The sequence below is a fragment of the Nocardiopsis eucommiae genome (assembly GCF_965344335.1).
GTDB lineage: Bacteria > Actinomycetota > Actinomycetes > Streptosporangiales > Streptosporangiaceae > Nocardiopsis > Nocardiopsis eucommiae.
This window is the reverse complement of sequence record NZ_CBDRIY010000001.1, coordinates 173,015-285,545: the sequence shown is the minus strand read 5'-3', so window position 1 is coordinate 285,545 and position 112,531 is coordinate 173,015. Positions and strand designations below refer to the sequence as shown.

Genomic DNA, 112,531 nt, shown 5'->3' with positions numbered 1-112,531 from the left:
TGGCGGCGGCCATGATCGCGAACGCGGTCTCGCTGCCCGTGGTGAGCCCGCCGACGGCGAAGGTGTAGGCGACCTTGTTGACGGGACCGCCCATGTCCACGGCCATCATCGCGCCGACGATCCCGCCCAGCAGGATCGCGTTGGCCCCGCTCAGGCCGTTGAGCCAGTCGGTGATCGCCTGCATGGCCACGGCGATGGGTTCGCCCACGACCACGAACATCAGGGTTCCGACCACGACCACGCCGACGAGCGGCAGCACCAGGACCGGCATCACCCCGGCCACGGCGCGGGGCACGGGCACCCGACGCAGCGCGGCGACGACGGCCCCGGCAAGCAGGCCCGCGAGCAGACCGCCCAGGAAACCGGCCTCCACTTCCACGGCCACGGCCCCGCCCACGAACCCGGGGGCCAGTGCGGCCCGGTCGGCCATGGCGTACGCGATGAAACCGGCCAGGACGGGCACGAGGAAGTCCATCGACAGCGCGCCCGCCTGGTTCGCCAGAGCGGCCCAGCTGGTGAGGCTGAGGGCGTCGAAGTGTTCGGTGACCGGCGGGGCGTCGGTGATGTCGTATCCGCCCAGGGCGAAGCTGAGCGCCATGAGCAGCCCGCCGGCGGCCACGAACGGGATGATGTAGCTGACGCCGGTCATCAGCCACTGTTTGAGGTTGCTTCCGAAGCTGCCACCGCCGGTGACCTTGGTTTCGGGCCGGGGCACGCCGTCGTCCGGAGCGGTCGGCGCGGTTGTCCCGGGGTCGGCCCCAGCCGCCCCGGCCGCGGTTCCGGCCTTCGCGGAAGCGGACGCGCCGACCCTGCCGGGGGCGGGTTCGGCCCGCTGCTGTTCGGCGGCCTCGACAGCCTGCCGGACGAGCCCGGCCGCGTCCTTGACCGCCTGTTTGACCGTGGTCTCGACTCTGGGTTTGCCATCGAAGCGTTCGCGCCCCCGGACCCCGACGTCGGCGGCGAAGATCACGGCGTCGGCCGCCGCGATCTGTTCGTCGGCCAGAGCCGAGGTCCCCGCGGACCCCTGGGTCTCGACAGAGACGTCGTGCCCGGCGTCCCGCCCGGCCTGTTCGAGTGCCTCGGCCGCCATGTAGGTGTGCGCGATGCCGGTGGGGCAGGAGGTGACGGCGACGATCTTCACGAAGCCACCTCCGCACCCACGTACGCCGCCACGGCGGCCGGGTCGGTGGCGTTCAGGAGGGTCTTCGTGAACTCCGCGCGCATGAGTCGGCGTGCCAGGGCGGCCAGCACGGTCAGGTGGTCGGCGGCACCGCCCTCCGGAGCCGCGATGAGGAAGATCAGGCGAGCGGGTCCGTCGTCGGCTCCGAAATCCACTCCCTGAGCGCTGCGGCCGATGGCGAGGGTGGGCACCGTGACGGCCTCCGATCGGCAGTGCGGGATCCCGATACCGCCGGGCAGGCCGGTGGACATCTGTGCCTCGCGGTCCTCCACGTCGGCGAGGAACCGCTCGAGGTCGGTCACCCTGCCGGCCACGCGCAGGCGTTCGGCCAGGGAGCGCACCGCGGCACGCCGGTCGGTCGGAGCCAGGTCGAGGTCGACCAGTTCGGTGGTGACGAGTTCGGTCATGGTGTCGCTCCTGGGGGGTGAGTGAGCTGTCGACTGCGGTGACGCGCACGGGGGTGGGGGTGCGCGAATCGCGGGGCCACCGTTGGGAGTGCTCCCCCCGGTGGCGGGCCAGCCTGTCGTACGGGCACGTCCGGGGTTGGGCGTGACGGTGGCGATCACGCGATCACCACTTCGGTCTCCGCGTCGACGAGGGCTCCGCGGGCCTCTTCATCCAGGCCCTCGTCGGTCACCACCACGTCCATCTCGTTCAGGTGTGCGAATCGGCTGAACTGGTCGTCGCCGTACTTGCTGTGGTCGGCGAGCAGGACCCGGCGCCGGCAGGCGCGGACCATGGCGGCCTTGACCGTGGCTTCGGCGGGGTCGGGGGTGGTGCAGCCGCGTTCGGTGGAGAACCCGTTGGCGCCGAAGAATCCCACGTCGACGGTGAGTCCGTCGAGGACGTCCTGCGACCAGGGGCCCACGGAGGCCAGTGTGGTGGCGCGGACGCGCCCGCCAAGGAAGTGGAGCTGGCAGCCTCGTCGGCCCACGATCTGGTGGGCGGCGGGCAGGGAGTTGGTGACAACGGTGAGTTCCGCGCCTTCGGGCAGGAGGCCGGCCAGGCGAGCGGTGGTGGTGCCTCCGTCGATGAGGACGGTGCCCCGTTGGGGGAGTTGGGCGACCGCGGCGCGGGCGATGCGCTCCTTCTCGCTCTCGTTGGTGCGGTCGCGCAGGGGGACGCTGGGTTCGAAGTCCAGGCGTTCGACGGAGACGGCGCCGCCGTAGACCCGGCGCACCAGCCCTTGGCGTTCGAGGACCCCGAGGTCGCGCCGAATGGTCTCCGGTGCCACGGTCAGTTCCTCCGACGCCGACGAGACGTCGATGCGCCCGTCTCGGCGTGCCTTCTGCGCCAACAGTTGTCGACGCTCGGCCCCGTACATGCCCGATTCCCTCCGTTATCTGATTTGGTATTGACTGATTCTGCGTGTTGTTGCCATATTGTCAAGGGTCTGCGAATACCCGGAAAGACGCGGAGGCATTATGGCGACCGGCTCGAACCCCCGCCCGGACTTCGTGTGATCGCACGGCGAGCACCACGGATGCCGCCGCGGCCCCTGGGTGTTCCGCGCCGTTGATGCGGCGAAGATGATGCGGCGACGGGTTCGAGGATCTCCTCGGCGCCCCTGGTCCACACGAACGGCCGAGAATGGTCGTCCCACGTGTCGATGGGTTCTTGGTGGGACCAAGGGGGCGTGACGGGTCCCGGCCGCTCAGAGGGCCAGGAGGAGGACCAGGGCGACGGTCAGGCCCACGGTGAACACGGCTCCGATCCAACGAGCGCGCGCCCCGCCCTCGGCCGCGCTCCACGGCAGGGTCCGCCAGCGCGCCGCGCCCGCTCCCAGGGCGGTCGCGGCCAGGGCCGCGTTGACCCACCACAGGGCCGCAGGGAGGTGCAGCCACCCCACCGCGAGCAGGATGTACGCGGTCAACAGGACCACGCCTGCGGACCGCCGGACCACGCCGCCGCGATCGGGGAAGGCCCGCGCACCCTCTCCAGTGCGCGCGGACCGCACCATCTCCCAGGTCAGTGAGGCGGCGAACAGGGTCAGCACCGCCCACACGACGAGGGCGACCAGGGTGTCGTTCACTCCCCCTCCAAGAGCAGGTCGAGGGCGACGGAGTCCACGCCCACGGGGCCGTCCGCCAGCACGACCACGGCACGCCCGCCCTCACGGTCCAGAGCGACCATGGCCGCGAATCCACCGGTCATGCCGTTGTGCCAGGTGACCTCGGTGCCGTCGTGGTCGGTGACGAACCAGCCCAGGCCGACCCCGTCTCCCCGCCCGTCGTCCCAGCGGGGCTCCAGGGCCTCGACACCCGGCGCCCCTCCCCCCACCAGGGCCCGCGCGAGGAGCCCCATGTCGCCGCCGGTGGAGTGCACGCCACCCATGGGGGCCCAGGCGGCGTTGGCCGAGGGGGCGAAGGGGCGACCGTTGGTGCCGTGCCCGACGGCCGCCTCGGCGGGCACGTCCTCCGGGGTGGCGGGAACCACCGTGCGCTCCATGCCGAGTGGGGCGAGGAGGCGCTGGTGGAGGACGGTCTCGTAGTCGGTTCCGGCGGAGACCGCGAGGGCCTGGCCGAGCAGCGCGGCGCCGAGGTTGGAGTAGGCGAACCGGCCCCGGTCCGTGAGGTCGGCTTCGGCGGCGCTCCCCACGAGGTCCCGGACGTCACCCGTGTAGGGGTCGCGGTTGCGGAGGTTGTCCAGGAGCATGGTGACCGAGGTCAGCACCCCCGGAGGGTTCCTGGGGAGCCCGGACCGGTGCGAGGAGAGCTCGCTCAGGGTGACCGTCGCGGCGGGCGCGCCCTCCAGGTCCAGCAGGGTTCCGAGTTCGGTGTCCGGGTCCACCTCGCCGCGCTCGATCGCGTCGGCCAGCAGCAGCCCGGTCAGGGCCTTGGAGACGGACCCGATCTCGTAGAGGGTCGTCCCGTCCGCGCCGAAGTAGGCCTCCCTGACACGGTCGCCGTCGACCTCCACGACGGCCGCGGTCGCACGGGGGCCGTCCTCCAGCAGGGGTCGGGCGCGTTGCGCCAGCTCGGCGTCGCCGGTGACCTCCGAGGAGAGGGACGGGGCAACGGGCCGCACGGCGAACCCGACGGCCAGGACGACGGCGGCCACGACCGCCACGGTCGCTCCGGTCCGTGTACCGCTCCGCACCTGTCCCCCTCGTCCTCGTTCCGTGTCTCAGCCGCGCGAGGCGGTGAGGACCACCATCAGCGGGACCAGCCGCTCCGGCGGTATGGCATAGTGGCCGCGCCTGCGCGTGGCCAGCCAGCCCGCGGCGACCAGCAGGTTGACGTGGTGGTAGATCTGGCCGCTGGTGCCGAACTCCTCCCGCTCCTTGAGCCCGGCGACGGTGGTGACCCCGGAGTGGACCGCGTGCAGGATGCTGAGCCGGACGGGGTGGCCGAGGGCGTCCAGGTTCCCGGCCAGGGCGGACCAGTCGAGGTTCTCGATGGCCTCGACGGAGCTCCCGTACTGCCACTGGACCGGCTCCGACGCGCCCTCGACGGGGACGACGCCCGCGAAGACGACCGCCCCTTCGTCGGCGGTGCGTTCCTTGAGGGCCTCCAGGACGAAGAAGCGCTCGGCGTAGTTCGTCTCGGTGGTCGCGGTGTACGAGCGGTCGGCCCGCTCCAGCTCGGCGACCCGAGCCTCCAGGGCGGCGAGACGCTCCTCCGTACCGGCGCGGGAGGCAGGGGAGGCGGGGTCCGGGGTTGGTTCTGGCACGCGCCCACGCTACACGATTCTACGTTGTTACGTAAATACTGACCTCGATCGCCGCCACTCCGACCCAGGCGCCCCGGCTTTGCCCGATCCGGAGCAACGGGTTCCGTGCCCCTTACGCGCCGTGGCCGATGATGAAGGGGTGGAGCTGGTATCCGCCTGCTCGCGACACCAGAGAGGTCGCCCCCGTCAGAGACTCCTGGGCGACCGGCAGAGGAGCACCCATGCGGACACAGGCCAACGGTTGGCAGTTCTTCGTCGCCACGCTGCTCATCGTGACCGGAGTCATCAACGTGATCCAGGGCCTCGCGGCGATGTTCACCCCGGAGTTCTTCGTCGCCACCGAGACCCAGATGCTCATCCTGGAGTACGGCGCCTGGGGTGTCCTGCTCGGTCTCTGGGGCGCGGTGCTGGTCGTCGCCGGTCTGGCGGTCCTGTCCGGCAGCACCTGGGCGCGGGCCTTCTCCATCGTCCTGGCGGCCCTGAACGCCGTCGCCCAGCTCGCGTTCCTGATCGCGATGCCGCTGTGGTCGGTGGTGGTCATCGCCATCGACATCCTGGTGATCTACGGGCTGACCGCCGGATGGCCGATCGCGGTCGGCGACGAGGAGTCCGAGCGTTCCCGGGACGCCAGCTACCGGGCCGGGTACCGCGCCGCCCACGAACGGCCGCACGCCGCGCCCCGGCCGACCTCGTCCCCGGAACAGGGTCGTCAGCAGTCGACCGGGTGATCCACGGCCCCTTCCACCGCTCCCGCCCCAGGGGTTCGGGGCGGGGGCACGGCCGTGTCAGCGGGCCGCGGCACGTACGGCGTGCGCGATCCGGTCCCGGGTCGCCGTGAAGTCCGGGTGCGTACCCGGTTCTCCGGCCCTGGGCAGGTCCGACACCTCGTCGAGCACGATCCGCCCCGGCCGCGCGCTCAGCACCACGATCCGCGTGCCCAGGCGGACCGCCTCCCCGACGTCGTGGGTGATGGACAGCAGCGTCTTGCCGGTGAGGAGCCACAGGGAGCGCACCTCCTCCTGCATGCGCTCACGGGTCAGGGCGTCCAGTGCGCCGAACGGCTCGTCCATGAGCACGATCCCCGGGTCGGGGGCCAGGGCCCGGGCGATGGCCACCCGCTGGCGCATGCCCCCGGACAGCTCGTAGGTGCGCAGGTGCGCGGCGTCGGCCAGCCCCACCAGGGCGAGCTGGTGTTCCGCGAGGGCCCGCCGCTCCGCCCTGGCCAGACCCGCCATGCGGAGCCCGAACTCGACGTTCCCTCGCACGGTCATCCACGGGAACAGCGTGGGCCGCTGGAAGACCACGCCCCGGTCCGGTCCGGGGCCCCGGACCGGACGGCCGTTGACGGAGACCGTGCCCCGGGTGGGGCGGTGGAACCCGGCGACCAGCCGCAGCAGGGTGCTCTTTCCGGAGCCGGAGGGGCCCACCACCACGAGGTGCTCCCCCGCGTCCAGGCTCAGGTCGATGCCGTCCAACGCGGGCACGGTGGCTCCCCGCCGTCCGTCCCTGCGGTAGTCGTGTCCCACCCCGGTCAGTTCCAGGGCGGGTTCAGGGGCGTGCGGCATGTTCGGCTCCAGCGGGGGCGAGCGCGTTCTCGAAGGCCGTGGTGTCGGGCGCGGCGTCGATCTCGCCCTGCTCCGCCAGGAACTCGGCGGTGAGCCTCAGGTGCTCGGCCAGGGCACCGGGGGCGTCGGCGGTCCCCAGGAAGTCGCCGGAGGCCTGTTCCTCCGCGCTCAGGAAGACCAGTTGGTCGACCTGCTCGGCCGCCTCCTCCGGTTCCAGGTTGAGCTCGGCCGCGATGGCCGCCAGGGCCTCCTCCCGGTCCTCCCTGAGGAGGGAGACCGCGCGGTCCTGCTGCTCGACCCACGTGGCCAGGGCGTCGGGGTGGTCCTCGGCGAATCCGGTGGAGACCACCGCCAGGTCGGCGGTGACGTTGCCGCGTTCCGCCAGTTCGCCGCTGGTCACCAGGGGGCTGGCGCCCTGTTCGTAGAGCTGGCCGAGGACCGGGTACCAGACGAAGGCCGCGTCGAGGTCCCCGCGCTGCCAGGCCGCCTGGATGTCCGGGGGTTCGAGGTCGAGGAGTTGGACGTCGTCGGTGCCCAGTCCGGCCTCGTCCAGGGCGGCGATCAGGTGGTAGTGCGTGGTGCTGGCGAAGGGCACCGCGACGGTGCGTCCCGCCAGGTCGGCGACCTCGTCGATGCCCTCGGTCACGGCCAGGGCCTCGTTGTCACCGATGACGTCGTGGATCCACGGCACCTGGTAGTCGATACCGAGCGGCTGGGACAGGCCCCGGGTGACGGGGGCGCTGCCCGCCAGGGCGATGTCGAGCTCCCCGGCCAGGAAGGCGGTGTTGACGTCGCCGCCGGAGTCGAAGCGGTTCCAGACGATCTCGGTGTCGGGCAGGGCCTCCTCCAGCCAGGCGTGGTGCTTGACCACGAGGTCGCCGTTGGGGATCGACTGGTAGCCGATGCGCAGCTGACCGGGGACCCCGTCGGCCGGGTCCTCGGGGGTACCGGAGCAGCCGGAGAGGATCAGGGCCAGGGCCGCTCCGGCCGAGGCGGCGCGCACGGTGTGTCTCGGGGTCATGGGTGCTCCGTCGGGGGTGCGGGGGACGTTCGGGGACCGGTGGCTCGTGGCGGTCTCATTCCCTGCCCCGCCACGGCGCGACGGTGCGGTCCAGGGTCTGGAGGAGCCAGTCGAGGAGGAGGCCGGACAGGCCGATGACGATCAGACCGAGGATGACGACGTCGGTCTGGTTGTAGCGCTGGGCCTCGCGGATCATCCCGCCGATCCCGGGGACGCCGTTGACGGTCTCGGCGGCCACCACCGAGGTGTAGGCGACGCCCACGGCGATGCGGACTCCGGTCATGATCTCCGGCAACGAGTGCGGCAGGACGATCCAGACGGGAAGGTGCCAGGGGCGCGCGCCCAGCGACCGTGCGGCGTTCAGGTGGTCCGGTGCCACGCCGCGCACGGCGTCGGCGGTGGCCACGGCGACCGGGGGCAGCGAGGCGATGACGAGGAGCCAGATCTTGGGCTCCTCCCCGATACCGAACCAGATGACGAGCAGGCTGAGGTAGGCCAGCGGCGGCAGGGTGCGGACGAACGTGACGAAGGGGCCGAGCACGGCGCGGGCCACCGGGACCAGCCCGATGACCAGCCCGAGCAGCACTCCGCCGACCGTCCCGAGGACGCTGCCCACGAGGATGCGGCGCAGGCTGACCCCCAGGTGTTCCTGGAGGGTGTGACCGCTGTAGCCCTGGGCGCTGGTGGCCGCGGCCTGGTCCCAGACCGCTCCCGGCCCGGGCAGGATGACCGGCGGCCAGACCTCGGCCCGGGCGACGGCCCACCACACCAGCAGGAATCCGCCCACGGAGAGCGCCCGGAGCCCGAACGACCGCACCGCCGGTGCGATCCCGCCGCTCTCCGGCGCTGGGGCCTCGGCTGACGGGCGGTCCGGCGCGAGGACGCTCATCCGGGGAGCCCCGGGAGCCCCCGCAACGCGCGGGGACGGGTGGCGCGAGGTACGCGGGCCGGAGAGGAGGGCCGGTGGGGGCACATGTGTGGCGTCTTTCGAGGAGGGATCGACGAACAAACCAAACTATACAGGTAGGAAATTAGAAGTTTGGATCCGGGGAGTCTCCGCCCGCCGGAAGGTCCTGTGGACCACCGGGTTCTCCCGCCCCCGGAACCTAGGATGGAGGGCATGCGCACCCCCCACCCCCGCGTTCACGTGTCCGCCGCCGTGATGACCCACCCCTCCCGCGCCGAGTCCGCGAGAGGGGTCGCCCGGCGCACCGGCCTGCCCCTCACCGGTCTGGCCCCGGATCCCGAGCCGGACGGCCCGCCCACCGCGCTCCGCAGCGCCCGGGTCGCCTTCGGGGCCGCCGCGCGGCACGACGACACCACCCACCACCTGGTCCTCCAGGACGACGTCCGACTGGCCGAGGGCTTCGCGGGAACCGTGGAACACACCCTGGCCGCCCACCCGGAGGCCGCCGTCTCGTTCTTCGTCGAGTGGGGGTCGCGCACGGCGGCCCTGGCCCGATGGGCGGTGTTCACCGGGGCCGGGGTGGTTCCGGTGGTCAACCCCTACGTGCCCACCGTGGCGTTGGCGCTGCCCTCCGCGCTCTCCGTGGCGCTGGCCCGGTTCCTGGCCGACGAGGGTGGGGACGGGGAACCCGACGACCGGGCGGTGCTCCGCTTCGTCCGACGTACCGGGACCCGTGCGCTGGTGGCGGTGCCCACCCCGGTGGAACACGAGGAGCTGCCCAGCCTGGTCGGGAACTCGGAGCAGGGGGCACGCCGTTCGGTGTGCTTCGCCGCCGAGCCCGTGGCCGATGCCGTGACCTCGGTCCTGGAGCCGCCGTGCCTGCTCCCCCACCTGAACTGGACCAACGGGGAGACCTCTCTCATCGATCTCCAGCACGACGTGCCCGAGTCCCACGTGCCGCTGGCCCGCGCGCTGGCCGCCTGGGGAGTCGACGAGGAACGGACGGAGGCGGCCCTGGCGGCCGGTGCGGGGCGGGGCCCGGTGCGGCGGCTGGTACCGGAGCCCCACCTGGGCGCGGTCTGGCGCACGGCGGTGGCCAACGGCGCGGTGCTGGAGGGCCGGTGGCCCGGGGTGGTCGGCGGGCTGCGCGACAGACGGACCCAGGCGACGGTGGAGGGCGCGCTGGCCACGCTGGTACCGGGTGCCCTGCGCGCCCTGGTCGACGTCGCCGCCCTGGAGGAGCACCGGTCGGCCGTGGTCGACCTGACCCTGGACGCCCTGGAGTTCGGCGCCGAGCACTGCCCCGCGCCGAAGGAGGCCCTGTGACCGTACGGCTTCCCGCACGGTGACGCCCCCGCCCCCGTCGCGCCGCGTCCCCGCCGGAGGTGTGGCCCGGCGGGGGCGCGCGGAACCCTAACGCTCCTTGGGGTGCAGCTGGCTGGTGACCGCGAGCCGGTTGTAGAGGTTGATCATGGCGATGGCGGACATCAGCGCGGCGAGCTCGGTCTCGTCGAAGAACTCGGCGGCGGACTCGTAGGCCTCGTCGGAGACCCCGGTGCCGCCGAGTTCGGTCATCTCGTCGGTGAGGGCGAGGGCCGCACGCTCGCGCTCGGTGAACCGCTCACCGGCCTCGTACCAGGTGGAAACGAGGAAGAGCCGCTGCTGGGACTCGCCCTCCTTGAGCGCCTTCTGGGTATGAAGGTCCACGCAGAACGCACAGCCGTTGAGGACGGAGGCCCGGAGTTTGATCAGTTCGAGCAGCTTGACGTCCAGATGGTCCGCGATGACCAGGTCGATCTCGTCGAGCTTCTTGTAGACCTCCGGCAGCTTCTTCGCCCACACCACGCGCTTTTCGGCCATGAGAACCGTCCCCTCGTCATCGGACACGCTGTCAAGCCAGATGCTACGACCTCGCCGCCGTCGACGCCCAACCCCCGGAGGAGTCCTCCCCACGCATGTCAGCACGCACCGACCGGACCCGTGTTCCGGAGCCCCCCTCCACTCCGGCGGACCCTCCCCAGCGCGCGGGGCCGATCGCCCGGCGGATCGCGGGCAAGGCTCTCCCGCTCTACCTCTCCATGCTGTCCACCCTCATCGGGAGCGCGGTCACCGCGGCGGTCCTGGGCAACACCGGGACCGTGGAGCTGGCCGCGTACGCGCTGGTGATCGCCGTGTTCAACCCGATGATCATGGTCGTGCACGGCACCCTGCGGGGCTCCATGCCCTTCTTCACCGAGAACGAGGACGACCCCCGGGCCCTGGCCCCGGTGCTCCGGGACAGCCTGTGGCTCAGCCTGTTCCTGGGGATCGTGGGCGGACTGCTGATCCTCGCCGTCCCCGTGGGCGCGCGGCTGGTCGGGGTGGCCGAACCCACCGTGGCCGTGCTGGGCCTCTACCCGCTGCTCATGGCCGGATACGTGGTGCTGGCGGCGGTCAAGAACGCGACCACCGTGCTGCTGGTCGGGTTGGGGCACACCAGGGCGGTGCTGGCGCTCTCCCTGGTCTCCGTGGCCTTCTCGCTGGTGGCGACCCCGACCCTGGTCCTCGGACCGGGGCCCCTCCCGGCCCTGGGGCTGTTCGGCGCGGGGGCCTCCATGCTCGCGATGAACGTGGTCACCGTGGGCCTGAACTTCGCGGTGGTCAGGCGCGGGACGATCCTGCGGGGGCACCCGATCGGGTTCGGCGCGCCCCGGTGGGCGGGGATCAGCCGGATGGCGAGGGTCGGACTCCCCACGGGTTCCACCCTGCTGATCAAATCCGGGTCACTGAGTGTCCTGGCCGTGGTGGTCGCCCGGATCGGCCCCGAGGAGGCCGCCGTCCACCAGGTCGCCGTGGTGCTCGTGGGAATGGCCTTCATCTCCTTCGTCGGCGTGGGCCAGGCCACCGTCCCGTTCACCGTGCGGGCGGCCGGGGCCCGCGACCGGGCCCTGGTGGTGCGCACGGTCCTGGCGAGCTACCTGGTGTCGCTCCCGGTGATGCTGGTCAGCGGGGCACTGCTCTGGTGGGCGGCGGGGCCGCTGGTCTGGCTGTTCACCGACGATCCCGGGGTACACGCCGGGGTGGTCGCACTCGTTCCGCTGCTGTGTCTGGTGGGTGCCTTCGACGCCCTCCAGTCGGCGCCCAACTCGGGACTGCTGGGGCTCAAGGACACCCGGCCCGCCATGTACGCGTTCGCCCTCGGTTACGGCACGCTGGTGCTGGCCTCGGTGCCGCTCGTGGAGCACGGCGGTCTGACCGCTCTGTGGGGCGCCAACGCGGGCGCCACGGCGTTCCTGGTGGCGGCGCAGTGGTTCTCGTTCCTACGGATGTCGCGCCGCGTGGCGCCGGATCCGGAGGCCCCCGCCTGACGCTCAGGCGGTACCGGTCCACGCGGTGAGGGCCGCGCGGACCTGCTCGGCGGAGGGCCGTTCGGCGCTCCAGGCGACGTGGCCGTCGGGGCGGACGAGGAGTGCGTCCGCCCCCTCGGGCAGGTCGCCGACGACCCGCAGGGCGCGCACCCGGTCGGCCCAGGGCCTCGCGGCCTCGGCCGAGGCTCCCACCCTGGTGGTGTCCAACAGGGTGAACCGGGTCGGGTCCACCAGCTCGTACAGCCGCGTGGTCTCCCCCTCGTGCACCAGCGGGAGGTCGTCCACACGCCGCCCCACCGAGGCGGAGTCCATCACCTGATCCGGCCGGCGGTAGCGCACGCTGAGACCGGAGACCAGTCGGCGCATCGCAGCGGACACCCGGCCGACCCGGACCAGGCGGGGGACCACGTGGGGACGGATCGCGCGGACCAGCCCGGGGGCCACCGCCATGCGCTGGATGAAGTCGGTGACGCGCAGGGTCTGGCGGCCCACCGGATGGCGTTCGTCCTCGTAGGTGTCGAGCAGCCAGTCGGGCGCCCACCCCCGCTCCTGCGCGACCAGCTTCCAGGCCAGGTTGGCGGCGTCCTGGATACCGGTGTTCATCCCCATGGCACCCATCGGGGAGTGCACGTGCGCCGCGTCCCCGGCGAGCAGGACCCGTCCGACCCGGTAGTGGTCCGCCTGACGGCGTTCGCTGAGGAAGCGCGTGGACCAGCTCATCTCCGCGACGCTGACCTCTCCGTCGGTGATCCGCCCCAGGGAGTCGTTGAGCTCCTCCCTGCTGACGGGCTGGTCCAGTGGCACGTCCTCAAGGCTCCGGTCCCAGACGATGGCCCGGTACCAGCCGTCCCCGTAGGGCGGCAGCAGCGCGAGCCCGTCCGGGCCGACGTAGGGATTGATCGCTGGGGGCAGTTCCCGTTCCGGGCGGACGTCGGCCAGCAGGATGTGCGTGTCGTAGCTGCGTCCGCTGAACCCCACCCCGAGCAGCGAACGGACGGCGCTGTGCGCCCCGTCCGTGCCCACCACGTAGGCGGCGCGCTCGGTGTGCGAGCCGGTCCGGGAGCGGACGGTGAGCGTGACCCCGTCCTCGTCCTGGTCGAGAGCGACGACCTCGGCGCCCCTCCTGATCCGGACCCCGAGGCGTTCGGCGCGGCGTTGGAGGAGCGCCTCGGTGCGCGCCTGGGCGACGGTGAGCACGTACCTGAACCGGCTCTCCGGGTGGCGCAGGTCCAGCGCCACCTCCCGACCGCCCATGGTGACGCGGACACGCGAGACCTCGAAGCCCTGGTCGACGATCTCGTCCGCGATCCCGCGCATGTCGAAGAGTTCGAGGGTGCGGGCGTGCAGGGCGAAGGCGCGGGTCAGGTTGGACTCCTCGGCGCGCTTCTCCAGGAGGGTGACGTCCGTCCCGGCCTCCGCGAGGTCCCCCGCGAGCATGAGGCCGGTGGGTCCGGCTCCGACGACGATGACGCTCATGCCGCTTCTCCTTACGGCGATTCAACGGTACTCTCAATACCGGAACTCTTAGTACCGATACTACGAGTACCCCAACCACTGTCAAGAGCTCGGGAGAGGGAATGCGCAAGGGACGAGGTGGCCGTCGCCCCGACCCCGCCGTGGACGAGGCCATCCGGAGGGCCACGGCGGAACTGCTCCCGGAGCGCGGCTTCGACCTGACCTTCGACGAGGTCGCCCGGCACGCCGGGGTGGGGCGCACCAGCGTGTTCCGCCGCTACGCCACCAAGCAGGAACTGATCCTGGCCGCCGCCGAGCAGATCACCATCGACCGGATCGAGGTCCCCGACACGGGTACGCTCCTCGGCGACCTGACGCTCGCCGTGCGCGCCGTCCACGGCGTGTTCGCGGAGCCCGCCACGCAGGCCCTGGCCCGGCACGCCCTCGTGGCCGCGCTCCGGGAACAGGCGGGGGCGGTCATCATCCGCACCCTGCTCGACCGGCGTCTGGAGCTGGTCACCGCGCTCCTGGAGCGTGCGGTGGAGCGGGGCGAGCTCTCCGGGACCGGCCGAGCCCGCCTGGTGGCCGACCTGCTCTCCGGGATGCTCATGGCCCGCCTCGCCGCCGGGCAGCCGCTCCCCGAGGAGCAGGAGTGCGACGCGCTCGCCGCCGCCATGGCCACCGCCGCCGCGGCCTGACCCCCGGCCGGACGGGCCCCTGACCGAACGGGCCCGGAGGACCGTGCCTCAGTCCTCCGGGTCGCGGGCGTCGTGCGTGAGCAGGGCCAGCTGGATCCGACCCGACAGGTCCAGCTTGGTCAACGCGCTGGACACGTGCGCCTTGACCGTGCCCATGGACATGTGGAGCCGATCAGCGATCTCCGTGTTGGACAGCCCCTCGGTCACCGCCTCGGCCACGTCCCGCTCCCGTGCGGTGAGCAGGGCCAACCGGGCACGGGCGCGGTCGCGGCGGGTGGGCACCTCAGTACGCTCCACGGGGTCGGCCCCGGCCACGCGGTCCATCAGCGCGCGGGCAACGCTCGGCGACAGCACCGGTTCGCCCAGGGCGGCACGGCGCACCGCCTCGACGATCCGCGCCGGGTCGGTGTGCTTGAGCAGGTACCCGGCGGCTCCCGCGCGCAGGGCCCGCACCACGGTGGTGTCGGCGTCGAAGGTGGTGAGCACGAGTACCTGCGGCCCCGGAGCCGGGCCCGCTCCCCCGACCGGCCCCGATCTCAGCCGCGCGGTGGCGGCGATGCCGTCGACTTCCGGCATACGCACGTCCATGAGGACCACGTCCGGGCGGTGCTCGGCCACGGCGGCCGCCACCTGGGAGCCGTCGTCGGCCTCGCCCACGACCTCGATGTCTCCGCCTCCGGAGAGCATCAGGCGCAGACCGGCGCGTACCAGGGCGTCGTCGTCCACGAGCAGGACCCGGACCGGAGTGTTCACGTCCTCCACTATCGCACCTCTCGGCCGTGTTCCCCGGCGGCACCGGCGGGCTGGTCGATCGGCCAGGGCAGCACGGCGGTCAGCTGGAACCGCCCCCGGGAGGGGCCGTGCCTCAGACGCCCTCCGTCCAGGTGCACGCGCTCTGCCAGACCCGCCAGCCCCGCCCCTGCTCCGGGGATCTCGCTGGCGGCCCTGCCGATCGGCAGCACGTTGCTGACCACGATCACGAGTTCACGGCCGGGGGAACCGGTCACCGTGACCGCCACCTTCGCGCCCGGCGCGTGCTTCCGGGTGTTGGTCAGCCCCTCCTGAACCACCCTGTAGGCGGTGCGCCGCACCTGTTGGCGCGGCTCGGCCCCTTCGGGCAGGTCCGAGGTGTAGGAGACCTTCTCCCCCGCGTCGACCGCCTCCGTCACCAGCCGTGTCACGTCCGCGAGCCGGGGTTGGCGGGTCTCCTCGTCCTCCCCGGAGAGATCACCCGAACGCAGCACCGTGAGGATCTCGCTGAGTTCGTCCAGCACGCGGTGCGCGTTGTCGCGGATCACCCGGACCGCCGTCCCCACCTCCGACGCCCTGAGCGGCGCGGCCTCGCCGGACTCCGCCCGCTCGGTCCGGTAGGCCAGCGCCCCGGCGTGCACGGACAGCAGGGACATGCGGTGGGCGACCACGTCGTGCATCTCGCGCGCTATCCTGCGGCGCTCGTCCACCCGAGCGGCGGCCAGCCGTTCCTCCCGCAGTTCGCGTTCGCGCCGCACGTCCTCCCGCAGCCGCTCGACCAGTCGCCTGCGGGAGCGGATGGCCGCTCCCCACGCCAGGTAGGCGCTCATCAGCACGAGGATGCCGATCGCGGTGAGGACGGAGTCGCCGGTGGATCCGGGCACCAGCACGGCCCAGGGCAGACCGAGGACCACGGCCAGGAAGGCCCCCAGCGCCGCCTGCGGCAGGGGCCGGTAGACGGCCAGACCGATGATGGAGACGGTCAGCGCGCCGATCACCGAGGTGGAGAACGAGGCGAGCAGGACGACGACCAGGGCCACGGCCAGCGGGTGGGATCGACGCCACCAGAGCGCGGCGCAGGCGGGCGGGAGGCAGGCCAGGTCGAGCCAGAGGACCCAGGCGGGCACGCGGTCGGTCGGATGCAGGTCCGTGGCGTAGGAGGCGTAGCCCAGGAGCCCGAAGACGACCGCGAACACCACGAGGAGGACGTCCACCACGAGGTCGCGGCGGCCTCGGCGACGCGTCTCCATGTGTCCCTCCCCCCGTCACGTCCGGCCTGGATTCCAGCCTAGAGCGCCCCGGCCGTCCGGCGCCTCGATCACCAGGCCAGGTGACGGCTGGCCGTCCTGGTCACCCGGCCAGCCGTCGTGTCCGGTCGGCCGATGCGGTCCGGGCGGTGCTCCCGGAGTATGGGGACCATGACTAGCCCTGACACACCAGCACTCGAGCTGGACGGACTCACCAAGGACTTCAACGGGACGCGCGCCGCCGACCGCGTGAGCCTGGCTGTGCCGCGCGGCGCCACGATGGGTCTGGTCGGTCCCAACGGCGCGGGGAAGACCACCTCGCTGTCGATGGCGGTGGGGCTGCTCCGCCCGGACTCCGGCACCGCCCGGGTCCTCGGCGTGGACGTGTGGCGGGACCCGATCGAGGCCAAGAGCCGTCTGGGTGTGCTCCCCGACGGCCTCTCCCTGCCGGAGCGGCTCACCGGGGGCGAACTCCTCGACTACTGGGGACGGCTGCGCGGTCTGGACCGCGACGTCACCCGGACCCGTGCCGGGGAACTCCTCCAGGTCCTCGAACTGGACGGCGCGGAGCGCGACGGCGTGCTGGTCGCGGAGTACTCCACCGGGATGCGCAAGAAGATCGGTCTGGCCACGGCGCTGCTGCACGCCCCGGAGGTGCTGGTCCTGGACGAGCCGTACGAGGCGGTGGACCCGGTGTCGGCCCGGGTGCTGACCGCGATCCTGCGCCGGTTCACCGACGGCGGCGGCACCGTGGTGATCTCCAGCCACGTGATGGCCCTGGTGGAGCAGCTCACCGACCGGGTGGCGATCATCGCCGAGGGACGGGTGCTGGCGGACGGCGCACTCGTCGAGGTCCGGGGGGCGGACGCCACTCTGGAGGACACCTTCGTCCGTCTGGTCGGCGCGCGCGAGGTCGGAGAGGGGGACCTGGCGTGGTTGAACTCCTGATCCGCCTCAAGTTCACTCTGGGGCGGCACGGCTCCGTCGGCACACGGTTCTTCTCCTTGGTGATGATCGCCCTGGGGGTCGGGCTGACCTGGTACCTGGCGGTCGCGGCCTCCTCCGACCAGGTCCGGTCGGGCCTGCTCATGCTGGCCCTGGCGGTCTGGGCGAGCGGCTGGGTGCTCGGCCCCACCATCACCAACGGGGTGGGGGTGCTGCGGGCGCAGTACTTCACCCTGCTTCCGCTGGACCGGGACCGGGTGGGTGCCGGGCTGCTGGTGACGGCGTTCGTCGGTCTGGGCCCCCTGCTCACCCTCGTGGCCACGGCGACGGTCGCCTGGCACGCGTGGGCCTCGGATCCGGCCACGCTGTTCCTGGGGCTGCTCGGCATGATGGCGCTGCTGGTGTTCATGGTGTCGCTGTCACGCCTGGTGTTCCGCGCGTTGGGCGTGGCCATGCACAGCCGGATCGGGATGGAGATCGCCTCCCTGCAGTGGGGCCTGATCGTGGCCGGGCTCTTCTTCGGGTGGATGGCGGTCCAACCGGCGTTCTCGGCCGTGTCGAGCCTGTCCCGGGAGGGGCTCCAGGGGACGGTCCTGACCGTGGTGTCCGCGGTGCCCACCTCCTGGCCGGTGCTGGCGGTGGACGCGGCCGCGGCGGGTTCGTGGGGCGCCGCCTTCGGCTGGCTGGGGGCGCTCGGCGCGCTCACCCTGGTGACGGTTCTGGTCACCGTGCGGCTGTTGGCTCCGAGCGTGGCCCCCCGCGGTGTGCGGAGACGGTCGCGGCCACTGGGTTCACGGGTGCTGCTCGGCGGTCGTTCCCTCCTGCCGGACACCCCCCTGGGCGCGGTGGTCGGCAAGGAGCTGCGCCAGTGGTGGCGGGACCCGTGGCGCGGCCTGGAACTGCGTGCCGCCCTGTGGACGGGCCTGATCATCGGCGTGATCGGACTGATCGGCCAGCTCCCGGAGGTCGCGCCCTTCGCCGGGGTGATGGCCCTGCTGGTCATCGGCATGGGCGGCGCCAACATGTACGGGCACGACGGCACCGCCCTGTGGCTGACCGTGGTCGGCCAGGGGCGCGACACGCTCCGCGCCGACGTGCGGGGCAGACAGATCGCGTTCGCCCTGCTCGCGGGCCCGTCCACGGCCGTGCTGAGCGTGCTGGCCGTGGTCGCCTCCGGGGCCGGTTGGGCGGTCCCGTACGTGGTGTCGAGCCTGGTGGTGTTCCTGGGGGTGGCCGCCGGACTGTCGATCCTGTTGTCGGTGGTGGCCGTCACCCCGGGTGTGGACCCGCACCTGCGCGTGGACGCCAACGACGCGGGCGACAACCAGCTCCAGGTGTGGATCACCCTGTTCGCCATGCCGGTGTTGTCGTCCCCCACGATCGGGGCCCTCGTGTGGGCCGGTGTCCAGGGCGTGCCCTGGCTGGCCGTTCCGGTGGCCCTGGCCAACGGGTCCCTGGCCGCCTGGCTGCTGGGCCGAACCGCCCACCTCCGTCTGGAGAAGCGGCTGCCGGAGACCTTCACCCGCATCCGGTACGGCAAGGACGTGGCGGCCCAGGCCGTGCCCCGTTCCGGCGGAGGGCTGTTGGACCAGCTGGAGCGCGGGGCGCTGTCCACCAACGTGGACACCAAACCCACCGGCTCCTGACCGTTCCCCTCCGTCCCAAGGGCGGGGAGCGACGGGCGACGGAGACCTCCGGTGGACCCGAGCGCTCACGGGACACACACGGAAGAGCGGCGCCGGTGGCGGCCTCGGGCCACCACCGGCGTACCCCCGTCGAGACTCCCTCCGCGCCGCGGGCCCCACCCCGGTTTCCGCGCCCGACGCCGGACCCGAGCGACCGACGCGTCGCTCCTGGAGCTTGACCTGGTGCGCGCTCCAGGTCCTAGCGTGAGCCGCATGACCACGAAACAGAGCAGGATCGGCTCCGGCTTCGGTATGCGCAGCACCGCGACGGACGTCCTCGACGGCGTCGACCTCACCGGGCGGGTCGCCCTGGTGACCGGCGGCTACTCGGGCATCGGCCTGGAGACCACACGGGCCCTCGCGGCGGCGGGCGCCCGCGTGGTGGTCCCGGCCCGCAGGCCCGCACGGGCCGAGCAGGCGCTGTCCGGGATCCCGGGAGCCGAGACCGCCGCGCTGGACCTGGCCGACCTCGACAGTGTGCGCGGCTTCGCCGACTCCTTCCCGTACGACCGCGTCGACCTGGTGATCACCAGCGCCGGGATCATGGCCTGCCCGCACACCGAGGTGGGCCCCGGTTGGGAGGCCCAGTTCGCCGTCAACCACCTGGGCCACTTCGCCCTGGTCAACCACCTGTGGCCCCGGCTCGACGACGGCGCCCGGGTGGTCGCGGTCTCCTCTGGCGCACACCACGCCTCCGGTATCCGCTGGCAGGACCCGTGGTTCGCGGAGGGCTACGACCGCTGGCTGGCCTACGGGCAGTCCAAGACCGCCAACGTCCTCTTCGCCGCGCACCTGGACCGGCTCGGTCGCGAGCACGGGGTACGGTCCTTCTCCCTGCATCCGGGGGCGATCCTCACCCCGCTCCAGCGGCACCTCACCACACAGGAGAGGGTCGACCAGGGGTGGATCAACGAGCAGGGCGACGTCATCGACCCCACCCTCAAGTCCCCCGAGCAGGGCGCCGCCACCCAGGTGTGGGCGGCCACCTCCCCCCGGCTCGCGGGCCTGGGCGGGCTGTACTGCGAGAACTGCGACATCGCGGAGCTCCCGGAGTCGGCCGATCCCACTCAGGGTGAGGGCGGGGTGGCCGCCCACGCCCGGGACCCGGAGCAGGCCGAGCGGCTGTGGGCGTGGTCGGCCGAGCTCACCGGCGTGAACGCCTTCGCCCGAGCCTGAGCCCACCCGAGCCGGTGCGTTCCGGCTCCCGTCCGGCTCCCGGATCAGTACTCTCCGAAGCCCGCACCCGTCCGAACCGCCCGGGGCGCTCCGTGCGACGGGGCGCCCCGCACGCCGTGTCGGCCACCCGGCGCCTGTGCCAGAGTTGGGACCGCGAGGACCAGCAGGAGGTACAGATGGCTCGGAAGGCCGACCCCGCAAGGAGACGCGAGGTCCTGGACGCCGTGATCGAACAGCTCGCGGACACCGGGATCAGCGGGTTCACGCTGCGCGGACTCGCCCAGGGTCTGGGGCAGAGCACCCGCGTGCTCACCCACCACTTCACCGACCGCGAGGACCTGCTCTCAGCGGTCCTGGCCCGGCTGGACGAACGCCAGCACCAGTCGCTGCTGGCCACCAAGGGGTGGGAGGACGCGGCCGTCCCGGTCTCCGACATCGTCCGCGCCTCCTGGCGGCGCAACCTCGGCCCGGAACTCCCCATGACCCGGCTGATCAGGGAGATCGAGGGGCTGGCCTCGGCAGGGCGCCTGCCCGCGTCCAGCGCCGGGTTCCTGCGCGGACGGGCGGAGTTCGTGGCCTCCTGCCTGACCCTGCGCGGTTCGTCGCCAGACCGTGCCCTCAGCCTCGCCACCCTGCTCAACGCCTCCTTCGCCGGACTGGAGGCCGACTACCTCACCACCGGCGACCTGGGCCGCGCCGAGGCCGGACTGGACCTGCTGTGCGAGTGGATCGACTCCACCGCGACACCCCGTTGATCCCAGGGCCGGCCCGCGGCTGACCGGGGCTCACGCTCCGGGCCGGGCTCGGACCCTCTCGTAGACCGGGACCAGACCGTCGAGGAAGGCGGTCAACGCCAGTTCGAAGCTGTCCTCGTCGATCTCGGCGGCGACCTCGGCCAGCCGGTGGGCCTGGGACAGGTTCGGGTAGCGGTCCTGGTAGACCCACACGTCGTCGTCGAATCCGCCCGCGAAGGAGTGTGTCGCCGCGCCCACCACCAGGTACTTGGTGGAGGCGCCGATCATCGTCGCGTAGCGGGGCGGCCAGCCCGCGCCCACGAGCCCGCCGTGGACGGCGTCGGCCCTGCGCAGCGCCTCCTCACGGCGGCCCGGCCCGGCGGCGATCACCGGGAGCAGGTTGGGGTGCTGGGCGAGCGCCGCGCGGTAGGAACGGGCCCACACGGCCAGGCCCTCGCGCCAGTCGCCGCCACCGAAGGCGGACACGTCGATGTGTGTGGTGGCCTCCTCCGCGACCTCGCTGAGGAGTTCCTCCTTGGTCCGGTAGTGGCTGTACAGCGAGGCGGCCTGGACGGCGAGCTCCTGGGCGAGCTTGCGCATGGACAGCTGCTCCAGTCCGTCCCGGTCGATGAGCGTGAGCGCGGCCGTCCGGATGGCCGGTTTGCTCAGGATCGGTGTCTTGGGTCTGGCCACGGCGGGGCTCCCCTTCCGCGCTGTTCTCCTCCGCGCCGGGCCGTCCGGCGTCAGCGCTGATCATCGCACGGCGACGCCCCGCCTCCCGTCGGACGCGACGGTCCCGGCCACGTCCCGACCCCTTGCGTGCGTTGACGGGCACGGCGTACCCTCACATAACCGAACACCGTTAGGTTATCTGGGAGCAGCCGTGATCGATTTCTCACTGAGCGAAGAACAGCGCGCCATCCAGAGCTGGGTGCGGACCTTCGTCGAGCGGGAGCTGATGCCGCTGGAGAACGACGTGCTGCGCCGAGAACGCGAGGGCCACCCGCCCGGCCTGAACCACGAGGAGCGAACCCGGCTGCGCGCGCTCGCCCGCGGGTCCGACTTCTGGGGCGTCTCCACCCCCGAGGAGTACGGCGGCATGGGCCTCGACGCCGTCACCGAGGCCCTCATCGAGACTGAACTCGGCCGGACCTTCCTCACCTTCAAGTTCGGCGGCGAGGCCGACAACATCCTCTTCCACGCCAACGAGGAGCAGAAGCGCACGTACCTGGTCCCGACGATCGAGGGCGAGCGCCGTTCCTGCTTCGCCATCACCGAACCCGGAGCGGGGTCCGACGCCAAGGCCATCCGCACACGGGCGGTCCGTGACGGCGACGAGTGGGTGATCAACGGCGAGAAGACCTTCATCACCGGCGGCGAGGAGGCCGACTTCGCCCTGGTCTTCGCCGTCACCGACCCCGAGAGGGGCGCCGACGGCGGTGTGACCTGCTTCCTCGTCGACCGTGACATGGGCTGGACCTCCGAGCCCATCGACACCATGGGCGAGCGCCGCCCCGCCTCCCTGGTCTTCCAGGACGTGCGCGTCCCCCACGAGAACGTCCTCGGGGAGGAGGGCCGGGGCTTCGCCCTCGCCATGAAGTGGATCGGACGGGGCCGCTACCTGCTGCCCGCCCGCGCGCTGGGCGGCTGCGAGCGCCTGCTCGACATGGGCATCGAGTACGCCAGGACGCGGGAGACCTTCGGCGCTCCCATCGCCGACCGGCAGGCCATCCAGTGGATGATCGCCGACTCCCAGACCGAGATCGAGGCGCTGCGGCTGCTGGTGCTCCACGCGGCCTGGCAGGTCGCTCAGGGGCTGGACTCACGGCACGCGCAGTCGATCGCGAAGCTGTTCGGCGGTGTGAAGGCCAACGAGATCGTCGACCGCGTCATGCAGATCCACGGCGGCATGGGCTACACCCGGGAGCTGCCCGTCGAGCGCTTCTACCGCGACCTGCGGCTCCTGCGCATCTTCGAGGGCACCGACGAGATCCAGCGCCGCACCATCGCCCGGGACCTGCTCAAGGGCCATGTGAAGGTGGGCGCGACGCTCAGGTAGCGGTGGGGACGCGAAGGGGTCCGTGCCGCGTGTGGGAGCGCGGCACGGACCCCGAAGCGTGCGCCCGCCGCCCGGCTGGGCGTACCCCGGCCCGGGCGGCGGGACGAACGGTCCTACTTGCCCTTGACGTCGACCAGGTCGACGACGAACACCAGGGTCTCCCCCGGCTTGATGAGGGCGCCGGCGCCGCGGTCCCCGTAGGCCAGGTGCGGCGGGATGACCAGCTGACGGCGGCCGCCCACGCGCATGCCCAGGACGCCCTGGTCCCAGCCGGGGATGACCTGGCGGGCGCCCAGCTTGAAGGTGAGGGGCTCGCCGCGGTTCCAGCTGGCGTCGAACTCCTCGCCGGTGGAGTGCGAGACGCCGACGTACTGCAGGCTGACGGTGTTGCCGTGCCCGGCCTGGTCGCCCTCGCCGACGGTGAGGTCGGTGACCTGGAGGTCCGCGGGCGGCGGGCCCTCGATGAAGTCGATCTCGGGACGCTCAAGCGCCATGGTGGGGTCCCCCTCGGTTGAAGACGTGAACAGAGGGGCCCAGGCTATCGGTGGTGACCGATGGCCCGGACAGAGTGCGCCAAAGGGGGCGGAGGTCGGGGTCCACGATCCGGGAATCCGGAGATGCGAGGCCGGTCCCGAGGACGTCATGGACGCCAGCATGCTCGGCTCTCGTCCCGCGCGCCAGGGGATTTCCGGCCCGCACTCGGGAGGACCCGAGGTCACACCCGCGTGCGCCCGTGGTCCCCGACGGTGGCGGCGACGACGTGTCCGTGCCCCTCCACCTTGATCGGGCCGCTGTCGGCCTGGACGAACACGGACTCCCCCCGGCCGAGGGTGACCCCCTCACCGACCTCGGCGACCAGGTCCACGGTCCCGTGCAGCGCCAGGACCACCGTGGGTCCGTCGCCCGGCAGGTGAGCGGTGATCCGCCCCGGGCCGATCTCGTGGAGCGCGAACTCCGGAGCGGCCGGGCGGAACTCCCGACGGCCGTCCAGGAAGCCCGGCTGGGCGTACGGGATGGGCAGGACCGAGAAGTCCACCACGTCGAGGAGCTCGGGGGCGTCCACGTGCTTGGCGGTCAGACCGGCCCGGAGCACGTTGTCGGAGCTGGCCATCACCTCCACCGCGGTTCCCTGGAGGTAGGCGTGCATGTTGCCCGCCGGGAGGAAGAGCGCCTGCCCGGGCCAGAGCGTGACCCTGTTGAGCAGCAGCGCGGCGACCGCGCCCGGATCACCGGGATAGCGGGTGGCCAGGTCGGTGACGATCTCCGCGTGGGGGCCGCGTCCGCCGCCCGACCACTCCCGGACGAACTCCTCGATCATCCGGCACCGGTCCGGCGAGGGGAGGGTCAACAGACGGGTGAGGGCGGCACGGAGCGCCGACTGGGTGTCGGCGTGGGACAGGTCCTCCCGGAGCTCGGTGGCCAGGTCGTTGTCGAGCCCGATGAGGTCGGCCACGGTGGCGGCGGGTTCACGGAACCCGCACAGGGCCTCGAACGGCTCCAGCGCGAGGAGGAGCTCCGGCTTGTGGTGGGGGTCGCGGTAGTTGCGGTGGGGGGCGTCGAGCGGGATCCCCGCGCGCTCCTCGGCCTCGAAGCCGGAACGGGCCCGTTCGGCGTCGGGGTGGACCTGGAGCGAGAGCGGGGCCTCGGCCGCGAGGAACTTCAGGAGGTAGGGCAGGCGGGCGCCGAAGCGTTCGGCGGTCCGGTGGCCGAGAACGCGGTGCGGGTCCTCGGAGATGAGCTCGGGGAGGGGTCTGTCCCCGTCGTCGCAGTGCGCGGTGCTGGGGGCGCCGTGGTGCGCGCCCAGCCAGAGCTCGGCCTGGGGGGTGCCGTCGGGGTCGGTGCCCAGCAGACGAGGAATGGCAGCGCGTGCTCCCCAGGCGTACGGTCGTACCCTGTTGGTGAGCCTGTGCATCAGCTCCCCGCTTTCCCGTCGGCGTGTTCTCACCCCGTGGACGCTCCGGTGAGGTGTGAACAGTCTTGCCAAGAGAAGCCTCCCGGTCGACACGGCACGCCCCACATCTCGCGGTAGTGCACACTTCACCTCGCCAGTTGGGCAGGCACCCGTGGAACCCGGCGCCCGGTGACGGCAACGAAGTTACTGGGAAGTAAACCACGTTCGAGGACACGTGAACAGCACCACACTGTCACCTTCCAGAGACAACTGACGGTGCCCTCCAGGGTGACTCATGATGCCATCCGCATGACGATGAGGCCCGCTTCCCACGGGCCCGACACCCAGCGGGTCCCCGGAACTCCGGTGATCCTCGCCGCTCCCACCGGCGTCGGCCCCGCGAGCCCGACGGCCGGTCGGGAACCCGGAAAACCGGATGCCGCGCGAGGGCCCCGACCAGTAGGGTGCCCCGACCCCGGGAACACCAAGCACCAAGGAGCCAGCCCCATGCGACTGCGTCGAGGCGGCACGGACGACACCGACGAACTCCTGCGGCTCTTCGACGAGGCCGTCGTCTGGCTCACCGAGCGCGGCTCCGCCGACCAGTGGGGCACCCGCCCCTGGTCGGAGATCCCCGAGAGGGTCGAGAGGGTCCGCGGGCTCGCCTCGGACGGCCTCTGGATCGCCGAGATCAACGGGGCCACGGCAGGGGCCCTGGTCATCAGCGAGACCGCCCTCGACTACGCGCCACCCGTCGACGAACGGGAGGTCTACGTGCGCCTGCTCCTGACCGACCGGCGGTTCGCCGGTCGCGACGTCGGCGGCCAGCTCCTCGACCACGCCCGGAGCCAGGCCCGCGAACGCGGGATCTCCCTGGTCCGGGTGGACTGCTGGTCGGGCGGCGACGGCTCACTCATCCGCTACTACGAGCGGCAGGGGTTCACCCCTACCGTGCGCGCGCCCGTCGGGGACAAGGAGGTCCAGGTCTTCGAGGACCGCCTGGGACCCCACGGGCCAACGGCGGGGCTCAACGGTCCCTGAGCACCCGGTCCGAGGCCTCGACCAGGCGGTCGATCACCTGCTGGGTCAGCTCCGGGTCGGGGCTCCCCAGCCCGGCGATCGAGGACATGTACATGCCGTCCCCGGCGAGGCGGATGGTCTCGGCCAGCACCGGGTCCGTGAGTTCGGCGTGCAGGAGCTCACCCCAGCGGGTGAACAGCTCCTTCACGAGGACGCCCGCCTCCGGGGGGATGTCCTCCTTGCTGCGCAGGGCCGCGATGACCGCCCAGTACAGCTCGCCCTCCACCGTGGTCTGCGGCAGCGACGTGCGCAGGAAGTAGCGGACCACGCCCTCGTCGCTCTCGACCGCCTCGCGGAACTCCTCCTCCGCCAGCGCGCGGACGCGCTCCATGAGGCCGACCATCATGGCCGACTTGGAGGGGAAGTGGTAGAGCAGCCCGCCCTTGGACACTTCGGCGGCGCGTGCGACCGCCTCCAGGGTCACCGAGGAATAACCTTCGGCGATCAGGATGTCCTGTAAGGCGTCGAGGATGCGATCCCGCGTGTTCGATGTACTCACGATTGACACTGTACCGGCTGGACGGTACTGTACCGGCTGGACGGTTGAAGAGTCCCGGATCGTGCCCGCACCACCGTGCCGCACCCCGGTCGACCAGACTTCCCGTCCGCACAGCCCGGTCGGCACCGACTCCCCACCGGGCCCGCGCCCTCACTCCGAGAGGCGCGCAACCCACAAGCGATGACGAGGGAAAGATGAGTTCCGCCAAGGCCGGAAACGGCGCCACCCACACGCACGGGGGCAACACGTCCCCACCCGCGCTCGCGGGCCCGCGCGAGTGGGCCGCACTCGCCGTCCTGGTCCTGCCCGTGGTGCTGATCTCGGTCGACATGACCGTGCTCGGCTTCGCGGTCCCGGCCCTGAGCGAGGCGCTGCGCCCCAGCTCCGGACAGCTGCTGTGGATCATCGACATCTACGGCTTCATCCTGGCCGGACTGCTGATCACCATGGGTTCGCTCGGTGACCGGATCGGGCGACGACGCCTGCTCATGATCGGTTCCGCGGCCTTCGGCGCCGCGTCCCTGCTGGCCGCCTTCGCGCCCAACGCCGAGACGCTGATCATCGCCCGCGCCCTGCTGGGCGTCGCGGGTGCCTCGCTGATGCCCTCGACGCTCTCCCTGCTGCGCAACATCTTCCTGGACCCGCGCCAGCGCCTGCTCGCCATCGCGATCTGGGCGTCCGGGTTCTCCGGCGGCGCCGCGCTCGGCCCGATCCTGGGCGGCTGGCTCCTGGAGCACTTCTTCTGGGGTTCGGTCTTCCTGATCAACCTGCCCGTGATGGCGCTGATCCTGATCCTGGTGCCGCTGCTGGTCCGTGAGTCCCGCAACCCGGACTCCGGCCGGATCGACCTGCTGAGCGTCGTGCTGTCGCTGGGCGCCATGCTGCCCATCGTGTTCGGCATCAAGAAGATCGCGACCGGCGGCCTCGACGTGCTGCCGATCCTCTCGCTGGCGTTCGGTCTGACCCTGGGCTACCTGTTCGTGCGCCGACAGCGCACGCTCAAGGACCCGCTGATCGACGTGTACCTGTTCCGTTCGCGCGTGTTCAGCGTGGCGGTGGTCACCAACCTGATGATCGTGTTCTCCCTGGTCGGGTCGTTGTTCTTCCTCACGCAGTACCTCCAGCTGGTGCTCGGCATCTCACCGATGCGCGCCGGGATCGTGCTGGTGCCGGGGCTGCTGCTGTCGATCATCGCCGGTCTGGTCGCGGCTCGGGTGGCGCGCCACCTGAGCCTGTCCACCGTGATCGGGGTGTCCCTGCTGGTGACGGCGGCCGGGTTCGGCGCGCTGGTGCTCACCCCGGCCGACGACGTGACCCGTGGTGTGGCGCTCGTGGTCACGGCCTTCGTGCTGATCTCGCTGGGCACCGGCTTCGCGGAGACGCTCACCAACGGCGCGATCATGTCGGCCGCCCCGCCCAAGCGCGCGGGCGCCGCGTCCGCGATCTCCGAGACCGCCTACGAGATGGGTGGCGCCCTGGGCGTCGCGGTGCTGGGCAGTGTGCTGACCGCGTTCTACCGTGGCCACCTCACCGAGGTGGACGGGGTGCCCGAATCCGCGACCGAGGCCGCCCGGGAGACCCTGGGCGGTGCCGCCAACACCGCCTCCGACCTGGGCGGGGCGGCCGGTGACGCGCTGATGGACTCGGCCCGGCTGGCGTTCACCGACGGCATGCACCTGACCTCGGCCATCGCCGTGGTGATCGTGCTCGCCGCCGCGGCCCAGGCCTGGTTCCTGCTGCGCGGCCACGGCAACCCGGCGGTCGACGCCCCGGACCACGGGACGGACCACGGGACGGACCACGGGACGGACCGGCGGGAGGCCTCCGAGGCCCCCGTCACCGCCGGGTCCGACCATGCCGTCGAGGTCGTCGAGGCCAACGAGTCCGCGAGGTAACGACCGTCACGAGTTCGGCCCCCGAGGGACGTCCCTCGGGGGCCGACCCGTGTCCCGGTTCGCGGACACGGTCGGCCCAGAGGGTCAGGGCAGGCGCAGGAGCTCGACCTCGCCGCCCACCCACCCCGGCGGAACCACGGCGTAGGCGTCGGCCAGGGCGGCCCCGCGCAGACTGCCCGGACGGTCGTGACCCACCGGCTCCGCGTACCCCTCCCCCACACGCACCGCGACCAGGCGTGTGTCGTCGGGTCGGGACCGCACGTCCGCGCCCAGAGTCGTCCTCGCCAGACCAGCCGTCGGGTCGGGGCGGCCGGACATCGCGCACAACAGCGGGACCAACAGGGTGAGCGACGCCACGAGTGCCGCGTTCGGGTTCCCGGGCAGGCCCACGAACACGGTGCCGTCCCGGTGGGCGAGTAGCTGCGGGTGCCCGGGGCGGCAGGCCACCCCGTCCACGACCACCTCCGCGTCCAGTTCCCGGAGCACCCCGCGCAGGTGGTCGGCGGGTCCCTTCGAGGAGGAACCGCAGACCACCACCACGTCGGTCCCGGCCGTGATCAACGCCTCACCCAGGTCCCCGAAACCGTCCCCCAGCATCCGCACGCGATCCAGGTGGGCCCCGGCCCAGGCGAGGACCCCGGGCAGCAGGGGGCCGATCGCGTCACGCACCACACCGTCCCCCGGCAGGCCGTTCGTGGCGAGCTCGTCCCCGGTGACCAGCACGGAGACTGTGGGCAGACGCACACCGAGACCGTCGTGGCCCAGGCTCGCCGCCAACCCCAGCACCGCCGGGGTCACCTCGGTGCCCGCTTCCAGCACCCGCTCCCCCGGCACCGTCTCCTCGCCCGACCACCGCACGTGCCGTCCGGGGAGAGCCTCCCCGCGCACCCAGCCGTCCGCCACCTCGGCGTGCTCGTAGGGCAGGACCGACTCGGTGCCCTTCGGCGCGCGGGCGCCCGTCGCGATCTCCACCGCCTCGCCCCGCCCCAGGGAGAGCCCCGCCACGGGAGCGCCGGCCAACTGCGCGCCCACCAGGCGCCACGGTCCCTCACCCGCCACCGCGAAGCCGTCCATCGCCGACGCGTCGAAGGCGGGCAGGCCCACCAGCGCCCGCAGGTCGTCAGCGAGCACACCGCCCAGGGCCCGGCCCAGAGGGAGGTCTCGCGCGGGCGTGCCCGACCGCGCCCCGAGCTCGCGCGCACGCTCACGCGCCCTCGCCCAGGGGACGGCACCTCCGTGCCCTCCACACGCCGCGCCGTCCGCCACGGGGATGTCCATGCCGCTCCGTCCACTCCGCTGCCCGATGTGCCCCGGATCCGCCCGGAACTCCTGACGCGGACGCTACCCGCCCCGCGCACCCACCCAGGGGAGCGCCGCACGACCCCGCCGAGCTCTGATTTGCCGTCTGTCGAATCTCCGGTAAAGTCTGTACCAGCAGCAAGGCGAGGCCAACGGAAACGGGGGCCGAGCCGGGCAGCACGCGGACGTGGCTCAGCTGGTAGAGCATCACCTTGCCAAGGTGAGGGTCGCGGGTTCGAATCCCGTCGTCCGCTCGGAGGAGACGCGGGGCGAGAGATCGCCTCACGTGTACTCGGTGGAGTGGCCGAGAGGCGAGGCAGCGGCCTGCAAAGCCGTCTACACGGGTTCAAATCCCGTCTCCACCTCCCAGTCTCACTGGGGCGATTAGCTCAGTTGGCTAGAGCACTACCTCGACACGGTAGGGGTCACAGGTTCGAGTCCTGTATCGCCCACATCACGCGAAAGCGGGTTCCCACGGGAGCCCGCTTTCGTCGTTCCCACGGTGGTGTGGCCGCTCCCAGCAGGTAGAGCGCCCCCACATCGCGTCCGCCGATCATCGGTCACCCCCAGCACACGCTGGACCATCGCCGGTGTGACCTTCTCCTGAACGCACCTCATCCCCGGCCCGGCGTGGCCGAGGACGCCTGCCCGGGCCCCTGTTGCGCTCGTCCACTTGACGCACGGCCTGTTTGTAAAGCTATGCTTTACATGTGCACGAACAATTGACGAATGCGCTGCGGGCCCTGAAGGCACGCATGGACGCCTTCCTCGCCTCACGCGTCCTGGCCAAGGACGACGACTGGGCCGACTCGATCGCGCGTGCCGTGGGCATGCAGACGGCGGCCGACGACGTCGTGCGTGCCGTCGTGCAGCAGGCACGCCAGAACGGCGCCACCTGGCAGGTCATCGGGGACGCGCTCGGCGTGAGCAGGCAGGCGGCGTTCCAGCGCTACGGCAAACCGATCGATCCCAGGACTGGAGAACCCATGAACACCACGCCACTCCCCGGCGTCGCCGAACTGGCGGCCTCGGTGATCGCGGACCTCGCCGCGGGGCACTGGGCACGTGTCACCGAGCGGTTGGATCCGACCATGCGCGACGGCCTGTCGGAGGACGCGCTCGCGGCCGCGTGGGCGCAGCTCGTCGGCCTGTCCGGAGCCTTCGAGGGACGCGGGGCGCCGGAGGTCGCCCGGGCCGGTGACCTGACGATCACGAACACGCCGCTCGCGTTCGAGGCGGGCGACTACACGGCGCGGATCTCGTTCCGCGACGACCACACCATCGCCGGGCTGCACATCCTCGAAGGGCAGAAGTCGTGACCGTCAGACCTCCGGGCACCTCCCCCACGGAACGGGGCGGCCCCCGCATGACCAGCCGGAACCTGCGCGCCATCGGCGTGTTCACCGCTCTCGCGTTCGCCCTCGCCTGGCTTCTCGCACTCCCGCTCTGGTTCGGGGACGGACTCGCCAGCCCCTGGTTCACCGTGGTGGCCACCGCCACGATGATGACCCCCGCGATCGCCGCGCTCGTCGTGGTGTTCTTCGTGGAGCGGCCGGAGCAGAAGGCCTGGACCCTCGGGCTGTGGCCGCTGAGACCGGTCCGGAGGGTGCTCGGCTACGGCGTGCTGGGGATCCTCGTGTCCATCGCGCTGGTCCTGGTGGCGCTGCCGATCGGTGCGCTGCTGGGGGTGTACCCGGCGGACTTCGCGAACCTCTCCGGATTCCAGCAGGTCCTGGACGAGCAGGCGGGAGGGGTCGAGATCCCGATCCCGCTCGGCGCGCTCATCCTCGTCCAGCTCGCCGTGCTCCCCCTGGCGGCGTTCGTCAACCTCATCCCCGCGCTGGGCGAGGAGCTCGGGTGGCGAGGGTGGCTGCTCCCGAAGCTGATGCCGCTGGGAACGCTCCCGGCCCTGCTGGTCTCGGGCGTGATCTGGGGCCTGTGGCACGCCCCGCTCATCCTCCTCGGATACAACTACCCCGACGCGCCGGGCTGGCTCGGCCTGACCGCGATGGTCACCATGTGCGTCCTCGTCGGCGCGGTCTTCGGCTGGCTGCGACTCCGGTCGGCATCCGTGTGGCCCGCGGCCCTGGCGCACGCCGCGTTCAACGGGGCGGGTGGGACCTTCCTCCTCTTCACGACGGCGGGCGAGCACGTCGACACCACGCAGGCGACGATCCTGGGCTGGAGCGGGTGGATCGTCCCGCTCGTGCTCGTGGTGGTCCTCGTCGCCACGGGACAGTTCTCCTCCGCGAAGCACCCCTCCCGTCCGGCGTGACGACCGGGACCCTCCGGGACGAACTCCACCAGTGTGCACCCGGAGTGGCGATTTTCGCAACGGCGTGAGGTTGTCACTTCGTTACGTAGGCATCGGACCGAGCTTCTCTGATAGCGAGAAGCGCCTGGGCATAAGGGTTCTCATGCGCCCCGAAGCCCATGAGGGCCCACTCGGAGGCCCCAGATGCGATTCCGACTGGTTGATTAGTCAAGCGCAACACAGTAGTAACTGGATGGCCCGTGCCCTCGAACCCGGAGGTGACCCGAGTCATCCGCTGGAACATCGACAACACCGTCTTCTGGCCCGCGCTGATCATGGTCGTCGGCTTCAGCGCGCCGTTCGTGATCGCGCCGACGACCGGCGAACGCCTGCTCGGCGACGTCCTCTCCTGGCTCCAGTCCGACCTGGGCTGGGTGTACATGTGGTTCGTCGCCGGGCTCGCGGTCCTGCTCGTCTGGCTCGTCTTCAGCCGCTACGGCCGCATCAGGATGGGCGGCCCCGACGACCGCCCCGAGTTCTCCACCCCCACCTGGCTCGCGATGATCTTCACCGCCGCGATCGGCGGCGGCCTCATGTACTGGGGCATCATCGAGTGGGCCCACTACCACTCCGCTCCCCCGTTCCAACTCGAACCGCGCGGAACCGAGGCGGCCGAGTGGTCGGCCACCTACCCCCTCTTCCACTGGGGTCCCACGGCCTGGGCGGTCTTCTGCGTCCCGACCCTCGCCCTCGCCTACGCCTACCACGTGCGCCGGATCCGCCGTCTCCGCCTCAGCGAGGCCTGCCGAGGCGTGCTCGGCGACCGCGTCGACCGCTGGCCCGGGCGCGTCATCGACGTCCTCTTCATCCTCGGGATGATCGGGGCCGCGGGGACCTCCCTCGCCCTGGCCGTGCCCACCATCGCGGAGGGCGCGTCCCGCATGTTCGGTGTCGAGCCGGGCGCCGCCCTCAACACCGTCGTCATCGGCCTGTGGACCCTTCTGTTCGCGGGCAGTGTCGCGCTGGGCCTGCACCGAGGCCTGAAGCGCCTCGCCAACCTCAACCTCTACCTGGCCGCCGCTCTGGGACTCCTGGTCCTGGCGGTCGGACCGACGGTCTTCGTGATCGACACCTTCACCAACAGCGTCGGGCTGCTCGCCCAGAACATCGTCCGGATGAGCACCTACACCGATCCCGTCGGCGGGTCCGGTTTCCAGGAGGTCTGGACCGTCTTCTACTGGGGCTGGTGGATCTCCTACGGACCGTTCGTGGGCATGTTCTGCGCGAAGATCTCCAAGGGCCGCACCGTCCGGCAGATCATCATCGGCATGTGCGGCTTCGGCAGCCTGGGCTGCTGGCTGTCGTTCGCGCTGCTCGGCAACTCCAGCATGGCCTTCGACCTGCGGGGGCAGGCGCCGATCGTGGACACCCTGGAGTCCGAGGGCGCGGTCCAGGCCATCTTCGCCACGCTGGAGGCCTTCCCGCTCAGCTGGATCATCACCCCGCTGTTCCTGGTGCTGTTGCTGATCTTCCTGGCCACGACGCTGGACTCCGCCTCCTACATCATGGGGTCGGCGACCTCCCGTGACCTTCCCAACGAAGTGGAGCCCTCACGGTTCAACCGCGTGCTCTGGGCCCTCGTCCTCGCGGCCGTGTCGGTCTCGGTGATGTCCGCCGGGGGCACCGACGCGTTGCAGACCCTGTCGGTCGTGACGGCGTTCCCGCTCATCATCGTCCTGAGCCTGGTGGCCGTGTCCCTCGTGCGCTGGCTCCGCGAGCACGACCACCAGGACGGTGTCCGGCAGAAGGACCTCAGACCCCCTGGCGAGCTCGTGGAAGTGCGTTCCACAGCCCCAACGGTCGGGCGACCGCCAGCATGACCGCACACAGCACCAGGCAGCCCACGCCGAGCCAGAGGTTCCCGTACCGCACGGCGATGAGCGGGAAGGAGGCCGTGATCAGCCCTCCGCCGATGAAGGGGCTGACGAAGGGGGAGCGCAGCGCGAAGGCCCGGTAGGCGTTGGACCTCATCTGCGGATCCGCCGCTCTGAGCAGCATCAGGCCGATCGCGACGACACCCGTCTGGGCCCCGAACTGGGCGATGGAGTTCTCCGCCCAGTCCTCGCGGAAGATCCTGGGTCCCACGTGGAAGTAGATGAGGACGCTCACCCCCGCCATCGCGAGCATGACGATGGTCAACGGGATCCAGTTCGCCAGCATGATCGGAACGGCCAGAGACGCGATGGCCGCGACGACCAGGAAGTCCAGTGCGACCCCCGCGATGGCGTTGAGCGTCGGTTTGTCGACGAGCACCCGGAAGCGGGTCCGGCTGATGGCCAGTTGGACGAGGAGGCCGCCGATCATCGCCAGGGGGAAGAGCGGCACCCCGGAGACGACCTGGTCGATGACGTGCTTGAACAGGGAGCCGATCAGGATCGCCAGGGCGATGAGAGAACCGTGGAAGGCGAGGTTGCTCAGGGCCGAGGCGTGGAGTCTCCCGGTCGTCGCCTGGTTCTGGTCGGCCTCCTCCAGGATGTCGGCCTGCTCGACCTGTCGCGCGGTCGCCTCGTGGGAGAGGTGGCCGCGCTTGGCGGCGATGTTGAGGAGAACGGTGCCCATGACGACGCCGTACACCAGCCCGACCGTGGCGGCGAAGAGTGCGAGCGGGGTGCCGTCGGGCCAGCCCAGGGCGGTCCACGTCTCGTCCATCCCCGCGGCGGTCCCGTGCCCGCCTGACCAGGACGCCTCGAAGATGGTCGAGAAGAGCGGATCGGTCCCGAACAGCGGCCCCAGGACCGCGAAGACCAGGAGCGCGGGAACGGCGACCTGGACGAAGGTGCTGAAGTACGACATCCAGATCTGCGCGCCCGCCTCCCTGGCCGCCTCCCTGAACGGCGGGAGCCTCTGCCCCAGGAGCATCGGGGCGAACACGACCGCGATGAGCACCCCGGCCAGGGACGACCACGTCGCCGACATTCCGGCCGGGACGATGTCCAGGACGTACTGTCCGCAGACGAGACCGAGGAAGCCCCCGATCAGGGCCGCGGGGAGGAACAGCCTCCGGGTCAGGGGGACGAGCGCCCTGACGAGCAGGCCGAGGAGGAGGAAGACCCCCAGGCTGGCGCCCGAGAGGAGGAGTGAGTTGAGCGCGTTGGAGTCGAACTCGATGAGCTCCGGCATGGGAACGGTCCTTAGGGGATGCGGCTGAGGGAGAAGGGGGCCAGGGTCGAGGGGGCCGTCCCGTGGAGGAGGAGGTGCGCGATGTCCCGGGAGGCGGCGGGGAGCAGGGCCCAGCCGTGCCCCGTCCACCCCGTGGCCAGGTAGAAGCCCTCGGCGCCCGGAACCGCGTCGACGAAGGGGATCTGGTCGACCGTCGCGGTCTCGGGACTGGCCACGTGCACGGAGACCCGCGTCAGTTCACCGGCGGCGGGGAGCAGGGCCTCCAGCTGGGCGATGTTCCCCCGCACGTTCGCCTCCACCGGCTCGCCCCTGCCGGTGTCGGGGTCGAACCGCCCCCTCCAGCCGCCGCTGAGCTGGATCAGGCCGCCGTCCAGGGACTTGACGGAGATGAGTCGGCTGTCGTGGCCCACCAGGAGGGGCAGGGTCACGGCGTGTTCGGGCCGCAGGAGGACGACCTGCGGGTAGACGGTCCACGCGGGGACGACGTGGCCGAAGTTCTCCCGGACCAGTCCCGGGACCGAGGAGTTCGCGGCCAGGAGGACGGCCCGCTCGGCCTCGACGGCCCTGCCGTCCTCCGTGACCACGCGGGCGTGCCGACCCGCCTGTCGGGACCGCAGCTCGACCACCTTCGCGCCCTCGTGGATGACGGCACCCGACCTCCTGGCGGCGTCGGCGTAGGCGAGGGTGGTCCGGTACTGGGCGGCGACCCCGTCCCCGGGCACGTGGAGTGCCGCGCGCACGTTCCCGGAGAGTCCGGGGATCACCTCCCGCACCCTGGCACCGTCCCAGACCTCGGTGGGAATCCCGAACCGCGTCTGCGTGTGCGCGTGGGCCTCGGCGGCGACGACTCCGCCCCTGCCGCCCACCACCTCCTCCTCGATGAGGGAGACCGAGCCGCTCCGGACGTAGCCGGTCTCGGCGCCGAGTTCGTCGGCCAGTCGGGGCCAGAGCCGGTGTGCCTCGCGTAGGAGCGGCAACTCCCTAAGGTCGCGTCGGTTGCCGCGCACCCCACGCTTGCCAGGGCCGCCGGACGCGCCGCCGCCGACCCCGACCGCTTCCAGGACCACCACCGAACGCCCCTGGGAGGCGAGGTGGTAGGCCACGGCACAGCCGTAGGCGCCGCCTCCGACGATGACGTACTCCGCGATCATGTGCCCGCCCTTCGTCGCTGTTCACACGATGTGATGCGGGCCACCGTAGGAGAACCTACACATGTCGTCAATATGTTGGAAAACTTTCACTGGAGGGTGCGCGGGAACGGGCGAACCAGACGAAGCCGTCGCCCGCGCTGGGCGGGCCGGTGGGAACAGCAGTGAGCCCAGTGCGCCGCGGAGCCCCGGTCACGGGGGTGCCCGTGCTCTGCGTGCCGGGCGTGATCCCGAAGCGTGCGTCGTTCCGAGGCTCAGCACGGACCCGTGCGGCTGCGAGGATCGACGGGCGACGTGGTTGGCTGGCCTTCCCGTGCGCCGCGCCGAACCGGACACGCCACGAACACCCGGTTCGGAACCGCGTCGAACAGCGAGAGCGAGAGGACGAAGTGGCCCCCATGGAAGACCGCGCCACCCAGGGCCGGAACGATCTGACCCGCAGCGAACGCAACGTGGTCGCGCTGGCCGAACAGGACCCGCTCCGCTTCGCGACGAGCACCGCCGTCGCGATCGCGGACATGGCGGGAACGAGTGAGGCGACGGTGACGCGGACGGCACACAAGCTGGGCTTCTCGGGGGTCAAGGAGTTCAAGCAGGCGTGTGCGAGCCAGGTGGGGGCGGGCCGGAGTCTGGGGGCCACGATCCGGGACCGGCTGAAGTCCCTGGAGGGGCACGGCGAGGAGGTCTCCTCCCACGGCACCGCCCGCGCCGTCCTGGCCGCCTCCGCACAGGTCCTGCTGGAGTTCAGCGAGTCGTTCCCGAAGGCGGAGTTCGAGGAGACGGTCGGCCTCGTCGAATCGTCGCGGCGGACCGTCGTCTACGGGCTGGGCACCGGATCCCACGTCGCCGAGTACCTCAGTCTCGGCCTCCGGAGGATCGGCCTGAGGTCCCGCGCCGCGTCCGGCAGCGGCCACACGCTCGCGGACGAGGTCCACTCCCTGGAGAGCGAGGACGCGGTGATCGTCGTCGCGCCCCGGGTCCTGTTCAACGACATCGACAACCTGATCGCGGAGGCCGCGCCCCGGGTCGCGCGGGTCGTGCTCGTCTCCCAGGCGCCCCCGTCGCCGCGCTCCCCCGAGGTGTTGTACCTGCCCCTCCCGAGCACGGCGGGATCCCCGGCGTCGGAGATCACCGCCGCCTGCGCGCTGTCGGACTCCCTCGTCTCGGAGATCGCCCGGCGCCACCCGGCCACGGCCATCCGGGCCCGGGACGGGTTGCAGCGACTGCGCGACGCGCTCTCCCCGGCCCGGACCACGTGAGGGAGTCCGGTGAACGCGGTCATCCCCGTCGGACTGGCGGGACGGGATACGCCACGGCTCCCCTTCCTCCGGGCTACTGCACGGACCAGCCGCCGTCGGAGGGCAACACGGCCCCGTTGACGTTGACGCCGTCGTCGCTGAGCAGGAACGAGATCGACGCCGCGAGCTGCGCGGGCAGGGCGATCGGCGGGATGAGGGCCATGAAGTCACCGAGTCTCCCCTGCCCGAACTCCGAGGCACCCGCTGGACCGGCCATGCCGGTGGCGACTCCGCCGGGCGCCACGGCGTTGACGCGGATGCCGTGGGGTCCGTACATGAACGCCGAGCTGCGGGTGATCCCCACGACGGCGTGTTTGGAGGCGGTGTAGGCGACCCCGGAGGTGGAGCCCTTGAGCGCAGCCTCCGAGGCCACGTTGACGATCGAGCCTCGACCTGCCTCCAGCATCGCCGGGACCACGGCCCTGGTGAGCCGGAACAGTCCGCCGACGTTGACGGCGAAGACCCGCTCCCAGGTCTGGTCGGAGACCTCGTGGATCGGGGAGAAGTCGTCACCGATGCCCGCGACGTTGGCCAGCCCGTCGATACGCGGCCCGGCCTGATCCAGGATGCGGTCGATGTCGCGCGCCACGGTGAGGTCGGCGCCGACCGGGACGATGTCGCTGCCGGCCAGCTCTTCGGTCAGACTCTCCAACCCTGCGGCGGAGATGTCCACGGCGATGACACGTCCGCCCTCGCGGGCTACGCGTGACGCGGTCGCGCGGCCGATACCCGATCCGGCACCGGTGACGATGACGGTGCGGTCGACGAACCGTCCGGGCACGACGCGCTCACGCCAGCGCGACGACGCGGTCCTCTCCGGGATGGCCCCGTCGTTGACCCGCCGAACGAGGCCGTCGATCACGTCCTGTCCCAGGGCTCCCTGGCTGAGGTCGACGAGGTGCTGGAGCGGAAGGTTCCGGATGGGCGCGAAGGACTCCTCACCGACCCCGAACTCGGTGAGGAGCCCGGACAGGACCGCTCTGCCTTCGGGTCGGTCCAGCCATGCACCGATCGTGCTGTCAGCGGTGAGCGGTGTTCGGTGGTTGCTCATGTTCTTCTCCCTCATCGAACCCCGGAGCGGTCGGGTCCGGTCTGTCGTGCCGCGCCGTGTGGAGTGGCCCGCCAAGGCCCGGTGGGAGGAACGCGTCCCTGACCGGTGCGAGGCTGAGCAGTGTCCGGGCGAGGCTGCTTACCGGCCTCTGCGGCATCTTTCTTGCAGCTTATGAATATTTGTAAATCTCACAACATTAATCGGAGAGGGGATCATGACGCCACGACCGGGCCTTCGAGAGTCGAAGAAGCGGCGGACGCGCGCGGCACTCGCCCGCGCCGCATGGGAGTTGCTGGCGACGGAGGGCCTGGCGGCCGTGACACCCGAAAGCGTCGCCGCACGCGTCGGCGTCTCCGGCAACACCTTTCGCAACTACTTCTCCTGCCGCGAGGAGGCGATCATCGAGGTGGTGATCCCGCGGATGGAGTCCCTGGCCGAGGGGTTGCGTGCCCGCCCGGTCGACGAACCGGTGTGGGACAGCCTGACCCACGTGCTCCCCGTGGAGATGTCCGCCATGTTCGGCAGGCACGCCGACGTCGTCGTTCTGCTGCGGGCCACCAAGGAGAACCCGACCATCCTCGCCCAGCACCTGACCGCGATCGAACGCGTCAAGAGACTCCTCGCCGAGGCGATCCACGAGCGCACCGGCGACGACGATCTGCCCTCCCGGCTGCTGGCCGAAGCGGCGGGTCTGGCCGTGCGCACCTCCATCGAGGTGTGGGCCCTCGGTGACGAGTCGAGCAGTCTCGCGGACATCGTCACCGAGAGCATCACCCAACTACGTTCCGGCATTCCGGTGGGTGACGAGGGGCAGTCATGACCAGGCCCAGCGCTCCAGGGGAGAGCGCTGGGCCGCATGCCCACTCGATCCTGCTCATGGGATCCGACGGCCGCCCCTCAGCCAGGCGTGGCGCGGGTACAGCGGAGACACCAGCAGAACGGGCACGAGCACCGGTGAACGCGGTCATCCCCCGTTGGACTGGCGGATCCCCTCCCCCAGCGCCTCGAAGGTGTAGACGAAGCCGCCGTCCCTCCCGCTGACGGTCATGTAACCGTCCGTCGTTCCCGGGGCGATGGCCAGGTTGGTGGCGGTGTCCAGTCCCTCGGCGTCCTCGGCGGGAACGCTCACTGTCGCCAGGTGCTCGCCCGTGGAGCCGTGGACGTGGATGCTCGGCTGCCCGTGGACACCCTGGTAGACGTTGCCCTCCGCGTCGACGGCGTTGGAGTCGACCCGGCTCGTGCCGCCGTCGAAGTGGAGGCCCGTGTGCGCCGTCTCCACCCCGGTCCGGTCCCCGTTGAGCGCCAGGAAGTCCACACGGTTCGCGGCGTACTGGCTGACCCACAGGCCGGTGAAGTCCTCGTTGAAGGAGATGCCGTTCGGGGCCGGGAGCTCGTCGGCCAGGACCGTGGCCTCGGCCGTGTCCCGGTCGATCCGCACGACCCTGCCCTGGGGATCCCAGACGGGGTCCGCGTGCCCCGTGGTGTCGCTGACGAACAGGTGCCCGTCCTCGTCGAACGCGAGGTCGTCGGGGAGCATCGGCGTCCCGTCGACCTCGCCCGAGAAGAACGTGACCGGGTCCCCGCCCTCCGGCGTGCCGCTGTCGATCCTCCCGCCGACGAGATCGGTCAGGTACAGGCGCTCGTCGTGCGGACTGAACTGCGCGGAGGTGTACACGCTGGTCTCGTTGGTGAGGACGGGCGTCACCTCCCGCGACTCGGTGTCCACCCTCAGCACCTTGGGTTCCCCGGCCTGAGCGGTGACGTCGACGACGAGGAGTCCGCCGTCCGGGGCGAAGGTGGGCCCCTCCAACAGGGTCATCCCGGTCTCCTCGTGGACCGAGGTCACCTGGACCAGCAGGGAGGCGGTCAGCTCCCCCTCGGGAGCCGCCACCCGACCGCAGGCCGTGGTCGCGGCGACCAGGAGGAGGGCGGTCAGGAGCCCGGTGGCGGTGGCGGACGGGGTCCCGCGCCGGTGCGATTCCCCGTGTTCCGTCCCGGTCGTGGGTTCCGTGGCGGAGGGCGGGTTCACCGTGATCCCCCGTCCTCGCGGTCGTGGACCAGGACCTCGTGCACCCGGTCCCGCCGCCAATCCTGGAGCAGCCGGTGGAAGGCCACCGGTCCGGGGCCGTAGGACTGTCCGCCGGCGTCGCCGGCGCCCTCACGGTTGTAGTAGCCGGGGGTGCACTCGCGTTGGAAGTCGACGGTGTCGAGGGCGTTCTCGCGGATGACACGCGCCCAGTCGTCCACCGCGTCCGGGCGCGGCTCGACCACGCGGGCGCCGGTCCTGAGCCCCTCCGCGATGACCGAGGCGATGTGTCCGGCCTGTTCCAGCAGGACGTGCGCGAAGTTCACCGACGTGGCGTTCTGGAGGGGCCCCAGGTGGAGGAGGTTGGGGAAGCCGTCGCTGTAGAAGCCGTGCAGGGTCCTCGGGCCCCGGCTCCAGGACTCGAGCAGCGTGCGCCCGCCACGGCCCCGGACCGGGAGGGTCCCCGACACCACTCCGGAGACGCCGACGTCGAAGCCGGTCGCGAAGACGACGCAGTCCACCGGGTACTCGACGTCGCCCACGACGATCGCGTCCTCGGTCATGCGGGTGATCCCGCCGTGGTCGGCGGTGTCGACGAGCGTGACGTCGGACCGGTTGAAGGTCTGGAGGTAGTGGTCGCTGAAGCAGGGCCGCTTGCACATGTAGCGGTACCAGGGTTTGAGCAGCTCCGCCGTCTCGGGGTCATCCACGACCTGGTCCACGCGCGCCCGGATCTGGTTCATCTTCTGGGCGTCCGCCAGCTCCTCGATCCGTTCGCGCTCCTCCGGGGGCACGCTGGTGTCGAGCGCGCCGGTGGTCAGCTTCCGTTGCAGGCGCGCCGTCGAGGTCCAGCCGTCCCGGGTCAGGTCCGTGTCCACCGGCTCACCGGAGACGAGAGCGAGGAAGTTCTCCATGCGCTCCCGCTGCCAGCCCGGCTTCAGGGAGGCGGCCCACGCGGGGTCGGTGGGACGGTTGTCGCGGACGTCCACCGAGGAGGGCGTCCGCTGGAACACGTAGAGGTGCTCCGCGTCGCGGCCCAGGTGCGGGATCACCTGCACACCGGTGGCCCCGGTGCCGACGACCGCCACGCGCTTGTCGGAGAGGCCGGTGAGGCCGCCGTTCTGGTCGCCGCCGGTGTACTCGTAGTCCCAGCGGCTGGTGTGGAAGGTGTGCCCGCGGAAGGTCTCGATCCCGGGGATGCCGGGGAGCTTGGGCTGGGTGAGGGTCCCGGAGGAGGTGATGACGAACCGGGCGCGGATCCGGTCGCCCCGGTCCGTCTCGACCACCCACTCGTCGGTCCGCTCGTCCCACGTGAGGGCGGTGACCCTGGTCTGGAACACGGCGTCGCGGTAGAGGTCGAAGGTCTCGGCCACGGCGACGGCGTGCTGACGGATCTCCTCCCCCGGGGCGTAGCGCCACCGGGGCACGTGGCCGACCTCCTCCAGCAGGGGCATGTAGGAGTAGGACTCGATGTCGCAGTGGATGCCCGGATAGCGGTTCCAGTACCAGGTGCCGCCGAAGTCACCGGCCTCGTCCATCATCCTGATCGACTCGACCCCGGCCTGACGCAGCCGCGCCCCGGTCACGAGGCCGCCGAAACCGCCGCCGACCACCAGCACCTCCACGGTGTCGGTGAGCGGTTCGCGCTCCGTGCGGGGCGTGTAGGGGTCCTTCGCGTAGTAGCCGAAGGCGCCCGAGGCGGATCGGTACTGGGACGCGCGGTCGGGCCGGACCCGGCGTTCCCGTTCCCTCGCGTAGCGAGCCCGCAGACCCTGGATGTCGAGTTCCGCCTCGTCGGCCTCGATCGCCGTGCGCGTGTCTGGTGCTGTGCCCATGGGGCTTCCCAACTTCTCGCCGGTGTGGTTCGCGGGGGCGCGGGCGCCGAACCGGCGGGGGCGACCGGAACGGGGGACGTGACCCGCGCCGGACAGGCACGCGGGTCCACGGGAGGCGGCGCACCTCCGGGGAAAAAGGTTAGCATCAGGCTAAGTATTTGCGTCAACCACGTGCCCGACGGGCGGAGCTATCCTGTTCGCATGGGACCAGACGCCACGGAGCAGGGAGAACGCACACGCGTCGTGCGCGAGATCAGGACCCTGACCGCCGACATGGAGCGGGCCTCGCTTCCCGCGCAGGTCCAGCACCTGCTCGCCATGGATCTGACGATCCAGCAGCTCAAGGTCCTGATGGTCCTGGTCACCACACGCGAGGGGGCGACCGGACGGGGCCTGGCCGAGTCCTTCGGCGTGTCGATGGCCACCATGTCGGGCCTGGTCGACCGGCTCGTGTCCCAGGGCATGGCCACACGCTCCGAGGACCCGGACGACCACCGCGTCCGCCGCGTCCACGCCACCGCCGACGGCTCCGCGCTCGCCCGCCGCCTGGTGATGGAACGTCCGGAGTTCCACGACAGCGTGCTCCTGGGGCTGAGCATCGAGGACCTCCACGCCCTCGAACAGGGGATCCGCGCGGTGAGCGACCGCTACGCCGAGCTCGTCGGGAGGTCCGGCCACACCTCGGAGGAACCGGCCGACGGAGTCGACACCACCCCCTGACCCCCGGCCCCGGTGTCCGCCACGGGGCCATGGGACCGCGCCCCTGCTGAACGAACGCACGGCGGAGGGAGCGGGTCCTCACGGGAGCCCGCTCCCTCCTTCACGGGTTCGGCCTCAGTCCACCGGTCTCGGGCGGACCCACCACGACCGGAGGCTCCAGCCGCCGAGCCCCAGACCGAACAGGATCAGACCAGCGGTCATGATCCACTCGTTCGACCCGTCCGGCCCGTACACCCGGGTGGCGGAGCCCACGTCCACGGCCGCGGTCTCCCCGCCCACCTGACAGGTCTCCCGGTTCCCTCCGTAGAGGTAGACGTCGGAACGGACCGGGTCACCCGAATCGGGCGCGTAGGTTCCGAAACAGTTGCAGGACTCGTGCCCCGGATGCTGGACACAGTCCAGCCTGGTGGCACTGAAGGTGCCGGGGGCCCCGTCCGCCCGGGCGGCGCGCAGGCTGCGATCGACGTTGGAGGCCCCCATGTAGACGATCAGGGCGGCGACCAACAGCAGGACCACGTCGAACGCCGAGATCCGGCGCCGCCCCGCGATCACCGGTCCGACCTGGACGGCTCACCGGCGCACGCGCACTGCGTCGTCTCCCGCTCGACCGCGTTCGGCCGTGCGTGCAGGTACATCGCCACGACCATCGGGACGAACACGATCGTGTTGTAGAACAGGTGCAGCTCCACCCTCGGGATCAGCAACTGGATGAGGCTGCTGGGAGCGTCGCCCCCGCCGAGGTTGACTCCGTTGGTGGCCTGGACGAGCAGGATCAGGTGCTCGAAGTGGTGCCAGACCTGGATGAGGAGCGAGATCGTCCACCAGGTCCTCGACCTGCCGGTGAATCCGGGCAGCAGGAGCAGGAGCCCGATGAGCATGATCAGCGCGTATCCGTAGTGCATCCACTCGGAGGTGACCAGCCAGGGGAAGGGGATGCCCAGGACGCCCCGGGCCTCCTCGATCGGCCAGTCGAACACGTAGATCTGGACGGCCTGGACGATGTGCTCGGCCCAGTGGGCGATGACGATGACCAGGTACAGCTGGAGGCACAACCGGTGCCGGTCGACGTTCAGCACGTCCATGCTCCGGTGGTACCGGTCGGCCAGCACGGAGCGCCGCGCGGGGGCCGGTGCGGTCGGGGGCTGCTCGGCGGGATCAGAGGTCGTGGGAGTGGTCGTGGGCGGGTGGTCGTTCATGTGGACTCCCTGGGGTGGGGTTCCGTCCGTCTCGCGGTCAGGAGTGGGGAGCCGACCAGGACGAGACCACGGAGCACGCAGGTGATGACCAGTGCGAAGAAGAGACCGAACACGATGTTGAAGCTGACGAGGAGGCCGTAGACCATCGCCGTGGTGAACCCGAACACCATCTGGTTGCGCGGCTTCGAGGGCGTGGTTCCCGGGTCCGTGATCATGTAGTTGGTGAACAGGATGAAGGCGACGCCGGTCATCGGCATCAGCGCGGCCAGGAGCATGTGGTCGAGGACGAGCCAGCGCAGTACCGCCTGGAGGGCGAACCCGCCCACCCAGGCGAGGATCAGGGGCCATCGTTTGGTCAGGTTGACGTTGAGCATGGTGCCGGCCATGAGGATCCCCAGCGGGATCAGCCAGTCCACGGTGCCGTAGGTGTTGTTGGTGAAGTGGTACGGCGGCGCGATCCCCACCCACGGGAAGATGATCAGCGTCACCGCGATCCCGAAGTTGGAGGGGTTCAGGAAGTGCCGCTTGCGGCCCGCGACCCGGAGCCGAAACAGGTACTTGCTGCTCACCGCGACGGCGACCGCGAACAGGTACGGCCAGAGCGAGGTGTTGCCCCACAGGAGCATCGCGCAGGCCAGACCCGCGATGTGGGTGGGCAGCAGGTAGTCGACCATCCTCCCGAGACCGCCCGCGTAACCGGGCTCCCGCCCCTCGGCCCGGGCGTCCATGGTCTCCAGGACCATGTCGAGCGCGTATCCGAACAGGACCGCCACGATGGGTGTGACGGGGGACTGCTCGAAGCCGAGGAAGATGTGTCCCACCACGGTGAACACGGTGATGGAGGTGGCGAACATCCGCAGGGCCTTCAGCCGCCGGTCCACACCGGGGGGAGCCGCGCTCCGGGGGCCCTCGTCCGTGGCGGTCCCCTGGGAGGCCGCCGCGGGCTCGGTGGCCGCGTCGCCGTCGGATCTGGTGACCGTCATCGGATCTCCGCCGTTCCGTCGTCGTCGAGAAGGACCGTGTGGGTCCCCGGTTCCACTGTCAGTTCGGTGCTGTGCGTGTCGCCCCCGCCGTCCCGCCAGGAGACGGTGACCGGCAGGTCCCCCGAGGGCGCGGCCAGGTGGACGATGGAGTCGGAGACCCCCACGTGCCCGTTGGCGGGGTGGAGCTCCCGGGTCTGAGCGGGGTGGCCGTCCGCCCGCACGCTCACGGAGGCTCCCAACGCCGGGGTGAGGGCGTCGTCGCCACCCGCCCCAGGACGCACGAGCCGCAGCACCACGCCGGGAGAGGCGTCGGGGGCCTGGTTCAACAGCAACCGTGAGTCCTCCCACTGGTTGGCGACCACCACGTCCAGCAGGCCGTCGCCGTTCACGTCACCGAAGGCGAAGGCCCGCGTGACGTCGTACTCGGAGATCCCCACGGCCTCGGCGAGGTCCGCGTAGGTGCCGTCGTCGCCGCGGACCCAGAACGGGTTGGTCTCGTACCCGGAGATGTCGTCGCCCTCGGCGAAGTTGGGCCAGAAGGCGGGGTGCTTGAGCAGCTGGTCGTTGCCCATGGCGATCTCCTGGAGCTCCGGCCAGCGCTTGGTCTCCCCCTTGAGGAAGCCGGTGGCCTGGAAGAGCTCGTCGGTGCCGTCGTTGTCGAAGTCACCCGCCTTGACGTCCCACGACCAGCCGCTGCGGGCCAGCCCCAGTTGTTCGCTGCTCTCGCTGTAGGGGACGCTGCCGTCGAGGAGGTCCGCCCCGTCACCGTCGGGAACGAACGCGAAGTTGCTCTCGTGCAGCGCGTAGGGGCTGGTGATGTTGCTGACCACGATCATCGGCAGTTCGGCGTCGTCCTCGTAGGTGAAGGCCACGCCCATGCCCTTGAACGACCCGTTCCCCATGACCTGCGACTTGGGCGTGGTCATGTCCCGGTCGCCCTTGAGCAGTTCCAGCCGCACGTCACCGGGGGTCGAGTGGTTGACGAGAAGGCTGTCGTTGCCGAAGTCGTTGCCCAGGTAGACGTCGGGGACTCCGTTCCCGGTGAGGTCCTGGAAGCCGATCGCCAGGGTCCAGGCGGTCGTCGCCTGCTCCGGGATCGCGGTGCTCGCGTCGGAGATCGAGGGCGGCGCGTCCGCCTCTCCGGTGGGTTCGGTGAGCAGCAACCGGTTGCGACCACCGTTGGTGGCCAGGCCCATGCTCTGCTGCATCTCCATGCGCGTCTCGTCGTCCGCGTCGGGGTCCAGCACGCGCGCGCCGTCGGGGAAGTAGTTGCCGACCAGGATGTCGAGGCTGCCGGAGCCGTCCACGTCCGCGACGTTGAGCGAGGTCGTGTTCCAGACCTGCATCGGTTCCACCAGCTCGTGCGCGGTGAAGTTCTCCGCCGAGGGGACGGCCTCCGGACCGGCCGTGTTCATGAACAGGACCGGGGAGCGGCCCCAGTAGTAGACGATGACGTCGAGGTCTCCGTCCTCGTCCAGGTCAGCGGGGACACAGCCCATGGGGGCCATGGTGTCGTCGTAGGGCAGGCCCTCCGGCAGGAGTTCGACGACCGGGTAGTCGTCCTCGCCGCTCCCGGGCGCGTTGCGCAGGGTGACGCTGTCGTCCCGGGGGTCGACCAGGCAGACGTCCCCGGACTTGCCGAGGCCGCGAAGGTCCAGCAGGGTGGCGCCCGCACCCACCGCGGAGATCCACCCCTTGAAGTGTTCGAGGTCGGGTGCCACGTCCCGCTCGAACCGGGCGTCCGGTGGTTCGGAGTTGAGGGCGAGCGTCTCGAAGGCGAACGGGGCCGCGCGATCGGACTGGTCGGACTCGCCCAGTGAGGGTCGGATGGTCATGACACCGACCGCACCCATCAGTGCGAGGGCCAGTGCCACTGTCGCGATGCGATACATGGAGCGCATGCTTCTCCCAGTGGAGTGGAGTGATTGGGGTGACGTCGGTCGCGGGGAGTGGTGGTGTCCGCTCCCCCGTGGTTCATCCAGCCCTGGAGACACCCGTCCGGGCCCCGGCACGTTCCCCGGAACCTCCGTAGGTGCCCCGCAGGACGCGCAGGGCGACGCCGGGGGCGAGAAGCCGCTCGGGTGCGTCGACCAGGCCGATCACCCTGAGAAAGGCCTCGGCCAGCCTCGGATCGTCGTGTGCCGCGTGGCGTAGGCGGTCCAGGTAGGCGTTGACGAACCGGATCAGGGGTGTCCGTCGGCCCTGGACCTCGGGGAAGGCCAGGTCTCCGCCGACCGCGATCGACCAGGCCGGTTCCAGGGCCCGAGAGGCGGCCCTGAAGTAGGAACGGGGCGAGAACTCGGTCCCGTCACCGATCTGGTCCCTGAGGACCCGCGCCTGGAGCGCAGCCATGGTCATGCCCTGGCCGTAGACGGGGTTGAAGGTACACAGCGCGTCGCCCACCACCGCCAGCCCGGTGGGCAGACGGCGTAGTCGTTCGTACCTCCTTCGCACACTGGCCGGGAAGCGGAAGGAGATTGCGTCACCCAGGGGCTCGGCGTCCCGGAGCGCCTCGTACACGTCGGGCACGGGCAGGGAACGGGTGTACTCCAGGAAGCCCGCCAGGTCCGAGGGCGGGGTCTCGCCGAGCACGCCCGTCAGGGACACGCCGCACCGGTCTCCACCGAGGGTGGTCAGGAAGGCTCCCCGGGGGTGACGCGGCGTGGCGACGGGATTGACGGACACGTCGTTGCCGAAAGCGTCGTTTCGCAGTCGGAAACGGCGGGTGGTGTAGGTCAGTCCGATCTTGACGCTGTCCGACGAGACCCGCCCGTAACCCATCGACTCCAGCCAGACGGGGGTTCGCGAGCCCCTGCCCGTGGCGTCGACGACGAGGTCGGCGGAGAGTACCTCCTCGGAGCCACCTCCTCGCGGTTGGACGCGGACCCCGGTGACTCTGCCGTGCGCCTCGTCGTGGACCAGGGCCACGATGTCGGTGGCCTGGCGGAACTCGGTGTTGGGCAGGTGCTCCACCCGCGAGCGCACGTGGCCCTCGAGGACCGCGCGGTCCCCGCCGACGACCACCAGACCGGTCCGGGTGGACGCCAGGCGCCGCCCGTTGAAGGACCAGCGCAGCTGTCCTCCCAGGTCGCCCATGGGTACTCCCGCGTCGAGCATCTGCTGGGTCAGTCCGGGGACCAGGTCCTCCGCCATGAGTTGACCGCTCGCGAGCAGACCGTGCACGTGGTGTCCCTGGGGGACCCCGCGCCGGGGCCGCTTCGCTCCCACCACCTCGTCCCGGTCCACCAGAACGACCCGTGAGTGGGAGCGGGCGAGAACATGGGCGGAGAAGAGCCCGGCGATACTCGCGCCGAGCACCACCGCGGTCCCCTTCCTTGGTCCGTGCATCGTGTTCGTCCCCTCAGGAAGTGCCTCTGGCGAAAAAGGATTCTCCGCTTCTCTCCTCAACCGAATCTCGCACCCGGTCCTTCGCTTCCGCATCTCCGAAATTGCGGTCACCGATGCACGCGGGAATTAACCGGTCGGGCAATCGAGAAGACGTATCCGATACCGGTGGAACGTGACGATGAGCTCGCACCCACAAATCGGTTGCCGCTCAGGTTCAGGAGGAATACGACCATGCCCCGAGAAACGACGATTCGGCACCGGGTGCCATCTGAGAACGATGAGGCCGTCTCCGCGCGGATTCTGGCGGAGGCTGGCGTCAGGGAGGATCCGAAGTACTTCCGCGACTTCCCGAGTGACGAGGAGCGGGAAGTGCTGACCGTTCCGCAGTTGATCCAGGGCGCGTGGCTGGCGAACGACGCCGAGTTCTTCGCCTCCGTCTTCACCCCGGACGGCAGCCTGCTCATCCAGGACGAGGAACTGAGGGACCGCGAGGAGATTCACGCCTTCATGGCGGACGGCTTCGCCGGACCTCTGCGCGGCGCCCACGTGGCCGGATGGCCACTCGCGATGCGCTTCCTCGGCCCCGACACGGCCCTGGTGGTGACCCAGGGGGGCATCGTCCGCGACGGCGAGGAGGTCGTGGCCCGCGAACGGGAGATCCGCGCCGTGTGGGTGATCGTCCGCCGGTCGGGGCGCTGGCGCCTGATGTCCCACCAGAGCAGCCCGATTCGGTGAGGGCCACCGGAACCTCCACCGACCATTCCAGTCGAAGGGAAAGGCAGGCACGATGACGACGAACAGCCCGACGGAGGACGGTGTGTTCTCCCCCGAACGGCCGTCCCCGGCCCGTATGTACGACTACTTCCTCCACGGGACCGACAACTTCCCCGTCGACAGGGCCGCCGCCGACCAGGTGATCGAGAGGCTGGGGTCGACCCTGACCCGCTCGGTGGTGTGGGAGAACCGCAACTTCCTGGGCCGTGTCGTCCGCCACCTTGCCGCCGAGCACGGCATCCGCCAGTTCATCGACGTCGGGGCGGGCCTGCCCAGCGTCGACAACACCCACCAGGCGGCCCACGGAATCGATCCGGAGGCCCGTGTCCTCTACGTGGACAACGACCCGATCGTGGCCTCCCACGGCGAACGGTTGTTGGCGGGTTCGGAGGGCAGAGCCCGGATCCTCACCGCGGACCTGCGGGACCCGGACTCGATCTTGGACAGCCCGGTGACACGGGAGCTGATCGACCTGTCCCAGCCCGTCGGACTGCTGTTCATCGCGGTTTTCCACTTCATCAGGCCCGAGGAGGACCCGCACGGCCTCATCGACCGCTTCCGGTCCCGGCTCGCCCCGGGTTCGTTCGTGGCGCTGTCCCACCTGTCCACCGGTGAGTCCCCCGAACAGGAGCAACGCCTGATGACGGAGACCTACCGCAATTCCCCGGCACCGATGATCTACCGGACTCCGGAGGAGATCGGCTCCCTGTTCGACGGGTTCGAGCTGCTGAGCCCGGGGCTGGTGGCCCCGGGACTCTGGCGCCCGGACTCCGGGACGGGCGAGTCCACCCGGCGCTTCCTGAGCGCCGTAGGCCGCGTCTCCTGACACCCCTTCGACGAGTTGGAACACATCCATGAGAGTCGTCTTCTGTCTTTGGCCCAACGCCGCCCACCTGTACCCGCTCGTTCCCCTCGCCTGGGCCCTCCAGTCAGCCGGGCACGAGGTCCGCGTCGTCTCACACCACACCCTCCAGGCGTCGACCGTCGCCGTCGGTCTTCCCGCCGTCTCCGTCGGGAGCCCGGACATGATCCCCATGGGGCCGGGAAACCCCTACCCGGAGGAACGGGGCCGACTGGCCGAGCTCACCGAGGTCCTCGCGCCCACCGGTGGCGAACGGGACCCGTGGGACGTCTTCACTCACTTCATGCTGCCGTCCATCTGGGACTTCTCCCCCGTGGAACCGGCCGAAGAGGAACGCTTCCGCGCCGTGGACGACCTGGTCGCCTTCGCCAAGGACTGGAAGCCGGACCTGGTCCTCTGGGACCCGTGCTTCCCGATCGGGGCCGTGGCCGCGGTGGCCAGCGGAGCCGCCCACGCGCGTCTGCTCTGGGGGCAGGACTACTTCGGCTGGAGCAGGAACCTGGTCCGCTCGCGGCGGTCCGATGCCCCGGGCATCACCGCGGAGGAGCCGCTGGCAGCCGCGCTCGCACCGAGCGCTCGACGCCACGGGGTCGAGGTCGACGAGGACCTCCTCCTGGGGCAGTGGACCCTGGACCCTCTTCCGGAGGCGATGCGGCTCCCCACCGGGGTGCCCGCCGTTCCGGTCAGATGGGTTCCGTACGCCGGGCAGACCCCCGTGCCCGAGTGGCTCCGCCAGGAGACCGGCCGACCGCGGATCGCCCTGTCCCTGGGGCTTTCCCAGCGCATGTTCCTCAAGGGGGGCTGGGGCCACGTTCCCGCGCTGCTGGAAGCACTCGGCGGGCTGGACGTGGACGTGGTCGCGACCCTGGACGCGACCCAGCTGGACGGTTCGGACATCCCCTCGAACGTCCGGACCGTGGACTACCTCCCGCTGAACCAGCTCCTCCCCGCCTGTAACGCGATCATCCACCATGGCGGCGTCGGCACCTTCGCGGCCGCCGCCGCTCTGGGGATCCCGCAGCTGATCACGGACTCCGACGACGACCACGGTGTGACCGCCGCCGCGGGGGAGGGCATGGAGGCGTCCAAACACGTCGAGTCCTCGATCACCGCCGGATACGTCACCTCCAGGGGGGCCGGCCTGCGGCTGGACCATCGGACGCAGACCGTGGAGGACATCAGGGAGAGCCTGCGCCGGGTGCTGAAGGACCCGGCCTTCCACAAGGGCGCCGCGCGGGTCCGGTCCGAGATCCTGGCGTCCCCCGCGCCGCCGGCGGTCGTCTCGGCCCTGGAGGAACTGGCCGCGCTGCACAAGGGCACCCCATGATCAACGTGTTCCAACCGAGCCTGGGCCGGGAGGAGCTCGCCGCCGTCGAGGCGGTGTTCTCCGACTCCTGGCCCGGGCTCGGCGAGCGAGCCGCCGCGTTCGAGGCCGCGTTCGCCGATCACCTGGGGGTCGATCCGCGCACCGTCCTGTTCGTCAACTCGGCGACGTCGGGGCTCTTCCTGACCGTGGAGCTCCTCGGCCTGGGTCCCGGGGACGAGGTCGTACTTCCGAGCGTGAGCTTCGTCGGCGCGGCGAACGCCGTCCGTGCGGCGGGGGCCGAGGTCGTGTTCTGCGACGTGGACCCGCGCACCCTCAATCCCTCCGTCGAGGACGTGGAGCGGGTGTTGACCGACCGTACCCGGGCGGTGGTGCTCCTGCACTACGGAGGCCTGCCTGGTGACGTGGAGGGGATCGCCACGACATGTCGGTCGCGCGGCGTGTGGCTCGTGGAGGACGCGGCGTGCGCCGTGGCCTCACGAGTCGGTGACCGCGCCTGCGGAACCTTCGGCGACGTCGCGGTGTGGAGCTTCGACGCCATGAAGGTCCTCAGCACCGGCGACGGAGGGATGGTCGTGGTGCGAGACCCGGACGAAGCGGACCGTGCCCGGAGACTGGCCTACCACGGCCTGCGCCACGAGAGCGGGCTGAGCGCCTCCCGCTCCGTCGCCCGGAGATGGTGGGAACTGGATGTGGAGGCCTTCGGCAGGCGGGTGGTGGGCAATGACCTGACAGCCGCGATCGGGCTCGTGCAACTGCGCCGTCTACCGGAGTTCGTCCGACGCAGGCGCGAGCTCGCCTCCGTCTACGACCGGGCGCTTTCGGGGGTGGAGGGGCTGGAGGGCCCGCCTCCGGTACCGGAGGGACACACCTCGTCCCACTACTTCCACTGGGTGCGTCTGGAACCCGGGGAACGGGACCGGGTGGCGGCCGAGCTGCTGGACAGAGGTGTCTACACCACCTTCCGTTACGCGCCCCTGCACCGGGTCCCCGCCTACGGAGCCGGAGACGTCCGGCTACCGGGTGCGGAGGAAGCGGCGGAGCGGACCCTCCTGCTCCCCCAGCACCAGGGGCTCTCCGACGAGGACGTCGGGCGCGTGATCAGTGAGCTGGTCTCGGCGGTCACCGGGCGTCCTCCGGTCGACGGGGGGAGCGCGCGGTGAGAGCCCTGATCCTGGCGGGTGGGTCCGGGTCGCGGATGCGCCCGATCTCCCACACACGGCCCAAGCAGCTGGTCCCGGTCGCCGGGCGTTCGGTTCTGGAGCACGCGGTCCGTACCGTGCGCGACCTGGGCGTGCACGAGGTCGGAGTCGTCACCGGCGGCGGCACCAACCTGGTCAGACACGCTCTCGGGGACGGCTCCGCCTTGGGGGTGCGCATCACCTACGTCCACCAGGAACGGCCCCGGGGCCTCGCCGACTGCGTGCGAACGGCACGGGAATTCCTCGGGGAGGAGGACTTCGTCCTGTTCCTGGGGGACAACCTCCTGCCGGACGGGATCGGAGGACTGGCCGAGGAGTTCCGTGCTCGGGGCTCGGACGCCCACGTGGCGGTTCAGCGGGTCCCGGACCCGAGTGCCTTCGGGGTCGTGGAGACCGGTGAGGACGGCAAGGTGAGGCGCCTGGTGGAGAAACCCACGGAACCGGTGGGGGACCGGGCGATCATCGGTGTCTACTTCTTCACCCGCGCCATCCACGAGGCCGTCCGGTCCGTCGTCCCCAGCCGGCGGGGGGAGCTGGAGATCACCGACGCGGTGCAGTGGTTACTGGAGCGAGGGTACGGCGTGACCGCCAGCGAGTACACGGGTTACTGGGCCGACGTCGGCCGCCCGGAGGACGTGCTGACAGCCAACCGGCACGTCCTCGCCCTCCTTCCCGACTCCCTGCCGGTGGAGGGTGTCGACGCGTCGAGCACGGTCACCGGACCGGTGCGTCTCGGGCGCGGGGCCAGGATCATCCGTTCCTCGGTGAGCGGCCCGGCGTCGATCGGCCCCGGAACCCTGGTGGAGGACTCCGCTGTGGGGCCGGGGACGTCGCTGGGACGGAACTGCTCGCTCCTGGGGGCGGACGTGGCCGACAGCGTCGTCCTGGACGGCACCCGCTTGGCGGGCCCCGCTCCCCTGCGGGGCTGCCTGATCGGCGCGGACTCCACGATCCGCTCCCGGTCGGCTCCCGCCGACGCCCACCGGCTCGTCGTCGGCGACCACGCACGGATCGATCTGAGCGCCTGAGGCAGCACGCACACGAATGGAAGGGACGGACCTCCCCGTCATGAGCGAGACGAAGACCGAGATCCTCAACGCCGTTCGGGCCTACCACCGACAGGAGGAGAAGACCGGGGCGTTCGTCCCGGGAGAGACGGAGATATGGCCGTCCGGGGCGGTGTTGGACGCCGATGACAGGGCCGCCTTCGTCGAGGCCGCGCTCGACATGCGCATCGCCTCGGGGACCAGCGCTCGCAAATTCGAGTCGGCCCTGGCACGCCGGATCGGCGTACGCAAGGCACACCTGACCAACTCCGGCTCCTCCGCCAACCTCCTCGCGATCACGGCGCTCACCTCACACCAGCTCGGCGAGCGGGCGCTCGTCCCGGGTGACGAGGTGGTGACCGTGGCCGCGGCCTTCCCCACCACGGTGAACCCGATCCTCCAGAACGGGCTCGTCCCGGTCTACGTGGACATCGAGCTCGGAACGTACAACACCACGGCCGAACGAGTCGAGCGTGCGATCGGTCCACGCACCAGGGCGATCGCGATCGCCCACACGGCGGGCAATCCCTATGAGGTGGAGGAGATCGCTCGGATCGCCGCCGAGCACGGTCTCTTCCTGGTCGAGGACAACTGCGACGCGCTGGGGTCGCGCTATCGGGGTGGCTACACCGGAACGTTCGGAGATCTCGCCACGGTGAGCTTCTACCCCGCGCACCACCTCACCATGGGCGAGGGCGGCTGCGTCCTGACCTCCGACCTGACACTGTCACGAATCGTGGAGTCCCTGCGGGACTGGGGACGCGACTGCTGGTGCCCTCCAGGGCAGAGCAACACCTGCTTCAAGAGGTTCGACTGGCGGATGGGCGAGCTCCCCGAGGGCTACGACCACAAGTACATCTACTCCCACGTGGGGTACAACCTCAAGACCACCGACACCGCCGCGGCGCTCGGTCTGTCCCAGCTCGGCAAGATGGACGACTTCTGCGCGGCCCGACGCGCCAACTGGGCGCGGCTCCGCGAGGGTCTGGACGGGGTGCCGCACCTGTTGCTGCCCGAGGCCACCGCCGACAGCGATCCGAGCTGGTACGGGTTCGTCCTCACGGTCACCGACGACGCCCCCTTCGACTCCTCCGACCTGGTCGGATTCCTGGAGGACCGCAGGATCGGCACCCGACGCCTGTTCGCCGGGAACCTCCTGCGCCATCCCGCCTACACGAACCGGCCACGCCGCCTGGCGGAGCCCTTGGTCAACAGCGACAAGGTCATGCAGAGCACCTTCCACCTGGGGGTCTATCCCGGCCTGACCGAAGAGATGATCGACTACGTCGTCTCCTCGGTCAAGGAGTTCGTCGCCTCACAGCGTTGACCCTTCCTCGGCGCTCCGGTGGAGTCACGATCTCCGGCACGAGCGCTCCTCACACACCACACACGAGGTAGACCATGCGTTGGAACACCCCTGACCGGCCCCCCACAGTGGCGGTGATCGGGCTCGGCTACGTCGGCTCGTGCCTGACCGGAGTGCTCTCGGATCGGGGACACGAAGTCATCGGCGTCGACACCGACACGGCGTTGGTGAACGAGCTCTCGAACGGACACTGCCGGTTCCATGAGGAGGGACTCGCGGAGAGGCTGACCCGAGGGCTGGACGCGGGACGCGTGCGCTTCCTGCCCGACCAGAGCGCGGTCGGGCAGGCCGACGTCGTTCTCATCACCGTGGGGACGCCGGTACGGGAGGACGGTTCGCTGGCCGTGGACCAACTCGCCACCGCCTGCGAGGAACTCAGCCGCCACCTCAGACGGGGACAGCTGGTGATCGTGAAGAGCACCGTCCCCCCGGGCACCACGTCGGGACGGGTACGCGCCAGCCTGGAGGGGTCCGGACTGGTCGCGGGCGAACACTTCGGACTGGCCTTCGCCCCGGAGCGCCTCGCCGAGGGCACGGCGATCAGGGAACTCGGAGAACTGCCGATGGTCGTCGGCGGTCTGGACTCGGAGAGCACGCGTGCCGCCGCCGAGTTCTGGAGCGGAGCCCTGGGGGTCGAGGTCATCACCGTCGCCTCTCCGGAGGCCGCCGAGATCGTCAAGCTCGCCGACAACTGGTGGATCGACCTCAACATCGCGATGGCCAACGAACTGGCCCGGTACTGCGCGCTCTTCGGAGTGGACGCCCACGAGGTCATCCCCGCCGCGAACACCGTACCCAAGGGGTCCGGCACCATCAACGTGCTCACTCCGAGCGTGGGCGTGGGCGGCTCGTGCCTGACGAAGGACCCCTGGATGGTGTGGCACTCCGCCCGTGAGCGAGGCCTGGACCTGCGCACACCCGCAGCGGGACGGGAGGCCAACGACGCGATGCCCGACTACGCCGCGAGCACCGTGTTGGCCGAACTGGAGCGTATGGGGCACCGCCGGGAGGGGAGCCGGATCGCCGTCCTCGGCCTCGCCTTCAAGAACGACACGGGGGATCTCCGGGAGACGCCCGCTCTTCCGTTCGTCACTCACCTGGAGAAGGCGGGTTGCCAGGTGGTCCTGTTCGATCCGCTCGTCGACACCGGGGAGGCGCTCAGGGTGTTCGGCCGTGAGCTCGCCCCCTCCCTGGAGGCGGCGGTGGCCGACGTCGACTGTGTGGCGGTCCTGGCCTACCACCAGGAGATGGCGGCCACCGACCTCGCGGACCTGCCGGTTCCCCGGCCCTGCCTGTTCTTCGACGGACGCGCGCACCTGGCCCCGGAATACGTGGAACGGCTGCGCGCCTCGGGCTTCGTGTACCGCGGTATCGGGAGGTAGACATGTCCACACGAACGCACGCAGTGGTCACGGGCGGCGACGGCTTCGTCGGCCGTCACCTGGTGGCCCGCCTTCTGGAACAGGGGTGCGCGGTCACGGTCCTCGACCAGTCCACGGGCGCGGCGCCCCCGCCGGGGACCGCCGGGGCGGCCCGGATCCACGGGGACGTGCGGAACCCGGACCACGTGGCACGGGCGATCCGCCGGGACGTGGACGTGGTCTACCACCTGGCGGCCGTGGTGGGGGTGGACCAGTACCTGGCCCGGCCCCTGGACGTCATTGACATCAACTTCACCGGTACCCGCAACGTCCTGGAGGCCGCGGCCCGCGCGGAGTCCCGCGTCGTGGTGGCGAGCACCAGCGAGGTCTTCGGGAAGAACCCGGCCGTGCCGTGGGCGGAGGACGACGACAGGGTGCTCGGGTCGACCTCACGGGCGCGATGGAGTTACGGCACGAGCAAGGCACTGGCGGAGCACCTGGCGTTCGGTTTCGCCTCCCAGCGGGGTCTACCCGTGTCGATCGTGCGCTACTTCAACGCGTTCGGACCGGGCCAGCGACCCGCCTACCTTGTGAGCCGTCTGGTGCACCGGGCCCTGAACGGGCTTCCCCTGACCGTGTACGACGGTGGCCGTCAGACCAGGTGCATGACCTTCGTCGGGGACGCCGTGGAGGCGACCCTCACCGCGGGGACCTCCCCGGCCGCACTCGGGGAGGCCTTCAACGTCGGCAGCGACCGCGAGACCACCGTCGCCGAGGTCGCCGGCCTGATCCGCGAGCTCACCGGAGGGACCGTACCGATACGCGACGTGGACACCGGCTCGGGCCTGGGAGCGGAGTACGAGGACCTGGGTCGGCGGATCCCCGACACCCGAAAGGCGCGTGAGCTCCTGGGCTGGCGGTGCCGCACCCCGCTGCGCGTCGGACTGGAGCGCACCATCACGTGGGCTCGGTCCGCGCCCCAGTGGTTGGAACGACCGGACACGGGTGCCGAGTAGCGCCTCCGGGCCGATCAGCGCGACAACACGCAGAGCGAGGAGACGAACCTTGGACACCATGAACGAGCGCCCCGGGGGGACCACCTTTCAGGGGCGTCCCATGACGCTGCTGGGCGAAACTTTGAATGTGGGCGACCGAGCACCTGACTTCACCGCGGTGGACCCGGACATGGGGACGGTCGGGCTCTCCTGGGCTCCGGAGACCGTTCGGGTGCTGTGCTCGGTGCCGTCGGTGGACACTCCGGTCTGCGACCGGCAGACCCGCGTCCTCGGTAGCGAGATCGCGGCGCTGCCAGGAGCGGAGCTGCTGACCCTCTCCGTCGATCTGCCCTTCGCCCAGCGGCGTTGGTGCGGGGCCTCGGGGCTGGAGGGAATCATCGCCTCCGACCACCGGGAACTGTCCTTCGGCCGGGCGTACGGTGTGGCGGTCAAGGAGCTCCGCCTGCTCTCCCGTGCCCTGTTCGTGGTGGACGCCGAGGACACGGTAAGGCATGTCCAGTACGTGGCCGCCTCGGACGGACCAGCCGACCACGAAGCCGTGCTCAAGGCCGTCCGGGACTGCTTGTAGAGGCGGAGGTGGGCCCGTGTCGGGGAGACACGGGCCCACCTCTGTTTTCTCCTTCTGGCGAGGATCCCCGGTCCGGGTGACCGGCCGGACCCACAACGAAGGAGGGGGCGGTCCCCAGGACCGCCCCCTCCCCTCCGGCGGCGAAACCGAAGGGCCAGCCCGTCAGGCCACGGGGCTGGACTGGTAGGAGAACAGCTTCCACTCCCCGTCCCTGCGCACGGAGATCCACACCGTCCTCGTTCGGTACTCGGCCGCAGGAGACTCCTCACCCTCCTTGGCGACCCCTCCCTCAGTGACGACGACCGCCGTCCCCTCGTCGAGGAAGCGCATGTCGATGGGGCTCTCAACCAGGCGCGTGCCCTTGAAGGATCCGGTCAGCGCGCCGGTCATCGCCTCACGGATCTCCTCACGGCTCGTGTACTGGTCGTCCCCCAGGAGCAGGCTGCCGTTCTCGACGAAGACATCGGCCAGCGCGTCCCCGTCCCCGGCCTCCCAGGACGCCCGGGCACGCAGGACCGCGCTCAGGGCGGCTCCCTCCTCACCGTTGGGGAAGGGTCCGTAACTTCCAGCCCACTCCTTCGCCTGGGCGACGAGCGAGGCGGCGTCGTTGGCCATCGGTGTTCTCCTCTCCCGGCCGCTCGGCCGGACTCCACGGTTGGTCGATTCGGAGCTCGGGCGGGGTCACCAGCGAAGGGTGGCGCCCTCTCCACGGGGGCTGTTCTGGTAGGCGGCGAGCTTCCACTGCCCGTCCCTGCGGACCAGGACCCACGTCGAGCGGACGGCCAGCTCGGGGTCGATCTCGGTCTTGCCGGGCGCGAGGATGCCACCGTGGGTGCGCAGCAGGGCCACGTCGTCCGCGGCGAAACGCACGTCCACGGGTTTGCCCGTCACCCCGGTCCCCTTGAACGGCCCCGCGTAGGCCGCGGTCATGAACGCGCGGATCTCCTCGCGGTTCTTCTTGTAAACGTCGCCGGGCAGGATCATGACGCCGTCCTCGGTGAAGGTGTCGGCGACCTTGTCCCCGTCGTTCTCCTTCCAAGCGGCGACCAGCTTGAGGGGAACGCCGAGGACCTCCTTCTCGCGGTCGGAGGTGAAGGAGCCGTAGTAGTCGTCCGGGCCCGCGGACTTGGTGGGTGCCTTCGTCGACACAGGTACCTCCATGATCGTTTCGCTCTGGTCCGGATCCGCCGCGCCCCGTCCTGAGTGACCGGCGTTTCCGTTCCTTCATTTTCTCCTCGAAACAGAAACCGAACATCTCCTGGATTGTGCTGATTCAGGGAATGGAAATGAGCAGACGAAAAGCCGCAACCGAGAAGTCGTTCCACTCTGGCGGAAAGTGCGATTCTCCGAGGAGCCCGGCCCGCGCACGGACGAACGTGCAGGAGTGCCCGGGTCCAGAGCCGGAAGGAGCAGACGGTGCAGAACGCCCCGAACCGAGAAGAGCTCGTCAAACGCGCACGGGCCGTACAACCCCTCGTGCGCAGGCACGCGCCATGGCAGGAGGAGAACAGGAGGCTGCACGACGAGGTCGTCGAGGCCCTCGATGACGCCGGTGTCTTCCACATGCGTGTACCGACCAGGTACGGCGGCTTCGAGTCCGACGCCCTGACCATGTCGGAGGTGGCGGCCGCGCTGGCGAACGCGGACGGCGCCACCGCGTGGACCGCCTCCGTCTCGTGGATTCCCACCTGGATGGTCGGCATGTTCCCCGACCATGTGCAGGAGGAGGTGTTCTCCACCCACGGCGGGCGGGTCTGCGGCACCCTCAGCCCCAGCGCCATGGCGGAGCCCACGAAGGGGGGGTTCACCGTCAACGGCCGTTGGGGGTTCATCAGTGGCGCCCCCAACAGCCACTGGCAGGAGATCATCGCGCTGGCTCCGACACCCGACGGCGCGGACCGCTATCCCGTGGTGGCCCTGGTCCCCTTGTCGGACCTGCGAACCGTCGATGACTGGCACGCGGTCGGGCTCCGCGGCTCGGGAAGCGTCAGCACGGTGGCCGAGGACGTCTTCGTCCCCTCTGAGCGGGTCGTCCCCCTCATGTCCGTCCTGAGTGGGGAAAGCGCTTCCGAGGCCAATCGCGAGCTCCCGATGTACAGGGCGCCGTTGTTGGCCGTCGCCGCCGCCGCGTCGGTGGGTACACCGACCGGCCTGGCCGAAGCCGCGCTGGAGCTCTTCCTGGAGCGCGCCGGTGAACGTGGGATCACCTACACGGACTACTCACGACAGATCGACGCTCCGATCACGCACCTCCAGGTGGCGGAGGCTTCGCTGCGCACCGACCGGGCACGGTTCCACGGTGAGCGCACGGCCCGGCTGCTCGACGTCAAGGGCGCTCTGGGAGAGGAGTGGTCCCTGCTGGAGAGAGCTCGCTGCCGGGTTGACGTGGCCGCCGTGTGCAAGCTGGCCAAGGAGACGGTCACCATGCTCGGCGAGGCGAGCGGGGGGCGGTCCGTCTACACGGACCTTCCCATGCAGCGGATCGTACGGGACGTCACGGCCCTCAACCTGCACGCCCTGATGTACCCCGAGACCGGCTTCGAGCTCTACGGAAGGGTGCTCTCCGGACTCGAACCCAACACCCTCTACGTCTGACGACGAGCACTCCCCCGGAAAGGGCGGTACGACCTTGTTCGACTACGTGATCGTGGGAGCGGGCTCGGCTGGCTGTGTACTGGCCGCGCGCCTGAGCGAGGACCCCGACACCAACGTGTGCCTCATCGAGGCGGGTCCCGCGGACACCTTCGAGAGGATCCACGTTCCCTCCACCTTCGGCCATCTGTTCCGGACCGAACTGGACTGGGACTACCACACGCACGAGGAGCCCCACCTCGGGCGCCGGAAGGTCTACCTTCCAAGGGGGCGCGTCCTCGGCGGGACGAGCTCCATCAACACGATGATCTACGTCCGTGGGAACCGCGTCGACTTCGACGGCTGGGGCCAGGCCGGGTGGACCTTCGAGGACCTCCTTCCCTACTTCCTCCGCGCCGAGGACAACGAGCGCGGGGCCTCGCGGTTCCACGCGACCGGCGGGCCGCTCTCCGTCTCCGAGAACCGTTCCCGCAATCCGATGTCCACGGCCTTCCTCGAAGCCGCGGGGCAGGCGGGCCACCCGACCAACGACGACTTCAACGGAGAGGCGCAGGACGGCTTCGGCTTCTTCCAGGTCACCCAGAAGGACGGGATGCGGGCCAGTACCGCCACCGCCTATCTGCGTCCGGCGGCGGCCCGTCCCAACCTCACCGTACGAACGGATACCAACGTCCACCGAGTCCTCATCGAGGAGGGCCGGGCGACGGGGGTCGTGGTGGGCGGCGCTTCGGGTGAGGAGGTGGTCCGCGCCGAACGCGAGGTCGTGCTGTGCGGCGGGGCCTACAACTCACCCCAGCTGCTCATGCTCTCCGGGGTGGGACCCGCCGACGCCCTGCTGCCGCTGGGCATCGGAGTGGTCGCCGACCTGCCCGGCGTCGGTGCGGAGCTCCAGGACCACCTGCTGCTTCCCCTCGTCTACACCCACGACCATCCGATCAGCCTCCTCACGGCCGGTTCCGCGGAGAACGCACGGCGGTTCCAGGAGGACAGGTCCGGCCCGATGACGTCCAACGGTCCGGAGGTCGGCGGCTTCGTGCGCACGCGCCCGGACCTGCCCGCCCCCGACGTGGAGTTCCTGACCGCACCCGTCATGTTCGCTGACAGCGGCCTGGCGGCGCCGACCGGACACGCGCTGTCGTTCGGGCCGTCCATGCTCACCCCGACGAGCCGGGGGCGCGTGGAGCTGGCCAGCGACGTCCCCACAGCCAAGCCACGAATCGTGCACAACTACCTGGGCACGCCGGAGGACGTGGACTCGGCGGTCGAGGCGCTGCGCATGGGTTTGGAGATCGCCCGTCAGGACGCCCTGCGGGACTACACGAAGACGCCCTACAGGGTGCCCGCCTCGGAATCCACGGACGACCTGCGGGACTTCGTGCGCATGTACGCCCACTCGATCTTCCACCCGTCCTCCACCTGCGCGATGGGCAGTGTCGTCGACTCCGAACTGCGGGTCAGGGGGGTGGAGGGACTGCGTGTCGCCGACGCCTCGGTCATGCCGACCCTGGTGCGTGGCAACCCCAACGCGGCGACGATCACGATCGCGGAGCGCGCCGCGGACCTGGTCCGGGGCGTCAGTGGGGCGCCGACGGGCTGACCCTCCGAGCCGAGCCCTCGCGCCTCGGGACCGCCGACCCTTGGTCGGCGGTCCCCACACGTATGTCGGCCGCCCTGCTCACACTCTGGGCGGCCGACACTCGCCTGGTGCGGTCCGCTCCGAAACCGGGACCGACACCCGCCGACTCAGGAGGGCTCCGCCAGGGCGTCCCCGCTCTCCTCCTCCTTGCCCCCGCTCCCCCCGGTGGAGGCCTGGGACGACGCGGGCGGGACGTGTCGCAGTGCCACGGTGACGACCAGGGCGAACAGGACGAGGAGCGCCGCACCCGCGATGGAGACCAGGTTCAGCCCGTCCATGAACGCCACCCGCGCCGCGTCCAGCAGCGCCCCGCCCTCGGCGGCCGGGAGGGACTCGGCGGCCGCGACGGCCCCCGCCAGCGAGCTTTCGCCGGGGGTACCCGACATCTGGCTCTGGTAGGCGGCGGTACCGACACTGCCGAGCAGGGCGATACCCAGGGCGATGCCGAACTCACCACTGCTCTCGGACATCCCCGCCGCAGCTCCGGCCTTCTCCTCCGGCGCCGAACTCACGACCAGATCGGTCCCCAGGGCTCCCATGGGGCCCGTCCCGAAGTAGACGAGTGCATAGCCGAACACCACCAGGCCGAGGCCGCCGGAGGGCCCCACCGTGGCCAGGAGCAGGCAACCGACGGCCCCGAAGAGCATGCCGGCGGCGATGACGTAGGCCGGTCGTATCCACTCGATCAGCACGGGCGCCGACATGGATCCGAGGATCATGCCGCCGGCGGCGGGCAGCAACCACAGCCCGGCGGTCAGCGGGGACATCCCGGCGACCAGCTGGAGGTACTGGGTGACGAACAGGGACACCCCCGCGACGGTGAAAGTCGCCATCAGGATGCCGACCAGGGCCGCGCTGAAGGACCGGTTCCGGAACAGGGACAGGTCCAGCAACGGCTCGGCCAGTCTCTGCTGACGCACCGTGAACAGCACGCCCATGACCGCACCGAACGCCACGGACCCCAGCGGGATCGCCCCGAAGTCGCCGGAGGCGATCTCCTTCAGCCCGTAGATGACCGGAAGCACGCTGGCCAGGATCAGAGCGGTGCTGGGCAGGTCCAACCGGGCCGTGCCCCTGGCCGGGGTCTCCGGCAGCAGGAAGGGCCCGACCGCCAGGAGCAGCACCATGACCGGTACCCCGGCAAGGAAGACCGATCCCCACCAGAAGTACTGGAGGAGCAGACCCCCCACGATCGGTCCCACCGCGAACCCGACCATGAAACAACTCATCCAGACGGCGACCGCGACACTCCTCTGGCGCGCGTCCTGGAAGATCGTGCGGACCAGTGCCAGCGTGCAGGGCATCAGGCTCGCGCCCGCGATACCGAGCAGCGCTCTGGTGAAGATGAGCATCCAGGCACTGGTGGAGAAGGCCGCGGCGACCGAGGCGGCGGCGAAGACGACGGCGCCGACGAGTAGGAGTCTGCGACAGCCGATGCGGTCGCCGAGCGTTCCCATGATCAGCAGGAACCCGGCGACCATGAAACCGTAGATGTCGGTGATCCACAGGAGCTGAACGCCGCTGGCACCCAGATCCGCTGTCAGGTGTGGCAGCGCCAGCAGGAGGATGCTCAGATCGATGGACAGCAACAGCGTCGGTAGGGCGAGGACCGCGAGCGCGATCCACTCCCGGGCGTGCGCGCGGGGTGCGGTCCCCTCGGGAGCGGAGGTGTTGTCGACCATGACGGCTCAGCTCCCGTACTCGTCGCGCAGGCGCCACCACGCGTACGGCGCGCTCTGCGGGACGCCCTCGGGGCTGTCCTCCCAGAGTTCCTGTCGGCCCAGCGGGGTCAGGTCGAGGAGGCTCCAGCTGGTGCCCAGCTTCTCCACGCCCCGGCCCTGGGTGAAGTAGGTCCGGTACACGGCGTCCTCGTCCCGGATGAACACGCTCAGCCCGAAGTTCTCACCACCGTCCACAGTCACCCCCATGTCCTCGTTGAACCCGCTCCCGAAGGACGAGTACCAGGGCACCGTCCACCCCATCCGCTCACGCACGGCCGCGATCTCCGGGTACGGGGCCCGCGAGACCACGGCCAACGTGGTGTCCCGGGCGTTGAGGTGCTCCGGCTCGCCCAGGTTGTCCACGAACATGGAACAGCCCTCACACTGGTGCTCCGCACCGGGCGGGAGCATGAAGTGGTACACGATCAGCTGACGGCGCCCCTCGAACAGGTCCGCCAGGGAGAACTCCCCGCTACCTCCCGTGAACACGTACTCCTCGGACATCCGGACCGCGGGCTGCCTCCGACGCTCGGCCGCGAGCCGGTCCTGGACCCGGGTCAGCTCCTTCTCCTTGGCCAGCAACTCCTCGTGCGCCTTGTTCCACTCGGCGGGTGGGACCTCTTCGGGCAAACGCATGGCTTCCTCCTTCGACGTACGTTCCGGTGCGGGTCGGCGACAACGCGGGGACGACCCTCCGTTCCCCACGCTGTCACCCCGCCCTTACGGTCGGCTGTCCGTCGCGCTTACGGTGCCGCCGTACCGGAGCGTCAGAGGTCAGCGCTGGTCGCCTTCGAATTCTGGTAGGCGGCGATGAGCCAGCCACCGTCACGTCGCACCATCACGCACGTCGCGAAGAAGGCGAGGTCTTCCGTGTCGGCGGGGACACCCGGAATCTCGACCCGGCCACGTGTGAAGACCAGTGCGACGCCCTCCCGCACGAACCTGACCTCCAGGGGTTCGACCACGACCCCCGTGCCCTTGTAGGGGCCCTCGAACCCCTGGGCCATGAACCCCCGCACGCCCTCGCGACCGCGCATGTAGGCGTCCCCGATCAGCGTGGCGTCCTCGTCGAAGAGTGCCGCGAACGCGTCGGCGTCGTTCTCGGCCCAGGCGGCCTCCACCTCCTTCACTACCGCTCGTACGGCGGCTTCCTCCTCGCTGCCCTCCCACACCGCGTTCCTGGTCATGTCCGGTCTCCTCTGCCTCTGACTCCGGTGAGCCTGGTGCCCGCCGGCCGCTCCACCATGCTTCTGGCGGTCACGGGATCGGACGTCTCCTCCCTTGCCGCACGGAGACGGGGAGGAGGCAGTGCACAAGCGGGAGGAAGCCAGGGCCGCAGTACGGGTCCCAGGATGGCTCCGAAAACCCGCCCCGAAACCGGAGAGGTACGCAAGTGACCGACTCGTTCCGCCCTCCACGGCCCCGGAGCTCCCGAAGAGTGTGGAGCCCCGTGCTGGTGACCGCCGCCCTCGCGGTGTCCCTCGTCGCCGCGCCCGCCACCGCCGACTCCGGATCTCCACCGACCATGACCGGGAAACCCTCCACGGAGCTCCCGGCAGAGGAGGTCCGGCTCCCGACCGGTGACACCGCGCGGCTTCTGTCGGAAGCCGGCACGGTCTCCATCGACCCCGGTGAAGGCCGAGACGGCGTCCGCTTCACGACCGTTCGGCTCGGGGAGCGGTCCTACGTGCTCCCGTCCGACGCCCACGGCCGCGCCTCCAGCCCGGGGAACCCCGGACAGGCCCACGAACTGACCGCCGGGACACCCGCCACCCGGCAGTCCCGGGATGACACCTGCGCGAGGGACACCTGCCACTCACTGACCGTGCGTCACACGGGTCCGGACGGTGAAGCCACCGACGGAGCCTCCTCGATGGTCCTCGGTCTGGACAACGAGCTGATGGAGTTGGGCGCGGACACCGCCAAGCTCGAATTCGACCTCCCCGAGGGCCGCTACATGATCGTCACCGACGTCACGGACTTCGACGACCCCGAAGCGGACTGGCACCGACTGGTCCGTCCCCTCCTCGTGCTCGACGGGGACACCGAACTGCACATGGACGCCACCACGACCCGGCCTGTCGGGACCGAACTGGCCGATCCAGGAGCCAGGCCCGCCCTGGTCGAGGTCGGCGTGGGAAACCAGGCGGGCGACGTCCCGGTCAGCGTCTCCCTCAGGGCGGACGCGTTCTCCGGCCTGCACACCGCGGGGATCGGCCCGGACGGCGACGCGGACGGTCACGACGGCCTCACGTCGTTCGTTGCCTCCACCTGGGCCCACCCGAACGCCGACGGGTCCTATCTCGGGTCACCGTCCACCTACCACCTCCTGGACACCATCGAGGGTTCCTTCCCCACGGGTTACGCGAGGACGGTGGTCCCGGAGGATCTGGCCGCGGTCACCGCCGAGCACCTGTCGCAGACCCCGGGAAACGGCGCGACGAAGGCGATGTTCGGTACGGCGCCCGGCGTGGACCACTCGGCGACCGTCTTCCTGCCGCACGCGCTGCCCTCCACCACCACTCACCACATGGAGCCCGGGGACGTGGAGTGGAGCAGCGCGTTCGGAGAGAACCGCGAGAACGGGGACGGACGCGTCGAGGACGTCACCGCCCTGGGTTCGGTGGCCCGTTCCTACGAGGCCGGGCGGGACTACACCGATCGATGGAACGCCTCGGTGGTCGGGCCCATGTTCCTGTGGTCCGAACACGCGGTGCGGACCGACGACGAGTTGTGGTTCGGCATGCCCATGTACTCCGACCAGGACAGGCACCAGGGCGGATCACGAACGGACTCCGCCTCGATCCGGCTGTTCGAGGACGGCGCGCTCGTCGCTGAGTCGGAGACCGGGCACCTGAACGCCTCCCTCTCCCCAGGTGACGCCGAGCTACGGCTGGAGAGCCGGACCTCGCGCGGGTCCGTGTCAGACCTCTCCACCCGGGTGGAGGCCACGTGGACGGTCACCTCGGCCTCGACCGGTTCCGAGCAGGAACGGCTCCCTCTCCGAGTCGTGCGCTACCAGCCCGAGGTGGACGAGTGGAACTCGGTCGACGCCCGGGGCGTGCTCCGGCTCCCGTTCACCGTCGAATCACAGCCGGGGTCCAACGCGGGGTCCATCGAGGACCTGAGCATCGAGGCGTCAGGCGACGACGGCGACACCTGGAGCGCGGCCCGTGTGGTCCCGCGCGGGGACGACACGTACACCGCGATCATCCGGCTGCCTCGCCACGGAACCGAGTACGTCTCCCTCCGAGCGGAGCTCACCGACTCCGACGGCAACTCCCTGGAGCAGACGATCGAACGCGCCGTGCGCCTGGGCTGAAATCCGCAGTGAACACCACGAATCCCGGAGGTTCCCGTGAAACCCCTTCGATCCACGGTCCTGGCCGCCTGTGCCACCGCCCTCACGGCGGCATCACTCCTTTGGGCCGCACCCGCCGCGGCCGTGCCCTCGCCCACGTCGGTCCCCTCGTGTCTGTCCGTACCGGCCGACCCGGCGCTCACCGCCGGAGGCACACACGTGGGCACGAGCGCGAGCAGTACCTGCGGGGCACCGACCGTCCTCTGGCTGGTGCGCCTGGCCACGCCCACACAGCCCCGCCTGATAGAGGAGCGCTTCGTCCTGCCCGGTGCCACCGGGTCCGTCCGGGTCGACTGCCGTCGCAGTGGAACCCATACCTACGAGGCCGTGGTCTGGGACCCGAACATGATGTTCAACCGAGTGTCCGACACGGTCACCCTCACCTGCTGAACGACAGGCGAACTCACTGACGATCCCGGGGCGCGGGCCGGACGAGCGCGAAGGCCTCCTCCGGGCTGAGTCCGCTCCCCTCGTCCGTCCCCGCCTCGAAGTCCGCGGCGCCGAGCACACGACGGGACACCTCCTCGACCCGTCGGACGTCACCGTTCTCCGCCTCTGGGAGCGGGGCCCCGACGGACTCCCGTGTGGCTCGGGCGGCACCCAGCAGCCGAGCGGAGACAAGGTGACGATCCTGGGCCGCCGTGGCGGACGCCAGACCCTCCAGGGACAGCGCGACGGCCCGAGGGTCTCCGACCCTCGCGGCGGCCGCGTACCCCTCCTCTTGGAGTCGCAGCGCGTCGCCGACCCTGCCCTGGAACTCCGCCACCAGCCCCAGTTCGACCAGGAGCAGCGAGTCCACGACGTCGGTGTCCACCTCGGAGCGGCGGTTCCACTCGAGGACCCCCTCCAGGTGGTCGCGGGCCTGTTCGAGCTCCCCCTCCCGACGCGCCCCGAGTCCGAGACCGATCCGGGCGAACAGTTCGCCCACCTTGTACCCGCAGCCGGACGCCAGCCGGACGGCCCTCTCGTGGTGCTCCCGAGCTCCCGCGTAGTCCTTCTCCAACAGGTCGAGCCGGGCGAGGCCGGTGACGGCGTCGGCCTCGTCGGGCCACATACCGAGGACGCGCGCCCTCTGGGCGCTGTCCCGGTGCAGTTCACGAGCCCGCTCGTAGTCACCGACGGCCTCGGCCAACGAGGCCAGGACGAACGAGGCGTGACTGACGCCCCAGTCGTCTCCGAGCTCCGCGAACAGACCCCGACCGCTCTCCCCCAACCTGCGCGCGACCACCAGATCCCCTCGGGACAGGGCCTGCCCCGCCAGCACGCAGGCCGTGGCGGCCTCGGCCCAACGGTCCCCGGACTCCCGAGCCCGCGCCAAGGCACGCTCGGCCAGGGGTTCCCCCGCCGTGTCACCCCCGGTGCTGAGCAGCGCGTAGGAGAGGAACCAGGACGTCCTGTGCGAACAGGCCCCGTCCGAGGAGAGCAGTCGCTCCACGATCCGTCCCACCCGACCGTCGGTGTCCGCCCCGGCACCGTCCAACAGGGCGAGGCCGAGCCACCAGCCGTCCACGTCGTCGCGGGCCCGCACGGGGAGTGCGGCGCTCTGACCGGAGAGTTGGTGGAGCAGGGCGCGCCCCTCGGCCATCCTCCCCCGAAGTACCCAGTACCAGGTCAGCGGCTCGACCAGCTCCCAGGCAGCAGCCACCTCCTTCGCGCGTAGGGCGGACTCCACGGCGGCACGGATGTTCGACGACTCCGCGTCCAACCGGGCCAGGGCCCCGCGCTGCCTGGTGCCGTTCAGCAGCGGTGCCGCGTCGCGTACCAGCGCGGTCTGGTTCTCCCAGTGACGCCGGGACACCGACTCCCGTTCCTCCGAGTCCTCAAGGCGCTCGGCCGCGTACGCCGAGATGGTCTCCAGGAGGCGGAACCGTCGCGCCGCGCGGGCGGGAGCGTCGACCGGTGGCCGCTCGGAGACGACCAGGGATCGGTCCACCAACCGGGCCAGGGCTCCCGCCACAGCCTCACGCCGGACACCATCCCCGGAGCACACGGCCTCCGCGGAGGCCAGGTCACAGCCGCCAGCAAACACCGAGAGGCGACGCAGCACGGCGCGTTCCTCGTCCTGGAGCAGGTCCCAGCTCCAGTCGATCACCGCGCGCAGTGTGCGACCACGGCGTCCGGAGGTGGTGCGTCCCCCGTCCAGCAGGTGGAAACGGCCGTCGAGGCGTTCGAGCACCTCCCCCACGCCCAGGGAGCACACACGAGAGGCCGCCAGTTCCAGGGCCAGTGGCAGCCCGTCCAGACGTCGGCAGAGAGCGACGACGTCGGCCGCGTTGTTCCCGTCCAGCGCGAACCCGTGGCAGGCCGCTGCGGCGCGCTCCACGAACAGGCGCACCGCGGAACTGCGCGAGGCCGACTCCGGGGACGGATCCTCCTCCGCGCCCGGCAGGTCCAGGGGGGTCACCTCATAGCGACGCTCCGGTGGCAGGGCCAACGGCTCACGGCTCGTCAGGAGGGCCCGCGTCCCCGGAGCGTGGCCGAGCAGCGTGCCCATCAGAACGGCCAGCGGCTCGACGACGTGCTCTCCGTTGTCCACGACCAGAAGGAGGTCGCGTTCGGCCAGCGCCGCCACGACCGACTCCTGCGGGGTGAGGGGTCCTGTGCCCTTCCTGAGGTCCAGGGCCAGCGCCACCTGAGCGAGGAGGGGGTCCGTGTCGGTGGGGTCCGCCGAGGACGCGAGGTCGGCCAGTTCGACGCACACCACGTCGTGTCCCTCCTCGGACTCCAGCGCGGCGACCTCCCGAGCTACGCGGGTCTTGCCCACGCCTCCCGGACCGACGAGGGTGACGAGCCGGTGGTGGCACAGGAGTTCCCTGACCTCGTCCAGCAGCGCCTCCCTGCCCACCAGACGGGTGAGGCCGCGTGCCGGGGAGCGGGGTGGCCGTGACGGCTTCGGCGGGGGCGCGGGAAGGGAGGACACTGCCCCTCGCAGGATCGAACCCTGGAGTTCACGCAGCGGCTCGCCCGGTTCGAGGCCGAACTCCTCCGAGAGACGAGAACGCAGGTGGGCGTAGCTCTCCAGAGCCTCGCTGCGTCGTCCCGCGCGGTGCAGGGCCGTCATCTGGGCCGCCCGCAGACGTTCCCGAAGCGGGTACCGGCGAACCAGCTCCTCCAGCTCCCCGATGACCCGGGTGTGCTCACCCGCCTCGACCAGCGCCTCAGCCCTGGCCTCCAGTGCCGCGACGCGCTCCTCGTCCAGCCGGCTGGCTGACGCACGGACTGCGGACTCGTCCTCGAAGTCGGCGTAGGCGGGCCCCCGCCAGAGGTCGAGTGCCTCGGTCAGGACATCGGAACGTCTTCTGGGGTCGTCCTGACCGCGTGCGGCCCTCAACAGGTCGAGGAAGCGCCAGGAGTCCACTCCGTCGCGTGGCACGGCGAGGAGGTAGCCCGCGTCCCTCAGGGTGACCAGTTCCCTGGCGTCCTTCTCCGCACCCTCCAGGGCCCGGCGGAGCTGCGACACCTTGGCGTGCAGCGCGGCCCCCGGGTTCTCCGGTGGACGGCCCTCCCAGATGTCCTCGATCAGCCGTGACGGGGATACCGGACGCCCTTCCGCGAGGATCAGTGAGGCCAGCAGCGCCCGGACCTTGCGCCCCGGAACGGTGACCCGATCGCCCGACTCCGTCCACACGGCCACGGGGCCGAGAACTCCGAATCTCATAGGCTTCCGAAGACACGCCCCGCGGAAACTGGCGCCGCGACGTGTCCTTCCCCTCCGCAGTCGGCGTGACCGCGCGCGGTTTCGCGGCGGCCTCGCGGCCACGTTACTCCCGCGGGTGACCGACCACCAGCGTCCACGACACGGCCGCCGGTCGCCCGGGGGGGGCGGCCGCGACGCTGATGGTCGGCGAGGAACCATGGGTACGGTCAGGCGGGACCTCCTCTGTTGCCCGCCCCCGGGGTCAGCTCCGGAACTGGCCGGGGCGGCGGCCCTCACCGGCGGGGCCCCGGTAGGCCTGGGCGATGTCCAGCCAGTGGTTCGCCTCCGCGCCCACGGCGCTCACGGCGAGGTCGTCGCGGTGGCGGCGGCGTGTCACCAGGAGGCAGAAGTCCGCGGCCTCCCCGGTGACGCGCTGTTCGGCGTCGGCGGGGCCGAACTCCCACTTCTCCCCGGAGGGCGAGGTGAGCTCGAAGCGGAACTCCGTGTCCGGTGGGGTGAGCCCCCGGGACTGGTAGCCGAACTCCCAGGTCAGAATCGCGAAGCCCACCACGTTGCCGATCCGGTCGGTGCGCTCGGGGACGACGCCCAGCGCGTCCGCGATGTCCTGCCCGTGGGCCAGGACCTCCATCATCCCCGCACAGGCGAGGACGCCCGGGGGGATCGGGCGCACGAGCCAGGGCACCGGCTGGTCCGCGGGGGCGGCGGCGAGCGCCTCCACGGCGAAGTCACGGTCGGCCCGCCAGCGGGCGAGCAGTCTCTCCGGGTCGTCCAGCGGGTAGGTCGCCAGGACCGCGTTGACGGCGCCGTCGAAGTCCTCGCTGGCCTTGGCCGTCATGGCGGCGAAGGCCTCGGCGTCCGAGGCGGCCGTTCCGGCGAGCCGGAAGACGAAGCACAGGTGAGCGACCTGGTGGGCCACGGTCCACCCGGGCGCCGGGGTCTCCCGGGTCCAGTCGGCGGGGTCGAGATCGGCCACGAGGGTGTCGATCTGGGCCGCCTCGGCGGACAGGTGCCCGATGACGGCGGGCAGTTCCGTGATGACGTTGGGAAGGTTGTTCACGGCTGGTTCCTCTCGTTCTCCGTTGGTGTCTGGTGGGTCCGGGGCGAAGACGCGCGGACGGTGTGGCGGGCCGCGGTCATGGCGGCCCAGGAGACGGCCCGCACGAGGGTCGCGTCGTCGGCCCCCGTCTCCCGGCACGCGGCGACGGTCGCGTCACCGACCTGGTAGGAGGCGCGGGCGGTGAGCAGGGTCAGACGGCCGAGGGGGCGATCGGCGGCGGGAAGGTCTCCGACCGCCGTCTCCGCCCAGGAGGGGCTGACCCCGGCCGGCCCCGTTCCGTGTTCGGCGAGGTGCCGGTGGACCAGGCCCCGGACCGTGCCGGGAAGCACGCGGGCGCCGGCCTGCTCGATCGCGGAGACGGCGGCGGCCAGGGCCCGCTGGATCCGGGGCTCCCCCGCGGCCCAGCGCAGGTCGTCCGGTACGGGGGACCGCCGGGCGGTGTCCGGCAGCAGTTCGAGGGAGGTCCCGGGGACGGCGCTCCCCCGGTCCCCGGCGATGACGGCGCCCGTCGCCCGTCGCAGCGGCCCCCGGACCGGCGCGGGGGCGAAGTCGGGCAGGGGCGAGTCGGGCAGGAAGACGTTCACCAGGCGGTTGATGTGCTCGAAGGTCAGCGTCACCGCGCCCAGTTCGGCCCGTTCGACGGGGTCCCCGGTGGACCGGACCCTCTGGTCGTGCGTGCCGACGTCCGGGGCCAGTGAGTCGAGGGTGGCGCCGTGCACCTCCACGCAGTAGGGACAGGAGTTGTCCCGGGAGACGGCGGTCGCCACCGCCTCCCGGGCGGCCCGCGAGGTGCGTCCGTCGACCAGCAGAGACTCACGCAGCGCCACCCAGGTGGCCGCCGCGCACTCGGGAGCGGGGGTGAGCAGCGCGATCGGTGGCGCGAGGACCCCGAAGTCCCCCTCCAGCTGGCGGTAGAGGGCGGCGGTGCCGCCCCGGGCCGCTCGCGGCGGAACCGGACGCACGTGACGCACGTCCCTCAGGGACCTTCTGACCGCGGCTCTCAGAGCGGTCCGGAACACGGAGCACCTCCCGGGGTTCGGTGACGGGGGCCGGGCGTCTCAGGTCCTCTGCCCGACGAGTTTGAGGACGCCCCCGCGACCCGACGTGGCGCCGTCGGGAGCGGGAGCGCCGTACGTGACGTCGACGCCGCGTTCGCGGGCGGCGTCGACGATGCCCGGAACCGAGCGTTCGGCCAGGGCCGCGATGGTCATCGCGGGATTGACCGTGAGGGCGCCGGGGACCGCGGATCCGTCCGTGACGAAGATGCCGGGGTGTCCCCTCAGCTCGTGCCGGTCGTCCAGGGCCGAGGTGTGCGGGTCGTCTCCGATCCGGCACGAGGCCAGGGGATGGACGGTGTAGGCACCGACCAGGTCGTTGGTCCACGGCGCGACGCTGGCGATCCCGTCCTTCTCCAGGATCTCCTTGACCTCGGCGTCCGACTGGGCCCAGCCCTTCAGGGTGTTCATGGTGGGGCGGTAGCTGAGGGTCCCCCGGCCCAGCATCTGCTGGGAGAGCCGGGTGGCGTTTCCGGTGGGCGGAGGGGCGCCGAAGACGCCCTCGTTGTCGTCCTCGCTCATGGTGAAGACGATCAGCCACGACTTCCAGCGGCGCAGCATCTCCTTCTTGTCGGCGCCGAACCAGGACGGGGCAGGGGCTCCGGGGACCTGGGCGAGGATGGTGCCGAGCGCCGGCGGGAAGTAGAGCTGTTCGAGGGAGTAGCGGGAGTACTCGGGCAGGGCCGCGTCCAGCCGGTCCCAGTTGGCCACGCAGGGGCCCTTGCCGACCTGGAAGGCCTCGTAGGCCCGCTCGTCGTCACGTTCCAGGCCGAGCACGTCGCGGACGCGGTCCTCGTCGACCACCGCCGTGTTGAGGCGTTCGCCGTTGCCGGAGAAGTAGCGGCCGACCGCGTTGGGCATCGTGCCGAGGTCGGGCTCGGAGCGCTTGAGGATGACCGGGGTGGCACCGGCACCCGCGGCGAGCACGACGATCTTGGCGTCGATGCTGCCGGAGTCCGTCCTGATCCGGTAGTCGTCCTCGTCGATGACGTCGTAGTGCACCCGGTAGCCGCCGTCGTCCGTCCGCTCCACCCGCTGCACCTCGTGCAGGGGCCGGATCGTCGCCCCGTGGGCGAGGGCGGCGGGCAGGTAGTTGAACATCAGGGACTTCTTGGCCTCGAAGCGGCAGCCCGCCATCATCCAGTTGCAGTTGACGCAGGTGTCCTTGTCGACCGCGACCGGGACGGGGTTGGCCGTGCGCCCGGAGTGGTCGCAGGCGGCGCCCCAGAGACCGCCCGGGTAGCTGACGTCGTTCCAGTCCTGGGTGCGGACCCCCATCGCCTCGGCGACCCGGTCGTACCAGGGGTCGAGGGTCTCCCTCGTGACGGCCTTCGGCCACATGCGCCGGCCGATGGACCCCTTGCGGTCGAAGACGAACCGGGGTGCGCGCGGCAGGGCGGCGAAGTACACCATGCTTCCGCCGCCCACGCAGTTGCCGCCCAGGATGCTCATCCCGTCGCCCACGGTGAAGTCGAAGGCCCTGGTGTAGGAGGACCCGAGGAGGAAGTCGTGTTCGAAGTCCTCGCTCTCCAGCCAGGGGCCGCGTTCGAGCACGGTGACCCGCGCACCGCCCGCCGCCAGGTGGTAGGCGGTGATGGCTCCGCCGAATCCGCTTCCGACGACGAGCACGTCTGTGGTGTCGGTGGTGCTCATGCGGGGCTCCCCGAGGAGGTCGTGTCCGGGTGGAGGCGGGCCAGGGGCCTGCCGTAGGAGTACTCCTTGAACCGCAGCAGACCGTCCGGGTCGGGTGCGGCGAAGCCCATGGCCGTCAGCCCCGGGTGTCCGTTCGCGATGGCGACGGGGGTGCTGATGTGGGCCGCGCTGTCGTAGGCCATGTTGCAGAAGAGCGAGAGCATCACCCAGAACTCCTTCTCCGGGTGGCCCGGCGAGGTCAGGGCCCTGACCAGCGCGGTGCGTTCCTCGAAGGGCAGCTGGACGAACGGCGGCTCCTCCTCGGTCAGGGGCAGGGCGCACAGGTCGGCGTGGTGGCGGGCGTGGTCGTTGAGGAGGCCGACGAACTCGCCCAGACCGGAGGTGACCCCGGTGGCCGGTGTCCTCAGCAGCTCCAGCGCCCCGGCCTCGACCGCCCCGGCGTCGTGCGATCGCCCGGCGATCGCCGTGTCGTCGGGGGTGCGTCTGGCCCCGGGAAGGATGGTGTCGGCGAAGGCCTCGAGTGTTCGTGTCTCAACGCTGTCAGCGTCCGGGATGCCCTGGGGCATGGTCGTCTCCTCTGTGGGGGGGTGTCACGCCGGATCCGAGGTCCGGTCAGCCGTTCCGCGCGCGGCGGACCGTCATGGGCAGTCCGTCCTTCACGCGCAGCGAGAGCATGGGTTCCGGCACGGCCCTGTGTCCCGGCGCGAGCGTGAGGCGCAGTTCCCGGGAGACGGTCGCCAGCACGAAGACCGCCTCCAACATCCCGAGGTTGCTGCCGACACAGACCCGGGGGCCCGCCCCGAAGGGGATGTAGGAGTAGCGGTGCCGGCCGTCGCGGTGGGCGGGGTCGAAGCGCTCCGGATCGAAGCGCTCCGGGTCCTCCCAGGAGTCGGGGCGCCGGTGCAGGGTGTAGGGGCAGATGAGGACGTCCGAACCGGCCGGTACGTGGTATCCGCCCACCTCGTCGTCGGCCAGGGACTTGCGAGGCAGGATCCACACCGGCGGGTACAGCCGCATCGTCTCCTGCACGACCATCGTCGTGTAGGTGAGTTCGTGCAGGTCCTCGTAGGTGGGAGGCCGGTCGCCCAGGACCCGCACCGCCTCCTCCCGGAGGCGCTCCGCCGTGCCCGGGTTGCGGTCCACCAGGTAGAACGCCCAGCTGAGGGTGCTGGCCGTGGTCTCGTGTCCGGCCAACAGCAGGGTGACCAGCTCCTCCCGGACGCGGCGTGCGCGGGCGCGGGGGTTCGGCTCGGTCGCGGCGTCGGCGAGCACCCGGGAGAGCGCGTCGTCCCCGCCCTCGGGGACGTGGTCCCGGACCAGGCGGCCCACGATGCGCTGGAGTTCCCTGCGGGCGCGCCGGAACCGCGTCTGGGTGGGGAAGGGCAGCCAGACGGGCAGTCCGTTCATCGTGACCATGTCGAGCATGGCCTGGTCCTGGACGGCCTCGAAGGACTCCCCGATCGTGTCGAACGCGTGGAGGTCGGTGTCGAGCAGTGTGCGGCCCAGGACCCCCAGGGTCAGTCCGGTGGCCTCGGCCGCGACGTCCACCGGCCCGTTGCGGGAACGCGCCCAGAGACGGTCCACGAGGGCCGCCGCCTCCTTGGCCACGGCGTCGGCCTGACCGGCGATCCGCTGGTGGCCGAACACCGGCCGCATGGTCCGGCGCTGGGCCTTCCACAGCTCGCCCTCGCTGGTCAGGAGCCCGTCGCCCAGAGCCCTCTTGGCGTGGACCTGGCCGATGCCCTTGTGGTAGTTGGCGCTGTTCTCCGCCAGCACGCGCCTGGCGTGGTCAGGGTGGTTGAAGAAGTACAGGGTCTTGGGGCCCGCGGCCATACGGACGGCGTCGCCGTGGTCTGCGGTCGCGGTGGTCATCATGGCGAGCCGGTCCGTGACGAGGTCGCGGAGCATGGCGGGCGCCGCGGACAGGGCCGTGCGCGGTGGGTGACGCAGGTCGGGCCGGGTCACGACACGCCCCCCTCGCGCGGGACGAGCTCGCGGGCCAGGGAGGCCCGCCACTCCTCGTAGTGCGGGCGGGCGGGATCGGCGACCGGTCCCGAGGCGTCCGGGCGCAGCTCGCGGGAGGCGCGTGCCGCGCTCTCGGCGTCCGTCCCGCAGAGCACGGCCGCGCCGAGCTCCGCGTGGGGGACGAGCAGCCCGGCCCGGATCCTGGCCTCGGCGGCGAAGGCGCTCCCCTGCGCGAGGAAGCCCCGGTGTCTCCCCGCGTGCTCCCGGAGCCGGTGGAGTTCGGCCTCCTCCGCCCCTCCCGCGTAGGTGGCGGCCAGGCCGATCCCCGCGTAGAGGTCGGAGTGCCGGGAGGCGGGAAAGCGGTCCACCAGCCGGGCGACCTGGTCGACGTCGGTGCCGCCGACGAACCACAGGGCCCGACCGATCCCCTGGTCGGCGGCCCGCAGCGCGTAGGCTCCGTCCCCGGTCCGCCGTGCGGCCCTGGCGTCACGGACCTGCCGGTGCACGTACTTGTCCGTGTGGAAGTAGGCCTGGTGGAATCCGTAGCCGTCGTGGACCAGCCACCTCAGCAGCGGGTCGAGCCCCCCGGTGTCCGGCCACAGCGGTCGCGGGAGACGGGCCATGGCCCAGCCGATGCCCACGTAGGCCATGTACACGTGTGCCTCACCCGGCCCGCGGAGGAAGTCCGCCGTCCGGCGGCTGCCCGGCAGGATCCCGTCCAGGAGCGCGAAACCCATGGCCGCGCCCTCGTAGGCGAAGCCCTGGTAGCGGGTGGGCAACGCCGTCAGCCGTCGGTCCGTCGCGGACGGGGACCCCGTCTCCACCGCGTCCCCGAGGCCGGTGAGGAAGGACTCCCCCACCGTTTCCAGGACCTCTCGGGCCCGCGGCCCCTTGTCGTGGAACCCTCGGGTCTCCAGCCTCGTCTCGGATGCGTTGGGTGTCATCACCCGGCGCCTGAGGGCGCCCACCACGGTGGCCAACTGGTCCTCGCTCCCGTCGATTCCGGATCGGTCTGTCCCCCATCCTTCTCGCGGCGGCGCCTCCGGATCTACTCAGGAATTGCCGTGCCGAGGGAGCACGGGGTCGGCGCACGCTAGGAGAATCGGCGGCGTACTCCGGCACGCCACTTCTCGTAGGCGGGTTCGTCGTCTCCGGCACCCGGTTCGACCCGCTGCTCGTCGGCGAGCACGGCCGCGGCACCGGAGTCGAGGCCGGTCAGGGCTCGGACGGCGGGCTCCGTGTGGTCGGGAACGTGCCCGGAGAAGACCCGGGCCTTGGCCGCGAAGACCGCTCCCTGGCTGACGTGCGGCGCGTCCTCACCCGCCCGGTCCAGGAGCACGCGGAGCTCCTCGGGGGCCGCTCCGCCCGCGAAGACCGCGGCGAGTCCGACCCCGCTCCACAGGTCGGCGCGTCGCTGGCGGGGGAAGCGCCCGACGGCGGCCGCGACCCCGTCGTGGCGGGCTCCGTGGACGAACCACAACGCCCGCCCCACCCCCTGGTCGAAGGCACGGGGGAAGTAGTGGGGCGCTCCCTCCCAGGGGTAGGGCTCGGGCGTGCGCCGTTGGTCGATCCAGCGCGTGGCGTCGAAGTAGGCCAGGTCGAAGCCGTAGCCGTCGACCGCCAGCCAGCTCATGGTCGGGTGGTAGGGGTTGCCCTCCAGGTCCGGCAGGACGTTCCGCCAGAGCGGGCGGGGCAGCCGGGACATCGCGAAACCGATGCCGATGTAGGAGAGGAAGGTGTGGGGCAGCGCGGGCCCGAGCATCAGGTCGCGTGTACGGTTCCTCCCACCGAGGGGGAGGGCGTCACGGATCGTGTAGGCCATGGCCACGCCCTCGAAGGCGAATCCGCGCAGGTCCGACGCGACCGTCTCCAGCCGCCGTTCCACCTCCTCGGGGTCCCGGACCTCGATCCCCCACTCGAAGCCGCAGACCACGGCCTCGGGGATTCTCTCCAGGTGGCGGGCCGAGGGGGAGTCCCGGCCGGGATGCCCCAGGTGGGTGAGTCCGACGTGGTGGAGCCGCGGCGTGAGCAGCATGCGTCTGAGAGCGCCGACGGGGCGCGGACGGGCGCCCATCTCAGGCGACGGTCTGACGGATGCAGGCGGCGCGGGTGAGCTTGCCCTCGAACGCCAGCGCCGGAGCCGCCAGGGTGATGGCGAGGGGCGCGTCCGTCTCCTGGACGTCCTCCAGTGGCAGATGGACGAAGGTCCGCAGGCCCCTGGCGATCCTCACGGGGTGCCGGGTCGAACTCATGAGCATCCTTCCCGAACGCGTGCGATCGCTCTTGGGAACCGCGGCGGCGATGACCACGTGCGGCCCGGAGGGGACGTCGGCGATGGTGAACTCCGCCCGTCCCGTCGCCGAGAAGACCTCGAAGGCCACCGGTGATCCCTGGGGCACCGATTCGGGAAACACCGCGACGATCACGTCAACGGGTCCGGCCTCCTCCGGAACGTCGACCGCGCCGCTGATCGTGTGGGACGGCCCCGGGGTGCCCGGCTTCAGGAACCGGGCACGGCGCATCTCGTCCATCTTGGGCAGACAGGAGTACTCGTGGGAGACGACGACGAGCAGCTCGGCCACGCGCGGGTCACGGTACTGGGTGGGGGACATCCCCACCGCGCGGGTGAATCGGCTCGTGAAGGTGCCCACACTGTTGTAGCCGACCCCGCAGACGATGTCGGAGACCGTGAGGTCGGTCGTGAGCAGGAGCCGCTTGGCGGCGAACAGGCGTACGGATGTCAGGTATCTGCCAGGGGGTACACCGGTCGCGCGAGCGAAGACCCGGGAGAAGTGGTAGGGGCTCACGAAGACCTCGGAAGCGATCTGGTTGAGGGTGAGCGGCTCCGTGTAACGCTTGTGCATGGTGTGGATCGCTTGACGGACGGACCTGTCCATTCTCTCCATACGGTTCTCCCAGGCGCAGCAGACGTCAGGAAACTCTTCGCATTCATCCGAACCGGGGGGCCGGGGTTCGGCGTACACGCAAGTCAGTCATAAATAACTCTGAAACAGAAGAAGCCGAGACTGACAAGATGAGGCACCCAAACCAGCGGGCCTCTAGTTCACACGGGAATTCAAATCAAACATGACCACCGCACCAACTTTCCGCTCCGGAACCACAGGCAACGCGACTCTAAGGTCCGTCAAGCAATCCTCATAGTTCCATCGAGCCAGAGCGACCATCATCTTCCAGATTGCTCCATAGGCACACGAAAGGGACAGACCGCCCCTATATTTGTACCTTCAAAAAAACACACAAAGTGACACCGAACAACGCTGCGTGATTGCTGATTGGGTGGAGATTAACCGAACGTAGTCGTTGAACAATTAACCAAACTGACTCGGGCGGGATATTTACATCGCCTGAAAACTCTGACCCGCAGTTACGACAAAGCTCCCACGACGCCCCTGCGTCGGTTACCCCAGGCGACTCCCCGCCCGCAACCCCAAGCACGGAGACTCGATCTTTCGGCCATTAGTGGCCACCATGGAAGGAGAGACCGAAACACACACCTCCGATTGCCCGAAAGAAGCGCCAGCCACAAGTAGCGACCCACCCGCTCGGAGGTCAGAATCGGTCGCATGAGTCCCCGAAAGGCAGATCCCCTCGCCCGCGCCCACCTCGTCGACACCGCTGCCCGGCTCCTCACCGACGAGGGGCCCCAGGCCCTGTCCACCCGCAGGATCGCCCAGGAGGCGGGCAGCTCGACCATGGCCGTGTACACCTACTTCGACGGCATCGGAGGGCTCGTGCACGCGATGGTCCACGAGGGCTTCACCCGGCTCCAGGAGCACCTCACCGGTGTGCGCCGCTCCGACGACCCGGTCTCCGACCTCGCCCTGCTCGGCCGGGCCTTCCGCCACAACGCCTCACAGAACGAGCACCTCTACGCGGTCATGTTCGGCGGGTGTTCCCTGGCCGGGTTCAGCCTGTCCGAGGCGGACCGCCAGCACGGCCGCTACACGCTCCGCAACGTGACGGAGTGCGTGCGGCGCTGCATGGAGTCCGGCCGCTTCCACCAGGGCGATCCCGAACTGGTCGCCCACCGGCTCTGGTGCGCGGTCCACGGGCTCACCACCCTGGACCTCGGCGGCTACCTCGTTCCTCCCTACGACGCGGACCGCTGCTTCGAGGACCAGCTCGTGTCCCTCATGGTGGGCTGCGGGGACCTCCCCGGGGCCGCCGGGCTGTCCGTGGCGGAATCGGCGACCCGTCTGCCCAGCCTGGGGGCGGCCGCGCCCGAGCACTCCTCCTGACCGGTCAGAGCGGCACGTTTCCGTGCTTGCGCCGGGGCTGCTCCCGGCGTTTGTCCCTCAGGAGGGCGAGCCCGTCGGCCACGGCGGCACGGGTGTCCGCCGGGTCGATCACGTGATCGACGAACCCCTCCTCCGGGGCGCGGTAGGGGTGCATCAACCGCTCACGGTAGTCCGCCACGAGCTCCCGCCGCCGCGCCTCCGGGTCGGCCGCGGCCCGCAGCTCCCGGCGGTGCACCACGTTCACCGCCCCCTCGGCACCCATCACGGCGACCTCGTTGCAGGGCCAGGCCAGGGAGAGGTCGGTCCCGATGGATCGGGAGTCCATCACGATGTAGGCACCCCCGTAGGCCTTGCGCACGATCACCTGGACCCGGGGGACCGTCGCCTCGCAGTAGGCGTAGAGCAGCTTCGCCCCGTGCCTGATGACTCCCGCGTGCTCCTGTGCGGTCCCCGGCAGGAAGCCGGGCACGTCCACGAGGGTCACCAACGGGATGTTGAAGGCGTCGCAGAAGCGGACGAAGCGCGCGGCCTTCTGCGCGGCGTCACTGTCGAGCACCCCGGCCAGGGCCATCGGCTGGTTCCCGACAACCCCGACCACCGCGCCGTCCACGCGGGCGAGCGCGCACAGCACGTTGGGCGCCCAACCCTCGTGGACCTCGAAGAAGTCGCCCCCGTCCACCACCTCAGCGACCACGTCCCGCATGTCGTAGGGCCGGTGGGGCTCCACCGGCACGATCTCGGCCAAACGCGGACGCTCGTCCCCCCGGGCGCCCGTGGGCGGACCGGCGGGCGGGGCCTCGAGGTTGTTGCCGGGCAGGAGGGAGACGAGGTGGCGGACGTCCTCCAGGCACTCGTCCTCGTCGTCGTGGACGACCGCGGCCACGCCCGTCCGCCCTCCGTGGACGTCGGCGCCGCCGAGCTCGTCGTGGCCCACACGCTCCCCGCTCACCGCGGCGATCACGTCCGGCCCGGTCAGGTACATCCTCGCGGTGCCGCGGACCATGAAGGTGAAGTCGGCGAGCGCGGGCGAGTAGGCGGCGCCGCCCGCGCACGGGCCCAGGACCACGCTGATCTGCGGGATCACACCCGACGCCGCGACCTGCCTCCGGAAGATGCCACCGTAGCCGTCCAGCGCGGCCACACCCTCCTGGATCCGGGCCCCACCGCTGTCGTTCAACGCGACGATCGGCGCGCCGGCGTCCAGGGCCAGGTCCATCACCCGGTGGATCTTCCTCGCGTGCTCGGCGCCGAGCGAGCCGCCCAGGATCGTGAAGTCCTGGGCGTAGACGAACACCCGGCGGCCGTCGATCGCCCCGGATCCGGTCACCACCCCGTCCGTGTGCGGGCGTCGGCCCTCCGTCTCCGGGCCCGCGTCCCGGCGACGACGGAACATCCCGAGCTCGACGAAGGACCCCTCGTCCAGGAGTCGGTCCAGGCGCTCCCGGGCGGTGCGCTTTCCCAGCTCGTGCTGGCGTTCGACACCGCTGGGGTCGCCCGCCTCGGTACGGTCCCGGAGCGCGTCGCGCTCACGGCGCAGCACCGCCATGGTGCGGGGCTCCGGGCCGGGCTCCGCTCCGCGGACGGGCACCGGCCGCAGGTCCACCTCGGACACGCTCATGCGGTCCCCACCCTTCCGTCGGGCGCGTCGGCGGTGGCGCCGTCGGGCAGCCCGCGGAGGGTTCCCCGGTGGAACAGCAGGGCGGCGTCTCCGCTGCCCGAGGCCGCCTCCAGCACGCGGCCGACGAACACCGAGTGGTCGCCCGCCACGACCTCCTCCGTCACCTCGCACTCCAGCCAGGCGAGGGCCCCGGTGATCAGCGGAGCCCCCGTGTGGAGGCCGGGTACCCAGCTCACCGTGGCGAACTGCGCCCACCCGTGCGGGCGGGAACGGTCCGCGAAGTGGCGTGCGGTGGCCTTCTGCTCGGCGGACAGGACCGACACCGCGAAGCGTCCCTCGACCGCGACGGCCTTGTGCAGGCGCGCGGTGCGGGCCACACAGCACAGCACCAGCGGGGGGTCGAGGGAGACCGAGCAGAAGGCGTTGGCCGTCATGCCGTTCGGGTTCTCACCGCCGACCGTGAGGACCGTGACCCCCGTGGCGAACGTGGACATCACCTTCCGCAGGTCCGTCACCTCAACCCACCGCCCCTCGAAGGACCGTCGCCTCGGCCCGGTACGGGGCGAGGGCCTCCCGGAGCTCCTCCGGCACCCGGGTCGGGACGGTCGCGGTGTTCGGGCCGCGCATGCACGCGATCCGCTGCCGTCCCCGGGCCACGAGCGTTTCGGCCTCCTCCCCCAGCAGGACGTAGTCGAAGGTGAACTGGACCTGGGTCTGGGTGAGCTCCTCCAGGCGCATCCGGATCGAGAGCTCGTCGAAGGCGGTGATCTCGGCGAAGAACTCACAGTCGACCCGCAATGTGAAGAGCTTCAGGTCTCCACGGACGTCCGCCAGGACCCCCGGGGCGCGCTCCTTGAGGAACATCTCCCGGCAGCGGCCCTGCCAGCGCAGGTAGTTGACGTAGTAGACGTTGCCCACCAGGTTGGTCTCCTCGAACCCGACCGTGTGGCGAACCTCGTAGTAGTCGGACATCAGCGCTCCTCTCCGCTCAGGACGGCGAACACGACGGGGTCGGGGTTCCCGTTCAGGGTGGTGCTCCAGGTGGCGATCCTGGCGTCCCCGGACGAGAGGACCACCCATCCGTGCTCGCCCACCTCCTCCAACGTCAGCGAGCGGCCGGTGCCGCCCGCCTTGCGCAGGCACTCCAGGGCGCCCCACAGGCGGGCGGCGGCCAGGTGCGCGGACTCCCCCGCCTGCTCGGCGACCAGGTCGCGCACCGAGAGGAGTCCTCCGCCGAGCAACCCGGCCCAGTCCTCGTCGGAGCGTTCCCGCACCGCCTCCACGTCACAGGCCAGGCGACCGCTTCCGGCGAGCGCCAGGGTCACTCCGGCTCCGTGCGACGCGGAGACGTCGGCCCCCTCGGCCTCCGGCCGTCCGTCGGGCCGGTACCGGACCCTGACGACGCGGTTCAGGGCCCGCCCCACCGCGAGCGCGGTCCTGGCCCTGCGCTCCTCGGTTCCCGCGGGGCCTCCGGGCACGGGGTCGGGGTCGACCACCACGGCCCGGGATCCGCCGAGCACGCGCTCCAGCTCCCTCTCCAGGTGGGAGCCGAGCAGCGCGGGAACCCAGGGCCCCGGCCCGCCGCTCCTGCGGACCGCGCGCAGCCGCAGCCCCTCCCAGCGTTCGAGCACGCCGCCGGACGGCTCCCGCACGTCCACGTCGTAGACGTAGGAGTCACCCTCCTGGGACCGTTCACTGGCGACGAGGAGCACGCGGTCGGGCTCCTCCTGGTCCTGGGGCCGGGCCAGCACGATCCGCTCGACCCCCTCGGGCAGCAGGGTCCCGTCGGGGACACAGGCCTGGAGGACGTGCATCGCGGCGTCCCGCACACCCGGGTCGGCCAGCACCCGGCCCTGGGGCAGGAAGGTCCCGAACCAGTCCCCCTGCGAGGCCGTGGACAGTTCGGCGACCACGTGGCGGGCGCTGGCGCGCCGGTACGAGAGCAGCCGTTGGAACCGCTTGCCCTGGAACAACACGTCGCCGTACAGCTCCGAGGGGTCGGCTGCGACCCGGGGCAGAGCCGGGACGACCTCGGCGGCGTGGTCGTGCCCCGGGGCGGGGTCCGTGCGCGGCCACCGCAGGACGGCCCGGAAGTGGTCCGCGTCGAACCCGGTCTCCTCACTGCGGATGACCACTTCCACCGAGTGGGGGTCGCGCACCAGCGCGGCCACCCGTACGGTCGTCGTCTCGCCCGGGCGGACCGCCACGGGACGCACGAAGCGCGCCCCCTCCATCACCGGCGGGCCCGAGTGACCGCTGACCGCGGTCGCCACCTGAGCCATCGCCTCCATACCGATGACGGCCGGGAACAGCAGGTCGCCGTCGAGGCGGTGGTCCTCCAGGTAGGGGTCGTCCGTGGAGGAGAGGACGGCCTCGGTGACGAGTTCGACGCCGGAGTAGTGCACCAGGACGCGGTCCAGGAACCGGCCCAGCGGGAGCTCGCGTTCCCGGACGTCGAGGGTGGGCAGCCCCCCGGTCCGCCCGCTGACCACCAGGACCGGCCCCGCCGAGCGGTCGGCGAGGACGCGGTGGAGGATCGCGATCCCCTCCTCGGCGGCCACCGGGGTGATGCCGTCGCGCATCAGCGCCTCCACGACGCCCAGCCGCTCCCCCATCCCCGCACCGGACCAGACCGACCACTCCAGGGCCAGGACCCGGGTGTGCGGGTGCTCCCGGCCGTACTCGACCGTCATCTCGGTGAGCCAGTCGTTGGCGGTGGAGTAGTGGGCCTCACCTCGCAGACCCGCGCGCCCGATGATGCTGCCGAAGGTGACGAGCAGGCGGAGCCGGTCGGGGTCGAGGGCGTCGAGGACGGCCTCCAGACCGTCGGTCTTGGGAGCGAGGGTGCGCCTGAACGCCGCTTCCGTCAGACCTCCCAGCGCGGTCGGCTCGTTGCGTCCCGCACCGTGGAGCACGGCGGTGACCGTGCCGAGCTCCGCCTCGGCCGCGCGCACGGCGTCGCGGACCTCCTCGGGCCGGGTCACGTCGGCGCGCAGGTACACGAACCGGGCACCGGCCGCCGTCATCCGCTCCAGGTTGTCGGCGAGTTCCGCGTCCTCTTCCTCGGCGGCCCGGCCCAGCAGCGCCAGCGCCGACCCGTACTCGGTGGCCAGGGACAGCGCGCACTCGGCGGTGATGCCCTTGCCCCCTCCGGTGACCAGGACGACGTCGTCGGGGCCGAGCGGCGGGTCCTGCCCGGGGTCGTCCAGGGGGGTGGGGCTCAGGACCGGCACCGAACGGTTCCCGCCCGCGTCATGGTGGACCTGCGTGAACTCGGTGGTGGCGGCGACCTCGGCGGTCACGAGGCCGACCGCGTCCCGCACGCCCTCCGCCGTCGCGGGCTCGGGGTCGTCGAGGGTGACCACGGTGGTGCGGGTTCCCGGGACCTCCAGGTGCAGGGTCCGCGCCACCCCGGAGGCTCCGCGTCTGCCCTGGACCACGACGAAACGGGTCCCGGAGCCGGAGGCCAGCGCGGACCGCGCCGCGTCGAGCAGGGTCCCGGCCAGCTCGGGGCCGCCCTCGGCGGGGAGGCAGAGCAGCACCCCGTGTCCCAGGCCCGCGAGGGACCGGCTCAGGGGCTCGGACAACGGATGTCCGGGAGAGGCGTACACGCTCCACCCGTCCTCCGCGGTGGTCCTCTCCTCGGCGGCGGTGCGCGCGGGAACCGGTTCCGCCACGTGCGTGACCTCGAACGCCCGGACCCAGGGGCCGACACCCGCGACCTCACCGTCCGTCGCGCCCGCTCCGGCGGTGTCGGCCAGCCCGTCGATCACCTCGGCCAGCTCCCCCAGAGTGGACGTCGCGTACCCGGAGGTCGCTTCGAGGGGCGGCAGCCCCAGGCGTCGCGTCGCCTCGTTGACCACCTGACCGACCGTGATGGAACTCAGGTGGAGGTCGTCGAGCGGTCGCGTGTTCGCTCCCACCATGGAGACAGGGAGCTCGACGCGCTCGGCGGCCAGCGCCCGGAGGAGTTCCAGGGTGTCGGCCGCCCCGGCCGTCTCCGTCTCCTCGTCGTTCACGCCACCGTCGCCGGTACCGGCAGGCCCCGTCTCGGTGCGTCCCACGTCCAGACCGGGCGCCGTCTCGCACGGGTTCGCCAGGAAGGAGAACTCCTCGGGGAGCTCCCGGACCAGGCGACCGGTGAAGAGCCCGCGCACGTCCACCGCCGCCCCCAGCGCGTATGCGGCGGCCACAGTCCGGAGGAAGGGCACCAGGGAGGGCGAGTCCGAGTCCACGGCCTCGACCGGAACGTCGGTGACGGCCGCCGACGCCAGGCCCGAGAGGACCCGTCCCGGTCCCACCTCGACCAACAGGTCCGCCCCGTCAGACAGTTGGACGACCGCCTCGTGGAAACGCACCGGGAGGACGACCTGGTCGCGCAGGAGCGCACGCAGGTCGGTGTCCGGTCCGAGCTCCCTCCCGGTGACGGTGGACACCAGGCCGGGGGCCGGCGCGGTGAACCGCGTCTCGGCGAGCCTGCCGTCGAGGACCTCGGCCGAGGCCGCCACCAGCGGTGAGTGGAAGGCGTGGGAGACCCTGACCCGCGTCGCGGTGACTCCCGCGTCGCGGGCCCGCGCGCAGACCCGCTCCACGGCGTCGGCGGGGCCGGAGACGACCGTCTGGCCGGGGCCGTTGTACCCGGCGACGACCACCTCGGACTCGGTCTCGACCAGGGTCTCCGCCACCACGGGCCCGGTCTCCAGCCCGGCCATGGCGCCGTCCGCGCGCCCCGTCCGGGCCATCGCCCGCCCACGCGCGGCGGCCAGGTCGAGGATCTCCCGACCGTCGACGGCGCCCGCCCAGCACAGGGCGGTCAGTTCGCCCAGGCTGTGGCCCACCGCTCCGTCGGCCCGCACACCGAGATCGTCCAGCACGGCCAGGGCGGCGAGTGAGCCCGCCACGATCCGGGGCTGCGCGACCTCGGTCGCCACCTGGTCGCCGCCCTCGGGCAGGCCCGCGGAACCCAGGACCCGGTCGGCCGCCCCGAACCGGCGCCGGAGGGCGCCGGTGCGCCCGGTTCCGGCGCCCTGCCCCGGGAAGAGGTACCGGATCGTGGGCGCGGTCGTGCGGTGGGCGAGGTAGGCACCCAGCTCCGGTGCCCACACCTCCGTCCGCCCGGCGTCCATCCGGTCCAGCAGGACCCGCACCGACCGTTCGGCGGCCTCCGGTGAGGACGCGACCACGGCGGCCCGCGCGGGTCGGCCCTCGGAGCGCGCGGCGAGCGAGGCCGCGAGGTCGGTGAGCTCGGCGTAGGAGAGGCGGGGAAGCGTCTCCGCCAGCTCCTCCAGGCCTCGGCGTACCTCGGCCGGGTCGGCGCCGTCCACGACGAGGAGTTCCGCGTCCTGTCGGCCCGCGGCCAGGGTTCGGGTCCGTTCGGTGACGCCGACGCCCCGCTGCCCCTCAGCGGCCTCCACCGTGATGTGGGTGTTGACGCCGCCGAAACCCATGGCCGAGACGCCCGCCCGGACGGGGTGGCCGTCCGGCCAGGCGAGCGGCCGGTCCGGTACCCGCAGGGCCGCCGACTCCTCCTCCAGCAGGGGGTGCGGGTCGTGGTGGCCGGTGGCGGGCGGAATCACCTCGTGGCGAACGGCGAGGATCGCCTTGATCAGCCCGGCGACCCCGGCGGCCGCCTTCGTGTGACCGAAGTTGGCCTTGATGGTGCCGAGCGCTGCGGGGGGCGCTGTGGGGTCGGCGGAGGTCCTGGCTCCGGAGAGCGCCGCGAGTTCGGTGGCGTCACCGAGCGCGGTTCCGGTGCCGTGTCCCTCGAAGTAGCCGATGGTCTCGATGCCGTACCCGGCACGCGCGTAGGCCCGTTCCAGGGCGAGGCGGTGCCCGCTCTCCTCCGGCCGGGTGATGCCGCCCCGGCCGTCGGAGGAGACGGCCCATCCGGTGATCAGGGCGTGGACGCGCCTGCCCTGGGCGATCGCGTCCTCCTCCCGCATGAGAACGAGCGCACCCGACCCCTCCCCCGGCCAGAAGCCGTTGGAGTCCTTGTCGTACACCTTCATCTCGCCGGTGGCCAGTGCGCCGGTCTTGGCGAAGCCGATCACCTCGAACGGGTCGATGGACAGGTCCACCCCACCCGCCAGAGCGGCGTCCAGGTCCCCGTCCGCGAGGGCCGTGGCCGCGGTGGCCACGGACAGGAGGGAGGAGGAGCACGCCCCGTCCACCGTGTAGCCGCCGCCCCCCAGGTCGAAGTGGTTGCACACGCGGCCCGCGATGGTGTTGGAGAGGCCGCCCGCGAGGGTGTCCTCGTCGATGCGTGGGAAGGGCGCCTTGTAGGAGGTCTCCAGCGTGGCCAGGAAGCCCTCGGCCTCCTCCTCGTCCCATCCGTGGTCGAGCAGGGCCGAGGCGACGGTCCGGCGGACGTAGGGCCAACGCAGCCGGAGCGTGTTCGCCCGGGAGAACTCACCGGTGAGGCTGTTGCCGATCACCACACCGGTCGAGCGGCGTGGGAGCCCCTCCCCCTCGGGAAAACCGGCGTCCTCCAGCGCGCGGGACATCGTCTCCAGGGCCAGCCAGTGCGTCATGTCGGTTGACCGAAAAGAGCTGCCGGAGACCCGGTACCGTGCCCTGTCGAAAGAGAAGCCCCGGAGGACGGCGGCCTTGGTGGAGTAGAACCGATCCTCGGCGGAGGGGTCCTCCGACCAGTAGTCCGCCAGGTTCATGCGCTCGTCCGGAATTCTGCGAAAAGCCCTCCTGCCTGCGAGGACGTTCTCCCAGAGCTCACTCGGAGAATTCGCGTCCGGGTAGGTCAGACCGATTCCCACCACGGCGATTCTGGTGCTTCTCATAATCCAACCCCGCACAATCCAGAGAGTCATCAATAACCCGGCAATCCTGGATCAATGATGCGACACACGCACCCGGGTGTCTTCTTCCAGACTGCTACCCCGGGCCAGCCCATTCCATAACAGCGTAATTATTGCGGCGAAAGCAGAATGGCTTCCGGTGTGGCCCACGCCACCGCACCTCCGTGCCGACCGACACCCCACCCTGGGGGTACGCGGCCCGGAGCGATCCGGGAGGCGGCCACGTCCCCATCCGCCACGGCGCGACGCTCGGGGCGCGCGGGTTCCCCTCCGACTTCCGGAACCAGGAGTCGCGGGAATCACCACGGCGGCGTGAATCCGCCCGGAACCCGGGAAACAATCGGGGTGGGACATGAAGGGAGCGACCCGCATTCGCGAGGCCACGAAGAAACGGAACATCGGAACCTTCCGAATACGAGCAGGAAAGGAAAGGCCGTCTCCGCACCCCCGCCGGAGGAGTTCCGGCTCCCACGCGACGCCTCTCCGGAACGACTGAGGCGGACCACGAACGCGACCAGTGAAAGGAAAGGGATCCGAACCGCGACGGCGTGAACGCGGGACGCACCTCGCATTCGAACGGGGAACCGAACGAACCACCCCCTCCCGGGGGCACGGACGAGGTGCGGCCGACCGACCCGTCCGCCTGAGGTCCTGCGCGGCCGACCCGCCTCCTGTCGCCCACCGACACGCGCTCGTGCCCAGATTTGGGGCCGCGTTTCCTGCCCGGAGGACGTGGGGACCGGCGGGAATGACCGTCCGTAGGCCGGACGCGCCGGTCCGATGCCCCCCATGTTCCGGCCGTACAACCCCCGTTGGAACCCCGTTGTCCCCGTGCTGGTCGTCCCGGTGCCGCACCGGCCCGGACAATGATTACCCGCGCGCACGCCAGGGCAGGGCGTAGGCCAGGGGCGGATCACCGTCCCTGGTCGCGAGACGCACCAGTACGCCTTGGACCACCGAAAGGACGAAGAACGGACCGGAAGGGAGCAGTCTGCCGTGACACTCGTAGACGCCCACATCCAGGATCGCTATCCCACCCGCGTGGACCCCGGCCAGGGGCACGGGTGGATCGAACGCCACGAACCGACCGTCTGGCCCGGGGTGACGGAGGGGCCCGCCACCACCGCCGAACTCGTCGCGCACGCCCGCGACGGATTCCACATCCAGCGGGACCTGCTGTCCCAGCCGGAGGTCGCCGCGGCCCTGGCCGAGCTCCGGGAGATGGTCGAGGATCCCGTGATCCGCGCCGACGAGCGCACCATCACGGAGCCCGCCTCCGACGAGGTGCGTTCCGTCTTCGACGCGCACCTGCTCAGTGACCGGATCGCCCGGCTCGTCCGGGAGCCCCGCGTCCTGGACCACGCACGACAGATCCTCGGTTCGGACGTCTACGTCCACCAGAGCCGGGTGAACTTCATGCCGGGGTTCCGGGGCAACGGCTTCTACTGGCACTCGGACTTCGAGACCTGGCACGCCGAGGACGGCATGGAGGGAATGGCGGCGGTCAGCCTGTCCATCGGACTGACCGACAACTATCCCTTCAACGGCGGGCTGATGCTCATGCCGGGCGCGCACCGCACGTTCGTGCCCTGCCTGGGACGCACGCCGGACGCCAACTACCAGTCCTCGCTGAAGGCCCAGAAGGTCGGGGTCCCGCAGGAGGAGGACATCGCCGCGCTCGCCCGCGAGCACGGGATCGAGCAGTTCACCGGCCCGAGCGGGTCGGCCCTGTGGTTCGACTGCAACAGCATGCACGGCTCCGGCAACAACATCACGCCGTACCCGCGCTCGAACATCTTCGTGGTGTTCAACAGCGTGGACAACGCGCTGGTGGAGCCGTTCTCCGCCCGTGAGCGCCGCCCGGGCTTCGTCGCCTCGCGCGACTTCACCACGCTGCGCTCCTGACCTCCGCGAGTGGCGCCTTGACCGGTACCGGTTCGCCGCGCATGATGCTGCGCTATGGACCATGACCCGACCGCCGCCGTCGTCGTCCGTGACCTCCGGGTTCGGCGCGGCGGCGGAGTCGTGTTCGACGGGCTCGACCTGGAGGTGGCCCGGGGCGGGGTCACCGGCCTCATGGGGCCCTCCGGATGCGGCAAGACCACCCTCATGCGCGCGATCGTCGGAACGCAGCGTGTCCAGGGCGGCGGCGTCACGGTGTTCGGCCAGGCGGCGGGGAGCGCGGGCCTGCGCCACCGCGTCGCCTACGACACCCAGGCGGCGTCGGTCTACTCGGACCTCACCGTCGAGCAGAACCTGCGCTACTTCGCCCGGTTGGTCGGCGCCTCCCGGAAGGACGTGGGACGCGTCCTCGACCAGGTGAACCTGCGTGACCGGGCCGGTCAGCGGGTCGACACGCTCAGCGGGGGCCAGGCAAGCCGGGTCTCGCTCGCGGTCGCGATCCTGGGCCGTCCCGAACTCCTCGTCCTCGACGAACCCACGGTGGGCCTCGACCCGCTGCTGCGAGAGGAACTGTGGTCGGTGTTCCACACCCTCGTCGACGAGGGGGCGACGCTGATCGTCTCCAGTCACGTGATGGACGAGGCGCTGCGCTGCGACCGGCTGCTCCTGTTGCGCGACGGCCGTGTCATGGCCGACACCACGCCCGCGCGGCTGCTCTCCGAGACGGGGGCGGACGACCCCGACCGCGCCTTCCTGGCCCTCATCGAGAGGGAGGTCGGATGAACCTCACGCGCACCTTCGCCACGAGCGGCCGGGTCCTGCGCCAGCTCGGCCACGACCCGAGGTCGATCGTGCTGCTGCTCGTGGCACCGAGCCTGCTGGTCGGACTCTTCGCCTGGCTCTTCACCGACACGTCGGTGTTCGACGGCATCGGTCCGGCGATCCTCGCCCTCTTCCCGTTCGTGGTGATGTTCCTGATCACGAGCGTGACCACCCTGCGGGAACGCCGGTCCGGGACTCTGGAGCGCCTGCTGTCGACACCGATCGGCAGGTTCGACCTCATCTTCGGCTACGCGTTCGCGTTCGGTCTGGCCGCGATCGTGCAGGCCTTCGTCACGGTGCTGTTCGCCGTCCGCGTGTGCGGACTCGACGTCGAGGGGCCGCTCTGGTCACTGGGCCTGGTCGCGGTCGTGGACGCCCTGCTGGGGACCGCGCTCGGGCTCCTCGCCAGCGCGTTCGCCCGCACCGAGTTCCAGGCGGTGCAGTTCATGCCCCTGCTGGTGTTCCCGCAGATCATCCTCGGCGGGCTCTTCATGCCGCGTGACCAGATGCCCGACGTGCTCCACGCGATCTCGGACTGGCTGCCGCTGAGCCACGCGATCGACGCGGTGAACGCGGTGGCGGCCGGGGACCCCGCCTGGGACGTGTACCGGCCGCTGTCGATCGTGTCCGCCTTCACCGTGGGCGCGGTGCTGCTGGCCTCCCTCACCCTCCCCCGCCGCACGCCCTAGGGGGTCGACGCGATCACTGACCGGGGCCGACCACGTGTCAGGGGCGGCCCCGGTCAGCGGGGGTTCCGGGCTACAGGGCCGGGGTGGTCTCCACGACCGCGTCGGGGCACGTGTCCGCGACGGTGTTCAGCGCTTCGAGCTCGGCCTCGTCGACCGACAGGCTCCAGCGGGTCTTCACCGTGGTCCACTCGGTGACGTACCGGCAGTGCACCTCCTCCGCCGGGGGCAGCCACTCGGCGGGGTCCCGGTCGGCCTTGGACCGGTTGGAGGCCGCGCTCACGGCCACGAGCGCCACCGGCTCGTCCAGGTCGTTGGCGAAGTCCCTGCGCTGGTTCGTGCTCCACTCGGACGCCCCGGAGTCCCACGCCTCGGCGAGCGGGACCATGTGGTCGATGTCCAGCGAGCCCGCCTCGGTGAGGGTACGGCCGTCGTAGTAGGAGAACCACTCGCCCCCGGTCAGACGGCAGCGGTCCCCGACCTCCGGGGCGATCTCGGCCTCCTCGATGAGGACCTCCGCGCGGGTGTGGCACCCGTTCCTGTCGGCGTCCACCCAGTGCGGGAAGAGGCTTCGGTCGTATCCCGTGCGGGACTCCTCCGCGACGGTGAGGGCGGCGATCGCGTCGGCCAGAGGGGTGGCAGCGGCGTACGCCGGGGCGGGGGCCAGGAGTGCGGCGGTGAGCGGGACGGCGGCGAGGGCCACCAGGTGCGGGCGCATGAGAAGGCCTTCCAGATCGTTCACGGAACGTGTAGGTCCTGTGCCTGGGGGTCACGAGTCAAACCCGTCGCCGCTCGACGCACCCCGGGACGGCTGTACAGGTCGGGACCAGCCCGGACAAGACCGCCATCGCGGGTGTGGTTCCGGTCGGCCTTCCCGCCTTCGGGACTCCGGACCGTAACCGACGCCCCGGAGGCGGTCGGGTCGGGGGCCGAGCGGTAGGGTCCGGGTCAGGCACGGGGTGCCCCGGACGACACCGGGGCTGAGATCACACCCGCCGAACCTGCTCTGGATCGTGCTAGCGAAGGGATCGCCTGATGACTGGTTTCTGTGCCCGCGTGTGGGAGGAGACGGCGCCGACACGGGACGCCATCGACGCCCTCCCGTTCGTCCGGGGGATCGGGGACGGCACCCTGAGCCGGGAACGGTTCGAGTACTACATGGTTCAGGACGCCCTCTACCTGCGCGGATACGCACGCGCCCTGGCCACGGCGGCGGCCAGGGCCGACACCAGCGAGGAGATCGCGTTCTTCGCCAAGGCCGCGCACGGCGCGATCGCGGTGGAGAGCTCCCTCCACGAGGGCGCGGTGGGCAGCGTCGGTGAGGACGTCCCGCCGTCACCCACCTGCACCGCCTACACCTCGTACGTGCTGTCGCTGGCGCACACGCAGGGCTACCCCGAACTCGTGGCCGGGGTCCTGCCGTGCTTCTGGGTCTACACCGACGTCGGTGAGCGGCTCATGGCCAGGGCCGGGAACCTCGACGACCACCCCTACGGCGACTGGATCGCCACCTACGGGGACGAGGAGTTCGCCCGGTCCACCGAGCAGGTCAGGTCGATCGCGGACCGGCTCGCCGCCGGTGCGGGCGAGGCGACGGTCACCCGGATGCGCGAGGCGTTCCGACGGGCCACCACCTACGAGTGGATGTTCTGGGACGCTGCCTGGCGCCAGGAGGCCTGGGGAGACTGACCGGGTTCAGGCGTCCGGGACCGGGGTGAGGCGGAAGACGGGGATCACCCGGTCGGTCCGCCGCTGGTAGAGGGCGAAGTTGGGCCAGACCCCGCACAGGCGTGCCCAGGCCCGGTCCCGGTCCGCCCCGGTGAGCTCCTCCGCCCGGACGGTCACCCGCCGCCCCGTCCTCCCGATCTCCGCCGTGCGCGCGGCCCTCAGATTGTGCGCCCACGCGGGGGTGGAGGGGGCACCGAAGGCCGATCCGGCCACCAGGTGATCCGCGCCGTCGGGGACACACAGGAGGGGTGTGGAGCGCGGTCGTCCGCTCCTGCGCCCCCGGACGGTGAGCACGGTGTTGGGCAGCCCGGCGAGGTCGAGCAGCCCGAGGCGCCCTCGGCTGAGGCGGTCCAGGTTCCGGTCCAGCCAGGTGATCTGGGGCAGGAGTCGCGGTGTCCACGCGAGGGCACCGATCCGCACGGCCAGGGGTGTGAGCAGACCCATGTGCGCATCGTAACCGTGTGGCCGCCCGGCCGCACTCCATCGTGACCTGCGGCGACACGCCCCACGGACTGGGATCCGCGCGTGGCGGGTGGAAGACTCCAGGGCAGAGCCGTGACGTGCGCGGCCGCTGCCGGAGGGGGCTGTCGATGGTGGAGGACGGGATGGTCGCGCCGAAGGTGCTGGTGGGGATCGACGGGTCGCCCACCGCCTCGTGGGCCCTGCTCTGGGCGGCCGCCGAGGCCGACCGGCGCGGTTGGCCGCTGCACGTGGTGCACGCCCTGGCGATGCCCCTGGTGATGTCCGTCTACGCCGGGCCCACCCGTTTCCCGCCTCCCGAGGAGGTCGCCGACCAGGGCCGCCGGGTCCTGGCCGAGGCCGCCGCGCACGTACGGGGGCGCCACCCCGGGGTGTCCGTGGAGGAGGACCTGGCGTTGGAGGAACCGGGCACCGCGCTGGTGCGGCGGGCGGGTCCGGACGACCTCGCGGTGGTGGGTTCGCGCGGGCTGGGCGCGGCGCGGTCGGTGCTGGACGCCTCGGTGAGCGTCCGGGTGACGTCCCGGGCGGAGTGTCCCGTGGTCGTGGTGCCCGGGACCGGGTCGGAGGACGTCGCCGTCCCGCCGCGCCGGATCGTGGTGGGGGTGGACGGATCCGACGACTCCCGGCGCGCACTGGCCTTCGCCCTGCGGGAGGCCTCGCTGGTGGAGGGTGGCGCGGTCGTGGCGGTGCACAGCTGGCAGGTGCCGGTGCCGCTCGACTCGGCGTATCTGGCGGCGGGCGGCTGGTCACCCCCGGACGACCTCCTGGACAGCAGGTCGCAGGAGATGGTGACGGAGATGGTGACCCGGGTCGTGGACGACGGGACCGAGGGGGTGGCGGTCTCCGTCGTGCGCAGCGACCGGGACGCCGCCGAGGCCATCGTGGAGGCGGGCGCGGCGGCGGACCTGATCGTCGTGGGCTCCCGTGGACGGGGCAGCGTGCGCGGTCTGCTCCTGGGCTCGGTGAGCCAGGGCGTGCTGCACGCGGCGACCGTCCCGGTCGCGGTCCTGCCAAGGCACCCTCGGCCCCGCTGACCGGCGCGGAGCTCTCCGTTGAGGTGTGAGCACGCTCCCCCACCGGTGTGACACCTCCGGGCCCGGGAACTACCACGGGCCCGGAGGAGTTCCCTTCCATGAAGGAACGCACCGACACCCGGAGAGACCACCCCCTGGGGGTGACCGCCATGGGACCTCGGCACGAACGCCCCGGCTCGGCCGGGCACGGTCGGCGGCACACCGCCGTTCCCTCGCCTCCGCCCTGTCACCCGAGGAACCCCGATGTCCCAGCTCCACCCTGACCTGGCCCCTGCCCGATTCCTGCCCACTCCGACGTTCGGCCCCCGCACGGCGCGTCTGGCGCAGCGACTCACCGAACGCATGCGGCCGACACGGACCCCCGCCGACCTCCTGGTCGAGGAGCACACGGCGCCGGGGCCCGAGGGCGCTCCGCCGCTCAGTCTGCGGGTCTACCGGCCCCGGTCGGTGGAGGGCCCCTCCCCCGCGCTGCTGTGGAGCCACGGCGGCGGGTACCTGTTCGGCAGTCCGGTCCAGGACGAGAGGGGCAGTGTCGAGTTCGCCCGTGAACTGGGCGCCACCGTGGTGGCGCTCCGCTACCGCAAGGCCCCGCAGCACACCGCCCCCGCACCGGTCGAGGACGCCCACGCGGCGCTCTCCTGGATGGTGGACCGGGCCGGACCGCTCGGGATCGACCCCGGACGCGTGGCGATCGGCGGCGCCAGCGCGGGCGGTGGCATCACGGCCGCGCTGGCCCAGATGAGCCTGGACCGGGGCGGCCCGCGCCCGCTGTTCCAGCTGCTCGTCTACCCGATGCTCGACGACCGCACCGTGCTCCGCTCCGACCTGGACGGACTCGGCGTGCGCATGTGGTCCCCGGCCAGTAACCGGTACGCCTGGCGGTCGTACCTCGGCACCGACGCCGGAGGCGCGGAGGTCTCCCCCTACGCGGCCGCGGCGCGTCGGGAGGACCTGTCCGGTCTGCCCCCGGCCTGGATCGGAGTGGGGACGCTGGACCTGTTCCACGACGAGGACCTCGCCTACGCCGAACGCCTGCGCGCGGCAGGAGTGCCCTGCGCGACCACGGTGGTACCGGGGGCCTTTCACGGGTTCGACACGTATCTCCCGCAAGCGAAGGTGGTCCGTGATTTCCGTCGTGAGCAGGTCGCGGCGCTGCGGGGGGCCTTCGGGTGAACGCCTTCCCGTTCCTCTGTGAAATGCGTCCAATACATCATTGAATGATGGCGAAACAGGGGACGTCGAGTGAATTCTTCTGGCCGGACCCGGTCAGCAGAATTCCTCGTTTCACCCCTGTGCGCACGTGTGCCTTCGTGTCTTTCATTAACTGGCAAGTAACCACGCCGAACACGAAGGACGGCCATGACGCCTATCCCCCACTCCGGTATGGACAGACGCGCACTCCTGAGGACGGCGGCCCTGACATCGGGGGCCGCGGTCCTCGGCGGGTCCCTCGGCGCCCTGGGCGCCGGCGGCGCCTCCGCCGAGACCACCGACCTCGCCGCCCAGGCGGCGCCCGAGCTGTACTGGCGCGGCGCCTGGAACGCTCGTCCGCCGAGCAGCCCCATCCAGGTCCTGGCCAGCCCGCCGCAGTACATCGTGGTCCACCACACCGCCACGGCCAACAGCACGAACTACACGCTCGACCACGCCCTGAACCTGTCCAAGTCGATCCAGAACTACCACATGGACAGCAACGGCTGGATCGACACCGGCCAGCAGCTCACGATCAGCCGCGGCGGCTTCCTCATGGAGGGGCGCGACCGCACGCCGGAGGCGATCGCCGCACGCCAGCACGTGGTCGGCACGCACGTGGCCAACAACAACAGCACGTGCATCGGGATCGAGAACGAGGGCACCTACATGACCCAGGGCCCGACCCAGGCCCTCACGAACACGCTGGTCGACACCCTGGCCTGGCTGTGCGGGGCGTACGGCCTCAACCCGGGCAGCGCGATCCGGGGGCACCGGGACTTCAACGCCACCGCCTGCCCCGGCGACGTGCTCTACTCCATGCTTCCCGACCTGCGCAACAGGGTCGCCCAGACCATGCGGGCCCAGGGCATCCCCGTCGCCGCCGAGCCCGCGACCGCCGAGGACGGCCCGACCTTCCCGCCGGTCCCCGACGACGAGCCGGACCACGAGTTCTACCACGGGCCGCTCCGGGGCCCGGACGACTTCTCGCGCTGACGCCCACAGAGGACATCTCCCCGTTCGGTGTCGCTCCCGCCCCTCCCACGGCGCCCGTCCGCTCCGGTCCCCCGGGGCTGGCGGGCGCCGCCCGTGTCCGGCTCCAGGCATGTCGGTGAACACGAAGAGTAGTCATGTCAATACACTTCTCCGTGATCCGTGTCCGCGCGGAGGACCGTCCCCGAAGGGGCGCGCTGGCACCCACGACCTGAGGAGCACGGTATGCGGGCCACGAAGGTAGCCGACTGGGACGACCTGGAGCCGCTCCGTCCCGCCCACGCGCGGGTCTCCAACGTTGACCTGGCCGTGATCCGCCTGCCGAGGTCCTCCGTGTCCGCCGACGACCCGACCCCGGCCACGGACGCGGAGGCCACGGGCTCCGGTGACGAGGTGAGGGTCCTGTTCGGACGCTGCCAGCACCGGGGCGCGCTCATGTCCGACGCCACCGTGGAGGACGGCGACCGGCTGGTCTGCGGGGTCCACGGCTCCGTCTACGACGCGCGCAGCGGCGTCAACCTCTACTACGAGGGCGAGGACCTGGAGCGGTTCGAGGCCTGGGTGGAGGACGGCGGGGTCTGGGTCGACGAGGACGAGATCCGCGCCTGGGAACGGGACCACCCGCAGAACTTCGACCGCTCCGCCTACCAGGGCTCCTACGCCGACTTTGAGGGCACCCCCGAGGAACCCTTCAACGACCGCATCCACCAGCTGGCCGAGGAGGGGCTCACCCGGGTGGGCCACCACGGCGAGGTGGCGGCGATGGGCGTGCCCCGGGACGAGCTCCCCTCCTGGGACGACCTCCAGATCGTCACCGCCGAACTCCACCGGCCTCCCCTGCTCGACGACGATCCGGTGGGCACCAGCGTGGTGGTCGGCCCCAACGCCCGCCGCCCGCTGGTCCTGGACATCCCGCTCCTGGTCTCGGACATGAGCTTCGGCGCGCTCTCCGCCGAGGCCAAGACCGCGCTGTCCCGGGGCGCGGAGCTGGCGGGCACCGGCATCTGCTCCGGCGAGGGCGGGATGCTCCCCGAGGAGCAGGAGGCCAACAGCCGCTACTTCTACGAGCTCGCCTCGGCCCGCTTCGGCTACACGATGGAGAAGGTCGCCCGCTGCCAGGCCTTCCACTTCAAGGGCGGTCAGGCCGCCAAGACCGGGACCGGCGGCCATCTGCCGGGCAGCAAGGTGAGCGGACGGATCGCGGAGGTGCGCGACCTCCCGGAGGGGGTCCCGGCCATCTCCCCGTCCCGGTTCCCCGATCTCGTCTCCGTCGCGGACTTCCGTCGGGTGGCCGCCGAGGTGCGCGAGGCCACCGGGGGCATCCCCGTCGGCTTCAAACTGTCGGCCCAGCACATCGAACGCGACCTGGACGCGGCGCTCCAGATCGGGGTGGACTACGTGATCCTGGACGGCCGGGGCGGCGGCACCGGCGCCGCCCCCCTGCTGTTCCGGAACAACATCTCCGTACCGACCATCCCGGCGCTGGCCCGCGCCCGGCGCCACCTCGACCGGCTGGGCCGCCGCGACGTCACCCTGATCATCACCGGGGGGCTGCGGGTGCCCGCCGACTTCGTGAAGGCGCTGGCCCTGGGCGCGGACGTCGTCGCGGTGGCCAACTCCGCCATGCAGGCCATCGGCTGCCTGGGCATGCGCGCCTGCCACACGAACAACTGTCCCGTGGGCATCGCTACCCAGCGGCCGCACCTGCGCGCCCGTCTGCCCGTGGCGGAGGCCGCCGAGCGGCTGAACCGGTTCCTGCGCTCCTCGGTGGAGCTCATGCAGGTGATGGCCCGGGCCTGTGGGCACGACCACCTGAACGGGTTCGAGCCCGACGACCTCGTGGCGTGGAAGCGCGAGCTGGCCGACCTGTCCGGGGTGTCCTACGGCGGCGTCTCCGTCTGAGCGGAGCCCGGTCTCGACCGACGCGCCCACGCCCCTCAGCTCCGTGGGGCCACCGCCGCGTTCAGCCGCTCCACCGCCTCGGCCAGCAGGTCGCGCCCGTCGAGGTCGGTGTGGCCCAGCGGGAGCATCTCGCGCAGGGGCGCGTGCTGGGTGTCGCCACGCAGGTGGGCCTGGAGAACGTCCTTCCAGGTCCGGGGCTTCACGGCGAAGGACAGGTGCAGGGAGAGCTCGTCCGTGGCGGTCCCGGCGTGCGGGTGGCCCCGTGGGATGTACAGCGTCCGTCCCGGGGTGAGCACCGTCTCCAGGACGGGGTCGAACGCGGGCTGGGAGTCGGCGCTCGGGACCGTCGGCCACGGCGTGTCCGGGGCACCCACCGACCAGCTCTTGGAACCGTGGACCTGGCAGAGGAACCCGCTGGCCAGGTCGTAGTGCGGACGCACCCCGGAGTTCCCGGCGGGGGTCAGGAAGGCCGCGCAGTAGACGCCGAAGCCCAGTTCCTCCTCCAGTTCCGTCGCGAGCCTCTCCACCTCGGGGACGAGGAGCCGGACCTCCTCGAAGACGATGGTCGCCCCGGCGTCGTGGGCGCGTAGCAGCGCGGACCGGTCGGCCAGGGGCTCCCTGCCCCGGCCGGGTCGTCCCCGGTCCGCGCTGAACTCCTCCTGGGGAAGGGGGGCGCCGTCCTGGAACACCCGGAAGCAGGAGGCGGGCAGACCGGCCCGGTTGACCAGAGACAACGCCGCTTCCAAGGGAAAGGCCTCCGTCACGGCGGGTCCGGCCTCGGCGACCACCGGGCTGCGCTCCCAGTGGTCGAGGAAGGCGTCGGTGTCCCCGACGATCCGTGCGAGGACGGGGTGGTCGCCTCCGAGGGGTCGCGGAGTGGGGCTGGCGGGCGTCATGTGGTCTCCCTGACCGGAGTGGTACGTGACTCGGCTTCCCGTTCGGCGGTGATCAGGACCGCCAGGCGCGGCACGTGTGCGGCCGGTGGCAGCGGCGGCTCCCCGGCCCGCGCCCTGACGAAGGCGTATCCGCTGTCGGCCGCGAGCGCCCGGGCCTCCCGGCCAGCCTCCGACGCAGGCTCCAGCCCGTCCAGTTCGCTGAGCACCGCGAACAGCTCCGCCTCGTCCCGCAGTGCGCGACAGTGGTCCGCTGTCCGGTGAAGGATCCGGGCGCCGTCCTCCGCGCGCCCACGAGAACGCAGGACCTCGGCCCCCGCGCGCAGGACGGCCACGAGGTCGGCCGACGGCGCGCCCTTCACCAGGATGTCCAGGCACCGCAGGAGGGAGTCGGTCCGCGACCCGTCGGCCGAGGCCGCGTGGATCTCGACGGCGGTGCCCGCCAGCGTCGGCACGGTCCCCTGTGGGATCTCCGGGAGCCGCGCGCCGCCCCTCAACGCGAGCAGCGCGGAGGCCTCCCGCACGTGCGGAAGCGCGCCCGCCGTCCCCTTCCATCGGCTGACGTGTGCGGCCAGCAGGTCCGCGCGCCGCCCGCGCGCCAGGGCCTTGGCGGTCTCCACCACGTGGGTGTTGGTGACGAAGGCCCGGCCGCTCTCGGAGCCCAGGACGTCCTCGGCCTCGTCCGGTGTCAGGCCGTGGTCCGGTCCGGGGCCTTCGGCGAAGACACCCGCCTCGTGCAGCCCCTGAGGAGAGGGGAAGTGCGGCAGCGCGCCCTCCCAGTCACCGCGGATCACCCGGAGCCGGCCGAGGTTGATCCAGGGCTGGAGGACGCGGACGGTCTCGGCACGGGGTAGCAGCCCCCTCCGGACGAGGGAGAGCAGGACGCGGGCCTGGCGCCGACAGGACCTCTCGCTCTCCGCGAGGTCACCGGCCATCGCGAGGACCAGTGCGCCCCGGTTCGCGGCCCGGCAGAAGGCCTCGGCGTCGAAGGGGGTCCGGCGCGACGCCCGGTCCATCTCGGCGGCGCACTCCCGTGCCCGTTGCCACACCGACACCTTGGTCAGACGGTTCTCGGGGGACAGCAGGCGCAGGGGAAGGTCATGAACCGGTGCGGGCATCCGCCCCCACCTCCTTGTTCCTGGGCGCGGGCCGCTGCGGGCGCGCGGCGCGGTGCATCTGGGGCGGGGCCGACCAGAACGTGTCGATCTCCAGGGAGCCGTCGCGTGAGCGGATGTCCGCCCGTGCCGGGACGGGGAGCGACTCGAAGGTGTCTCCCTCGACGCTGATCAACCGGTTGTCGAACGAGAACACGCAGGGGGCTCCTCGTGCCGCCAACTCACCCGGCACGTCGAACCCCCTCCCGCTGTTGACGTTGACCAGACGGGTCGGCCCCCGGCCGGGGGTCCGGGCGATGAGCCACTCCCCGCTGTGTGAGGCGCGGATCGCGTCGGCCTCGACGCCGAGTTCCCGTCGGTAGACGGGGTCGGAGGGGTCGGTCTCGGTGCGGTGGAACCGCGCCGTCCCGGGGGAGGCGGCCGGGACCGCCCAGACACCGCCCAGCACCTCCTCGTAGCAGGCCAGACGGTAGGTCTCGGCACCGGGCAGGTTCGCGGTCTCGGTCGTCCCGGTGACGGGGTCCGTCCGCAGGACGGTCCCGTCCGAGAGCACGCACAGGACGGCGCGCCGACGGTGCTGCCAGGCCAGGAGCAGCGGCGGTGCGGAGAGCCGACGCGACACGGGGTCCGCGGCCCCGGCCAGCAGGACCAGTTCCTCGGTGGAGGCCACGACCAGGCGACCTCCGCCCGTGCCGGGTGCGGGGGCGTCGAGCAGCAGGGCTCCGGGTTCCGCCGTGCCCTCGTCCCGCAGGCCCTGCGCGGGGCTCCACGACCGGACGGTCGCGCCGTCCTGGAGGAGGAAGCGCCCCGTGCCCGCCCCGGCGTACACGGAGGTCCCCGGCCCCAGTTCGGTGATCCGTCCGCTCCGGGGGCCCCACAGTCCGAGCGCCCTGACCGGCCCGGACTCCGAGGTCCAGGCGCACCAGGTGCCGTCGTCGTCCGCCGCGACCTCAGCGCGGCGCGGGCCGGTCACCGCTGCCTCCCGTTGGAGGCCGCCGTGGTGATGGTGGGTCCGATCCAGACCTTCTGCGGCGGGCAGGGACGCGTCCCCTCCTGGATACGCACGAGGGGGCAGTGCGCGCCCTGGCAGGAGGGGCGGAAGAAGCAGGAGTGGCAGCCGGAGTCCGTGGCGTCGTCGTTGTCCACCCACAGGCTCATCAGCTCCGGGTCCAGCCCCAGGTCGCCCTCGGCGTCGAGCCGTCCCACCGCGTTGCGGGGGTCGCGCAGGGCCACGGTGCACTTGTTGACCACCCCGTTGGGGCGGATCACGAAGGACCACGGAGAGGCCGCGTAGCAGACCGAGCCGTTCGGTCTCAGGAACACGTCGTCGGCCGTGGTCAGGCCCGCCTCCGTCGCGTTCGAGCAGAGGTCGAGCTTGGTCATCTCCGCCTGCTTGCCCGCGTAGGCCTCGGACTCCTCGCCCTGCGGGCCGCCCCAGTCGCCGACGGGACGGTAGATGACCCTGAAGCGGGGATCCCCGGCGTAGAGCCCGCCCAGCTGGTCGATGAGCTCGGGCACGTGGACGCTGTTCGCCTCGGTGAAGTTGGTCCGGACGATCACGCGGAAGTCCGCGTCCGTCTCCGCCATCCGCGTCAGGTTGGCGATGATCTCGTCGAAGGTCCTTCCCCCGCCCATGAGGAAGCGGGAGGAGTCGTGCGTGTGGGCCGGGCCATCCAGGGTGACCTGGTAGTTGCTGATGCCCAGTTCGACGCAGCGCCGCGCGACCTCGGGGGTGAGCAGCAGGCCGTTGGTGGTGATGCCCGCGCTGTACTCGATGCCCTCCTCGGCACAGAACTCCAGGAAGAAGGTGCTGAGCTCCTCGATCACGTCGAAGGCCACCAGCGGCTCGCCGCCGAACCAGGCGACCGTGAGGCTCTCGATCCCCTGCTCGCGCCGGTAGCGCCTGACCAGTGACCTGACGCCCTCCCGCACCTCGGTGAGCATGCGGCCCAGCGCGAAGTCCTCGTAGCAGTAGGTGCACCGGAAGTTGCACGCCTCGGTCGGCATGATGATCAGTTCGAGGCGGTCGGTCCGGGTCTTGCGCCGGTCGCGCAGGGCGTCGGCCTCCGCCAGCTCGTCGTGGTCCTCGGCCACCAGGAACCCCTTGGTGACCAGGGTGTCGAAGAGGCGCGACTCGTCGGCGGCCTCCGAACCGGGACGGCTCAGGACGCTCCTGCGGTTGTGCAGGAGATCGTGCACCCGTCGGCCGACGGGGTCCTGGACGCGGAACACGCTCCCGCGCATCGAGTTGTACAGAACGACCGCGTCACCGTCGTCGGTCCTGGTGACGACGTTGAACCGGGAGGGTCGGAAGGTACTGGTGACGGTGGTGTCTGCCATGGTCGGTCCTCTGGTGCCGCGGGTTGTGAGACCAGGGCCCCGTGGCGGGAACCGGGATCCTCCGGTGACGCCACGGGGCCTGTGACTACCTCGTCCTCGACCGCTGGGCCGAGGACGGTCTCGGGCTGCTAGCAGCCGAAGTCGATGACCGAAACCTCGTCACCAGCGACGGACTCGGTGATGATCTCCTCGAACTCCTGCATGGGAACCATTCCTCTCAGTAATGTGAAAAACAGGGGGAGAAACACGGGACAGGCAGACCCGAATTCTCACGATGAATCCCTGGCATTCGCGTCGAAGCACAATCGCGAACGGTGCCGAGTCTAGGAGTCCTATTTTTCCCGTGTCAACACTCGAAGATCGCTTTTCATCAGTTTTCCCCAAGCCCGTCAATCAACCGAAAAAAGGCATGGCGAAACGACCGAGGGCTCGGTGTGCCATCAACACGGGGATCCTCGGATCCCAGGTCGAACACACGGAATACACCCTCGGCGCCTCGCCCGGACGATCGGATTCACATTCTTCCGGTCACCCTTCGCGCACACCTTTCATTCAATGAGCCTGATCCTTCTCCTTTTCCAGGGAGGCGGCCCGTGCCCGCAGGGCCCGGCGGTCCGGCTTGTCGGTACGTGTACGGGGGAACTCGTCCAGCAGGTGGATCTCCCTGGGCCGCTGGTGTACCGGGAGGTGCTCCCGCAGGGCGAGTCGCATCAGGGGAAGCGCCCGCTCCCGGTCCCGCGCGTCCACCACGGCGAACGCCACCAGCCGGTCCCCCCTGGCCCGACCGGTCGGGAGGCCCACCACCGCCGCCTCCCGCACCGGGTCGCAGGCGGCCAGGACGTCCTCGACGAACCTCGGCGGGATGGTCTCCCCGTGGACGACCAGGGACTCCTTGATGCGTCCCTCGATGACCAGGTGGCCGTCGGGTTCGACCGACCCCCGGTCCCCGGTGCGCAGCCATCCGTCCTCGGTGAAGGCGGCGGCGTTGGCGGCGTCGTCGTCGAGGTAGCCGTCCATCAGGCCCGGCCCGTGGAGGAGCACCTCCCCCTCGGCCGGGTCGATCCGGGCGGACGACCCCTTGATGAGGGGGCCCACCGTGCCGGGCCGCCAGTTCCCGGGCAGTGACTGCGTCACCCAGGCCACCGTCTCCGAGAGCCCGTAGCCGTCGTGGATCGGGCCGCCGACCAGTTCCGCGTACTCGCGCACCAGGCCGACCGGGAGCACGTCGCCGCCGCAGCCGCGGAAGCTCAGCGCGCCCAGCGCGGCCGCCAGTTCCCGGTCGCGGCGGGCCGCGACCAGGAGCGCGGCGTACATCGAACCGACACCGTCGAGCCGTGTGTGGGAACCCTCGCGCAGCAGTCCGGCCACCCGGTCCATGTTCAGCCGCGACTCCACGTGCATCTCGAACCCGTGCGAGAGCCAGTACTGGACGATGCCCCAGCCGTACGAGTTGAGGAGGGACATCGGGACCAGCATCCGGTCCCGGGCGTCCACCTCGGCGTGGGCGGCGACGTCGTACCGGTGGTAGCCCACGGCCGCGTGCGAGAGCTCCACCGCCTTGGGCTCGCCGCTGCTGCCCGAGGTGTACAGCAGGGTGTGCGCGGACTCCGCGAAGTCGGGCAGTCCCGTGTCCGGTTGGGCCGTCACCGACGGAGCACCGTCCGCCCCCGGGGCGACCACGGCGGCCACCCGCCGGGTGCGGGCGACGCTGCGCCACCGCTCTCCCTGGCACAGCACAGGGAAACCGAGCGACTCGGCGGCCAGGGCCGTGACCACGGCGGTGCGGGGGTCGTCACGTGCGATGACGACCCCCCGGCCCGGTCCGGCACCGGCGGACGCCAGGGCCGTGGCGAGCGCCGCGGTCTCCTGGTGGAGTCGGCCGCGCGGGATCTCCTCGCCGTCGATGACCAGTCTTCCTGTCACCTGTCCCTCCCTCTCACGTGGTGGACGCGACCCGGCCGCCGCTCACCCGGGCGGGGCCCGAGTCGGGGACCGCCAGGCCGCGTGCCCGGGCGTCGGGCACCAGGACCGTCACGTCGAAGTGCTCCTTGGTCAGCCGTTCGAACAGGTTGCCCGGGCCGACCACGTGCACCCGTCTCACCCCGAGGTCGCGGAGGCGGTCCACGACCAGGGGGAAGTCGACCGGCGTGACGCAGTCGTCCCGCAGCAGGGAACGCAGCTCCTCCGCGGAGTCGACGAGCACGCCGTCCGCGCCCCGGACGAAGCCGAGCCGCGCGTCCCGGAAGCGGAAGCCCGCCACGGCCTCCCCGATCCGGTCCCGCAGCGGGGCGTTCACCCCGCTGTGCTCGGCCTGGGGGAAGGTGAGCACGGGCACCCCTCCCCCGGCCCGGACGGCCCGTTCGAGCCGGGGGAGGCTCCCCGCGGAGACGTTGAGCAGGTGGATGGTGTCACTGAAGTGACCCGCCACCTCGGCCCACCCGCCCTCGGCGGCCACCTCCGCGACCAGCTCCGCGAGGCGGTCCCGCCCGACCCGGTACATGAAGTGCGAGACGAGCCCGTGGTCGGTGGCGTTCCACGTGTTCTCGCACTCCGCGACCGCTTCTCCCAGCCGCATCACGTCCGCGAAGGACAGCGCCCCGCAGTAGTGCAGCGCGGGCAGGTGCCCGATGCTCGCCGCCGCGCACACGTCGGCCTCGCCGTCCTCCTCCCTGGCCCGGTCGGCCAGGGCCACGCAGGTGACGAGGTAGGCCTGCCGCGCCTCGGGGGAGTAGGACTCCGTGGCCTGGGAGAAGCGGGGCAGGACGTGCTGGCCCAGGACCTCCTCGGCCTCCTCCAGACGGGCACGGGCGTAGGGGTCGGTCTCCAGGAACTCGCCGACCTTGGCGTGCAGCGGCGGCACCGTCCCGCCGAACAGCACGGCCCTCACGACCGGACCGCCGGCTCTGCCGCGAACGAGGACGCCTGGTCGAAGCGGACGACGCTGGCCCGCCTGGCGGTGGTCATGAACCGGAAGGACTTCCCGATGAAGTGGCCGGGTCCGACCACGACGAACCGGGTCGTGCCCAGGTCCAGGAGCCGCTCGATCCCCCTGGCCCAGTGGACGGTCCGGGTGTACTGGGTGATCAGGGCGTCGCGCACCGCCTCGGCCGTCGCCAGCGGAGTGGAGTCCATGTTGCAGATCAGCGGCACCCTGGGGACGCGGACCCGGTCACGCTGCCCCCACTCGGCGGCGAAGCGCTCCTCGGCGGGCGCCAGCATGGGCGAGTGGCCGGGCGGCCCGTGCGGGATGCGGACACCGACCCCGCCCCCGGCCGCCGCGAGCTCGTTGACGGCGGTCAGGGCGGCGGCCTCCCCCGAGACGACCATCTGGTCGTCCCCGGTGATGGCGCAGGGCGCGACGTCGTAGCCCCGGGCCGCGAGTTCCTCGATCTTCGCGAACACCGACTCCAGGTCCACGCAGTAGCAGAAGGTGCTCCCGTGGTCCCGCCCGGCGAAGACCTCGCCCTCGACCGTCGCCATGGTCCGCACGGTGCGCACCGCGTCGTCGAACGACAGGGCGCCACCGGCCGCGGCGGCGGTGATCTGCCCCAGGCTCAGGCCCGCCATGTACTCCGCGCCGTCGCGGTACTCGGCGGGCAGGGAGTCGTGAAGCGCCACCCCCAGGGCCACCGACATCGGCCGGATCAGCGGCCCCTGGTTCACCAGGTCCGCGTCGGCGGAGTGGAAGGCCTCCTCCAGGTCGACGCCGATCGCCTCGGAGGCCTGTGCCAGGCGCCGCCGCACGGGAGGCAGCGCCTCGTACAGGTCCCGGTAGTCCCCCGGGCGCATGGCGACCTGGGGGTTGAACAGAATCGCGGTCCCCTGGCTCATCTGGTCTTCGCCATCCCCCGGATCACCGACGTCAGGCCGCCGTCGACCACCATGGTCTGACCGGTCATGTAGCTGGAGCCGTCACGGGTGAGGAAGACGACCGTTTCTGCGATCTCCTCCGGCTGGGCCGGGCGCTGGAGCGGGATGCGCTCGTTGATGATGACCTCCTTCTGCTCGATCGGGAACTGCTGGATCATCCCGGTGTCGTCCGAGTAGCCGGGGGCGACCGCGTTGACCCGGACGCCGTGCGTGGCGAACTCGGCGGCCAGGGACGCGGTGAGCCCGGAGAGCCCGGCCTTGCTGGCGCAGTAGGCGCTCAGCCCGCCCTTGCCGACCAGGCCGAGGATGGACGAGACGTTGACGATCGCCCCGGAGCCCTGGAGCATCATCGGCAGGGCGCACGCCTTGATGCAGTGGTAGGCGCCCACGAGGTTGGTCTGGATGACGTCGGTCCAGCCCTCGGTGGAGTCCGTGGAGACGATGGTGCTCGCAGTGCAGATACCGGCGTTGTTGACCAGGATGTCGATGCGGCCGTGTTCCCTGGTCAGTTCCTGGACGGCGGCCGAGACCGCCTCGTAGTCGCGCACGTCGACCCTGAGCGCCCGGGCCGACCCGCCCGCCGCGCGGATCTCCTCGGCCGTCTTCTCCGCGACCTCGGCCCGGTTGAGGTAGCCGACGGCGACGGTGGCGCCGAGGTCGGCCAGGCGCGTCGCCACGGCGCGGCCCAGACCGCTGCCTCCCCCGGTGACGAGGGCGACCTTCGATTCGAGTTCCTTTGTCATCTCACGACTCCTCTGCGTAGGCTCTGCGAATGTCCTGTGGCCACTGCTCACGCATGTGTTCGCGCAGGAGTGCGCGGGCCGCGGCCTTGTCCGAGGCGGGAACGGTGTCCCCGAAGAAGGCGTCCCCGGTCATTCCGCTCTCGTCCGCGCTGTAGTACTCCTCGCGGAGATACGACGTGACGATCGCGTCGTGATAGGCACCGTCGAGGAAGAAGTAGTCGCGCAGGACCCCTTCGATGACCATTCCGGACTTGATCAGCATTCGTACGACGCGGACGTTGAAAGCGGCGGTGACGAACTCGACCCGGTGCGCGTTCTGGGCGTGGAAGAGCTCGTGGACCAGCAGCCACGACGCCTCTCCCCCGCAGCCCGAGTCCCAGAGTTCGCTGTCCCCGATGACACCGCCGACGGTGTAGCTGCCGGGGTACTTGCGCTGGCGCCACTGCACCAGCCCGACCGGGACGCCGTCGTGCGTGCGGACCATCGCGTACCGCTCCGGTCCGCCCGTGACGGCCGCGCGGATGTCCGAGGTGCTCGTGAAGCGGGCGGAGCCGCCGGTGCTGAGCGCCCCGACCATGCCGCGCCGGAACCACTGCGCGACCAGGGGGTACTCGTCCTCCTCGATCGCGGAGACCGTGACCAGGGCGCCCCTCACTCGGCCGTCCCCCCGCGCTCGGAGAGGAAGACGGCGATGGACGCGGGCGTACGGAAGGTCTCGGTCGCGATCTCGGAGACGTCGAGGTCGTAGCGCTGGCGCAGGTCGGCGAGGAACCTCAGGACGTCCATGGAGTCGATCCCGTAGTCGCACTGCGGGCCGAACAACTCCTCCTCGCTGCCGATCGACTCCGGTTCCACGTCGATCTCGAACAGCTCGACGTAGACCTTCTTGACTTCGCTTTCGTAGGACTCGATGGCACTCATCAGACAATTCCAATCACTGTGGGGATGATGGATTCTCTTGTATGTTCATTCCTGGCCGACACGGATTCATCGAACCGGAAGAACGAGGTGGAAAATGGCAGGGGAATACTCAGTGGACGACGCGGTGACTCTCGGGATCATTCGCGAGGCGGTTGACGCCGTGGGAATGGATCTCGAAAGGGACGACCTCCTCCAGGACGTGGGGGTGGACTCGATCGCCGGGTACGAGATTCGCCTGCTGGTCAGGGAGAGGTGCGGGGTGGAGGTGCCGGAGGAGGGGTTCGAGGACCTCGGCAGTGTGGGGGACCTGCTGGACCTGGTGCGGTCTCAGGCGGCGGAGGCCTGCTGACGGAGGCACATGCTGCCCCAGAGGAAACCGGCCCCGATGACGGCGATGAGCACGTGCTCGCCGGCGCGGGGCCGGCCGCTCCTGCGGAGCCGGTCGAGCACGGTGAAGATCGTCGCCGCACCCGTGTTGCCGTACTCCTCGATCGTGGTCACGGCCTTCTCCCTGGGTTGCCCCAGGGCGTCCATCAGGCCGGTCACGAGGTTCCGGTTGGCCTGGTGGAAGACGTAGTGGTCGATCTCGTCCGCTCGCAGACCGGCCAGTTTCAGCGTCTCCTCCACGCTCGGCGGGACGCGGGTCATGACCTGCTCCCAGACCTCCGGTCCGTTCATCTTCAGGTACTGGCGGCCGGTGCCCACGACCTCGGGGCCGAACGGCTCGCGCGTTCCCCCCGCGGGCACCTCGACGCCGTGGGAGAGGGTCCCGCCCAGGCTCCAGGAGAGCACGCCGCTGGACTCCTCGACGGGGCCGAGCACGGCGGCGCCCGCCGCGTCACCGAAGAAGACCCGCGTGGTGCGGTCGGTGGGGTCCGTGATGCGGGACAGCGCCTCGGCGCCGATCACCAGCACCCGCTGGAACTGGCCGCCCTGGAAGAGGTGCAGCGCCGTCCACATGCCGTACAGCCCACCGGAGCAGGCCGCCTGGTTCAGGTCGAGCGCGACCGCCCGGCGCGCGCCGATCCGTTCGGACACCGTCAGCGCCGTGGAGGGGAGCAGCTGGTCGAATGTGAAGGTGGCAACGATGACGCAGTCGAGGTCGGCGGCGTCGGTCCCCGACTCCCTCAGCGCCTCCTCGGCCGCCGCGACGCACATGTCCGTGGTGCCCGTGCCCTCCGGCAGGAACCGGCGCTCCCGGATACCCGTCCGCTTGACGATCCACTCGTCGCTCGTGTCGAGGCCCCGCGCGAGTTCCTCGTTGGTGACCACGTTGTCGGGAACGTGGGAGCCCACGCCCAGAATCCCCACGGGAAACCTGTTGGAGAGCGTGCTGCCGGAGGTGGAGGGAACATCCTGGTGCGGTCTCATGACACTTCCTTTGCACTGGGGGGTGCGTGGTCGGGGGGATTCCCCGGAGAGCGGTCCGGGGACGGGGGGAGCGAGCCCAGCCGCCGTGTACTGGGGTCGAACGAGACCCACACGGCGACGACCAACATGAGCACGGTGAATCCCAGGAACAGGGGCATCGTTCCGGCGAACTGGAGACCGAATCCCGCGGCGAGGGGGCCGAGGGGCGCGGCGGCCCCCGTGACGAACGTGCAGGCGCTGCCCACACGGGCCTGGAGGCGGTCGGGCGTGTTCAGGAGCTGGTAGGTGCCGAGGATGATGGACAGCAGCGGTGCGGCCGCCATGGCCGCCGCGAGGGGGAACACCACGGCCCAGTGGTCGACGAGGGGGATCGTGGCCACGACGGTGATCGGGAGCCACCACAGGGTGGCCAGCACCAGGCCCCGAGGGGAGAAGCGGCGCAGCAGGGCGGAGGCTCCCAGCGCGCCGCCGATCCCGCCGAGGCTGGCCACGCCGAGCACGGTCCCGATCTGGCCGGTGCTGACTCCCGCCTCCGCGCCGACCATGACGACGGTGAGCACGACCCCGGTGATCACCAGGTTCGGGGCGACGCAGCTGAGGAGCAGCACGCGCAGCTCGGGCCGGGCCCAGATCCACGAGAACGCCTCGGTCCAGGTGCGGAGCCGCGCCCCGTCCCCGCGCGCGGCGGGGGTCCGGGGGTGCTGCAACCGCTCCCTGACGAAGAGCAGCCCGATCGCGGCGAAGGCGTGGCCCAGCGCCGCGGCACCGAACGGGAGGGTGCGCGACACAGCCATCAGCCACCCTCCCAGCACGGGACCGATCAGGGAGGCGATCTGGTTGCGGGCCTCGTTCCGGCCGACGGCGGCGGACAGGTCGGTCGATCGGACGATGTGGGGCAGCGCGGCGCGTTCGGCGAAGCGGTAGGCCTCGTGCCCGACCACGTCCACCAGCGCCACGATCACCACCAGCCACAGCAGCCACGGCGACCCGGTGAGCAGCCCCAGGCACAGGACCACCATGGCCAGGGCCCGGGTGCCCTGCGCCGCGATCATGAGGGTACGCCGGTCGAACCGGTCGGCCGCCGCTCCACCGGGGAGCCGGGCGGAGACCGCCGCGACCCCCAGGAGGAAGGTGACCGAACCCGTCAGGGCCGGTGTCCCGCCCAGGTCCAGGAGGATGACGGGGTAGGCGACGGCTCCCATGCCCGGGCCGAGCTGCGCGGCGAACTGACCGGTCCACAGGATGCGGAACGACCGGTTGCGGCGCAGCGGGGCCGGTTCGTTCTCAGGACTGACCACGGAGCGCCTCCGCCGGGGGTACCTCGCCCGCCCTCCGCGACGTCAGGACGGAGACCACCGTGGAGAACACCAGGGTGACTCCGACGACCCCGACCAGCACGGACACGGGCACCGTGTAGACGACCCCCGGCAGGTCCACACGCAGTGAGTCGACGAGTCCGGGCGAGACCGCGAAACCGAGCCCGACACCGA

General features: G+C 71.2%; 101 protein-coding genes, 3 tRNA genes and 1 riboswitch (2 of these 105 cut by a window edge). Of the genes, 43 read left to right on the top strand and 61 right to left on the bottom strand.

Going from position 1 to position 112,531, the window contains the following annotated elements:
* The 6 genes from ACRWK8_RS01250 to ACRWK8_RS01225 form a co-directional block, all read right to left on the bottom strand.
* On the bottom strand, positions 1-1,141 hold the 5' portion of the coding sequence (locus ACRWK8_RS01250) for a PTS fructose transporter subunit IIC (RefSeq protein ID WP_431867743.1). The gene continues 404 nt to the left of window position 1, outside the view; the window shows 1,141 of its 1,545 coding nt (coding positions 1-1,141); the start codon lies at positions 1,139-1,141; its stop codon lies off the left edge, out of view.
* The gene (locus ACRWK8_RS01245) at positions 1,138-1,587 is read right to left on the bottom strand and encodes a PTS sugar transporter subunit IIA (RefSeq protein WP_378734682.1); all 450 of its coding nucleotides are present in this window, start codon (positions 1,585-1,587) and stop codon (positions 1,138-1,140) included. Before ACRWK8_RS01245 ends, ACRWK8_RS01250 begins: the two co-directional genes overlap by 4 nt.
* Before the next feature lie 155 nt (positions 1,588-1,742).
* Positions 1,743-2,504: a DeoR/GlpR family DNA-binding transcription regulator gene (locus ACRWK8_RS01240; RefSeq protein WP_378734684.1), complete on the bottom strand. Its 762-nt coding sequence runs from the start codon at positions 2,502-2,504 to the stop codon at positions 1,743-1,745.
* Between the two features lie 330 nt (positions 2,505-2,834).
* The gene (locus ACRWK8_RS01235; protein WP_431867740.1) at positions 2,835-3,212 is read right to left on the bottom strand and encodes a hypothetical protein; all 378 of its coding nucleotides are present in this window, start codon (positions 3,210-3,212) and stop codon (positions 2,835-2,837) included.
* Positions 3,209-4,279, bottom strand: coding sequence for a serine hydrolase domain-containing protein (locus tag ACRWK8_RS01230; RefSeq protein ID WP_431867738.1), 1,071 nt, complete (start codon positions 4,277-4,279; stop codon positions 3,209-3,211). The genes ACRWK8_RS01235 and ACRWK8_RS01230 overlap by 4 nt, the downstream gene beginning before the upstream one ends.
* A 27-nt stretch (positions 4,280-4,306) precedes the next feature.
* Positions 4,307-4,852, bottom strand: a complete 546-nt coding sequence (locus ACRWK8_RS01225) for an ArsR/SmtB family transcription factor (RefSeq protein WP_378734690.1) — start codon at positions 4,850-4,852, stop codon at positions 4,307-4,309.
* 221 nt (positions 4,853-5,073) lie between these two features.
* On the opposite strand from ACRWK8_RS01225, the gene ACRWK8_RS01220 reads away from it, so the two are divergent.
* Complete coding sequence (locus ACRWK8_RS01220) at positions 5,074-5,580, top strand: DUF7144 family membrane protein (protein WP_431867736.1); 507 nt, start codon at positions 5,074-5,076, stop codon at positions 5,578-5,580.
* A 57-nt stretch (positions 5,581-5,637) separates the two neighbouring features.
* Here the strand turns inward: ACRWK8_RS01220 and ACRWK8_RS01215 are convergent, their stop codons facing one another.
* Genes ACRWK8_RS01215 through ACRWK8_RS01205 form a run of 3 tightly spaced genes read right to left on the bottom strand, consistent with a single transcriptional unit; the run spans position 5,638 to position 8,327 of the window.
* A complete protein-coding gene (locus ACRWK8_RS01215) occupies positions 5,638-6,417 on the bottom strand; it encodes an ABC transporter ATP-binding protein (protein ID WP_431867734.1) in 780 nt (259 codons plus the stop codon).
* The gene (locus ACRWK8_RS01210) at positions 6,401-7,438 is read right to left on the bottom strand and encodes a taurine ABC transporter substrate-binding protein (RefSeq protein ID WP_431867732.1); all 1,038 of its coding nucleotides are present in this window, start codon (positions 7,436-7,438) and stop codon (positions 6,401-6,403) included. Before ACRWK8_RS01210 ends, ACRWK8_RS01215 begins: the two co-directional genes overlap by 17 nt.
* 55 nt (positions 7,439-7,493) lie before the next feature.
* Complete coding sequence (locus tag ACRWK8_RS01205; RefSeq protein WP_431867730.1) at positions 7,494-8,327, bottom strand: ABC transporter permease; 834 nt, start codon at positions 8,325-8,327, stop codon at positions 7,494-7,496.
* Between the two features lie 222 nt (positions 8,328-8,549).
* Here ACRWK8_RS01205 and ACRWK8_RS01200 point away from each other — a divergent pair, with 222 nt between their 5' ends.
* Positions 8,550-9,671: a hypothetical protein gene (locus ACRWK8_RS01200; protein ID WP_431867728.1), complete on the top strand. Its 1,122-nt coding sequence runs from the start codon at positions 8,550-8,552 to the stop codon at positions 9,669-9,671.
* Between the two features lie 87 nt (positions 9,672-9,758).
* Here the strand turns inward: ACRWK8_RS01200 and ACRWK8_RS01195 are convergent, their stop codons facing one another.
* Positions 9,759-10,205 (bottom strand): carboxymuconolactone decarboxylase family protein, encoded by a 447-nt coding sequence (locus ACRWK8_RS01195; protein ID WP_378734701.1) that lies wholly within the window; start codon positions 10,203-10,205, stop codon positions 9,759-9,761.
* Between the two features lie 95 nt (positions 10,206-10,300).
* Here ACRWK8_RS01195 and ACRWK8_RS01190 point away from each other — a divergent pair, with 95 nt between their 5' ends.
* Positions 10,301-11,692 (top strand): MATE family efflux transporter, encoded by a 1,392-nt coding sequence (locus ACRWK8_RS01190; RefSeq protein WP_378734703.1) that lies wholly within the window; start codon positions 10,301-10,303, stop codon positions 11,690-11,692.
* A 3-nt stretch (positions 11,693-11,695) separates the two neighbouring features.
* Here ACRWK8_RS01190 and ACRWK8_RS01185 read toward each other — a convergent pair whose 3' ends face one another.
* Positions 11,696-13,168: an FAD-dependent monooxygenase gene (locus ACRWK8_RS01185; RefSeq protein WP_431867726.1), complete on the bottom strand. Its 1,473-nt coding sequence runs from the start codon at positions 13,166-13,168 to the stop codon at positions 11,696-11,698.
* Positions 13,169-13,269: 101 nt separating this feature from the next.
* On the opposite strand from ACRWK8_RS01185, the gene ACRWK8_RS01180 reads away from it, so the two are divergent.
* Entirely contained in the window at positions 13,270-13,845 is a 576-nt protein-coding gene (locus ACRWK8_RS01180) for a TetR/AcrR family transcriptional regulator (RefSeq protein ID WP_431867724.1), read from the top strand.
* A gap of 48 nt (positions 13,846-13,893) precedes the next feature.
* On the opposite strand, the gene ACRWK8_RS01175 is transcribed toward ACRWK8_RS01180, so the two are convergent.
* Both ACRWK8_RS01175 and ACRWK8_RS01170 read right to left on the bottom strand, forming a co-directional pair.
* Positions 13,894-14,607: a response regulator transcription factor gene (locus ACRWK8_RS01175; protein WP_431867722.1), complete on the bottom strand. Its 714-nt coding sequence runs from the start codon at positions 14,605-14,607 to the stop codon at positions 13,894-13,896.
* Positions 14,607-15,845 carry a sensor histidine kinase gene (locus tag ACRWK8_RS01170; protein ID WP_431867720.1) on the bottom strand — a complete coding sequence of 413 codons (1,239 nt, stop codon included), beginning with the start codon at positions 15,843-15,845 and terminating at the stop codon, positions 14,607-14,609. The genes ACRWK8_RS01175 and ACRWK8_RS01170 overlap by 1 nt, the downstream gene beginning before the upstream one ends.
* Before the next feature lie 168 nt (positions 15,846-16,013).
* On the opposite strand from ACRWK8_RS01170, the gene ACRWK8_RS01165 reads away from it, so the two are divergent.
* The 4 genes from ACRWK8_RS01165 to ACRWK8_RS01150 all read left to right on the top strand — a co-directional run bounded on the left by ACRWK8_RS01165 (position 16,014) and on the right by ACRWK8_RS01150 (position 20,403).
* On the top strand, positions 16,014-16,790 hold the full coding sequence (locus tag ACRWK8_RS01165) for an ABC transporter ATP-binding protein (RefSeq protein WP_378734714.1): 777 nt from the start codon (positions 16,014-16,016) through the stop codon (positions 16,788-16,790).
* A complete protein-coding gene (locus tag ACRWK8_RS01160) occupies positions 16,775-18,433 on the top strand; it encodes a hypothetical protein (protein ID WP_431867718.1) in 1,659 nt (552 codons plus the stop codon). Before ACRWK8_RS01165 ends, ACRWK8_RS01160 begins: the two co-directional genes overlap by 16 nt.
* A gap of 252 nt (positions 18,434-18,685) precedes the next feature.
* A complete protein-coding gene (locus ACRWK8_RS01155) occupies positions 18,686-19,648 on the top strand; it encodes an SDR family NAD(P)-dependent oxidoreductase (protein WP_431867716.1) in 963 nt (320 codons plus the stop codon).
* Between the two features lie 176 nt (positions 19,649-19,824).
* A complete protein-coding gene (locus ACRWK8_RS01150) occupies positions 19,825-20,403 on the top strand; it encodes a TetR/AcrR family transcriptional regulator (protein WP_431867714.1) in 579 nt (192 codons plus the stop codon).
* A 30-nt stretch (positions 20,404-20,433) separates the two neighbouring features.
* Here ACRWK8_RS01150 and ACRWK8_RS01145 read toward each other — a convergent pair whose 3' ends face one another.
* Positions 20,434-21,075 carry a TetR/AcrR family transcriptional regulator gene (locus ACRWK8_RS01145; protein ID WP_378734722.1) on the bottom strand — a complete coding sequence of 214 codons (642 nt, stop codon included), beginning with the start codon at positions 21,073-21,075 and terminating at the stop codon, positions 20,434-20,436.
* Between the two features lie 190 nt (positions 21,076-21,265).
* On the opposite strand from ACRWK8_RS01145, the gene ACRWK8_RS01140 reads away from it, so the two are divergent.
* Positions 21,266-22,441 carry an acyl-CoA dehydrogenase family protein gene (locus ACRWK8_RS01140; RefSeq protein ID WP_431867711.1) on the top strand — a complete coding sequence of 392 codons (1,176 nt, stop codon included), beginning with the start codon at positions 21,266-21,268 and terminating at the stop codon, positions 22,439-22,441.
* 113 nt (positions 22,442-22,554) lie between these two features.
* Here the strand turns inward: ACRWK8_RS01140 and ACRWK8_RS01135 are convergent, their stop codons facing one another.
* Both ACRWK8_RS01135 and manA read right to left on the bottom strand, forming a co-directional pair.
* Complete coding sequence (locus tag ACRWK8_RS01135) at positions 22,555-22,935, bottom strand: FKBP-type peptidyl-prolyl cis-trans isomerase (RefSeq protein ID WP_378734726.1); 381 nt, start codon at positions 22,933-22,935, stop codon at positions 22,555-22,557.
* Between the two features lie 221 nt (positions 22,936-23,156).
* Complete coding sequence (gene manA / locus ACRWK8_RS01130; protein ID WP_431867709.1) at positions 23,157-24,353, bottom strand: mannose-6-phosphate isomerase, class I; 1,197 nt, start codon at positions 24,351-24,353, stop codon at positions 23,157-23,159.
* A 486-nt stretch (positions 24,354-24,839) separates the two neighbouring features.
* Between manA and ACRWK8_RS01125 the strand changes: the two genes are divergently transcribed.
* Positions 24,840-25,373, top strand: a complete 534-nt coding sequence (locus ACRWK8_RS01125) for a GNAT family N-acetyltransferase (protein ID WP_431867707.1) — start codon at positions 24,840-24,842, stop codon at positions 25,371-25,373.
* Here ACRWK8_RS01125 and ACRWK8_RS01120 read toward each other — a convergent pair.
* Complete coding sequence (locus ACRWK8_RS01120; protein WP_378734732.1) at positions 25,360-25,911, bottom strand: TetR/AcrR family transcriptional regulator; 552 nt, start codon at positions 25,909-25,911, stop codon at positions 25,360-25,362. The genes ACRWK8_RS01125 and ACRWK8_RS01120 overlap by 14 nt on opposite strands.
* Positions 25,912-26,105: 194 nt before the next feature.
* Here ACRWK8_RS01120 and ACRWK8_RS01115 point away from each other — a divergent pair, with 194 nt between their 5' ends.
* A complete protein-coding gene (locus tag ACRWK8_RS01115; RefSeq protein WP_431867705.1) occupies positions 26,106-27,806 on the top strand; it encodes an MFS transporter in 1,701 nt (566 codons plus the stop codon).
* Between the two features lie 84 nt (positions 27,807-27,890).
* Here the strand turns inward: ACRWK8_RS01115 and ACRWK8_RS01110 are convergent, their stop codons facing one another.
* Positions 27,891-29,084: a molybdopterin molybdotransferase MoeA gene (locus ACRWK8_RS01110; RefSeq protein ID WP_431867703.1), complete on the bottom strand. Its 1,194-nt coding sequence runs from the start codon at positions 29,082-29,084 to the stop codon at positions 27,891-27,893.
* A gap of 202 nt (positions 29,085-29,286) precedes the next feature.
* Here ACRWK8_RS01110 and ACRWK8_RS01105 point away from each other — a divergent pair.
* From ACRWK8_RS01105 to ACRWK8_RS01080, 6 genes are all read left to right on the top strand, one after another.
* Positions 29,287-29,359 (top strand) — tRNA-Gly (locus tag ACRWK8_RS01105).
* 40 nt (positions 29,360-29,399) lie between these two features.
* Positions 29,400-29,470: transfer RNA gene (locus ACRWK8_RS01100), tRNA-Cys, on the top strand.
* Positions 29,471-29,483: 13 nt separating this feature from the next.
* Positions 29,484-29,557: transfer RNA gene (locus ACRWK8_RS01095), tRNA-Val, on the top strand.
* Positions 29,558-29,860: 303 nt separating this feature from the next.
* The gene (locus ACRWK8_RS01090) at positions 29,861-30,424 is read left to right on the top strand and encodes a DUF3887 domain-containing protein (RefSeq protein ID WP_431867821.1); all 564 of its coding nucleotides are present in this window, start codon (positions 29,861-29,863) and stop codon (positions 30,422-30,424) included.
* 47 nt (positions 30,425-30,471) lie between these two features.
* Complete coding sequence (locus ACRWK8_RS01085) at positions 30,472-31,380, top strand: CPBP family intramembrane glutamic endopeptidase (protein ID WP_431867701.1); 909 nt, start codon at positions 30,472-30,474, stop codon at positions 31,378-31,380.
* A gap of 239 nt (positions 31,381-31,619) precedes the next feature.
* A complete protein-coding gene (locus ACRWK8_RS01080; RefSeq protein WP_378734742.1) occupies positions 31,620-33,239 on the top strand; it encodes a BCCT family transporter in 1,620 nt (539 codons plus the stop codon).
* Here ACRWK8_RS01080 and ACRWK8_RS01075 read toward each other — a convergent pair.
* Positions 33,172-34,539, bottom strand: coding sequence for a sodium/glutamate symporter (locus ACRWK8_RS01075; protein ID WP_378734744.1), 1,368 nt, complete (start codon positions 34,537-34,539; stop codon positions 33,172-33,174). The genes ACRWK8_RS01080 and ACRWK8_RS01075 overlap by 68 nt on opposite strands.
* A gap of 11 nt (positions 34,540-34,550) precedes the next feature.
* Entirely contained in the window at positions 34,551-35,690 is a 1,140-nt protein-coding gene (locus ACRWK8_RS01070; protein ID WP_431867698.1) for an NAD(P)/FAD-dependent oxidoreductase, read from the bottom strand.
* Between the two features lie 395 nt (positions 35,691-36,085).
* Here ACRWK8_RS01070 and ACRWK8_RS01065 point away from each other — a divergent pair, with 395 nt between their 5' ends.
* On the top strand, positions 36,086-36,946 hold the full coding sequence (locus ACRWK8_RS01065; RefSeq protein WP_431867696.1) for a MurR/RpiR family transcriptional regulator: 861 nt from the start codon (positions 36,086-36,088) through the stop codon (positions 36,944-36,946).
* Between the two features lie 73 nt (positions 36,947-37,019).
* On the opposite strand, the gene ACRWK8_RS01060 is transcribed toward ACRWK8_RS01065, so the two are convergent.
* Positions 37,020-38,036, bottom strand: a complete 1,017-nt coding sequence (locus ACRWK8_RS01060) for an SDR family NAD(P)-dependent oxidoreductase (RefSeq protein ID WP_378734750.1) — start codon at positions 38,034-38,036, stop codon at positions 37,020-37,022.
* A 214-nt stretch (positions 38,037-38,250) separates the two neighbouring features.
* Between ACRWK8_RS01060 and ACRWK8_RS01055 the strand changes: the two genes are divergently transcribed.
* A complete protein-coding gene (locus ACRWK8_RS01055) occupies positions 38,251-38,856 on the top strand; it encodes a TetR/AcrR family transcriptional regulator (protein WP_378734752.1) in 606 nt (201 codons plus the stop codon).
* Positions 38,857-39,000: 144 nt separating this feature from the next.
* On the opposite strand, the gene ACRWK8_RS01050 is transcribed toward ACRWK8_RS01055, so the two are convergent.
* Together ACRWK8_RS01050 and ACRWK8_RS01045 are read right to left on the bottom strand one after the other, a co-directional pair.
* Positions 39,001-39,972, bottom strand: a complete 972-nt coding sequence (locus ACRWK8_RS01050) for an SMP-30/gluconolactonase/LRE family protein (protein WP_431867819.1) — start codon at positions 39,970-39,972, stop codon at positions 39,001-39,003.
* Positions 39,973-40,061: 89 nt separating this feature from the next.
* Positions 40,062-41,897, bottom strand: coding sequence for a flavin-containing monooxygenase (locus tag ACRWK8_RS01045; RefSeq protein WP_431867693.1), 1,836 nt, complete (start codon positions 41,895-41,897; stop codon positions 40,062-40,064).
* A gap of 201 nt (positions 41,898-42,098) precedes the next feature.
* Between ACRWK8_RS01045 and ACRWK8_RS01040 the strand changes: the two genes are divergently transcribed.
* Complete coding sequence (locus ACRWK8_RS01040; RefSeq protein ID WP_431867691.1) at positions 42,099-42,617, top strand: MarR family winged helix-turn-helix transcriptional regulator; 519 nt, start codon at positions 42,099-42,101, stop codon at positions 42,615-42,617.
* Between the two features lie 114 nt (positions 42,618-42,731).
* Here the strand turns inward: ACRWK8_RS01040 and ACRWK8_RS01035 are convergent, their stop codons facing one another.
* From ACRWK8_RS01035 to ACRWK8_RS01015, 5 genes are all read right to left on the bottom strand, one after another.
* On the bottom strand, positions 42,732-43,169 hold the full coding sequence (locus ACRWK8_RS01035) for a hypothetical protein (RefSeq protein ID WP_378734759.1): 438 nt from the start codon (positions 43,167-43,169) through the stop codon (positions 42,732-42,734).
* Positions 43,166-43,813: a hypothetical protein gene (locus ACRWK8_RS01030; RefSeq protein ID WP_378734761.1), complete on the bottom strand. Its 648-nt coding sequence runs from the start codon at positions 43,811-43,813 to the stop codon at positions 43,166-43,168. Before ACRWK8_RS01030 ends, ACRWK8_RS01035 begins: the two co-directional genes overlap by 4 nt.
* The gene (locus tag ACRWK8_RS01025) at positions 43,810-44,796 is read right to left on the bottom strand and encodes a class III extradiol ring-cleavage dioxygenase family protein (RefSeq protein ID WP_431867688.1); all 987 of its coding nucleotides are present in this window, start codon (positions 44,794-44,796) and stop codon (positions 43,810-43,812) included. Before ACRWK8_RS01025 ends, ACRWK8_RS01030 begins: the two co-directional genes overlap by 4 nt.
* Positions 44,793-46,697: an FG-GAP repeat domain-containing protein gene (locus tag ACRWK8_RS01020; RefSeq protein ID WP_378734765.1), complete on the bottom strand. Its 1,905-nt coding sequence runs from the start codon at positions 46,695-46,697 to the stop codon at positions 44,793-44,795. The genes ACRWK8_RS01025 and ACRWK8_RS01020 overlap by 4 nt, the downstream gene beginning before the upstream one ends.
* Positions 46,698-46,770: 73 nt before the next feature.
* Positions 46,771-48,114, bottom strand: coding sequence for an NAD(P)/FAD-dependent oxidoreductase (locus ACRWK8_RS01015; RefSeq protein ID WP_431867686.1), 1,344 nt, complete (start codon positions 48,112-48,114; stop codon positions 46,771-46,773).
* A gap of 261 nt (positions 48,115-48,375) precedes the next feature.
* Between ACRWK8_RS01015 and ACRWK8_RS01010 the strand changes: the two genes are divergently transcribed.
* The 9 genes from ACRWK8_RS01010 (at position 48,376) to tpx (ending at position 57,663) form a co-directional block, all read left to right on the top strand.
* The gene (locus tag ACRWK8_RS01010) at positions 48,376-48,879 is read left to right on the top strand and encodes an SgcJ/EcaC family oxidoreductase (RefSeq protein ID WP_431867684.1); all 504 of its coding nucleotides are present in this window, start codon (positions 48,376-48,378) and stop codon (positions 48,877-48,879) included.
* A 52-nt stretch (positions 48,880-48,931) separates the two neighbouring features.
* The gene (locus tag ACRWK8_RS01005; protein ID WP_431867682.1) at positions 48,932-49,744 is read left to right on the top strand and encodes an SAM-dependent methyltransferase; all 813 of its coding nucleotides are present in this window, start codon (positions 48,932-48,934) and stop codon (positions 49,742-49,744) included.
* Positions 49,745-49,772: 28 nt separating this feature from the next.
* Positions 49,773-51,107, top strand: coding sequence for a nucleotide disphospho-sugar-binding domain-containing protein (locus ACRWK8_RS01000; RefSeq protein WP_431867680.1), 1,335 nt, complete (start codon positions 49,773-49,775; stop codon positions 51,105-51,107).
* Entirely contained in the window at positions 51,104-52,267 is a 1,164-nt protein-coding gene (locus ACRWK8_RS00995; RefSeq protein WP_378734777.1) for a DegT/DnrJ/EryC1/StrS aminotransferase family protein, read from the top strand. Before ACRWK8_RS01000 ends, ACRWK8_RS00995 begins: the two co-directional genes overlap by 4 nt.
* A complete protein-coding gene (locus ACRWK8_RS00990) occupies positions 52,264-53,334 on the top strand; it encodes a glucose-1-phosphate thymidylyltransferase (RefSeq protein WP_431867677.1) in 1,071 nt (356 codons plus the stop codon). Before ACRWK8_RS00995 ends, ACRWK8_RS00990 begins: the two co-directional genes overlap by 4 nt.
* A gap of 40 nt (positions 53,335-53,374) precedes the next feature.
* Positions 53,375-54,679: a lipopolysaccharide biosynthesis protein RfbH gene (gene rfbH / locus ACRWK8_RS00985; protein WP_378734783.1), complete on the top strand. Its 1,305-nt coding sequence runs from the start codon at positions 53,375-53,377 to the stop codon at positions 54,677-54,679.
* A gap of 74 nt (positions 54,680-54,753) precedes the next feature.
* Entirely contained in the window at positions 54,754-56,100 is a 1,347-nt protein-coding gene (locus ACRWK8_RS00980) for a nucleotide sugar dehydrogenase (RefSeq protein ID WP_378734785.1), read from the top strand.
* A 2-nt stretch (positions 56,101-56,102) separates the two neighbouring features.
* A complete protein-coding gene (locus ACRWK8_RS00975; protein WP_378734787.1) occupies positions 56,103-57,095 on the top strand; it encodes an NAD-dependent epimerase/dehydratase family protein in 993 nt (330 codons plus the stop codon).
* Positions 57,096-57,153: 58 nt separating this feature from the next.
* Entirely contained in the window at positions 57,154-57,663 is a 510-nt protein-coding gene (gene tpx / locus ACRWK8_RS00970) for a thiol peroxidase (RefSeq protein ID WP_431867817.1), read from the top strand.
* A gap of 162 nt (positions 57,664-57,825) precedes the next feature.
* On the opposite strand, the gene ACRWK8_RS00965 is transcribed toward tpx, so the two are convergent.
* On the bottom strand, positions 57,826-58,278 hold the full coding sequence (locus ACRWK8_RS00965; protein ID WP_378734790.1) for an SgcJ/EcaC family oxidoreductase: 453 nt from the start codon (positions 58,276-58,278) through the stop codon (positions 57,826-57,828).
* A 66-nt stretch (positions 58,279-58,344) separates the two neighbouring features.
* Positions 58,345-58,812: an SgcJ/EcaC family oxidoreductase gene (locus ACRWK8_RS00960; protein WP_378734792.1), complete on the bottom strand. Its 468-nt coding sequence runs from the start codon at positions 58,810-58,812 to the stop codon at positions 58,345-58,347.
* A 267-nt stretch (positions 58,813-59,079) separates the two neighbouring features.
* On the opposite strand from ACRWK8_RS00960, the gene ACRWK8_RS00955 reads away from it, so the two are divergent.
* Together ACRWK8_RS00955 and ACRWK8_RS00950 are read left to right on the top strand one after the other, a co-directional pair.
* Complete coding sequence (locus ACRWK8_RS00955) at positions 59,080-60,258, top strand: acyl-CoA dehydrogenase family protein (protein ID WP_378734794.1); 1,179 nt, start codon at positions 59,080-59,082, stop codon at positions 60,256-60,258.
* Between the two features lie 34 nt (positions 60,259-60,292).
* A complete protein-coding gene (locus ACRWK8_RS00950; protein WP_431867673.1) occupies positions 60,293-61,852 on the top strand; it encodes a GMC family oxidoreductase in 1,560 nt (519 codons plus the stop codon).
* A 146-nt stretch (positions 61,853-61,998) separates the two neighbouring features.
* Here the strand turns inward: ACRWK8_RS00950 and ACRWK8_RS00945 are convergent, their stop codons facing one another.
* From ACRWK8_RS00945 to ACRWK8_RS00935, 3 genes are all read right to left on the bottom strand, one after another.
* On the bottom strand, positions 61,999-63,573 hold the full coding sequence (locus tag ACRWK8_RS00945; RefSeq protein WP_378734798.1) for an MFS transporter: 1,575 nt from the start codon (positions 63,571-63,573) through the stop codon (positions 61,999-62,001).
* A gap of 6 nt (positions 63,574-63,579) precedes the next feature.
* Positions 63,580-64,248 (bottom strand): DUF899 domain-containing protein, encoded by a 669-nt coding sequence (locus tag ACRWK8_RS00940; protein WP_378734800.1) that lies wholly within the window; start codon positions 64,246-64,248, stop codon positions 63,580-63,582.
* 131 nt (positions 64,249-64,379) lie between these two features.
* Complete coding sequence (locus ACRWK8_RS00935) at positions 64,380-64,799, bottom strand: SgcJ/EcaC family oxidoreductase (RefSeq protein WP_431867670.1); 420 nt, start codon at positions 64,797-64,799, stop codon at positions 64,380-64,382.
* 263 nt (positions 64,800-65,062) lie between these two features.
* On the opposite strand from ACRWK8_RS00935, the gene ACRWK8_RS00930 reads away from it, so the two are divergent.
* Together ACRWK8_RS00930 and ACRWK8_RS00925 are read left to right on the top strand one after the other, a co-directional pair.
* Positions 65,063-66,934, top strand: coding sequence for a hypothetical protein (locus tag ACRWK8_RS00930; protein WP_431867668.1), 1,872 nt, complete (start codon positions 65,063-65,065; stop codon positions 66,932-66,934).
* Between the two features lie 36 nt (positions 66,935-66,970).
* Positions 66,971-67,363, top strand: coding sequence for a hypothetical protein (locus ACRWK8_RS00925; RefSeq protein ID WP_431867666.1), 393 nt, complete (start codon positions 66,971-66,973; stop codon positions 67,361-67,363).
* A 13-nt stretch (positions 67,364-67,376) separates the two neighbouring features.
* Here the strand turns inward: ACRWK8_RS00925 and ACRWK8_RS00920 are convergent, their stop codons facing one another.
* The 9 genes from ACRWK8_RS00920 to ACRWK8_RS00880 form a co-directional block, all read right to left on the bottom strand.
* On the bottom strand, positions 67,377-70,631 hold the full coding sequence (locus ACRWK8_RS00920) for an AfsR/SARP family transcriptional regulator (protein WP_431867664.1): 3,255 nt from the start codon (positions 70,629-70,631) through the stop codon (positions 67,377-67,379).
* Between the two features lie 241 nt (positions 70,632-70,872).
* Positions 70,873-71,688, bottom strand: coding sequence for a TIGR03084 family metal-binding protein (locus ACRWK8_RS00915; protein WP_431867662.1), 816 nt, complete (start codon positions 71,686-71,688; stop codon positions 70,873-70,875).
* Positions 71,685-72,659, bottom strand: a complete 975-nt coding sequence (locus tag ACRWK8_RS00910) for a carboxymuconolactone decarboxylase family protein (protein WP_431867660.1) — start codon at positions 72,657-72,659, stop codon at positions 71,685-71,687. Before ACRWK8_RS00910 ends, ACRWK8_RS00915 begins: the two co-directional genes overlap by 4 nt.
* 87 nt (positions 72,660-72,746) lie before the next feature.
* A complete protein-coding gene (locus tag ACRWK8_RS00905; RefSeq protein WP_378734815.1) occupies positions 72,747-74,396 on the bottom strand; it encodes an FAD-dependent oxidoreductase in 1,650 nt (549 codons plus the stop codon).
* Positions 74,393-74,962, bottom strand: coding sequence for a DUF5987 family protein (locus ACRWK8_RS00900; RefSeq protein WP_378734817.1), 570 nt, complete (start codon positions 74,960-74,962; stop codon positions 74,393-74,395). The genes ACRWK8_RS00905 and ACRWK8_RS00900 overlap by 4 nt, the downstream gene beginning before the upstream one ends.
* Before the next feature lie 46 nt (positions 74,963-75,008).
* On the bottom strand, positions 75,009-76,361 hold the full coding sequence (locus tag ACRWK8_RS00895; RefSeq protein WP_378734820.1) for a cytochrome P450: 1,353 nt from the start codon (positions 76,359-76,361) through the stop codon (positions 75,009-75,011).
* Positions 76,358-77,305, bottom strand: coding sequence for a DUF1702 family protein (locus ACRWK8_RS00890; protein ID WP_431867657.1), 948 nt, complete (start codon positions 77,303-77,305; stop codon positions 76,358-76,360). The genes ACRWK8_RS00895 and ACRWK8_RS00890 overlap by 4 nt, the downstream gene beginning before the upstream one ends.
* A 149-nt stretch (positions 77,306-77,454) precedes the next feature.
* Positions 77,455-78,435, bottom strand: a complete 981-nt coding sequence (locus tag ACRWK8_RS00885) for a DUF1702 family protein (RefSeq protein ID WP_378734824.1) — start codon at positions 78,433-78,435, stop codon at positions 77,455-77,457.
* Between the two features lies 1 nt (position 78,436).
* A complete protein-coding gene (locus ACRWK8_RS00880) occupies positions 78,437-79,225 on the bottom strand; it encodes a helix-turn-helix transcriptional regulator (RefSeq protein ID WP_378734826.1) in 789 nt (262 codons plus the stop codon).
* Between the two features lie 720 nt (positions 79,226-79,945).
* On the opposite strand from ACRWK8_RS00880, the gene ACRWK8_RS00875 reads away from it, so the two are divergent.
* Positions 79,946-80,620 carry a TetR/AcrR family transcriptional regulator gene (locus ACRWK8_RS00875; protein WP_378734828.1) on the top strand — a complete coding sequence of 225 codons (675 nt, stop codon included), beginning with the start codon at positions 79,946-79,948 and terminating at the stop codon, positions 80,618-80,620.
* 4 nt (positions 80,621-80,624) lie between these two features.
* On the opposite strand, the gene ACRWK8_RS00870 is transcribed toward ACRWK8_RS00875, so the two are convergent.
* Genes ACRWK8_RS00870 through ACRWK8_RS00855 form a run of 4 tightly spaced genes read right to left on the bottom strand, consistent with a single transcriptional unit; the run spans position 80,625 to position 89,032 of the window.
* Positions 80,625-82,238 (bottom strand): acyl-CoA carboxylase subunit beta, encoded by a 1,614-nt coding sequence (locus ACRWK8_RS00870; protein ID WP_431867654.1) that lies wholly within the window; start codon positions 82,236-82,238, stop codon positions 80,625-80,627.
* Positions 82,235-82,732 carry a flavin reductase family protein gene (locus ACRWK8_RS00865; RefSeq protein ID WP_431867652.1) on the bottom strand — a complete coding sequence of 166 codons (498 nt, stop codon included), beginning with the start codon at positions 82,730-82,732 and terminating at the stop codon, positions 82,235-82,237. Before ACRWK8_RS00865 ends, ACRWK8_RS00870 begins: the two co-directional genes overlap by 4 nt.
* A gap of 22 nt (positions 82,733-82,754) precedes the next feature.
* Complete coding sequence (locus tag ACRWK8_RS00860; RefSeq protein WP_378734834.1) at positions 82,755-83,210, bottom strand: acyl-CoA thioesterase; 456 nt, start codon at positions 83,208-83,210, stop codon at positions 82,755-82,757.
* Complete coding sequence (locus ACRWK8_RS00855; protein ID WP_431867649.1) at positions 83,210-89,032, bottom strand: type I polyketide synthase; 5,823 nt, start codon at positions 89,030-89,032, stop codon at positions 83,210-83,212. Before ACRWK8_RS00855 ends, ACRWK8_RS00860 begins: the two co-directional genes overlap by 1 nt.
* Positions 89,033-90,046: 1,014 nt before the next feature.
* Between ACRWK8_RS00855 and thpD the strand changes: the two genes are divergently transcribed.
* Genes thpD through ACRWK8_RS00840 form a run of 3 tightly spaced genes read left to right on the top strand, consistent with a single transcriptional unit; the run spans position 90,047 to position 92,463 of the window.
* Complete coding sequence (thpD, locus tag ACRWK8_RS00850) at positions 90,047-90,955, top strand: ectoine hydroxylase (protein ID WP_378734838.1); 909 nt, start codon at positions 90,047-90,049, stop codon at positions 90,953-90,955.
* 54 nt (positions 90,956-91,009) lie between these two features.
* Complete coding sequence (locus tag ACRWK8_RS00845) at positions 91,010-91,735, top strand: ABC transporter ATP-binding protein (RefSeq protein ID WP_378734840.1); 726 nt, start codon at positions 91,010-91,012, stop codon at positions 91,733-91,735.
* The gene (locus ACRWK8_RS00840) at positions 91,732-92,463 is read left to right on the top strand and encodes an ABC transporter permease (RefSeq protein ID WP_378734842.1); all 732 of its coding nucleotides are present in this window, start codon (positions 91,732-91,734) and stop codon (positions 92,461-92,463) included. The genes ACRWK8_RS00845 and ACRWK8_RS00840 overlap by 4 nt, the downstream gene beginning before the upstream one ends.
* A 70-nt stretch (positions 92,464-92,533) precedes the next feature.
* Here ACRWK8_RS00840 and ACRWK8_RS00835 read toward each other — a convergent pair whose 3' ends face one another.
* Positions 92,534-93,178, bottom strand: a complete 645-nt coding sequence (locus tag ACRWK8_RS00835; RefSeq protein ID WP_378735359.1) for an HNH endonuclease family protein — start codon at positions 93,176-93,178, stop codon at positions 92,534-92,536.
* Positions 93,179-93,405: 227 nt separating this feature from the next.
* A riboswitch (TPP riboswitch) is annotated at positions 93,406-93,506 on the top strand.
* Between ACRWK8_RS00835 and ACRWK8_RS00830 the strand changes: the two genes are divergently transcribed.
* Complete coding sequence (locus ACRWK8_RS00830; RefSeq protein ID WP_431867646.1) at positions 93,496-94,149, top strand: TenA family protein; 654 nt, start codon at positions 93,496-93,498, stop codon at positions 94,147-94,149. (Overlaps the previous riboswitch by 11 nt.)
* A 6-nt stretch (positions 94,150-94,155) precedes the next feature.
* On the opposite strand, the gene ACRWK8_RS00825 is transcribed toward ACRWK8_RS00830, so the two are convergent.
* A complete protein-coding gene (locus ACRWK8_RS00825) occupies positions 94,156-94,632 on the bottom strand; it encodes a nitroreductase/quinone reductase family protein (RefSeq protein ID WP_378734847.1) in 477 nt (158 codons plus the stop codon).
* A gap of 146 nt (positions 94,633-94,778) precedes the next feature.
* Between ACRWK8_RS00825 and ACRWK8_RS00820 the strand changes: the two genes are divergently transcribed.
* The 4 genes from ACRWK8_RS00820 to ACRWK8_RS00805 all read left to right on the top strand — a co-directional run bounded on the left by ACRWK8_RS00820 (position 94,779) and on the right by ACRWK8_RS00805 (position 99,788).
* A complete protein-coding gene (locus ACRWK8_RS00820) occupies positions 94,779-95,702 on the top strand; it encodes a universal stress protein (protein WP_431867815.1) in 924 nt (307 codons plus the stop codon).
* Positions 95,703-95,945: 243 nt separating this feature from the next.
* A complete protein-coding gene (locus ACRWK8_RS00815; RefSeq protein WP_431867644.1) occupies positions 95,946-96,875 on the top strand; it encodes an alpha/beta hydrolase in 930 nt (309 codons plus the stop codon).
* A 186-nt stretch (positions 96,876-97,061) separates the two neighbouring features.
* A complete protein-coding gene (locus tag ACRWK8_RS00810; protein ID WP_378734853.1) occupies positions 97,062-97,889 on the top strand; it encodes a peptidoglycan recognition protein family protein in 828 nt (275 codons plus the stop codon).
* 222 nt (positions 97,890-98,111) lie between these two features.
* Positions 98,112-99,788, top strand: coding sequence for a glutamate synthase-related protein (locus ACRWK8_RS00805; protein ID WP_378734855.1), 1,677 nt, complete (start codon positions 98,112-98,114; stop codon positions 99,786-99,788).
* Between the two features lie 35 nt (positions 99,789-99,823).
* On the opposite strand, the gene ACRWK8_RS00800 is transcribed toward ACRWK8_RS00805, so the two are convergent.
* The 10 genes from ACRWK8_RS00800 to ACRWK8_RS00755 all read right to left on the bottom strand — a co-directional run bounded on the left by ACRWK8_RS00800 (position 99,824) and on the right by ACRWK8_RS00755 (position 109,670).
* On the bottom strand, positions 99,824-100,684 hold the full coding sequence (locus ACRWK8_RS00800) for a JmjC domain-containing protein (protein ID WP_378734857.1): 861 nt from the start codon (positions 100,682-100,684) through the stop codon (positions 99,824-99,826).
* Entirely contained in the window at positions 100,681-101,799 is a 1,119-nt protein-coding gene (locus ACRWK8_RS00795; protein WP_431867641.1) for a hypothetical protein, read from the bottom strand. The genes ACRWK8_RS00800 and ACRWK8_RS00795 overlap by 4 nt, the downstream gene beginning before the upstream one ends.
* On the bottom strand, positions 101,780-102,769 hold the full coding sequence (locus tag ACRWK8_RS00790) for a hypothetical protein (RefSeq protein WP_431867639.1): 990 nt from the start codon (positions 102,767-102,769) through the stop codon (positions 101,780-101,782). Before ACRWK8_RS00790 ends, ACRWK8_RS00795 begins: the two co-directional genes overlap by 20 nt.
* Positions 102,766-104,136: a radical SAM protein gene (locus ACRWK8_RS00785; RefSeq protein WP_378734863.1), complete on the bottom strand. Its 1,371-nt coding sequence runs from the start codon at positions 104,134-104,136 to the stop codon at positions 102,766-102,768. Before ACRWK8_RS00785 ends, ACRWK8_RS00790 begins: the two co-directional genes overlap by 4 nt.
* Positions 104,137-104,688: 552 nt before the next feature.
* Positions 104,689-106,059 carry a class I adenylate-forming enzyme family protein gene (locus ACRWK8_RS00780; RefSeq protein ID WP_431867636.1) on the bottom strand — a complete coding sequence of 457 codons (1,371 nt, stop codon included), beginning with the start codon at positions 106,057-106,059 and terminating at the stop codon, positions 104,689-104,691.
* A gap of 13 nt (positions 106,060-106,072) precedes the next feature.
* Positions 106,073-107,023 (bottom strand): ACP S-malonyltransferase, encoded by a 951-nt coding sequence (locus ACRWK8_RS00775; protein WP_378734868.1) that lies wholly within the window; start codon positions 107,021-107,023, stop codon positions 106,073-106,075.
* Positions 107,020-107,967, bottom strand: coding sequence for an ACP S-malonyltransferase (locus ACRWK8_RS00770; protein WP_378734870.1), 948 nt, complete (start codon positions 107,965-107,967; stop codon positions 107,020-107,022). The genes ACRWK8_RS00775 and ACRWK8_RS00770 overlap by 4 nt, the downstream gene beginning before the upstream one ends.
* Entirely contained in the window at positions 107,964-108,749 is a 786-nt protein-coding gene (locus ACRWK8_RS00765; protein WP_378734872.1) for an SDR family NAD(P)-dependent oxidoreductase, read from the bottom strand. The genes ACRWK8_RS00770 and ACRWK8_RS00765 overlap by 4 nt, the downstream gene beginning before the upstream one ends.
* Position 108,750: 1 nt before the next feature.
* On the bottom strand, positions 108,751-109,404 hold the full coding sequence (locus tag ACRWK8_RS00760) for a GNAT family N-acetyltransferase (RefSeq protein ID WP_378734874.1): 654 nt from the start codon (positions 109,402-109,404) through the stop codon (positions 108,751-108,753).
* Positions 109,401-109,670, bottom strand: coding sequence for an acyl carrier protein (locus tag ACRWK8_RS00755; RefSeq protein ID WP_378734877.1), 270 nt, complete (start codon positions 109,668-109,670; stop codon positions 109,401-109,403). Before ACRWK8_RS00755 ends, ACRWK8_RS00760 begins: the two co-directional genes overlap by 4 nt.
* A 166-nt stretch (positions 109,671-109,836) precedes the next feature.
* Between ACRWK8_RS00755 and ACRWK8_RS00750 the strand changes: the two genes are divergently transcribed.
* On the top strand, positions 109,837-110,019 hold the full coding sequence (locus ACRWK8_RS00750) for an acyl carrier protein (RefSeq protein ID WP_378734879.1): 183 nt from the start codon (positions 109,837-109,839) through the stop codon (positions 110,017-110,019).
* On the opposite strand, the gene ACRWK8_RS00745 is transcribed toward ACRWK8_RS00750, so the two are convergent.
* The 3 genes in view from ACRWK8_RS00745 to ACRWK8_RS00735 are tightly spaced (each overlapping or abutting the next) and all read right to left on the bottom strand, a layout consistent with a single transcriptional unit that may run on beyond the window.
* Positions 109,998-111,041, bottom strand: a complete 1,044-nt coding sequence (locus ACRWK8_RS00745; protein ID WP_431867631.1) for a 3-oxoacyl-ACP synthase III family protein — start codon at positions 111,039-111,041, stop codon at positions 109,998-110,000. The genes ACRWK8_RS00750 and ACRWK8_RS00745 overlap by 22 nt on opposite strands.
* Positions 111,038-112,339: an MFS transporter gene (locus tag ACRWK8_RS00740; RefSeq protein ID WP_378734883.1), complete on the bottom strand. Its 1,302-nt coding sequence runs from the start codon at positions 112,337-112,339 to the stop codon at positions 111,038-111,040. The genes ACRWK8_RS00745 and ACRWK8_RS00740 overlap by 4 nt, the downstream gene beginning before the upstream one ends.
* Positions 112,326-112,531 carry the end of an ABC transporter permease gene (locus ACRWK8_RS00735; RefSeq protein ID WP_431867629.1) on the bottom strand. 2,740 nt of this gene lie beyond the right edge of the window, so only the last 206 of its 2,946 coding nucleotides appear in the window; its start codon lies beyond the right edge, outside the window; the stop codon is at positions 112,326-112,328. Before ACRWK8_RS00735 ends, ACRWK8_RS00740 begins: the two co-directional genes overlap by 14 nt.

What these genes read in the sequence shown, in the direction of transcription:
- ACRWK8_RS00975 (WP_378734787.1), top strand. Translation starts at nt 56,103, where the DNA reads ATGTCCACACGAACGCACGCAGTGGTCACGGGCGGCGACGGCTTCGTC.
- ACRWK8_RS01135 (WP_378734726.1), bottom strand. Translation starts at nt 22,935, where the DNA reads ATGGCGCTTGAGCGTCCCGAGATCGACTTCATCGAGGGCCCGCCGCCC.
- ACRWK8_RS01020 (WP_378734765.1), bottom strand. Translation starts at nt 46,697, where the DNA reads ATGCGCTCCATGTATCGCATCGCGACAGTGGCACTGGCCCTCGCACTG.
- ACRWK8_RS00900 (WP_378734817.1), bottom strand. Translation starts at nt 74,962, where the DNA reads ATGCCCCAGGGCATCCCGGACGCTGACAGCGTTGAGACACGAACACTC.
- ACRWK8_RS00945 (WP_378734798.1), bottom strand. Translation starts at nt 63,573, where the DNA reads ATGGTCGACAACACCTCCGCTCCCGAGGGGACCGCACCCCGCGCGCAC.
- ACRWK8_RS00855 (WP_431867649.1), bottom strand. Translation starts at nt 89,032, where the DNA reads ATGAGAAGCACCAGAATCGCCGTGGTGGGAATCGGTCTGACCTACCCG.
- ACRWK8_RS01190 (WP_378734703.1), top strand. Translation starts at nt 10,301, where the DNA reads ATGTCAGCACGCACCGACCGGACCCGTGTTCCGGAGCCCCCCTCCACT.
- ACRWK8_RS00820 (WP_431867815.1), top strand. Translation starts at nt 94,779, where the DNA reads ATGGTGGAGGACGGGATGGTCGCGCCGAAGGTGCTGGTGGGGATCGAC.
- ACRWK8_RS00865 (WP_431867652.1), bottom strand. Translation starts at nt 82,732, where the DNA reads ATGTCCACGTTCGCCACGGGGGTCACGGTCCTCACGGTCGGCGGTGAG.
- ACRWK8_RS00935 (WP_431867670.1), bottom strand. Translation starts at nt 64,799, where the DNA reads ATGACCAGGAACGCGGTGTGGGAGGGCAGCGAGGAGGAAGCCGCCGTA.
- ACRWK8_RS00765 (WP_378734872.1), bottom strand. Translation starts at nt 108,749, where the DNA reads ATGACAAAGGAACTCGAATCGAAGGTCGCCCTCGTCACCGGGGGAGGC.
- ACRWK8_RS00750 (WP_378734879.1), top strand. Translation starts at nt 109,837, where the DNA reads ATGGATCTCGAAAGGGACGACCTCCTCCAGGACGTGGGGGTGGACTCG.
- ACRWK8_RS01030 (WP_378734761.1), bottom strand. Translation starts at nt 43,813, where the DNA reads ATGAACGACCACCCGCCCACGACCACTCCCACGACCTCTGATCCCGCC.
- ACRWK8_RS01215 (WP_431867734.1), bottom strand. Translation starts at nt 6,417, where the DNA reads ATGCCGCACGCCCCTGAACCCGCCCTGGAACTGACCGGGGTGGGACAC.
- ACRWK8_RS00920 (WP_431867664.1), bottom strand. Translation starts at nt 70,631, where the DNA reads ATGAGATTCGGAGTTCTCGGCCCCGTGGCCGTGTGGACGGAGTCGGGC.
- ACRWK8_RS01055 (WP_378734752.1), top strand. Translation starts at nt 38,251, where the DNA reads ATGACGCCACGACCGGGCCTTCGAGAGTCGAAGAAGCGGCGGACGCGC.
- ACRWK8_RS01040 (WP_431867691.1), top strand. Translation starts at nt 42,099, where the DNA reads ATGGGACCAGACGCCACGGAGCAGGGAGAACGCACACGCGTCGTGCGC.
- ACRWK8_RS00795 (WP_431867641.1), bottom strand. Translation starts at nt 101,799, where the DNA reads ATGCCCGCACCGGTTCATGACCTTCCCCTGCGCCTGCTGTCCCCCGAG.
- ACRWK8_RS00860 (WP_378734834.1), bottom strand. Translation starts at nt 83,210, where the DNA reads ATGTCCGACTACTACGAGGTTCGCCACACGGTCGGGTTCGAGGAGACC.
- ACRWK8_RS01045 (WP_431867693.1), bottom strand. Translation starts at nt 41,897, where the DNA reads ATGGGCACAGCACCAGACACGCGCACGGCGATCGAGGCCGACGAGGCG.
- ACRWK8_RS00800 (WP_378734857.1), bottom strand. Translation starts at nt 100,684, where the DNA reads ATGACGCCCGCCAGCCCCACTCCGCGACCCCTCGGAGGCGACCACCCC.
- ACRWK8_RS00825 (WP_378734847.1), bottom strand. Translation starts at nt 94,632, where the DNA reads ATGGGTCTGCTCACACCCCTGGCCGTGCGGATCGGTGCCCTCGCGTGG.
- ACRWK8_RS01115 (WP_431867705.1), top strand. Translation starts at nt 26,106, where the DNA reads ATGAGTTCCGCCAAGGCCGGAAACGGCGCCACCCACACGCACGGGGGC.
- ACRWK8_RS00835 (WP_378735359.1), bottom strand. Translation starts at nt 93,178, where the DNA reads ATGCGCCCGCACCTGGTGGCCCTCGCCGCCGTCCCGCTCACCGCCGCA.
- ACRWK8_RS00940 (WP_378734800.1), bottom strand. Translation starts at nt 64,248, where the DNA reads ATGCGTTTGCCCGAAGAGGTCCCACCCGCCGAGTGGAACAAGGCGCAC.
- ACRWK8_RS01170 (WP_431867720.1), bottom strand. Translation starts at nt 15,845, where the DNA reads ATGGAGACGCGTCGCCGAGGCCGCCGCGACCTCGTGGTGGACGTCCTC.
- ACRWK8_RS01075 (WP_378734744.1), bottom strand. Translation starts at nt 34,539, where the DNA reads ATGCCGGAGCTCATCGAGTTCGACTCCAACGCGCTCAACTCACTCCTC.
- ACRWK8_RS00805 (WP_378734855.1), top strand. Translation starts at nt 98,112, where the DNA reads ATGCGGGCCACGAAGGTAGCCGACTGGGACGACCTGGAGCCGCTCCGT.
- ACRWK8_RS00980 (WP_378734785.1), top strand. Translation starts at nt 54,754, where the DNA reads ATGCGTTGGAACACCCCTGACCGGCCCCCCACAGTGGCGGTGATCGGG.
- ACRWK8_RS01220 (WP_431867736.1), top strand. Translation starts at nt 5,074, where the DNA reads ATGCGGACACAGGCCAACGGTTGGCAGTTCTTCGTCGCCACGCTGCTC.
- ACRWK8_RS01000 (WP_431867680.1), top strand. Translation starts at nt 49,773, where the DNA reads ATGAGAGTCGTCTTCTGTCTTTGGCCCAACGCCGCCCACCTGTACCCG.
- ACRWK8_RS00810 (WP_378734853.1), top strand. Translation starts at nt 97,062, where the DNA reads ATGACGCCTATCCCCCACTCCGGTATGGACAGACGCGCACTCCTGAGG.
- ACRWK8_RS01125 (WP_431867707.1), top strand. Translation starts at nt 24,840, where the DNA reads ATGCGACTGCGTCGAGGCGGCACGGACGACACCGACGAACTCCTGCGG.
- ACRWK8_RS01195 (WP_378734701.1), bottom strand. Translation starts at nt 10,205, where the DNA reads ATGGCCGAAAAGCGCGTGGTGTGGGCGAAGAAGCTGCCGGAGGTCTAC.
- ACRWK8_RS01005 (WP_431867682.1), top strand. Translation starts at nt 48,932, where the DNA reads ATGACGACGAACAGCCCGACGGAGGACGGTGTGTTCTCCCCCGAACGG.
- ACRWK8_RS01205 (WP_431867730.1), bottom strand. Translation starts at nt 8,327, where the DNA reads ATGAGCGTCCTCGCGCCGGACCGCCCGTCAGCCGAGGCCCCAGCGCCG.
- ACRWK8_RS01110 (WP_431867703.1), bottom strand. Translation starts at nt 29,084, where the DNA reads ATGGACATCCCCGTGGCGGACGGCGCGGCGTGTGGAGGGCACGGAGGT.
- ACRWK8_RS00870 (WP_431867654.1), bottom strand. Translation starts at nt 82,238, where the DNA reads ATGAGCGTGTCCGAGGTGGACCTGCGGCCGGTGCCCGTCCGCGGAGCG.
- tpx (WP_431867817.1), top strand. Translation starts at nt 57,154, where the DNA reads ATGAACGAGCGCCCCGGGGGGACCACCTTTCAGGGGCGTCCCATGACG.
- ACRWK8_RS00905 (WP_378734815.1), bottom strand. Translation starts at nt 74,396, where the DNA reads ATGAGCACCACCGACACCACAGACGTGCTCGTCGTCGGAAGCGGATTC.
- ACRWK8_RS01165 (WP_378734714.1), top strand. Translation starts at nt 16,014, where the DNA reads ATGACTAGCCCTGACACACCAGCACTCGAGCTGGACGGACTCACCAAG.
- ACRWK8_RS01065 (WP_431867696.1), top strand. Translation starts at nt 36,086, where the DNA reads ATGGAAGACCGCGCCACCCAGGGCCGGAACGATCTGACCCGCAGCGAA.
- ACRWK8_RS01010 (WP_431867684.1), top strand. Translation starts at nt 48,376, where the DNA reads ATGCCCCGAGAAACGACGATTCGGCACCGGGTGCCATCTGAGAACGAT.
- ACRWK8_RS00830 (WP_431867646.1), top strand. Translation starts at nt 93,496, where the DNA reads ATGACTGGTTTCTGTGCCCGCGTGTGGGAGGAGACGGCGCCGACACGG.
- ACRWK8_RS01025 (WP_431867688.1), bottom strand. Translation starts at nt 44,796, where the DNA reads ATGACGGTCACCAGATCCGACGGCGACGCGGCCACCGAGCCCGCGGCG.
- ACRWK8_RS01245 (WP_378734682.1), bottom strand. Translation starts at nt 1,587, where the DNA reads ATGACCGAACTCGTCACCACCGAACTGGTCGACCTCGACCTGGCTCCG.
- manA (WP_431867709.1), bottom strand. Translation starts at nt 24,353, where the DNA reads ATGCACAGGCTCACCAACAGGGTACGACCGTACGCCTGGGGAGCACGC.
- ACRWK8_RS00845 (WP_378734840.1), top strand. Translation starts at nt 91,010, where the DNA reads ATGGACCATGACCCGACCGCCGCCGTCGTCGTCCGTGACCTCCGGGTT.
- ACRWK8_RS00785 (WP_378734863.1), bottom strand. Translation starts at nt 104,136, where the DNA reads ATGGCAGACACCACCGTCACCAGTACCTTCCGACCCTCCCGGTTCAAC.
- ACRWK8_RS01070 (WP_431867698.1), bottom strand. Translation starts at nt 35,690, where the DNA reads ATGATCGCGGAGTACGTCATCGTCGGAGGCGGCGCCTACGGCTGTGCC.
- ACRWK8_RS00885 (WP_378734824.1), bottom strand. Translation starts at nt 78,435, where the DNA reads ATGGGCGCCCGTCCGCGCCCCGTCGGCGCTCTCAGACGCATGCTGCTC.
- ACRWK8_RS01060 (WP_378734750.1), bottom strand. Translation starts at nt 38,036, where the DNA reads ATGAGCAACCACCGAACACCGCTCACCGCTGACAGCACGATCGGTGCA.
- rfbH (WP_378734783.1), top strand. Translation starts at nt 53,375, where the DNA reads ATGAGCGAGACGAAGACCGAGATCCTCAACGCCGTTCGGGCCTACCAC.
- ACRWK8_RS00755 (WP_378734877.1), bottom strand. Translation starts at nt 109,670, where the DNA reads ATGAGTGCCATCGAGTCCTACGAAAGCGAAGTCAAGAAGGTCTACGTC.
- ACRWK8_RS00880 (WP_378734826.1), bottom strand. Translation starts at nt 79,225, where the DNA reads ATGCACAAGCGTTACACGGAGCCGCTCACCCTCAACCAGATCGCTTCC.
- ACRWK8_RS01200 (WP_431867728.1), top strand. Translation starts at nt 8,550, where the DNA reads ATGGAGGGCATGCGCACCCCCCACCCCCGCGTTCACGTGTCCGCCGCC.
- ACRWK8_RS00815 (WP_431867644.1), top strand. Translation starts at nt 95,946, where the DNA reads ATGTCCCAGCTCCACCCTGACCTGGCCCCTGCCCGATTCCTGCCCACT.
- ACRWK8_RS00995 (WP_378734777.1), top strand. Translation starts at nt 51,104, where the DNA reads ATGATCAACGTGTTCCAACCGAGCCTGGGCCGGGAGGAGCTCGCCGCC.
- ACRWK8_RS01210 (WP_431867732.1), bottom strand. Translation starts at nt 7,438, where the DNA reads ATGACCCCGAGACACACCGTGCGCGCCGCCTCGGCCGGAGCGGCCCTG.
- ACRWK8_RS00965 (WP_378734790.1), bottom strand. Translation starts at nt 58,278, where the DNA reads ATGGCCAACGACGCCGCCTCGCTCGTCGCCCAGGCGAAGGAGTGGGCT.
- ACRWK8_RS01090 (WP_431867821.1), top strand. Translation starts at nt 29,861, where the DNA reads ATGGACGCCTTCCTCGCCTCACGCGTCCTGGCCAAGGACGACGACTGG.
- ACRWK8_RS00770 (WP_378734870.1), bottom strand. Translation starts at nt 107,967, where the DNA reads ATGAGCCAGGGGACCGCGATTCTGTTCAACCCCCAGGTCGCCATGCGC.
- ACRWK8_RS00840 (WP_378734842.1), top strand. Translation starts at nt 91,732, where the DNA reads ATGAACCTCACGCGCACCTTCGCCACGAGCGGCCGGGTCCTGCGCCAG.
- ACRWK8_RS00890 (WP_431867657.1), bottom strand. Translation starts at nt 77,305, where the DNA reads ATGACACCCAACGCATCCGAGACGAGGCTGGAGACCCGAGGGTTCCAC.
- ACRWK8_RS01150 (WP_431867714.1), top strand. Translation starts at nt 19,825, where the DNA reads ATGGCTCGGAAGGCCGACCCCGCAAGGAGACGCGAGGTCCTGGACGCC.
- ACRWK8_RS01085 (WP_431867701.1), top strand. Translation starts at nt 30,472, where the DNA reads ATGACCAGCCGGAACCTGCGCGCCATCGGCGTGTTCACCGCTCTCGCG.
- ACRWK8_RS00745 (WP_431867631.1), bottom strand. Translation starts at nt 111,041, where the DNA reads ATGAGACCGCACCAGGATGTTCCCTCCACCTCCGGCAGCACGCTCTCC.
- ACRWK8_RS01155 (WP_431867716.1), top strand. Translation starts at nt 18,686, where the DNA reads ATGACCACGAAACAGAGCAGGATCGGCTCCGGCTTCGGTATGCGCAGC.
- ACRWK8_RS01185 (WP_431867726.1), bottom strand. Translation starts at nt 13,168, where the DNA reads ATGAGCGTCATCGTCGTCGGAGCCGGACCCACCGGCCTCATGCTCGCG.
- ACRWK8_RS00875 (WP_378734828.1), top strand. Translation starts at nt 79,946, where the DNA reads ATGAGTCCCCGAAAGGCAGATCCCCTCGCCCGCGCCCACCTCGTCGAC.
- ACRWK8_RS01240 (WP_378734684.1), bottom strand. Translation starts at nt 2,504, where the DNA reads ATGTACGGGGCCGAGCGTCGACAACTGTTGGCGCAGAAGGCACGCCGA.
- ACRWK8_RS01180 (WP_431867724.1), top strand. Translation starts at nt 13,270, where the DNA reads ATGCGCAAGGGACGAGGTGGCCGTCGCCCCGACCCCGCCGTGGACGAG.